The sequence below is a fragment of the Pseudonocardia sp. CA-142604 genome, from assembly GCF_050948475.1.
GTDB lineage: Bacteria > Actinomycetota > Actinomycetes > Mycobacteriales > Pseudonocardiaceae > Pseudonocardia > Pseudonocardia alaniniphila.
The window spans coordinates 7,895,398-8,007,414 of sequence record NZ_CP192045.1 but is presented as its reverse complement, the minus strand read 5'-3'; the positions used below and the strand labels follow the sequence as shown (position 1 = coordinate 8,007,414).

Annotated in this window: 115 protein-coding genes (2 of these 115 cut by a window edge); 69 read left to right on the top strand and 46 right to left on the bottom strand. The window is 71.9% G+C overall.

Annotation, left to right across the window (positions count from 1 at the left end; all coding sequences use genetic code 11):
• Positions 1-854: the 5' portion of a zinc-binding dehydrogenase gene (locus ACQPZQ_RS36220; protein WP_433288497.1), read on the bottom strand. It extends 112 nt beyond the left edge of the window; the window shows 854 of its 966 coding nt (coding positions 1-854); its start codon is at positions 852-854; its stop codon lies off the left edge, out of view.
• 68 nt (positions 855-922) lie between these two features.
• Between ACQPZQ_RS36220 and ACQPZQ_RS36215 the strand changes: the two genes are divergently transcribed.
• Positions 923-1,120 (top strand): hypothetical protein, encoded by a 198-nt coding sequence (locus ACQPZQ_RS36215; RefSeq protein WP_241037774.1) that lies wholly within the window; start codon positions 923-925, stop codon positions 1,118-1,120.
• Here the strand turns inward: ACQPZQ_RS36215 and ACQPZQ_RS36210 are convergent.
• Entirely contained in the window at positions 1,117-2,019 is a 903-nt protein-coding gene (locus tag ACQPZQ_RS36210; RefSeq protein WP_433299523.1) for an NAD-dependent protein deacetylase, read from the bottom strand. The genes ACQPZQ_RS36215 and ACQPZQ_RS36210 overlap by 4 nt on opposite strands.
• A gap of 92 nt (positions 2,020-2,111) precedes the next feature.
• Between ACQPZQ_RS36210 and ACQPZQ_RS36205 the strand changes: the two genes are divergently transcribed.
• Positions 2,112-2,708 (top strand): TIGR03086 family metal-binding protein, encoded by a 597-nt coding sequence (locus ACQPZQ_RS36205; RefSeq protein ID WP_433288495.1) that lies wholly within the window; start codon positions 2,112-2,114, stop codon positions 2,706-2,708.
• 25 nt (positions 2,709-2,733) lie between these two features.
• On the opposite strand, the gene ACQPZQ_RS36200 is transcribed toward ACQPZQ_RS36205, so the two are convergent.
• The 3 genes from ACQPZQ_RS36200 to ACQPZQ_RS36190 form a co-directional block, all read right to left on the bottom strand.
• Complete coding sequence (locus ACQPZQ_RS36200) at positions 2,734-3,501, bottom strand: enoyl-CoA hydratase-related protein (protein WP_433288493.1); 768 nt, start codon at positions 3,499-3,501, stop codon at positions 2,734-2,736.
• Positions 3,498-5,429 carry an ABC transporter ATP-binding protein gene (locus tag ACQPZQ_RS36195; protein WP_433288491.1) on the bottom strand — a complete coding sequence of 644 codons (1,932 nt, stop codon included), beginning with the start codon at positions 5,427-5,429 and terminating at the stop codon, positions 3,498-3,500. Before ACQPZQ_RS36195 ends, ACQPZQ_RS36200 begins: the two co-directional genes overlap by 4 nt.
• A 64-nt stretch (positions 5,430-5,493) precedes the next feature.
• A complete protein-coding gene (locus ACQPZQ_RS36190; protein ID WP_433288489.1) occupies positions 5,494-6,291 on the bottom strand; it encodes a helix-turn-helix domain-containing protein in 798 nt (265 codons plus the stop codon).
• Between the two features lie 125 nt (positions 6,292-6,416).
• Between ACQPZQ_RS36190 and ACQPZQ_RS36185 the strand changes: the two genes are divergently transcribed.
• Positions 6,417-6,794: a PaaI family thioesterase gene (locus ACQPZQ_RS36185; protein ID WP_433299521.1), complete on the top strand. Its 378-nt coding sequence runs from the start codon at positions 6,417-6,419 to the stop codon at positions 6,792-6,794.
• Between the two features lie 50 nt (positions 6,795-6,844).
• Here ACQPZQ_RS36185 and ACQPZQ_RS36180 read toward each other — a convergent pair whose 3' ends face one another.
• The gene (locus ACQPZQ_RS36180; protein ID WP_433288487.1) at positions 6,845-7,960 is read right to left on the bottom strand and encodes an LLM class flavin-dependent oxidoreductase; all 1,116 of its coding nucleotides are present in this window, start codon (positions 7,958-7,960) and stop codon (positions 6,845-6,847) included.
• Between the two features lie 223 nt (positions 7,961-8,183).
• Here ACQPZQ_RS36180 and ACQPZQ_RS36175 point away from each other — a divergent pair, with 223 nt between their 5' ends.
• Both ACQPZQ_RS36175 and ACQPZQ_RS36170 read left to right on the top strand, forming a co-directional pair.
• Positions 8,184-8,990: an N-formylglutamate amidohydrolase gene (locus tag ACQPZQ_RS36175; RefSeq protein ID WP_433288485.1), complete on the top strand. Its 807-nt coding sequence runs from the start codon at positions 8,184-8,186 to the stop codon at positions 8,988-8,990.
• Between the two features lie 162 nt (positions 8,991-9,152).
• On the top strand, positions 9,153-11,078 hold the full coding sequence (locus tag ACQPZQ_RS36170) for an FAD/NAD(P)-binding protein (RefSeq protein ID WP_433288483.1): 1,926 nt from the start codon (positions 9,153-9,155) through the stop codon (positions 11,076-11,078).
• A gap of 52 nt (positions 11,079-11,130) precedes the next feature.
• On the opposite strand, the gene ACQPZQ_RS36165 is transcribed toward ACQPZQ_RS36170, so the two are convergent.
• The 13 genes from ACQPZQ_RS36165 to ACQPZQ_RS36105 form a co-directional block, all read right to left on the bottom strand.
• The gene (locus tag ACQPZQ_RS36165) at positions 11,131-11,376 is read right to left on the bottom strand and encodes a hypothetical protein (RefSeq protein ID WP_433288481.1); all 246 of its coding nucleotides are present in this window, start codon (positions 11,374-11,376) and stop codon (positions 11,131-11,133) included.
• Between the two features lie 137 nt (positions 11,377-11,513).
• Positions 11,514-11,693, bottom strand: coding sequence for a hypothetical protein (locus tag ACQPZQ_RS36160; RefSeq protein WP_433288479.1), 180 nt, complete (start codon positions 11,691-11,693; stop codon positions 11,514-11,516).
• A gap of 150 nt (positions 11,694-11,843) precedes the next feature.
• Positions 11,844-12,725 carry an ABC transporter permease gene (locus tag ACQPZQ_RS36155; protein WP_433288477.1) on the bottom strand — a complete coding sequence of 294 codons (882 nt, stop codon included), beginning with the start codon at positions 12,723-12,725 and terminating at the stop codon, positions 11,844-11,846.
• Positions 12,712-13,503, bottom strand: coding sequence for an ABC transporter ATP-binding protein (locus ACQPZQ_RS36150; protein WP_433288475.1), 792 nt, complete (start codon positions 13,501-13,503; stop codon positions 12,712-12,714). The genes ACQPZQ_RS36155 and ACQPZQ_RS36150 overlap by 14 nt, the downstream gene beginning before the upstream one ends.
• Positions 13,500-14,594 carry an ABC transporter substrate-binding protein gene (locus ACQPZQ_RS36145; protein WP_433288473.1) on the bottom strand — a complete coding sequence of 365 codons (1,095 nt, stop codon included), beginning with the start codon at positions 14,592-14,594 and terminating at the stop codon, positions 13,500-13,502. Before ACQPZQ_RS36145 ends, ACQPZQ_RS36150 begins: the two co-directional genes overlap by 4 nt.
• Positions 14,595-14,703: 109 nt before the next feature.
• Positions 14,704-14,847, bottom strand: coding sequence for a hypothetical protein (locus ACQPZQ_RS36140; protein WP_433288471.1), 144 nt, complete (start codon positions 14,845-14,847; stop codon positions 14,704-14,706).
• A 163-nt stretch (positions 14,848-15,010) separates the two neighbouring features.
• Complete coding sequence (locus ACQPZQ_RS36135) at positions 15,011-15,793, bottom strand: sirohydrochlorin chelatase (protein WP_433299519.1); 783 nt, start codon at positions 15,791-15,793, stop codon at positions 15,011-15,013.
• Positions 15,794-15,839: 46 nt separating this feature from the next.
• Positions 15,840-17,144, bottom strand: a complete 1,305-nt coding sequence (locus ACQPZQ_RS36130; protein ID WP_433288469.1) for a sulfate adenylyltransferase subunit 1 — start codon at positions 17,142-17,144, stop codon at positions 15,840-15,842.
• A gap of 1 nt (position 17,145) precedes the next feature.
• Positions 17,146-18,069, bottom strand: coding sequence for a sulfate adenylyltransferase subunit CysD (cysD, locus tag ACQPZQ_RS36125; RefSeq protein ID WP_433288467.1), 924 nt, complete (start codon positions 18,067-18,069; stop codon positions 17,146-17,148).
• A gap of 37 nt (positions 18,070-18,106) precedes the next feature.
• On the bottom strand, positions 18,107-18,811 hold the full coding sequence (locus ACQPZQ_RS36120; RefSeq protein ID WP_433288465.1) for a phosphoadenylyl-sulfate reductase: 705 nt from the start codon (positions 18,809-18,811) through the stop codon (positions 18,107-18,109).
• A gap of 139 nt (positions 18,812-18,950) precedes the next feature.
• Positions 18,951-19,118 carry an Insertion element protein gene (locus ACQPZQ_RS36115; protein ID WP_433288463.1) on the bottom strand — a complete coding sequence of 56 codons (168 nt, stop codon included), beginning with the start codon at positions 19,116-19,118 and terminating at the stop codon, positions 18,951-18,953.
• Positions 19,119-19,146: 28 nt separating this feature from the next.
• A complete protein-coding gene (locus ACQPZQ_RS36110) occupies positions 19,147-20,817 on the bottom strand; it encodes a nitrite/sulfite reductase (protein ID WP_433288461.1) in 1,671 nt (556 codons plus the stop codon).
• An 88-nt stretch (positions 20,818-20,905) separates the two neighbouring features.
• Positions 20,906-20,989, bottom strand: a complete 84-nt coding sequence (locus ACQPZQ_RS36105) for a putative leader peptide (RefSeq protein WP_379659449.1) — start codon at positions 20,987-20,989, stop codon at positions 20,906-20,908.
• 119 nt (positions 20,990-21,108) lie between these two features.
• Between ACQPZQ_RS36105 and ACQPZQ_RS36100 the strand changes: the two genes are divergently transcribed.
• The gene (locus ACQPZQ_RS36100) at positions 21,109-21,723 is read left to right on the top strand and encodes a hypothetical protein (protein ID WP_433288459.1); all 615 of its coding nucleotides are present in this window, start codon (positions 21,109-21,111) and stop codon (positions 21,721-21,723) included.
• 22 nt (positions 21,724-21,745) lie between these two features.
• Here the strand turns inward: ACQPZQ_RS36100 and ACQPZQ_RS36095 are convergent, their stop codons facing one another.
• Positions 21,746-23,227 (bottom strand): FAD-dependent oxidoreductase, encoded by a 1,482-nt coding sequence (locus tag ACQPZQ_RS36095; protein ID WP_433288457.1) that lies wholly within the window; start codon positions 23,225-23,227, stop codon positions 21,746-21,748.
• 194 nt (positions 23,228-23,421) lie between these two features.
• On the opposite strand from ACQPZQ_RS36095, the gene hemW reads away from it, so the two are divergent.
• The 3 genes from hemW (at position 23,422) to ACQPZQ_RS36080 (ending at position 26,559) form a co-directional block, all read left to right on the top strand.
• Entirely contained in the window at positions 23,422-24,582 is a 1,161-nt protein-coding gene (hemW, locus tag ACQPZQ_RS36090; protein ID WP_433288455.1) for a radical SAM family heme chaperone HemW, read from the top strand.
• A 235-nt stretch (positions 24,583-24,817) separates the two neighbouring features.
• Complete coding sequence (locus ACQPZQ_RS36085; RefSeq protein ID WP_433288453.1) at positions 24,818-25,624, top strand: esterase/lipase family protein; 807 nt, start codon at positions 24,818-24,820, stop codon at positions 25,622-25,624.
• An 80-nt stretch (positions 25,625-25,704) separates the two neighbouring features.
• A complete protein-coding gene (locus tag ACQPZQ_RS36080) occupies positions 25,705-26,559 on the top strand; it encodes a DUF2306 domain-containing protein (RefSeq protein ID WP_433288451.1) in 855 nt (284 codons plus the stop codon).
• An 18-nt stretch (positions 26,560-26,577) separates the two neighbouring features.
• Here the strand turns inward: ACQPZQ_RS36080 and ACQPZQ_RS36075 are convergent, their stop codons facing one another.
• The 6 genes from ACQPZQ_RS36075 to ACQPZQ_RS36050 form a co-directional block, all read right to left on the bottom strand.
• The gene (locus ACQPZQ_RS36075; RefSeq protein ID WP_433288449.1) at positions 26,578-27,360 is read right to left on the bottom strand and encodes a methyltransferase domain-containing protein; all 783 of its coding nucleotides are present in this window, start codon (positions 27,358-27,360) and stop codon (positions 26,578-26,580) included.
• A 19-nt stretch (positions 27,361-27,379) separates the two neighbouring features.
• The gene (locus tag ACQPZQ_RS36070) at positions 27,380-28,210 is read right to left on the bottom strand and encodes an ABC transporter permease subunit (protein WP_433288447.1); all 831 of its coding nucleotides are present in this window, start codon (positions 28,208-28,210) and stop codon (positions 27,380-27,382) included.
• Positions 28,207-29,148, bottom strand: coding sequence for an ABC transporter ATP-binding protein (locus ACQPZQ_RS36065; RefSeq protein WP_433299517.1), 942 nt, complete (start codon positions 29,146-29,148; stop codon positions 28,207-28,209). Before ACQPZQ_RS36065 ends, ACQPZQ_RS36070 begins: the two co-directional genes overlap by 4 nt.
• Positions 29,149-29,159: 11 nt before the next feature.
• On the bottom strand, positions 29,160-30,263 hold the full coding sequence (locus tag ACQPZQ_RS36060; protein WP_433288445.1) for a hypothetical protein: 1,104 nt from the start codon (positions 30,261-30,263) through the stop codon (positions 29,160-29,162).
• Positions 30,264-32,050: 1,787 nt separating this feature from the next.
• Entirely contained in the window at positions 32,051-32,617 is a 567-nt protein-coding gene (locus ACQPZQ_RS36055) for a hypothetical protein (RefSeq protein ID WP_433288443.1), read from the bottom strand.
• Between the two features lie 71 nt (positions 32,618-32,688).
• Positions 32,689-33,258: a hypothetical protein gene (locus ACQPZQ_RS36050; protein WP_433288441.1), complete on the bottom strand. Its 570-nt coding sequence runs from the start codon at positions 33,256-33,258 to the stop codon at positions 32,689-32,691.
• A gap of 318 nt (positions 33,259-33,576) precedes the next feature.
• Here ACQPZQ_RS36050 and ACQPZQ_RS36045 point away from each other — a divergent pair, with 318 nt between their 5' ends.
• The 9 genes from ACQPZQ_RS36045 (at position 33,577) to ACQPZQ_RS36005 (ending at position 43,054) form a co-directional block, all read left to right on the top strand.
• Positions 33,577-34,050, top strand: a complete 474-nt coding sequence (locus ACQPZQ_RS36045) for a MarR family winged helix-turn-helix transcriptional regulator (protein ID WP_433288439.1) — start codon at positions 33,577-33,579, stop codon at positions 34,048-34,050.
• 69 nt (positions 34,051-34,119) lie between these two features.
• A complete protein-coding gene (locus tag ACQPZQ_RS36040; protein ID WP_433288437.1) occupies positions 34,120-35,547 on the top strand; it encodes an MFS transporter in 1,428 nt (475 codons plus the stop codon).
• A gap of 127 nt (positions 35,548-35,674) precedes the next feature.
• Positions 35,675-36,694 carry a heat-inducible transcriptional repressor HrcA gene (hrcA, locus tag ACQPZQ_RS36035; protein ID WP_241037830.1) on the top strand — a complete coding sequence of 340 codons (1,020 nt, stop codon included), beginning with the start codon at positions 35,675-35,677 and terminating at the stop codon, positions 36,692-36,694.
• 66 nt (positions 36,695-36,760) lie between these two features.
• Entirely contained in the window at positions 36,761-37,915 is a 1,155-nt protein-coding gene (dnaJ, locus tag ACQPZQ_RS36030; protein WP_344726896.1) for a molecular chaperone DnaJ, read from the top strand.
• Positions 37,916-38,029: 114 nt separating this feature from the next.
• Positions 38,030-38,491, top strand: a complete 462-nt coding sequence (locus tag ACQPZQ_RS36025; RefSeq protein ID WP_433288435.1) for an alpha/beta fold hydrolase — start codon at positions 38,030-38,032, stop codon at positions 38,489-38,491.
• Between the two features lie 83 nt (positions 38,492-38,574).
• A complete protein-coding gene (locus tag ACQPZQ_RS36020) occupies positions 38,575-39,318 on the top strand; it encodes a 16S rRNA (uracil(1498)-N(3))-methyltransferase (protein WP_433288433.1) in 744 nt (247 codons plus the stop codon).
• Positions 39,319-39,679: 361 nt separating this feature from the next.
• On the top strand, positions 39,680-40,492 hold the full coding sequence (locus ACQPZQ_RS36015) for an alpha/beta hydrolase family protein (protein WP_433288431.1): 813 nt from the start codon (positions 39,680-39,682) through the stop codon (positions 40,490-40,492).
• Between the two features lie 95 nt (positions 40,493-40,587).
• On the top strand, positions 40,588-41,361 hold the full coding sequence (locus ACQPZQ_RS36010; protein WP_433288429.1) for a cyclase family protein: 774 nt from the start codon (positions 40,588-40,590) through the stop codon (positions 41,359-41,361).
• A gap of 64 nt (positions 41,362-41,425) precedes the next feature.
• Entirely contained in the window at positions 41,426-43,054 is a 1,629-nt protein-coding gene (locus tag ACQPZQ_RS36005) for a thiamine pyrophosphate-binding protein (RefSeq protein WP_433288427.1), read from the top strand.
• 11 nt (positions 43,055-43,065) lie between these two features.
• Here the strand turns inward: ACQPZQ_RS36005 and ACQPZQ_RS36000 are convergent, their stop codons facing one another.
• From ACQPZQ_RS36000 to ACQPZQ_RS35985, 4 genes are read right to left on the bottom strand one after another with little or no spacing between them, the layout of a single operon-like run.
• The gene (locus ACQPZQ_RS36000; RefSeq protein WP_433288425.1) at positions 43,066-45,054 is read right to left on the bottom strand and encodes a vWA domain-containing protein; all 1,989 of its coding nucleotides are present in this window, start codon (positions 45,052-45,054) and stop codon (positions 43,066-43,068) included.
• A complete protein-coding gene (locus ACQPZQ_RS35995; RefSeq protein WP_433288423.1) occupies positions 45,038-48,064 on the bottom strand; it encodes an alpha-mannosidase in 3,027 nt (1,008 codons plus the stop codon). Before ACQPZQ_RS35995 ends, ACQPZQ_RS36000 begins: the two co-directional genes overlap by 17 nt.
• 54 nt (positions 48,065-48,118) lie before the next feature.
• Entirely contained in the window at positions 48,119-49,447 is a 1,329-nt protein-coding gene (locus ACQPZQ_RS35990) for a M1 family metallopeptidase (protein ID WP_433288421.1), read from the bottom strand.
• Positions 49,448-49,449: 2 nt separating this feature from the next.
• Positions 49,450-53,337 (bottom strand): Pls/PosA family non-ribosomal peptide synthetase, encoded by a 3,888-nt coding sequence (locus ACQPZQ_RS35985; RefSeq protein WP_433288419.1) that lies wholly within the window; start codon positions 53,335-53,337, stop codon positions 49,450-49,452.
• A gap of 358 nt (positions 53,338-53,695) precedes the next feature.
• Here ACQPZQ_RS35985 and ACQPZQ_RS35980 point away from each other — a divergent pair, with 358 nt between their 5' ends.
• Together ACQPZQ_RS35980 and ACQPZQ_RS35975 are read left to right on the top strand one after the other, a co-directional pair.
• Positions 53,696-54,721: a PhoH family protein gene (locus tag ACQPZQ_RS35980; protein ID WP_433288417.1), complete on the top strand. Its 1,026-nt coding sequence runs from the start codon at positions 53,696-53,698 to the stop codon at positions 54,719-54,721.
• Positions 54,722-54,781: 60 nt separating this feature from the next.
• Positions 54,782-56,389: an alpha/beta hydrolase gene (locus ACQPZQ_RS35975; protein ID WP_433288415.1), complete on the top strand. Its 1,608-nt coding sequence runs from the start codon at positions 54,782-54,784 to the stop codon at positions 56,387-56,389.
• A 65-nt stretch (positions 56,390-56,454) separates the two neighbouring features.
• On the opposite strand, the gene ACQPZQ_RS35970 is transcribed toward ACQPZQ_RS35975, so the two are convergent.
• The gene (locus tag ACQPZQ_RS35970; RefSeq protein WP_433288413.1) at positions 56,455-57,702 is read right to left on the bottom strand and encodes a D-arabinono-1,4-lactone oxidase; all 1,248 of its coding nucleotides are present in this window, start codon (positions 57,700-57,702) and stop codon (positions 56,455-56,457) included.
• A 74-nt stretch (positions 57,703-57,776) separates the two neighbouring features.
• Between ACQPZQ_RS35970 and ybeY the strand changes: the two genes are divergently transcribed.
• Genes ybeY through era form a run of 5 tightly spaced genes read left to right on the top strand, consistent with a single transcriptional unit; the run spans position 57,777 to position 62,320 of the window.
• Positions 57,777-58,313, top strand: coding sequence for an rRNA maturation RNase YbeY (ybeY, locus tag ACQPZQ_RS35965; RefSeq protein WP_241037845.1), 537 nt, complete (start codon positions 57,777-57,779; stop codon positions 58,311-58,313).
• Positions 58,314-58,323: 10 nt separating this feature from the next.
• Positions 58,324-59,715 carry a hemolysin family protein gene (locus ACQPZQ_RS35960; RefSeq protein ID WP_433288410.1) on the top strand — a complete coding sequence of 464 codons (1,392 nt, stop codon included), beginning with the start codon at positions 58,324-58,326 and terminating at the stop codon, positions 59,713-59,715.
• Positions 59,699-60,112: a cytidine deaminase gene (locus ACQPZQ_RS35955; RefSeq protein ID WP_433288408.1), complete on the top strand. Its 414-nt coding sequence runs from the start codon at positions 59,699-59,701 to the stop codon at positions 60,110-60,112. Before ACQPZQ_RS35960 ends, ACQPZQ_RS35955 begins: the two co-directional genes overlap by 17 nt.
• Positions 60,109-61,362, top strand: coding sequence for an L-2-hydroxyglutarate oxidase (gene lhgO / locus ACQPZQ_RS35950; RefSeq protein ID WP_433288406.1), 1,254 nt, complete (start codon positions 60,109-60,111; stop codon positions 61,360-61,362). Before ACQPZQ_RS35955 ends, lhgO begins: the two co-directional genes overlap by 4 nt.
• Before the next feature lie 25 nt (positions 61,363-61,387).
• Entirely contained in the window at positions 61,388-62,320 is a 933-nt protein-coding gene (gene era, locus ACQPZQ_RS35945) for a GTPase Era (RefSeq protein ID WP_433288404.1), read from the top strand.
• A 35-nt stretch (positions 62,321-62,355) separates the two neighbouring features.
• On the opposite strand, the gene ACQPZQ_RS35940 is transcribed toward era, so the two are convergent.
• Positions 62,356-63,048, bottom strand: coding sequence for a TetR/AcrR family transcriptional regulator (locus ACQPZQ_RS35940; protein ID WP_433288402.1), 693 nt, complete (start codon positions 63,046-63,048; stop codon positions 62,356-62,358).
• A 76-nt stretch (positions 63,049-63,124) separates the two neighbouring features.
• On the opposite strand from ACQPZQ_RS35940, the gene ACQPZQ_RS35935 reads away from it, so the two are divergent.
• The 5 genes from ACQPZQ_RS35935 to ACQPZQ_RS35915 are packed head-to-tail and all read left to right on the top strand — an operon-like array spanning position 63,125 to position 66,370.
• Entirely contained in the window at positions 63,125-64,081 is a 957-nt protein-coding gene (locus tag ACQPZQ_RS35935; RefSeq protein ID WP_433288400.1) for an ATP-binding cassette domain-containing protein, read from the top strand.
• Positions 64,078-64,887 (top strand): ABC transporter permease, encoded by an 810-nt coding sequence (locus ACQPZQ_RS35930; protein ID WP_433288398.1) that lies wholly within the window; start codon positions 64,078-64,080, stop codon positions 64,885-64,887. The genes ACQPZQ_RS35935 and ACQPZQ_RS35930 overlap by 4 nt, the downstream gene beginning before the upstream one ends.
• A gap of 18 nt (positions 64,888-64,905) precedes the next feature.
• On the top strand, positions 64,906-65,709 hold the full coding sequence (gene recO, locus ACQPZQ_RS35925; RefSeq protein ID WP_433288396.1) for a DNA repair protein RecO: 804 nt from the start codon (positions 64,906-64,908) through the stop codon (positions 65,707-65,709).
• A gap of 56 nt (positions 65,710-65,765) precedes the next feature.
• Positions 65,766-65,978 (top strand): type II toxin-antitoxin system HicA family toxin, encoded by a 213-nt coding sequence (locus tag ACQPZQ_RS35920; RefSeq protein WP_433288394.1) that lies wholly within the window; start codon positions 65,766-65,768, stop codon positions 65,976-65,978.
• Positions 65,975-66,370: a hypothetical protein gene (locus tag ACQPZQ_RS35915; protein WP_433288392.1), complete on the top strand. Its 396-nt coding sequence runs from the start codon at positions 65,975-65,977 to the stop codon at positions 66,368-66,370. The genes ACQPZQ_RS35920 and ACQPZQ_RS35915 overlap by 4 nt, the downstream gene beginning before the upstream one ends.
• An 80-nt stretch (positions 66,371-66,450) precedes the next feature.
• Here the strand turns inward: ACQPZQ_RS35915 and ACQPZQ_RS35910 are convergent, their stop codons facing one another.
• From ACQPZQ_RS35910 to ACQPZQ_RS35895, 4 genes are all read right to left on the bottom strand, one after another.
• Positions 66,451-66,687, bottom strand: a complete 237-nt coding sequence (locus ACQPZQ_RS35910) for a FitA-like ribbon-helix-helix domain-containing protein (RefSeq protein ID WP_433288390.1) — start codon at positions 66,685-66,687, stop codon at positions 66,451-66,453.
• A 118-nt stretch (positions 66,688-66,805) separates the two neighbouring features.
• Positions 66,806-67,450, bottom strand: a complete 645-nt coding sequence (locus tag ACQPZQ_RS35905) for a response regulator (RefSeq protein WP_433299515.1) — start codon at positions 67,448-67,450, stop codon at positions 66,806-66,808.
• 2 nt (positions 67,451-67,452) lie between these two features.
• Entirely contained in the window at positions 67,453-68,631 is a 1,179-nt protein-coding gene (locus ACQPZQ_RS35900; RefSeq protein WP_433288388.1) for a sensor histidine kinase, read from the bottom strand.
• A gap of 9 nt (positions 68,632-68,640) precedes the next feature.
• Entirely contained in the window at positions 68,641-69,417 is a 777-nt protein-coding gene (locus ACQPZQ_RS35895; RefSeq protein ID WP_433288386.1) for a DedA family protein, read from the bottom strand.
• 97 nt (positions 69,418-69,514) lie between these two features.
• On the opposite strand from ACQPZQ_RS35895, the gene ACQPZQ_RS35890 reads away from it, so the two are divergent.
• Positions 69,515-70,300 carry an isoprenyl transferase gene (locus ACQPZQ_RS35890; RefSeq protein WP_433288384.1) on the top strand — a complete coding sequence of 262 codons (786 nt, stop codon included), beginning with the start codon at positions 69,515-69,517 and terminating at the stop codon, positions 70,298-70,300.
• Positions 70,301-70,320: 20 nt separating this feature from the next.
• Complete coding sequence (locus ACQPZQ_RS35885) at positions 70,321-70,719, top strand: hypothetical protein (protein ID WP_433299513.1); 399 nt, start codon at positions 70,321-70,323, stop codon at positions 70,717-70,719.
• A 52-nt stretch (positions 70,720-70,771) separates the two neighbouring features.
• On the opposite strand, the gene ACQPZQ_RS35880 is transcribed toward ACQPZQ_RS35885, so the two are convergent.
• From ACQPZQ_RS35880 to ACQPZQ_RS35870, 3 genes are all read right to left on the bottom strand, one after another.
• Entirely contained in the window at positions 70,772-71,383 is a 612-nt protein-coding gene (locus tag ACQPZQ_RS35880; protein ID WP_433288382.1) for a hypothetical protein, read from the bottom strand.
• A gap of 74 nt (positions 71,384-71,457) precedes the next feature.
• Positions 71,458-71,880 (bottom strand): Fur family transcriptional regulator, encoded by a 423-nt coding sequence (locus ACQPZQ_RS35875; RefSeq protein WP_433288380.1) that lies wholly within the window; start codon positions 71,878-71,880, stop codon positions 71,458-71,460.
• Complete coding sequence (locus ACQPZQ_RS35870; protein ID WP_344726859.1) at positions 71,877-72,302, bottom strand: ArsR/SmtB family transcription factor; 426 nt, start codon at positions 72,300-72,302, stop codon at positions 71,877-71,879. The genes ACQPZQ_RS35875 and ACQPZQ_RS35870 overlap by 4 nt, the downstream gene beginning before the upstream one ends.
• A gap of 97 nt (positions 72,303-72,399) precedes the next feature.
• Between ACQPZQ_RS35870 and ACQPZQ_RS35865 the strand changes: the two genes are divergently transcribed.
• The 7 genes from ACQPZQ_RS35865 (at position 72,400) to ACQPZQ_RS35835 (ending at position 79,171) form a co-directional block, all read left to right on the top strand.
• Complete coding sequence (locus ACQPZQ_RS35865) at positions 72,400-72,723, top strand: antibiotic biosynthesis monooxygenase family protein (protein ID WP_433288377.1); 324 nt, start codon at positions 72,400-72,402, stop codon at positions 72,721-72,723.
• Between the two features lie 140 nt (positions 72,724-72,863).
• Positions 72,864-73,793 carry a type IV toxin-antitoxin system AbiEi family antitoxin domain-containing protein gene (locus ACQPZQ_RS35860; RefSeq protein WP_433288375.1) on the top strand — a complete coding sequence of 310 codons (930 nt, stop codon included), beginning with the start codon at positions 72,864-72,866 and terminating at the stop codon, positions 73,791-73,793.
• 151 nt (positions 73,794-73,944) lie between these two features.
• Complete coding sequence (locus ACQPZQ_RS35855; RefSeq protein WP_433288373.1) at positions 73,945-75,342, top strand: glycine--tRNA ligase; 1,398 nt, start codon at positions 73,945-73,947, stop codon at positions 75,340-75,342.
• A 386-nt stretch (positions 75,343-75,728) separates the two neighbouring features.
• Positions 75,729-76,652: an ABC transporter ATP-binding protein gene (locus tag ACQPZQ_RS35850; protein ID WP_433288371.1), complete on the top strand. Its 924-nt coding sequence runs from the start codon at positions 75,729-75,731 to the stop codon at positions 76,650-76,652.
• A 2-nt stretch (positions 76,653-76,654) separates the two neighbouring features.
• Positions 76,655-77,380: an ABC transporter permease gene (locus ACQPZQ_RS35845; RefSeq protein ID WP_433288369.1), complete on the top strand. Its 726-nt coding sequence runs from the start codon at positions 76,655-76,657 to the stop codon at positions 77,378-77,380.
• A 34-nt stretch (positions 77,381-77,414) separates the two neighbouring features.
• Complete coding sequence (locus ACQPZQ_RS35840) at positions 77,415-78,569, top strand: sensor histidine kinase (RefSeq protein WP_433288367.1); 1,155 nt, start codon at positions 77,415-77,417, stop codon at positions 78,567-78,569.
• Positions 78,566-79,171 (top strand): response regulator transcription factor, encoded by a 606-nt coding sequence (locus tag ACQPZQ_RS35835; RefSeq protein ID WP_344726873.1) that lies wholly within the window; start codon positions 78,566-78,568, stop codon positions 79,169-79,171. The genes ACQPZQ_RS35840 and ACQPZQ_RS35835 overlap by 4 nt, the downstream gene beginning before the upstream one ends.
• Position 79,172: 1 nt before the next feature.
• Here the strand turns inward: ACQPZQ_RS35835 and ACQPZQ_RS35830 are convergent, their stop codons facing one another.
• Positions 79,173-79,799: a TetR/AcrR family transcriptional regulator gene (locus tag ACQPZQ_RS35830; protein WP_433288364.1), complete on the bottom strand. Its 627-nt coding sequence runs from the start codon at positions 79,797-79,799 to the stop codon at positions 79,173-79,175.
• A gap of 93 nt (positions 79,800-79,892) precedes the next feature.
• On the opposite strand from ACQPZQ_RS35830, the gene ACQPZQ_RS35825 reads away from it, so the two are divergent.
• The 4 genes from ACQPZQ_RS35825 to ACQPZQ_RS35810 are packed head-to-tail and all read left to right on the top strand — an operon-like array spanning position 79,893 to position 83,958.
• Complete coding sequence (locus ACQPZQ_RS35825; RefSeq protein ID WP_433288362.1) at positions 79,893-80,861, top strand: quinone oxidoreductase family protein; 969 nt, start codon at positions 79,893-79,895, stop codon at positions 80,859-80,861.
• Between the two features lie 58 nt (positions 80,862-80,919).
• Positions 80,920-81,969 carry an XdhC family protein gene (locus ACQPZQ_RS35820; protein ID WP_433288360.1) on the top strand — a complete coding sequence of 350 codons (1,050 nt, stop codon included), beginning with the start codon at positions 80,920-80,922 and terminating at the stop codon, positions 81,967-81,969.
• Positions 81,966-82,694 carry a YdcF family protein gene (locus tag ACQPZQ_RS35815; protein ID WP_433288358.1) on the top strand — a complete coding sequence of 243 codons (729 nt, stop codon included), beginning with the start codon at positions 81,966-81,968 and terminating at the stop codon, positions 82,692-82,694. Before ACQPZQ_RS35820 ends, ACQPZQ_RS35815 begins: the two co-directional genes overlap by 4 nt.
• Before the next feature lie 4 nt (positions 82,695-82,698).
• Entirely contained in the window at positions 82,699-83,958 is a 1,260-nt protein-coding gene (locus tag ACQPZQ_RS35810; protein WP_433288356.1) for a deoxyguanosinetriphosphate triphosphohydrolase, read from the top strand.
• Here ACQPZQ_RS35810 and ACQPZQ_RS35805 read toward each other — a convergent pair.
• Positions 83,955-84,350, bottom strand: coding sequence for a PPOX class F420-dependent oxidoreductase (locus ACQPZQ_RS35805; protein ID WP_433288354.1), 396 nt, complete (start codon positions 84,348-84,350; stop codon positions 83,955-83,957). The two genes, ACQPZQ_RS35810 and ACQPZQ_RS35805, sit on opposite strands and share 4 nt — an antisense overlap.
• Before the next feature lie 121 nt (positions 84,351-84,471).
• On the opposite strand from ACQPZQ_RS35805, the gene ACQPZQ_RS35800 reads away from it, so the two are divergent.
• Positions 84,472-85,038 (top strand): carboxymuconolactone decarboxylase family protein, encoded by a 567-nt coding sequence (locus ACQPZQ_RS35800; protein ID WP_433288352.1) that lies wholly within the window; start codon positions 84,472-84,474, stop codon positions 85,036-85,038.
• A 7-nt stretch (positions 85,039-85,045) separates the two neighbouring features.
• Here ACQPZQ_RS35800 and sigJ read toward each other — a convergent pair whose 3' ends face one another.
• On the bottom strand, positions 85,046-85,939 hold the full coding sequence (gene sigJ, locus ACQPZQ_RS35795; RefSeq protein ID WP_433288350.1) for an RNA polymerase sigma factor SigJ: 894 nt from the start codon (positions 85,937-85,939) through the stop codon (positions 85,046-85,048).
• A 40-nt stretch (positions 85,940-85,979) separates the two neighbouring features.
• Here sigJ and ACQPZQ_RS35790 point away from each other — a divergent pair, with 40 nt between their 5' ends.
• The 8 genes from ACQPZQ_RS35790 (at position 85,980) to ACQPZQ_RS35755 (ending at position 94,318) form a co-directional block, all read left to right on the top strand.
• Positions 85,980-86,588, top strand: coding sequence for an ABC transporter ATP-binding protein (locus ACQPZQ_RS35790; RefSeq protein ID WP_433288348.1), 609 nt, complete (start codon positions 85,980-85,982; stop codon positions 86,586-86,588).
• Positions 86,585-87,976: a DUF6297 family protein gene (locus tag ACQPZQ_RS35785; RefSeq protein WP_433288346.1), complete on the top strand. Its 1,392-nt coding sequence runs from the start codon at positions 86,585-86,587 to the stop codon at positions 87,974-87,976. Before ACQPZQ_RS35790 ends, ACQPZQ_RS35785 begins: the two co-directional genes overlap by 4 nt.
• 89 nt (positions 87,977-88,065) lie before the next feature.
• On the top strand, positions 88,066-88,302 hold the full coding sequence (locus ACQPZQ_RS35780; RefSeq protein ID WP_433288344.1) for a hypothetical protein: 237 nt from the start codon (positions 88,066-88,068) through the stop codon (positions 88,300-88,302).
• 73 nt (positions 88,303-88,375) lie between these two features.
• A complete protein-coding gene (dnaG, locus tag ACQPZQ_RS35775) occupies positions 88,376-90,241 on the top strand; it encodes a DNA primase (RefSeq protein WP_433288342.1) in 1,866 nt (621 codons plus the stop codon).
• 16 nt (positions 90,242-90,257) lie between these two features.
• The gene (locus ACQPZQ_RS35770; protein WP_433288340.1) at positions 90,258-90,785 is read left to right on the top strand and encodes a hypothetical protein; all 528 of its coding nucleotides are present in this window, start codon (positions 90,258-90,260) and stop codon (positions 90,783-90,785) included.
• An 18-nt stretch (positions 90,786-90,803) separates the two neighbouring features.
• Positions 90,804-91,571: a trans-aconitate 2-methyltransferase gene (locus ACQPZQ_RS35765; RefSeq protein ID WP_433288338.1), complete on the top strand. Its 768-nt coding sequence runs from the start codon at positions 90,804-90,806 to the stop codon at positions 91,569-91,571.
• 90 nt (positions 91,572-91,661) lie between these two features.
• Positions 91,662-93,269, top strand: coding sequence for an SLC13 family permease (locus ACQPZQ_RS35760; RefSeq protein ID WP_433288336.1), 1,608 nt, complete (start codon positions 91,662-91,664; stop codon positions 93,267-93,269).
• On the top strand, positions 93,266-94,318 hold the full coding sequence (locus ACQPZQ_RS35755; protein WP_433288334.1) for a tartrate dehydrogenase: 1,053 nt from the start codon (positions 93,266-93,268) through the stop codon (positions 94,316-94,318). The genes ACQPZQ_RS35760 and ACQPZQ_RS35755 overlap by 4 nt, the downstream gene beginning before the upstream one ends.
• A gap of 85 nt (positions 94,319-94,403) precedes the next feature.
• Here the strand turns inward: ACQPZQ_RS35755 and ACQPZQ_RS35750 are convergent, their stop codons facing one another.
• The gene (locus tag ACQPZQ_RS35750) at positions 94,404-94,883 is read right to left on the bottom strand and encodes a protein-tyrosine phosphatase family protein (protein ID WP_433288332.1); all 480 of its coding nucleotides are present in this window, start codon (positions 94,881-94,883) and stop codon (positions 94,404-94,406) included.
• A gap of 178 nt (positions 94,884-95,061) precedes the next feature.
• Between ACQPZQ_RS35750 and ACQPZQ_RS35745 the strand changes: the two genes are divergently transcribed.
• Genes ACQPZQ_RS35745 through ACQPZQ_RS35735 form a run of 3 tightly spaced genes read left to right on the top strand, consistent with a single transcriptional unit; the run spans position 95,062 to position 99,678 of the window.
• On the top strand, positions 95,062-95,985 hold the full coding sequence (locus ACQPZQ_RS35745) for a fumarylacetoacetate hydrolase family protein (RefSeq protein ID WP_433288330.1): 924 nt from the start codon (positions 95,062-95,064) through the stop codon (positions 95,983-95,985).
• On the top strand, positions 95,982-97,460 hold the full coding sequence (locus ACQPZQ_RS35740) for an aldehyde dehydrogenase (NADP(+)) (protein ID WP_433288328.1): 1,479 nt from the start codon (positions 95,982-95,984) through the stop codon (positions 97,458-97,460). The genes ACQPZQ_RS35745 and ACQPZQ_RS35740 overlap by 4 nt, the downstream gene beginning before the upstream one ends.
• A gap of 22 nt (positions 97,461-97,482) precedes the next feature.
• Positions 97,483-99,678: an MMPL family transporter gene (locus ACQPZQ_RS35735; protein ID WP_433288326.1), complete on the top strand. Its 2,196-nt coding sequence runs from the start codon at positions 97,483-97,485 to the stop codon at positions 99,676-99,678.
• Positions 99,679-99,696: 18 nt separating this feature from the next.
• Here ACQPZQ_RS35735 and ACQPZQ_RS35730 read toward each other — a convergent pair whose 3' ends face one another.
• Positions 99,697-100,323 (bottom strand): hypothetical protein, encoded by a 627-nt coding sequence (locus ACQPZQ_RS35730; RefSeq protein WP_433288324.1) that lies wholly within the window; start codon positions 100,321-100,323, stop codon positions 99,697-99,699.
• 173 nt (positions 100,324-100,496) lie between these two features.
• Here ACQPZQ_RS35730 and ACQPZQ_RS35725 point away from each other — a divergent pair, with 173 nt between their 5' ends.
• The 3 genes from ACQPZQ_RS35725 to ACQPZQ_RS35715 are packed head-to-tail and all read left to right on the top strand — an operon-like array spanning position 100,497 to position 104,022.
• Positions 100,497-102,155: an FAD-dependent oxidoreductase gene (locus ACQPZQ_RS35725; protein ID WP_433288322.1), complete on the top strand. Its 1,659-nt coding sequence runs from the start codon at positions 100,497-100,499 to the stop codon at positions 102,153-102,155.
• A complete protein-coding gene (locus tag ACQPZQ_RS35720; protein WP_433288320.1) occupies positions 102,152-103,597 on the top strand; it encodes an ATP-binding protein in 1,446 nt (481 codons plus the stop codon). Before ACQPZQ_RS35725 ends, ACQPZQ_RS35720 begins: the two co-directional genes overlap by 4 nt.
• Positions 103,598-103,611: 14 nt before the next feature.
• On the top strand, positions 103,612-104,022 hold the full coding sequence (locus ACQPZQ_RS35715) for an OsmC family protein (RefSeq protein ID WP_433288318.1): 411 nt from the start codon (positions 103,612-103,614) through the stop codon (positions 104,020-104,022).
• Between the two features lie 21 nt (positions 104,023-104,043).
• Here ACQPZQ_RS35715 and ACQPZQ_RS35710 read toward each other — a convergent pair whose 3' ends face one another.
• The gene (locus ACQPZQ_RS35710; RefSeq protein WP_433288316.1) at positions 104,044-104,670 is read right to left on the bottom strand and encodes an FMN-binding negative transcriptional regulator; all 627 of its coding nucleotides are present in this window, start codon (positions 104,668-104,670) and stop codon (positions 104,044-104,046) included.
• A 189-nt stretch (positions 104,671-104,859) separates the two neighbouring features.
• Here ACQPZQ_RS35710 and ACQPZQ_RS35705 point away from each other — a divergent pair, with 189 nt between their 5' ends.
• From ACQPZQ_RS35705 to ACQPZQ_RS35655, 11 genes are all read left to right on the top strand, one after another.
• Positions 104,860-105,381 carry a hypothetical protein gene (locus ACQPZQ_RS35705; protein ID WP_433288314.1) on the top strand — a complete coding sequence of 174 codons (522 nt, stop codon included), beginning with the start codon at positions 104,860-104,862 and terminating at the stop codon, positions 105,379-105,381.
• Positions 105,382-105,936: 555 nt separating this feature from the next.
• On the top strand, positions 105,937-106,566 hold the full coding sequence (locus ACQPZQ_RS35700) for a hypothetical protein (protein ID WP_433288312.1): 630 nt from the start codon (positions 105,937-105,939) through the stop codon (positions 106,564-106,566).
• The gene (locus ACQPZQ_RS35695; protein WP_433288310.1) at positions 106,559-107,713 is read left to right on the top strand and encodes an SRPBCC family protein; all 1,155 of its coding nucleotides are present in this window, start codon (positions 106,559-106,561) and stop codon (positions 107,711-107,713) included. The genes ACQPZQ_RS35700 and ACQPZQ_RS35695 overlap by 8 nt, the downstream gene beginning before the upstream one ends.
• Positions 107,714-107,716: 3 nt before the next feature.
• Positions 107,717-108,148, top strand: a complete 432-nt coding sequence (gvpJ, locus tag ACQPZQ_RS35690; protein ID WP_433288308.1) for a gas vesicle protein GvpJ — start codon at positions 107,717-107,719, stop codon at positions 108,146-108,148.
• Between the two features lie 144 nt (positions 108,149-108,292).
• Complete coding sequence (locus ACQPZQ_RS35685) at positions 108,293-109,072, top strand: GvpL/GvpF family gas vesicle protein (protein WP_433288306.1); 780 nt, start codon at positions 108,293-108,295, stop codon at positions 109,070-109,072.
• Positions 109,073-109,076: 4 nt separating this feature from the next.
• Positions 109,077-109,307, top strand: coding sequence for a gas vesicle protein GvpG (locus ACQPZQ_RS35680; RefSeq protein WP_433288304.1), 231 nt, complete (start codon positions 109,077-109,079; stop codon positions 109,305-109,307).
• 111 nt (positions 109,308-109,418) lie between these two features.
• Complete coding sequence (locus ACQPZQ_RS35675; protein WP_433288302.1) at positions 109,419-109,985, top strand: gas vesicle protein; 567 nt, start codon at positions 109,419-109,421, stop codon at positions 109,983-109,985.
• On the top strand, positions 109,982-110,485 hold the full coding sequence (locus tag ACQPZQ_RS35670; protein WP_433288300.1) for a gas vesicle protein: 504 nt from the start codon (positions 109,982-109,984) through the stop codon (positions 110,483-110,485). The genes ACQPZQ_RS35675 and ACQPZQ_RS35670 overlap by 4 nt, the downstream gene beginning before the upstream one ends.
• A complete protein-coding gene (locus ACQPZQ_RS35665; protein WP_433288298.1) occupies positions 110,478-111,245 on the top strand; it encodes a GvpL/GvpF family gas vesicle protein in 768 nt (255 codons plus the stop codon). Before ACQPZQ_RS35670 ends, ACQPZQ_RS35665 begins: the two co-directional genes overlap by 8 nt.
• The gene (locus tag ACQPZQ_RS35660) at positions 111,203-111,418 is read left to right on the top strand and encodes a gas vesicle protein (protein ID WP_379660468.1); all 216 of its coding nucleotides are present in this window, start codon (positions 111,203-111,205) and stop codon (positions 111,416-111,418) included. Before ACQPZQ_RS35665 ends, ACQPZQ_RS35660 begins: the two co-directional genes overlap by 43 nt.
• A 16-nt stretch (positions 111,419-111,434) precedes the next feature.
• Positions 111,435-111,728 (top strand): gas vesicle protein K, encoded by a 294-nt coding sequence (locus ACQPZQ_RS35655; RefSeq protein WP_433288296.1) that lies wholly within the window; start codon positions 111,435-111,437, stop codon positions 111,726-111,728.
• A gap of 66 nt (positions 111,729-111,794) precedes the next feature.
• Here ACQPZQ_RS35655 and galK read toward each other — a convergent pair whose 3' ends face one another.
• Positions 111,795-112,017 carry the final stretch of a galactokinase gene (gene galK, locus ACQPZQ_RS35650; RefSeq protein ID WP_433288294.1) on the bottom strand. Its footprint extends 908 nt past the window's final position, so 223 of the gene's 1,131 nt are visible here — the last part of the coding sequence; the start codon falls outside the window, past its right edge; it ends in the stop codon at positions 111,795-111,797.

The window sequence follows — 112,017 nt, the reverse complement described above, 5'->3', positions numbered from 1 at the left end:
TTGGAGACGAAAGTGAGCAGGTCGGAGAGCTCTCCCCGGGTGCCCATGGTCGAGCCGATGACGCGCAGCTGGAGGAAGAAAAGCCGCTGGAGATCTGCTCCAGGATTGGGACCGCTCGTCGATCCGCTGACCACGACCACCCCACCGGGCTTGAGTGCCCGCATCGAGTGTGACCACGTGGCGTCACCGACAGTCTCGAACACGGCGTCGACGCGCTCGGGCAGCCGCTCCCCCGACGGGAACGTGGCGTGCGCCCCGAGCTTCTCCGCCACCGCCCGCTTCTCCTCCGTGCGACCGGTGACCCAGACCCGCATCCCGGCCGCGCTGCCGAGCTGTACCAGGGCCGTGGAGACGCCACCGGAGGCTCCCTGCACGAGCATCGTCTGGCCCGGCCGCAGGCCCGACTTCACGAACAGCATCCGGTAGGCGGTGAGCCAGGCCGTGCCCATGACCGCCGCCTGCGGCGCCGTGAGGTTCTCGGGCTTCGGCAGGACATTGCGCTTCGGGACGACCACGGTGTCGGCGAACGTGCCCTGGTGCTTCTCGGTGAGCAGCGAGCGCTTCGGGTCGAGGGTCTCGTCGCCGAACAGCGAGGCGTCCCCGATCACCGAGTGCAGCACGACCTCCGTGCCGTCCTCGAGCGTGCCGGCCCCGTCGCAGCCGAGGATCATCGGGAACTGCTCGGGCTTGATTCCGACGCCGCGCAGCGTCCAGAGGTCGTGCATGTTGAGGCTCGCGGCGGAGACACGGACGGCCACCCAGCCGTCGGGAACCTCGGGCTCGGGGCGCTCGCCCACGGTCAGGGAGTCGAGGGGAGCATCGGCATTGGGCTCTGCGGCGTAGACGGCGAACATGCCACGGAAACTAGTCGCATCGGTGAGCCGCTACCGTGTGGATGCGGAGACAGGGAGAAGGTGAGCTGATGTTGCGCGCAGTGGCCGACTGGTGGGATGCCGTCGAGCTGTGGATCACCCAGCTCCCGTTCCCGATGCAGGTGGTGCTCGCCATCCTCGTGGTGCTGCCGCTCTGCTGGGGCACAGCTGCCGGTGTGGACCGCCTGGTCGACCTCGCAGCCGCCCAGCTGGGGCGCGACCGTACGAACGGCCCGTCGGCCCGCTAGGAACGCACGGGAGTGCCGTTCGTCCGGCCGCCGTCGGTCCAGCTGAGCCGTGCCACCGCGGCGATCGCGGGGAGCACCTCGGAGCAGCCGCCGTCCACCAGCACGTCAGCGAGGTCGTCGCCCCTGGTCCGACCGCGGTTGACGATCACCACGGGCGTTCCGATCTTGCGCGCGTGCCGCACGAAACGCAGCCCGGACATCACCGCGAGCGAGCTGCCCGCGACGAGCAGTGAGCCCGCCGCGTCGACCATCGCGTAGGCCCGCGCCACGCGATCCCGCGGGACGTTCTCGCCGAAGAAGACGACGTCGGGCTTGAGCGCGCCGCCACAGCCCGCGCATTCGGCGAGCCGGAACCCGTCGGTGGCCTCGAGTGCCGCGTCACCGTCGGGGGCGGTCTCGACGCTCTCGCCTGCCGCCTCGACGAAACCCGGGTTGAGCGCGGCGAGGCGGCCCTGGAGCTCGTCGCGCGGGCTGCGCCGGCCACACCCGAGACACACGACGTCGGCGATGCAGCCGTGCAGGTCGATCAGTGTGCGGCTGCCGGCGGCGGTGTGGAGCCCGTCGACGTTCTGCGTGATGAGCCCGTGCAGGGCGCCTGCGCGTTCCAGCTCGGCGAGCGCGTGGTGGCCCGGGTTGGGCTCGGCGCGGGCCATCCGGGCCCAGCCGACGTGGCTACGGGCCCAGTAGCGGCGCTGGGCGTGTTCCCCGGAGACGAACTCCTGGTAGGTCATGGGGCTGCGCCGGGGGGAGCCGGGGCCGCGGTAGTCGGGGATGCCGGAGTCGGTGGAGAGCCCCGCGCCCGTGAGCGCCACCACCGGTCTCTTGGCGAGCACGCCCAGCGCCCGGTCCAGCGCCTCGTCCAGAGCCTTGCCGGGGGTGTCAGGGGCCCCCTCCAGCACGTCCACGTGACCAGGCTAACCGTCGGCTGCAGCGGCCCCGGCTGTCGCGTTCGTGCAATACCGGGGTGCGGGCATCGCGGGAGATTGACGACATGGACAGTGCCGATCACCTCAGCCGGAGCATCGACCTCGCGGTCGCCGCGATCACGGGCGCAAGCCTCGCCCGGTACGACGATCCCTCCCCGTGTTCCGACTACAGCGTCCGCGAGGTGGTCAACCACCTCGCGTTCGGTTTCCTGCTGGCCCACCGCTCGGCCACCAGGCAGGCCTGGGACTCGTCCTGGACGGCCGCGGACCGCACGCCCTACCTCCAGGGACGTCCGGAGAGCGAGTGGGCGCAGGCGTGCGTGGAGGAGGCCGCGGCCGCGGCGCAGGCGTGGGCCGCACCGTCGGCGTGGGAGGGCGAGTCGCAGATGGGCGGCTCCCCGATGCCCGCGGCGATGATCGGTTCGATCATGACGTCGGAGTTCGTGGTGCACGCCTGGGACCTCGCCGTCGCCACCGGGCAGCCGTTCCACGTGCCGTCCGGCCTCGACCAGGTGGTGCTCGACGGCGTCGAGGCGATGGCGCCGATGGGACGCGAAGGCGGCTGGTTCGGCGCCGAGGTCACGGTGGCCGCCGACGCGCCGGTGTTCGAGCGGGCACTCGCAGCGTCGGGTCGCGACCCGCGCTGGACCCCGGCGGGCTGATCGTCGAGCCGCGCCCTGGCGCGCCCTAATGCACCCAGGAGGGCGCGCGCTTCTCCGCGAACGCCCGCATCCCTTCCTGGCCCTCCTCGCCGGCGAAGAAGCGGGCCGAGAGCTCCTGCATCTCGGCGAGCTGGTCGGTCAACGCGGCCGGCCGCTCGTGGCGCAGCATCTCCTTGGTGGCCGCCAGCGCGCCCGGGGCCCCCATCCGCAGGGCCTCGGTGTAGCGGTGCACCTCGGCGTCCAGCGCCGCGGCAGGCACGGCGGTGTTGATCAGGCCGATCTGGGCGGCGCGGGTGGCGTCGAAGGTCTCGCCGGTGAGAAACAGCTCGTGCGCGGCGCGCGGCAGGAGGCGCGGGAGCACGGTGACCGAGATGACCGCCGGGACGACGCCGATGCGCACCTCGCTGAACGCGAACGTGGCGTTCTGGGCGGCCACGGCGATGTCGCACGCCGCCACGAGCCCGACGCCTCCGGCCCGGGCCGGACCGGTCACCCGCGCGAGCACCGGGGTGGGCGACGCCCAGATCCGTTCCAGGATCGCGGGGAACTCGTTGATGCCCTGGTTCTGCGCTCCCGCCCCGCGGGACTCCTTGAGGTCCATCCCCGAGCAGAACACCCGGCCGGTGTGGGTGAGCACGATCACCCGCACCCCGCCGTCCGCGATGGCCGTGTCGAGGTGCGCCAGTAGCTCCCGGCGCACCTGTGCGGAGAGCGCGTTGCGGTTGGCGGGGGAGTCCAGCGTGATTGTCGCGACGCCCGCGGCGACGTCGAGGTGCACCAGCTCGTCGGTCATGCTGGGACGGTATCCGGCTCGCCCGCGGACTCGGCGTACGCGCGGGCCTGCAACGTGAACAGCTCGTGGTAGGTGCCGCCGTGCGCCATCAGCTCGTCATGGCGACCGTGCTCGATCAGCCTGCCCTGTTCCAGCACCAGGATCTGGTCGGCGTGGCGGACGTTGGCCAGCCGGTGCGTGACGAGCACGGTGATGCGCTGCGCACCCGCCCCGGAGCGTCCGTGCAGCGTGCCGAAGACGGCATGTTCGGCGCGGGCGTCGAGGGCTGCGGTCGGCTCGTCGGCCACCACCAGCGGGGCGTCGCGGTACAGGCCACGGGCCACCGACAACCGCTGCCACTGTCCACCTGAGAGGTCCCGCCCGGTCTGGAACTGCCGCGAGAGCACGGTGGTCCAGCCTTCCGGGAGGTCGGCCACGACGGTGTCGGTGCCCGAGAGCCGGGCGGCCGTGGTGAGCTGCTCCGAGTCGGGGTCCGCCTGTTCCAGCCGCCCGATCCGGACGTTGTTCTCTGCGGTCATCGGCCAGCGCACGGGTTCCTGCAGCACGACCGCCACCCGGTCGTGCAGCGCGCGGGTGGCCACGGCCGCCGTCTCGATCCCGTTCCAGGTGACGCTGCCCGCGGTGGGGAGATAGAGGCCGGTCATCAGCTTCGCGAGGGTCGACTTGCCGGAGCCGTTCTCTCCCACCAGCGCGATCACCTCGCCGCGGCGCACCGTGACGTCGATGTCGGACAGTGCGTCCTCGTCCTGGCCGGGATAACGGAACGACGCCCCGGTCAGCGTGATCACCTCGGGGTCGCCGCGCAGTTCGCTGACCGGCTGATCCCGGCGTCGGCTTGCCGCGTCGGCGACCGCGACGCGGAACAGGTCGACGAAGTACGTGGCTTCGTAGAGGTGGTTGGCCTGGTAGATCATGTTGGAGACCGACTGCGAGGCGGTGCGCATGGCCAACGCGGCCGCGCCGGCCAAGGCCAGCTCGAGGATCCCGAAGTAGATCAGCAGCGCGAGCACGAGGTACGCCACGGCGGTGCCGACACCCGAGAGCGAGCGCCCTACGAGCTGAACGAGGGTCCGGTCGCGGGCGAGGCGGACGGCATCGCGGGTGATCTCGTCGGAGATGCGCCGGTGCTCGCGCAGCAGCACCTCCTGCGTGGTGAACGCCCGTACCTCGGCCGCCTCGTCCCGTCCGGTGATCAGGCCGCTCGTCACCCCGAGGCGCCTGCGCCGTGAGCTCATGCGCACGAAGGACTCGAACATCAGCCGTGCCGAGCGGATCGAGGCCCAGCCCTGCGGCAGCGCGGCGAGCAGCACGACCGGTGCCAGCAGCGGGTGCAGCAGCCCGGCCGTGATCACGGCCGCGCCCACCGACACGAGAGAGGCGAGCAGATCGCCTGTGTCACCCACGACGTGCCGCATGCGGTCCGGGCCGTGGGTGGTGGCCCGTTCGACGAGCTCGGCGAAGTCCGGATCGTCGAAGGCCGCGAGCTCCACCTCGATCACCGCGGCGTGCAGCATGTCCTGCGCCCGCTGCTCGACGCGGGGCACGAGCGCTCCGGAGGACGCCGCGACAGCAGCGTCCAGCAGGCCACGGATCGCGGCCGCCGCCACCACCACGGCGAGCGCAGGTAGCGCTGACACCACGCGCTCCGGGGTGGGCCCCTGCTCCAGCAGCCTCGTGAAGACGTTCGCCGTGGCCAGCAGCCCGAACGCCGTGACCACGCCTGCGAGCAACTGGAGAACCCCGGTGGTGACGGTGAGCGGGGGCGACGTCCGCCATGCCCAGCGTGCCGCCAGCAGAGCTGTACGCGGTGCGGTGCGCGCCACGGCGAGCCACCCGGCGTTCGCCGCCGACTCGAAGCCTCGTGCCCATGGCGGCGTGCCGATGTCGTCGACCCCGATCAGCGGAGCAGGCTCCGGCGTTTTCCCCACGCGATCCCCCCATCACGCTCGGTGCCCTCATGCTTCCGGACCGGAGTCGTGACGGGGAGCGAATTCAGGCGAAGCGGTCCCGCAGGTACGCGGCGGTGGCGTCGTCCGCGGGGAAGAAGCTCTCGATGGCCACCTCTTCCAACGTCACGTCGAGCGGCGCGCCGAGCACGGCGACCGTGCTGAAGAGCGTGAGCTCCTGATCGGGGTGGCGCAGCCGCAGCGGCAGCACGATCCGGTCGCGCGGCTGTGCCGTCGGGTCGAGCCCGGCGTCCCGGCAGTACCCGACGAGCTCACCGAGCAGCGCACGCAGCCCCGTGGAGGCCGCCCGCTCCGCCTGCCGGCGCACCCGCGACACGAGGTGCGCGGCGTACTCCTCCAGGTCGGCGACGTGCGGCGCGAGCCCGCGCGGATGCAGACTCACCCGCGCGACGTTCACGGGCGGGATCATGAGCTCGGGGTCGACGAGGTCGGTAAGCAGCGCGATCGCCCGGTTGGCCGCGATGAGGTTCCACATGCCGTCGACGAGGACGGCCGGATAGGGCTCCTGACCGTCGAGGATCCGGCGCAGCGAGCGCTGCACCTCACCCAGTTCCGCATCGTCGAGGCCGTGCTGGGAGTAGGCCGGGGCGTACCCGGCCGCGATCATCAGCTCGTTCCGTCCGCGCAGTGGCACGTCCAGCTCCTCCGAGAGGTGCAGCACCATGTCCCGGCTCGGCTTCGACCGTCCGGTCTCCAGGAAGCTCAGGTGCCGGGCGGACACGTCGGCCTGGATACCGAGGTCGAGTTGGGTCAGCCGGCGGCGCTGACGCCAGTCGCGCAGCAGCGCGCCGAACGCGGTGCCGGTGGTTGTCGCGGCGGTCATGGCAGGCACGCTAGCGGCGCCGGTGGGGCTGATCGATAACGTCCGGGGTAATGGACCGGCGGCCATGACCGCGACAGTCTCACCGAGTGACCGGATCACTCGAAACTGGCGAACCCACCGCGCTGATGCACCGCCTGATGCCCTTCACCGCCCTGCTCGGCGCCACCGCGCTGCGCGCCGAACCGCAGGAGGTGGCTCTGCGGCTGGACTGGGACGAGTCCCGGTGCACAACCGCCGGGCTGCTCCACGGTGGAGCGCTGATGGCCCTCGCCGATGCCGCGGGGGGCTGGTGTGCCTTCCTCAACCTGCCCGACGGCGCGACGGGCACCGCCACCGTCACGTCGGCGACGAACTTCCTGCGCCCCGTCACGTCAGGGCATGTCGAGGCCGTGGCCCGCGTGCTGCACCGAGGCCGCACCACGATCATCGTCGACACGGAGGTGCGCGACGCGGCCGGGAAACTCGCGGCGCGGGTGACACAGACTCAGGCGGTGCTGCGCTGAGCCCCTGCGTGATCGGCGGGGCCCAGCGCATCGCCTGTACGTGAGACGGGTCAGGCGGGCACGGCGGTGCGCGCCTCCTTGGCGTCGCGCCTGGCCACCTCGGCACGCACGAGCGGGATCACCTCGCGGCCGAACTCCACGGCGTCGGCGAGCAGGTCGTAGCCGCGGGCGGACAGGATCCGGACGCCGAGGTCGTAGTAGTCCAGCAGCGCCGCGGCCACCGTCTCCGGCGTGCCCACGAGCGCTGTGGAGTTACCGGCCCCGCCGGTGGCCTTCGCCGTGACGGTCCAGAGTGCGCGGTCGAAGCGCTCGCCCTGCGCGGCCACCTCCAGCAGCCGTTGCGAGCCCGCGTTCTCCGGGTCCGACAGCTTGTGGCGGCGGGTCAGCTGTGCCGTGCCGCCCTTCGTCCGGTCCTGGATGCGGGCAACGGTGGCGTAGGCCTTCTCCCAGGCCTCCTCCTCGGTGCGGCCGAGGATCGGGCGGAACGCCACCTGGAACGTCGGGACCGGGCGACCCGCCGCACGGGCGAGCTCGCTGATCGTCGCGATCTGCTGGGCCGTGCCGGCGAGCGGCTCGCCCCACAGCGCGTAGATGTCGGCCTCCTCGGCCCCGACCTTGTAGGCCGCGGGGGAGGAACCGCCGAAGGAGATGCGCGGGCGGGGCTTCTGGGCGGGCTCGACGTCCAGCACGAAGTCGCTGAAGTCGTAGTGCTCGCCGTGGAAGTCGAACGGCTCGCGTGACGTCCAGGCCTTCTTGAAGATCTGGATGGCCTCGCGGGTGCGGTCGTAGCGCTGGTCCTTGGGCAGGGTGTCGCCCTCGCGCTGCTGCTCGTGGTCGTTGCCGCCGGTGATCACGTGCAGTGTGAGCCGCCCGTCGCTGATCTGGTCGAGCGTGGCGACGGTTTTCGCGGCGAAGGTGGGGTAGGAGACATTCGGCCGGTGGGCGAGCAGGAGTTGCAGCCGCTCGGTGTGGGTGGCGATGAGCGCGGCGGCCTGAGCGGGGTCCGGGCTGCCGGAGCTGTACGCCGTGAGCACCCGGTCCCAGCCGCTCTCCTCGTGGGCGCGGGCGAGGGCGAGCGTGTAGTCCTTGTCGAACGCGGGGCCGGTGCGCGGTGTCGTCTCCGTGCCGTTGTTGGTGGCGCCGATGCCGAGGAACTCGACGGGCATGGTGGTCCTTCCGGGTGAATGGGATGCGGGCTGGGGGCTCAGTGGCCCGGACAGGCCGCCGACCACACCCGGCCGAGGTCGATGTGTGCTCGCGTCACCAGGGGAACCCGGATGGTCACGTCCTCCACTGCAGCACCGCGGAGTGGGTCCGTCAACAAGACTTCGAACCGGTCACACGGGATGAAGCACTGCCGGCGTGCCGGCCGACGGGCAGGATGGTCGGGTGCCGGATCCCCGCCCCCCGGACGCCCGTGTGGGCGACGCCCGGAGCCCCGTGTTGCTGCACGTCCCGCATGCCGGCACAGAGATCCCTTCGTGGACGCGGCCGCACCTCGTGCTCGACGACGACGAGCTCGCGTCCGAGCTGGCCGCACTGACCGACCACCACACCGACCTGATCGCGACCGTCGCAGCGGAGCGGGCACGGGTGCGGCCCTGGGTGCTCGTGAACCGGGTGTCGCGGTTCGTGGTCGACCCGGAGCGGTTCCCGGACGAGCGGGAGGAGATGGCCGGGGCCGGCATGGCCGCCGTCTACACGCGCGGCACCCGCGGCCAGCCCGTCCGTGCGGACGATGCGGCGCATCGGGACCTGCTGCTCGCCGCCTACTACACGCCGTGGGCCGCCGCGGTGCGGGCCGCGGTGGACGACCGGATCGAGGCCACCGGACGCGCCGTGCTCGTGGACGTCCACTCCTACTCCACGGCACCGCTGCCCTACGAGCTGCACGCCGACGGCCCGCGTCCGGCGGTGTGCCTGGGCACCGACCCCGTGCACACGCCGTCGTGGCTCGTCGCGGCGGCGGAGACGGCGTTCGCCGCGATCGGGTCGGTCGCGGTGAACTCCCCGTTCGCCGGCACCTACGTCCCCCTCGCGCATTACGGCACCGACCCGCGGGTGCTCTCGATCATGATCGAGATCCGCCGGGACGGGTACATGGACGAGCCGGGGGGCGCTCCCACTCCGGGCGCAGCTCGGGTGGCCGCCGCACTCGCGGACCTCGTCGACGCGGCCATGAAGTCCGGGACGTGACGCGAGACCGGTTCACTGGCCGTGCTGGATGCACCGATCTACAGTCGAGGTATGGGGTTCCAGCTGTCGCGTCGGTGGCACGTGGACCTGTGCCGCACCAGCGCAGCTCTCTGAGAGGCAGGCCCGGACCGTCTTCCGTCCGCCTGCCGAGAGGAACCCTTTGTGACGTCCGCGATCGCGATCGTCGGCGCGGGACCGCGGGGCGTCGGCCTGCTCGAACGCCTCGGCGCGAGCATCCCCGAGCTGCTCCCTGCCACCTGCTGCGGGGCAGATGTCGACGTGCACCTGATCGATCCGTACCCGGCGGGTGCCGGGCGGATCTGGCGCCACGAGCAGTCCCCGTTGCTGGCCATGAACTCGATGGCGGCCGACGTCACCATGTTCACCGACGACACCGTCGTCTGCGACGGGCCGATCCGGCCGGGCCCCTCGTTCTGGGACTGGGCGCAGGACCTGCGCGCGAGCGGTGACCCGGACGTGCTCGGCCCCGAACTGGCAGCCGAGCTGCGCGCCGTCACGGCCTCGACCTTCCCGAGCAGGCGGCTGCAGAGCGCGTACCTGAGCTGGGTGCTGGATGAGGTGATCGCCGGGTTGCCCCCGGGTGTGCGGGTGCACATCCACCGCACCCGGGCGGTCGAGCTGACCGAGGAGGGCGAGACGCAGGCCGTGCACCTGGAGGACGGCTCGGCCCTGCATGTCGACGCGGTCGTGCTCGCCTCAGGGCACCTCGACGCAACGCCCACCGACGAGGAGCTCGCGCTGGTGGCCCGGGCCACCGGGCTCGGACTGCGCTACCTGCCGCCCGAGCAGACCACCGACTCCGACCTGTCGGTGATCGAGCCGGGGGAGACGGTGATCGTCCGCGGCATGGGGCTCGCGTTCGTCGACCTCATGGTGCTGATCTTCGAGGGCCGCGGTGGCCGGTTCGAGCCGACGGGCCCCGGCGAGGACACCCTGCGCTACATCCCGTCGGGCGCCGAACCACGGCTGGTCGCGGGCTCGCCACGCGGAGCGCCCTACCACTCCAAGACCCACTACGAGCTGCGCGCCGGACGTCCACCGCTGCCGCGATTCCTCGGACCGGCCGAGATCGACCCGCTGATCGCCGAGGGCGGTCCTGTCGAACTGCTGCCGCAGGTGTGGCCGCTGATGGCCAAGGAGATCGGCTGGGGCTGGTACCACGAGCTGTTCCTCGGCCACCCCGACCGCGTCCGGCTTTCCTGGGACGAGTTCGCCGCCCGGTACGCCGAGCTGGAGTGGGGCACTCCGGAGATGGACGAGCTGCTCGCCGCCGCCGTGCCCGGCCCCGTCGACAGGATCGACTTCGCCGCTCTCGACCGCCCGCTCGACGGGCTGCACGCCCCCGACCTCGCCACCCTCCAGCCGCTCGTGCAGGAGCGGATAGCCGAGGACCTGCGCCAGCACGTCGACCCGGCGCACACCCCGCACCTGGGCGCCTTCGTCGCGATGCTCTCCGTGTACGGGCAGGTCGGGCGCATGGTCGGCGCAGGCGCGCTCTCCGGGCGCTCGCAGGCGTTCGACCTGAGCTGGTGGCAGGGCTTCTTCAACTCCGTCGCGAGCGGGCCCCCCGGATTCCGCGTGCGTGAGCTGCTGGCCCTCGCCCGGGCGGGGTTCGTCCAGTTCCTCGGCGCCGGGATGTGGGTGGACATCGCCGACGGCGTCTTCCACGCGGGCAGCGCGACGCTTCAGGACGCGCCGCCGGTCACGTCCACCGTGCTCGTCGATGCCCGGCTGCCCCACGCCAGCGCCGCACGCACCGTCGACCCGCTGGTGGCCGGCCTGATGCGCAGCGGTGCCGCCAGCGAACTCGAGCTCGTCGACGCCGACGGCACCGTCCTGCGCAACACCGGTCAGCTCCGCGTGCGTCCGTCCGACGGTGCGTTGATCGATGCGTCGGGTGCGGTGCACCCGCACCGCTTCGCGGTCGGCCCGCACACCGCCGTGAAGCTGGCAGGTGCGTTCACACGACCGGGGATGAACTCGCAGAGCCTGCGCTACAACGACGCCGTGGCACGCGCGGTGCTGCGCAGCCTCCCGAACAGCGCGGCAGAGGCCTCCGCGGCATAGGACCGACGGCCGTCACGGCGGGGCCACGGCCACGCGGGCCCCGCCGGTCCGATCAGGTGGCGCCCAGTGCCGGGTGACGGTGCAGGGCGCTGCGGGCCATCGCGAGCTCGTGTGCCACCTCAGCGGCGATGAGCTCGGCGTGCAGAGCGGCCTTCTGCCTGTCGCACGATTCCTGCAGCGCGAGTGCCCGGTGCCTGCGGACCAGGTCTTCGAGCGAGTCGAGCAGGCGGTCGGCGACGCTCGGACGGACGGACTCGCCTGCGGGTGGGGACGCGGACCCGGACGCGGAAGGGGACATCGTTGCCTCCTGGAGATGGAAGTCGGACGGGACGGATCGACGGCCCGTCCGACAGAGCGCGCTCGCGTGGTGGGCCAGATCCCGATCCCATCGCCTCGTGAGCGACGACGACCGGGTTGAGGGGGGCACCGGTACCCCTACGCGGCGGTTTTCGCGATTGTGGCGATCAGCTGGTCCTCCTCGCCGACGATCGCTCCAGCGGCGCTCACCGCCGCTCTGCTATCGATATTGCCATCGATCGACGCTTCGCCGACGGCCTCGCCGAAGCGCACGTCGGGCGGCGGATATTGGTCGTTGCGCGGTTCGGTCATATCCACGGTTGTCCGTCCTGTCGCCGGAATCGCAGCTCGGCGCACCACGCGCCGCCGGAGGGGCCGATCAGGACGGACAACACGTGCTGGGGATGCGGCAGAAGTCGATGTGCCTGCGCCGGGCGAACGCCGGCGCTCCGATCGACCGCCGCGCCATCACGTCGCCGAGGCGAGCCCTCGGGCCCGCAGGACGCGGCGCTCCAGCGGCCGGAACGCCAGGAGCTCGATACCGATGCCGACGAGCAGGATCAGGAAGATCGCCGCGATCACCCCGGGCATGCTGTTGAAGTCGCTGCCCTCCTTGAGGTAGGCGCCCAGCCCGATGCCCAGCTGCGGTGACGTGGCGATGATCTCGGCCGCCATCAGCGAGCGCCAGGAGAACGCCCAGCCCTGCTTGCAGCCGGAGATGTAGCCCGGCAGCGCCGCGGGCAGAAGGATCAGCCGCGCCGAGTCGATCCGCCCGGCGCCCATCACCTGACCCACGCGCGGCAGGATCGGCGGGATCTGGTCGATGCCGGAGACGAGGCCGTTGGCGATCGAGGGGACGGCGCCGAGCAGCACCACGAAGTAGATGGTGGTGTCGGTCAGCCCGAACCAGAGGACGGCTGCGGGCACCCAGGCGACCGACGGCAGGCTCTGCATGCCGGCCAGCAGCGGACCGATCGCCGCCCGCACCACGGGGACCTTCGCGACGAGGAGCCCGAGCGGCGTGGCGATCACCACGGAGGCGAGGAACCCGAGCACCGCGCGGTGCAGCGAGACCCACACGATGCTCCAGATGCTGCCGTCGACGACCGTGCCGGCGAACTCGTGCCAAACCGCGAGCGGGGCGGGCAGCTGATACTCCGGGTAGATCGCCGACGCCCAGACGGCCTGCCACACGGCGAAGAACAGGGCGATCGCGACCAGCGGCGGCAGCCCCGTCGCCAGCACCCGCCGGAGCACCGGCTTGCGCGCCTCGGTGGGGGTGTCGAGCGCGTCGAGCCCTGCCCCGACCGCGGCGGTGTCGGGGCGGGAGACGACCTCAGGCACGGCCATGCGTCGAGATCACCTCCCGGAGCCTGGCCGTGATCTCCTCGGTGAGCTCCTCGCGGTCGGCGCCGTCGGCGTCGAGATCCCACTCGCGCACGACGGTGCCCGGCCGGGACGACAGCAGCACCACCCGCTGCCCGAGCCGGACGGCCTCACGGACGTCGTGGGTCACGAACAGCACGGCTGTGCCGGTGGCCTGCCAGATCCGCTGCAGCTCACCCTGCAGGAAGTCGCGGGTGATGGCGTCGAGCGCGGCGAACGGCTCGTCCATCAGCAGCAGCCCGCCCTCGGGGGCGCCCGTGCCGTTCGAGGTGGCGGCGAGTGCGCGGGCCAGCGCGACACGCTGGCGCATGCCGCCCGACAGCTCGTGGGGGCGCTTGCGCGCCTGACCGCCCAGACGGACGAGGTCCAGCAGTTCGGCCGCCCGGGTGCGCCGTGCAGAGCGCCCGACCCCGGCGAGCCGCAACGGAAGCTCCACGTTGCGGCCTGCATCGAGCCACGGCAGGAGGGCAGGCTCCTGGAACATGACCGCCGGCCGGCCGCTGTCGACCGTCACGGTGCCGGACGTGGGCTGGTCCAGCCCGGCGACCAGGTTGAGCAGAGTGCTCTTGCCGCAGCCGGACGCCCCGAGCAGCACCACGAACTCACCCGGCCGCACCCGCAGGTCGACGTCGGTGAGCGCGGTGACCGTCTCCCTTCCGCGGCCGAAGACCTTCCCGACGCCCGTCAGGTCGACGGCCGCCCCGTGCTGGACGCCGACGGCACGATCGAGGATGGCGGTCATGAGTTGCCTCCGGGCTTGTCGAGTCCGGCCGCGTCCACAGCGGGCTTGCCGGCGGCCTGCAGTTCGGCGTTCAGCGGCGCGACATCGATGAAGCCGGCCAGATCAGTGGGCTGCTCGGTGATCCCCGCCGTCACGCTGTCCTGTGCGAGCTGCGGGAACGTCGAGGCCAGCGGGTCGGGATCGAGCGTGATGTTCTCGAAGGCGCGGTCGATCACCGGCCCGGCGAGCGCGCTGCCTGCGAGCTTCTCCAGGCCCTGGTTGACGATCGTCTTGGCCTGTGCGGGATCCCGCTGCTCGAGGTCGATCGCCTTCAGGTGGGCCCGCAGGAGCGCACGCACGGTCTCCGGGTACTTCTGCAGGAAATCCGCACGGACGAGCAGCACCGTGGTGGGGAAGCGCCCGTTCGGCCAGAGGGTGCTCTCGTCGACCAGCACCGTCGCGCCGGCGTCAAGCACGAGCCGCGAGCTCCACGGCTCGGGGAGCCAGCCGCCGTCCACGCTGCCCTGGCGGAACGCGTCGAGGGTGCGGGGGTTGTCCAGGTTGGCGATCTTCACGTCGCCCGGACCATCGCCCGCGGTGAGCCCGTTCTTCTTCAGCCACACCTTCAGGGCGATGTCCTGGGTGTTGCCGAGCTGCGGGGTGGCGATCGTGCGGCCCTTGAGCTGCTCGGGACTGGTGATCTCGGGCCTCACGACGAGCTGGGCGCCGCCCTCGGTGGCGCCTGCGATGATGCGCACCTGGCCGTCGGACTTCGCGAAGGCGTTGATCGCCGGGCCGGAGCCGATGTAGGTGGCGTCGAGCGAGCCGCCGAGCAGCGCGTTGACCGCGTCGCCGCCGGCGTTGAAGGTCTGCGGCGTGAGCGTGGTGCTGCCCAGCTCAGCGGTGAACAGGCCCTGTTCCACGCCGATGATCGCCGGAGCGTGAGTGACGTTGGGGAAGTAGCCGAGTCGTACCTCCTGCGCCTTCCCGCCGTCGACGGGTGCCGCCGCGGTGCCGGAGTCAGGGCGGTCGGCCCTCGAGCAACCGGTGGCGGCGAGCAGGGCCATGACGATCACGGCCGATAGCAGGGCGGAGGCGCGGAGCCGGGGCATCGGATGGAGTCCTGTTCTGCATGGGGGTGCCCGGCCAGTGCGCGGGCGGGGACACGCGTGCTGACGGCGCGCGGGATCGCGGCGGCTGATCAGCGGGGGGCGTGGAGGTTCAGCGACAGAACTCGTCGAAGGCGTGGCCGCGGCGCGACGGCCAGAACCTCTCGAGATCGGTGAAGAGCAGGTTCGACATGGCCGCCAGTCGGGCACGCCGGGACGCGGCGCGGCCCTGCGGGCACTCCTGCGTCGACCTCACCCCACCATCGTGCGTCGCCGCCCGGCGGAGGACAACAAGGTGTCCGAGCAGCGGGAAGAGCCCAAAATGTCCGGACACGTGAATCACTGGATGAGCGCGTTCCGGAGCCGTGGTGCTGTCATGCGCCCGCGTCGGCAGCAGTACGGCTCCAAGGTGCGGGGGGTTAGCCTGCGGCACGGGAGGCGGCGGGGGTTTGTGCTGACGCGTATCTCTTGGTCACCAGGGTTGCCACTGCTGGGTGCGCCGCTAGTGGGCCCGCCAGCAGCACGTCCGGGCCTGCGGCGTGGGCGGCTCGGGCGATCGCGTCCGGGAGCAGGCCCGGGGCGAGGATCCACTGCGCCACCGCCACCCGCTCCGCTCCCTGCTTGCGGAGGGCGGCGATCGCCTGCGGCACCGTCGGTTCCGTTGCGGTCGCGAACGCCGCCGTGGCGCCTGCCCAGCCGAACTTCCGGTGCCAGCCGTCGGCGACCTGCGCCACCGCGGCGTTGGCCGGTGCGTGCGAGGAGCCGATCGCGGCGAGCACGACACCCAGCCCAGGGTCGTCGAGCGGTCCTGCGACGGCGGTGAGGCGATCCAGCGCGGCGGTCTCCAGCAGTGGGCTGCCGCCGAGGACGCCGGCCGTCGTGATGTGGAGCTGCGGGTGCCGTCGGGCGGCGCGAGCGACCTCGCCGGGGACGTCGACCCTGGCGTGGAAGGCATGACCGAGCAGCAGCGGGACGACCACCGCGGCCCGGTGGCCCTCGGCGGCGACCCCGGCGAGCACGTCCGGCAACCGGGGCGCGGACAGGTCGAGGAAGCTCACGCGCACGTCGAGATCCGGGCGCTGCCGGCGCACCTCGTCGGCGAGCGCTGCCACCGTGGCAGCCGACCGCGGGTCGCGGCTGCCGTGCGCGACCGCGACCAGCACGGGAGCCTGCCCCCCGGCGTCGGCCGGTTCGGGCCGCAGGGCGGCGCGGGACCGGCGGACGAGGACGGGCTGGAGCGGCACGACCTTACCCCGCTAGCGACAGCGGATGGCCGACCAGGCCCGCCGCGAGCGTGTTGCCGGTGGGCGGGTCGATGAGCAGGAAGCTGCCGGTGGCGCGGATGTCCGCGTACTCGTCGACGGGGAGCTGGTCGGCCGTGCGCAGCGCGACTCGCGCGATGTCGTTGATGCCAAGCTGCTCGGGCGCGTCCACGTAGGACACGGTCTCGGTGTCCAACCGCTCGCCGAGCGCGCCGACGATCACCTGGGTGGTGCGCGCACCGTGCTTGAGCAGCAGCCGGGCCCCCGGCCGCAGCGGCTTGTCGGCCAGCCAGCACAGCGTGGCGTCCAGCTCGTTGATCAGCCGCGGCGGAGCGGTGGCCGAGGCGAGCAGGTCGCCGCGGGAGATGTCGATGTCGTCCTCCAGCAGCACCGTGACGCTGCGCCCGGCACCGGCGGCGTCGAGCGGCCCGTCCGCCGTGTCGACGCGAGCGACCCTGGTGCGGGCACCGCCGGGCAGCACCACGACCTCGTCACCCGGCCGCACCGTGCCGGCCGCCACCTGACCCGCGTAGCCGCGGTAGTCGTGCAGGTCCTCGGTTCTGGGCCGGATCACGTACTGCACCGGCATGCGGAACGGCGCCGCCACCTCCGGCCCCGCCACCGGAACCGACTCCAGGTGCCCGAGCAGCGTCGGCCCGTCGTACCAGGGGGTGCGCGCCGAGCGTTCGACGACGTTGTCGCCGACGAGCGCCGACACCGGGATCGTCACGACGGCGTCGTCGGCGAAGCCGAGCGAACGGGCGAGCCCGGCGAAGTCCTTGGCGATCGCGGCGAGCACGGCCTCGTCGTAGTCGACGATGTCGATCTTGTTGATGGCCAGAACGAGCCGCGGCACCCGCAGAAGGGCGAGCACGGCGGCGTGCCGACGGGTCTGCTCGACCACGCCGTGGCGGGCGTCGACGAGCAGCACCGCGAGCTCCGCGGTGGACGCGCCGGTCACCGTGTTGCGGGTGTACTGCACGTGGCCCGGCGTGTCGGCGAGCACGAACTCGCGGGTCGGCGTGCCGAAGTAGCGGTAGGCCACGTCGATCGTGATGCCCTGCTCGCGCTCCGCGCGCAGCCCGTCCACCAGCAGCGACAGGTCGGGGGCGGAGAGCCCCTTGTCGACCGACGCGCGCTGAACGGCCTCGATCTGGTCGGCCAGCACCGACTTGGTGTCGTAGAGCAGGCGCCCGACGAGTGTCGACTTCCCGTCGTCGACGCTGCCGGCGGTGGCGAAGCGGAGCAGATCCCGAGCTCTGCCGTGTGATTCGCTCGTGACCTCGCTCATGTCAGAAGTACCCCTCGCGCTTGCGGTCTTCCATCGCCGCCTCGGACAGACGGTCGTCGGCACGGGTGGCCCCGCGCTCGGTGAGCCGAGATGCGGTGACCTCTGCGATCACCTCGTCGAGCGTGGTGGCGGTGGACTCGACGGCACCGGTGCACGAGCCGTCGCCGACGGTGCGGTAGCGCACCGACCTGAGCTCCAGGGCCTCGGCCCCGCGCGGTCCGCCCCACGGGCCCTCGGCGAGCCACATCCCGTCACGCCGGAAGACCTCGCGCTGGTGGGCGAAGTAGATCGAGGGCAGCTCGATCCCCTCGCGCTGGATGTAGCGCCAGACGTCCAGCTCGGTCCAGTTCGAGATCGGGAACACCCGCACGTGCTCACCCGGCGCGTGCCGGCCGTTGTAGAGGTTCCACAGCTCCGGACGCTGGCTGCGGGGATCCCACCGGCCGAACGCGTCGCGCAGCGAGAGGATCCGCTCCTTGGCCCGCGCCCGCTCCTCGTCGCGCCGCCCGCCGCCGAACACCGCGTCGAACCGGTGGTCGGTGATGCTGTCGAGCAACGGAGTGGTCTGCAGCGGGTTGCGGGTGCCGTCCGCGCGCTCGACCAGGCGACCGTCGTCGATCCACTCCTGGACGTGCGCCACCTCCAGGCGGAGCCCGAGCCGTGCGACCAGCCGGTCGCGGAAGTCGATGACCTCCGGGTAGTTGTGCCCGGTGTCGACGTGCAGCAGCGGGAACGGCACCGGTGCCGGCGCGAACGCCTTGGCGGCGAGATGCACCAGCAGCGTGGAGTCCTTGCCGCCGGAGAAGAGGATCACCGGACGGTCGAACTCGCCCGCCACCTCGCGGAAGATGTGGATCGACTCGCTCTCCAGGGCGTCCAGCGCATCGAGCGCAGAAGGGGCCGTGAGGGGCAGGGTCGCGGTCACTTGTGGGCCTCCACGGTCGAGAGTGCGTGGATGCGGGTCATGAGACGTGCAGCCCGCACTCGATCTTGCCCGTGCCCGCCCACCGGCCCGAACGCTTGTCGGCGCCGGGTGCCGGCTTCGCCGTGCAGGGCGCGCACCCGATCGACGGGTAGCCCTCCGCGACGAGCGGGTTCACGAGGATCCCGTGCTCGGCGATGTAGTCGTCCATCTCCTCATCGCTCCACGCGGCGATCGGGTTGACCTTCACCAGCCCGAACTTCTCGTCGTACGTGACGAGCGGCGTGTTCGCCCTGGTCGGAGCCTCGACGCGGCGCACCCCCGTGACCCACGCGTCGTAGCCCGCGAGGGTGCGCGAAAGCGGAGCGACCTTGCGCAGCGCGCAGCACTGGTTCGGGTCGCGCGCGAAGAGGTCCTTGCCGAGCAGCGAATCCTGCTCCGCGACGGTGTGCTCCGGCGTGGCGTTCACGATCCGCACGTCGTAGGTGAGCTCGACGGCGTCGCGGGTGCCGATGGTCTCGGCGAAGTGGTAGCCGGTCTCGAGGAACAGCACGTCCACACCGGGGCGCGCGCGGGCGGCCAGGTCGACGAGCACCGCGTCCTGCATGTTCGACGCGACGATCAGCCGCTCGCCGAACGTCTCAGCGGCCCAGGCCAGCACCTGCTCGGCGGTCGCGTCCGGTCCGAGCTCGACCGCTCCCCGCTCCGCAAGCCCACGAAGATCGGTCTCCGTCGCCACACTCATCGCTCGTCCTCGCTGCGCTCGGCCGACCGCTTCGCGGGGGCGCTGTGTTGATGGTTCGCTCCGCCGGCTCCGGCGCTGTGTTGATGGTTCGCTACGCAAGCTCCGGCGCTGTGTTGATGGTTCGCTACGCAAGCTCCGCTCACCGCGACACCTCCGGCACTCCGATTCCGACGAACTTCAGTGAGAACGTCCGCAGACAGGACGCGCAGTACCAGGCGCCGTGGGGCACCCGCTCGGTCTGCTCTGCGGGTCGTAGGTCCTCCTCGCCGCAGTACGGGCAGTAGAAGGGGACCGCGCGCTCGCTCATGTCGCCCCCAGCTCGGTTATACCGGCGATCATTTGAGGTCGTCCTCGGCGGCGCGTGTGACCCACTGCGCAAACCGCTCGCCGTCTTCGCGTTGGGCCACGAAACGCCTGACGATCCGCTCGACGTACTCGCCAAGCTCCGCGCTGGTGACCTTGAGGCCGCGCAGCTTGCGGCCGAAACCGGCGTCGAGACCGAGGCCACCGCCGAGGTGCACCTGGAAGCCTTCGACCTGGTTGCCGCTCGCGTCGGTCACGAGCTGGCCCTTGAGGCCGATGTCGGCCACCTGCGTGCGGGCGCAGGCGTTCGGGCAGCCGTTGAGGTGGATCGAGATCGGGACGTCCGGGCTGACGTCGGCCAGGCGCAGCTCCAGGTCCTCGACGAGCCGGATCGCCCGCTCCTTGGTCTCGACGATGGCGAGCTTGCAGAACTCGATCCCGGTGCAGGCCATGGTCGCGCGCCGCCACGGCGACGGCTCGGCCTGCAGACCCAGGGTGGCGAGCTCCGCCACGAGAGAGGCGACGTTCTCGTCGGGCACGTCGAGCACGACGATCTTCTGCTGCGGGGTGAGCCGCACTCGCTGCGAGCCTGCCGTCTCCGCGGCCTTGGCCAGCGCCACCAGAGTGGAGCCCGAGACGCGCCCCGATGCGGGAGCCACGCCGATGTAGTTGCGGCCGTCGCCCTGCTTGTGCACGCCGACGTGGTCGATCGGGCTCTCGGGGATGGCCGGCGCAGGACCGTCCACCATCTTCTTCCCGAGGTACTCCTCCTCCAGCACGCGGCGGAACTCCGCCACACCCCAGTCGGCGACGAGGAACTTGATCCGGGCGCGGGTGCGCAACCTGCGGTAGCCGTAGTCGCGGAACACCGAGACGATGCCGGCCCAGACGTCGGGAACCTCGTCGAGCGGCACCCACGCCCCGAGCCGCTGGGCGATCTTCGGGTTCGTCGAGAGCCCACCCCCGACCCAGACGTCGAAGCCCGGGCCGTGCTCCGGGTGCTCGACGCCGATGAAGGAGACGTCGTTGACCTCGTGTGCCACGTCCTGTTGCCAGGAGATCGCGGTCTTGAACTTGCGCGGCAGGTTGGAGAACTCGGGGCTGCCGATGTAGCGCTCGATGATCGTGTCGATCGCCGGACGCGGGTCGATCCGTTCGTCCGCGGAGATCCCGGCCACCGGCGAGCCGAGGATGACGCGGGGGGTGTCGCCGCACGCCTCGGTGGTGAGCAGCCCGAGGCCCTCCAGCTTGTTCCAGATCGCGGGCATGTCCTCGATCTGGATCCAGTGGTACTGGATGTTCTGCCGGTCGGTGACGTCCGCGGTGTTGCGCGCGTGGTCCTGCGAGATCTCGCCGACCGCCCGGAGCTGCTCGGTGGTGAGCGCCCCGCCGTCGATGCGCACGCGGAGCATGAAGTAGCGGTCGTCGAGCTCCTCGGGCTCCAGCACCGCGGTGCGGCCGCCGTCGATCCCGGGCCGGCGCTGGGTGTAGAGGCCCCACCAGCGCATACGGCCACGCAGGTCGGCGGGGTCGATCGAGTCGAACCCGCCCTTGGCGTAGATGTTCTCGATGCGGGCGCGGACGTTCAGCCCGTCATCGTCCTTCTTCGTGCGCTCGTTGGGGTTGAGCGGCTCTCGGTAGCCCAGCTTCCACTGGCCTTCGCCGCGCTTGCGCTTGCCGGGAACGGACGTGGTGGGGGGCAAGACGAGCCTCCGGATTGCGGCACGAGGCGGCCGCGGGCGTGCGCGACTGGCCTCTGCGCCGGCTGTGTGTGGTGGTCGGGGCGCGAGATCAGCGCTGTCGACAGAGCGCGCTGCTCACCCGGTGCAGGTCCACGTGGCGCCGGGCCACGAGTCGCAGGGTCAGCGCGGTCACAACGGACAGCGTGCCACTTGTCCGGTCCGCGATCCATCGACGTCCGCATGCTGGGAGCGGGCTCACACGCTTTGCCGAACGGCCCCACCGCGTCGCGCACCCTGCGTACCGTCCCGCGCGTGGAGAGCGGAGTGATCGACCTGCGCAGGCTCAACGGACGGTGGCTGCTGCTCGGGGCGCCGATCCTGTGGGCGCTGAGCGCGGTTGTCGTCGTCGCCGCGGTCCGTGGCGACGTGGACGGAGGGCCGGTGGCCCGGGTGGTCGTCGGGGTGCTGGGAGGGTGCTTCGGGCTGCTCGCCCTTGTCGTGTCCCTGGTCTTGTTCGACCTGCGACGGCCGCGCCGGCTGCTGATCGATCACGAGGGAATCCGCCTCGACACCGGCCGGCGCACACCGGCGTTCCGCCTGGCGTGGACGGAGATCGGAGCGGTCTCCCTGCGCCTCTCCGACAAACGACGGAGAATCCACGCCCGGATCTACTACCGGTGGTTCGATCTACCGCCGACGGCGACGCCGATCGTTGCGGCGCTCGAGCTCTACCCGGCCGACCAGGAGGCCGTACGCCGGCATCCCGAGCTGCGCGGGGCATGGCAGTTGGGTCACGAGCGGTGCTGGCTGTTCGTGATCATGGGCGGCGCGGGCACTCCACCACCGGTCGGCGCGCTCGTGCAGCGGTGGCATCCGGAACTCTGGCGAGGGGAACACTCGGCGTCGCTGCTGGCGGATCCTCGATGAGATCCGCACGTGCGTCTCGCCGTCAGGTCGCCTCGTCCGGAACGGGGTCGCGGCCACGGAGTTCGTTCACCCGCTCGGTCAGCCACCCCAGGCCCTGCCGGCCCGCCGCCTGAGCCCGGCACACCGCCTCCCGTCCGTGCGCCACCGCGGCCCGGGTGATGACGGGCGGCGAGAGCAGCGCATCGGGGTGCACGAGCATGAAACCGGCGGCGGTCGCCGTCGCCTCCACCGTGGTGTCGAGTGGCGCGGCCGTCAGGACGAACCGGGTGAGCAGCCGAGCGATCCGCTCCTGCACGGTGTGGTGCAGCGGGATACCGACACGGAGCTCGTCCATGATCGTCGACATGCGCCAGGCCGCGTCCACCACCAGGCGCTGGCGCTCGAAGAATCCGTACGCGGGAGCGTCGAGGTCCGGTTGGGTGGCCAGGAACGACTCCAGGCACACGGCATGCAGTGCCGCGGACGAGATGCCCTGGCCGTAGGTGGGGTTGAACGACGCCACCGCGTCGCCCACCGCCACGAGCCGCGCCGGGAGCCGGTAGGCGGAGGCGAACTCCCGGCGGCGGCTGTCGCCCATGTGATAGAGCCGGATGGGCCCCAGCGGCTCCCCGGCTGCCGCACGGGTGAAGCGCTCCGGAAGATCGTCACGGATCTGCGCGCGGAAGTCGTCGATCGTGGTGGCGGGCCGGTCCTCGCCGTAGCCGGAGAGCATCACGATGAACCGCTCGCCCTCGATCGGCCCGTAGACAGCGACGTTCGTCCGGCCGGGGAGGTCGCGCAGCAGGGTGATCGGCGGCTCGGGCGGTTGTTCGCTCGGTGCGAAGTACCCCGTGGCGTACGTCAGGGCGATCGGCAGCCGGACGAGCTCCGGGCGCTCCCAGCCGGCCTGCTCCAGCCACTCGCCCAGCCGGCTCGAACGCCCGGTCGCGTCGACGACCAGGTCCGCCCGCTCCACGCGCTCATCGCCGCCGACCTCGACACGGACGCCGGTGACGGTCTCGCCCACGAATTCCAGCCCGGTGGCCCGCCCGGTGAGGACGGTGACCGCGGGAAGCGCGATCACCCGACGGCGGATCATCGCCTCCAGGAACGGGCGGCTGGCCGACATGATCCCCGGGTGGACGCTCCGGAGCCGCCGGTTGCGCCCGGTCAACGCCGGACGCAGATCCGCCGGAGGCGCCACGAAGGCGCCTTCCGCCACGCACGCGGCGGAGAACCCGGGGAACCACCGGTCGAGCTGCATGCGCCCCACCGCCAGCAGCGCATGCACCTGCTGTCCGTGCGGCACGCCACGGCGGGCGTCGGCACTCTCGTCGAGCTCGTCGCGCTCGACGATCACCACCTCGACGGCCGCCCCGGAGAGTGCTCGCGCCGCGAGCAGCCCGGCGACGGAGCCGCCCATCACCACGACCCGCTTCAGCAGGGGCCGCGCGGGGGCGGGAGTCGTCGACCCGACGAGGTCGGCGAACATGCGGGCCGGACTGAGCGGCCGGGAGATCGGCATTCCTGCGGTCCTGTCCCGGGAGCGGCGCCCCGGCAACCGGAGCTTGATCGGGACGTTAGGCCACGATCACCGGAGGCGTCGCGACCCGCTCGGGTGATGTGATCGAGGACTCCGGGGCGAACGGAGCGAGCGGTGGCGAAGGGGACGGACCGGTGAACCCTGTGCCGTCCGACCGACTGGCAGACTGGGATGCCGTGCCCGCCCGTTCGCCCTTCGGGGTCTATGTCCACGTGCCGTTCTGCGCGGCGCGCTGTGGGTACTGCGACTTCAACACCTACACACCGGTCGAGCTGGCCGGCTCGGGAGCGTCGCCGGACGGCTGGCTCGACGCGGTCCGCCGCGAGCTCGATCTCGCGGTGCGCACCGTGGGGCCGCGGGCCGTCGACACCGTGTTCGTCGGCGGCGGCACCCCGTCGCTCCTGGGTGCCGACCGGCTCGGCGAGGTACTCGACGCCATCCGGGGAACGTTCGGGCTCGCCCCGGGCGCCGAGGTGACCACCGAGTCCAACCCCGAGTCGACGTCACCGGAGTTCTTCGCAGGCCTCGTCGAGGCCGGGTTCACGCGGGTGTCGCTGGGGATGCAGTCCGCCGCGCCGCACGTGCTGCGCGTGCTGGAGCGGCGGCACACGCCGGGCCGGGCGGTAGCCGCCGCGCGAGAGGCCCGGGCTGCGGGGATCGTGCACGTCAACCTCGACCTCATCTACGCCACACCCGGCGAGACCGACGACGACTTGCGTGCCTCGCTCGACGCGGTGCTCGATGCGGGAGTGGACCACGTGTCTGCCTACGCCCTGATCGTCGAGGACGGCACGGCGCTGGCTCGCCGCGTGGCTCGGGGAGAGTTGCCCGCCCCCGACGACGACGTGGCCGCGGCCCGCTACGAGCTGATCGACGATCGTCTCGATGCAGCCGGTTTGCGCTGGTACGAGGTTTCGAACTGGGCCGCGTCCGAGCCGGCGGCCTGCCGGCACAACCTCGGGTACTGGCTCGACGGGGACTGGTGGGGGCTCGGTCCGGGCGCGCATTCGCACCTGTCCGGCGTCCGGTGGTGGAACGTGAAGCACCCGGCCCGGTACGCGTCGCTGCTGGCCGAGGGAGAGTCGCCGGAGGCCGGGCGCGAGGTGCTGACCGAGTCGGAACGCCACACCGAGCGCGTGATGCTGCGGCTACGCCTGGCGGCGGGCCTGCCTCTGGACCTCCTCGACGACGACGGCCGCGCCGCCGCCGTCCGTGCGGCAGAGGACGGGCTGCTCGACCCTGCGGCACTCCCCACCGGCCGCGCGGTGCTGACCCGCCGCGGCCGCCTCCTCGCCGACGGGGTGATCAACTCCCTCCTGGCAGGAGCTCCTGTGTGACAACACCCGCGAGGCGCCCCTTCCCAGCGCGCGAGTCGCCCGGTTCGCGTGGGCGAGTCGCCCCTGATCGAGGGCATGCGGCTGTGAGCCCGGACGTGTCCGGGCGATCCGGCCCCTCCCGTGCGATGGGCAACTCGCGGGGCCGGCGCGAGTCGCCTGGTTTCTGCGGGGGAGTTACCCCTGGTCGTGGACGTGTGGTTGTGGGGACCGGGGTGCGCGGGTGGGTGGATCACCTGTGAGTCCGCGGCGGCGGTTGTTGGTTGCGCTGGTCGGGGTGCTCGTCGTCGCGCTCGTCGTGGTGGTCGGGATTCGCTTCGTCGGGGGTGGGGGCGGGGCCGCCGGGCCCGCTGCGCTGCCGCTGCCACCCCAGGACCGGCCCGGCCCTGTGCTGCTCGTTCCCGGCTACGGCGGTTCTCGCGACAGCTTGCTCACCCTCGCCCGGCGTATCGAGGCGACCGGCCGTACCGCCGAGGTGCTGACGTTGCCGGGCAACGGCACGGGGGACCTGTCCGCGCAGGTCGACCTGCTCGACGGGGCCGTGCGGAACGCGCTGGCGGCGGGGGCGCCGTCGGTGGACGTGATCGGATACTCGGCGGGCGGGGTGGTCGCCGGGCTGTGGGTCGCGCGCGACGGCGGCGCCACCAAGGCCCGCCGGGTGATCACGCTGGGCTCGCCCCTCGCCGGCACGACGGTGGCGGCGGCCGCGGTGGCGAGCGCGCCGGACGCCTGCCCGGCCGCGTGCCGGGAGCTGGCCCCGGGCAGCGCCGACCTCGTCGAGTTGGCCAATGCGAAGGTCGGGACGGCGCTGCCGTGGCTCTCGATCTGGACCACCGACGACCAGGTCGTCACCCCGCCGGACTCGGCGCGGCTCGACGGCGCGGTGAACGTGCCGGTGCAGTCGATCTGCCCAGGTGCCGCGGTGAGCCATGGCGGACTGCCGACGGACGCCGCCGTCACAGGTCTCGTGCTGGAGGCGATCTCGCCGTCCGCCCTCCCGACGGGCGGGGACTGCGCAGCCCTGCGGGCCGCAGGAGCGGGCTGACGGTCGCGCCAGGAGCCGATCGCAGGCGACATGGACACCTGACGCGGAACGAACCCGGCGCAGAACAGCGACATGTGGCCATGTCGCGCCCGGGCCGGGTTGTCGGTGACCGCGGTGGGGTGTTCCCCACCACCGGACGGTGGCGCACCGGCATGTCGGCGAGCCCGTGGGAGCGGAGGGTGAACGCACTGCTCCCGAGCTCGGAGGTTCCCCCGGTGTCCGCCACATCCACTGTCCGCAGATTCCGGACGCTCGCCGTCCCGCTGGCCGTGCTGACCGTCGTGTTCCTCGTGATCTCGCTACCGCCCTACCTCGGGCTCGATCCCGCGAAGGCCCGCCTGCCCGTCCCCGAGGACGTCCCGTGGTTCTACCCCGCGCTCGTGGCGCACATCGGGTTCGGCTCGATCGCGCTGTTGACGGCGGCGCTGCAGGTGTGGCCGTGGCTGCGACGGACCCATCCCGCCGTCCACCGCTGGAGCGGCCGGATCTACCTCGGGCTCGGCGTCATCCCGGGCGGGGTTGCTGTGCTGGCGGTCGCACCGTTCGGGCAGACGGGCGGGCCGACCGGCCAGGTCGCGAACACGATGCTGGCGCTGCTCTGGCTGGCCACGGCGGTGGCGGGCTACCGGGCCGCCCGGGCCCGGCGGTTCGGTGAGCATCGCGAGTGGATGGTGCGCAACGTGGCCCTGACGTTCTCCATCGTCGCGAACCGGCCGTGGAGCATGCTGTGCATCGCCGTGTTCGCCCCCGAGGTGATGGGCACCGGTCCGGTCGATCCGGCCGTACTCGCTCAGGCCGCCGGCGTGTCGATGTGGCTGAGCTGGGTGGTGAACCTGCTGGTCGCCGAGTACTGGCTACACCGCACCCGCACGCGGCGCGGCGTTCGGGGCGGTCCCACGGCCAAGCATCGGCAGCCGGTGCCTGCCACGTCCTGATCGAGTCCCGATGTGGAATCAGGTGACGGTCGCGAGGAAGACGTACCGGTTGAGACTGAACAGGTAGTCGCCCTCGTCGGCACGGGCGCGCAGGTCGTCGAGCCAGGCCTGCGCGTCCTCCGCTGTGAGGCCGCGGCGGCCCACCACGAACTCCGCGATCAGCTCCATGATGTTGGCGCTGAATGCCTCGCTGTGCAGCCGCGGATTGAACAGCACCACGACCCGCTCCTCGGGCACGGTGAAGCCGGCACGCCGCAGCAACCCTGCCAGCGTGCTCGGCAGGTGCGGATGGACGAGGTGCTCCTCCCACGCCGCGATGACCCGCTCGTGCAGCTCACGGTCCGCCACGTGCCACACCGCCGAGTCCCAGTCGGTATCCAGGATCAGCGCGCGGCCGCCGGGTCGCAGCACCCGGCGCAGCTCCGCGAGCGCCTGCGGCACATCGGGCACGTACTCGTAGACCTGCGTGGAGACGGCCGCGTCGAACGAGGCGTCCGGGTAGGGCAGGGCCGCCGCGTCGCCGTCGTCGATGTGGATCCAGGCCCTGCTCGCGCAGCGGGACCGGGCGATCGTGTTCATCGCCTCGCTGACATCGAGCCCACACACGGTGCCCGTCGGCCCGACGGCGTCGGCCAGCGACACGGCCAGGTATCCGGGCCCGGAGCCGATATCGAGCACCCGCTCGCCGGGCTGCGGCGCGAGCAACGCCAGTACCTGCGCCCGCTGGGCCACGACGTCGGGAGTGGCGTAGGTCCGCTCGACGTGGCGAGCGGCCTGCTCGTCGAACTCCAGCGCGGCCATGGCGCTGAGGTTATGCCCGTCAGCTCGTGACGTCCTTGGTCGCGAAGTTTGCCCATGCTGCTCCGAACGCGACCAGCACGTACGACAGCTGGACCTCCGCCCCCTGACGGACGGCAGTCCACAGGATCGGCACGCGGTAGAGGTCGATCCACGCCAGCCAGTGCGTGGTCGGGAGGTAGAAGCGGATGGCGGCGGCCGCGTCCAGCGGCAGCAGCGACGCGCTGACGACGACCACCGCGAGCACCCCGAGCGCGGCGGCGAGAGGGGAGTCGGTGACGGTGGAGAAGAAGAGCCCTATCGCCCCCAGCGCGAGCATGCACAGCGCGAGGTAGCCGACGACGATCGCGGTTCGGGTGGCCAGCCCCATGGGGGTGATCACCGGACCGGACAGCGACGTGATGCCAACGGCTCCGCCCGCTGCGGCGCCTGCGCCGAAACCGAACGCCGCGACCCCCACGACGTAGCTGGTGAGCGTCACCAGCGCGACGGCGATCAGCACGAACGCCGCCACCGACACGAGCTTGGCCGTCAGCAGCCGCAGCCGTCCGACCGGGCGGACCACCAGGTAGCGCAGCATTCCGGTGCTCGCCTCGCCCGCGATCGCGTCCCCGGCCACGACGGCCACCGTGATCGGCAGGAACACCGGGAGCACCAGGGCCAGCGCGGCCGCCGGGAAGAGCTGCCCGTTGTCGAGCACGGCCGAGAGGAACGCGGGGCCCTGCCCGGGCGCCGGAGCCAGCCGAGTGGTGGCGAGCAGTACCGCGACCAACGCGGGCAGCGCGCACAGCAACACCCAGCACAGCCACACCCGCCGGCGGCGCAGCATCAGCCGCAGCTCGACGCCGATCACGGGGCCTCCTCGGCGTTCGGAGGCGTGATCGACGTCCTGTCCACCCGGTCCGAGCCGGCTCCGGTGACCGCCAGCACCACCTGTTCCAAGGAGCGGCGTAGCGGGGTCAGCTCCGTCACGGCGATTCCGGCGGCGACCAGCCGGGCGTTGAGCGCGGCGGGGTCTTCCTCCCGCACGACCACGGCGTCTCCGCTGCGTTCCACGACCTGCCCGTCCAGCAAACCGACCACCGCGGCCGGGTGCGGCGACCGCAGCAGCACCTGGCCGGTCGGCGTGCGCAGCGTCTCGAGGTCGTCGGTCAGCACGAGTCGCCCGGCGTCCATCACACCGACACGGGTGCACAGCGCCTCCACCTCGGTGAGCAGATGGCTCGACAGCACCACCGTCGTCCCGCGCTCGTTGAGCGCGATCAGCAGGTCCCGGACCTCCCCGATGCCACGGGGGTCGAGGCCGTTGGTCGGCTCGTCCAGCAGCAAGAGCTCCGGCCCGCGTAGCAGCGCCGCCGCGATGGCGAGGCGTTGCCGCATGCCAAGGGAGTAGGCCCGGACGGGACGGCGGTCGATGCCGCCGAGCCCCACGCGCTGCAGGACGTCCTCGATTCTGGCGCGACGGTCGCGCCACCTGCCCCCGGATCCCGCGGCGTCGAGCAGGCGCAGGTTGGCCCGTCCGGACAGGTGCGGCCAGGCGGCCGGGCCCTCGACGAGCGCGCCCACACGGGGAAGCACACTGGCCGAGTGGCGGGGCATCGCGCGCCCCAGCAGCTCCACCGACCCGGACGTCGGGTGCACCAGGCCGAGCAGCATCCGCACGAGCGTGGTCTTGCCCGAGCCGTTGGGTCCGAGCAGCCCGAAGCGGCTGCCGGCGGGGACGTGCAGGTCCACGGCGTTCACGGCGGTGACGTGGCCGAAGCGTTTGGTGAGGCCGGCGGTGCTGATCACGAGTCCGGTCGTCACGCCCTCCTCCGCTCCGCGATCTCCCGCACGGCCTGGTCCAGCAACTCCGGCACGACCGGCCCGATGAGGAGGGCTCCGCTGCGCCCGGCCGCCATGGCGGCGACCGACACCAGCGGCGTGGCCAGCCGGACCGCCTGCCCGGACGGGACAGAGACCACTGTGGCCCCTGCCGCCGTCGCGTCGCCGACCACGCGCGCGGCGAATTCCTGCGTCGCGGGCACCAGCGCGAACCTGGCCAGACCCGATCCGTAGATCCCTGAGCCGGGCAGCTGGGCGTCCGGCGTGCCCGACCGCGGTGCCCGGGCGAGGCCCGCGAGCCGCCGCGGCGCCGGTGGCGCGTCGAGCTGGCGGAAGGCTCCGCTGACATCGGCCGCCGACGTCGCCACCGATGCCGCTCCGGGCGGGACGGTCGGCATGAGCTCCGACGGGTCCGGCCCGCGGTCCACGACGTCGATCAGCTCGCTGGTCAGCAGCGGCGGACCGCCACGCGGCGCCACCTCGACACGCAGCGGCAACGCGGTGGCGGGATCGGCCCAGACGTCGACGGTGCCGATCGTGGTCGCCGGATCGGACGGGGTCAGCCGCAGACCGGCGGCCGTCCGTCCCGCAACTCGCCGGGGTGGCAGTGACGTGACCGGGCCCGCGTCAGGACCCAGCAACCGCCGCGCGATGGTGGGCGGGAGCAGGTCGGCGGCGCGGGGCAGCCGCAGCGGGGCCTGACCGACCACCCGAGTGACCTGGTCACCCCCGAAGTCCCAGAGGTACTGGGTCCCGTCGAGGTGGTAGGTGTCGCGCTCGCCGGCAGGGGTCAGCTCGGCGACACGCCAGCGGTCCGCGCCCGCGACGAAGGCGCGGATCCGGGTGGTGGAGGTGAACAGCGCGATCGCCGATCCGAGCTGCGGAATCTGCGGCAGGCCCAACCGTCCGATGCTCTCCGCGTAGCCGACGTGGGGTGGAACGGCGCCGAGGATCCGACGGCGCAGATCTGCGGGCTCGACCTCGACCGCACCGGCGGGCCACGGCACCGCGCCCGCTGCGACGAGGCCAGCGGCCCCGGCCGCGACGAGGAGCCACCGCCGGCTGAAGCGTTGGCCAGCCACGGCACCCACACTGCCACCGGCCCGGGTGGTCAGCACCTTCGCCGGTTCGGAGAAGCCCCTTTCGGTGGGGTTCCTCGGCCCGAATCGCTGATGATGAGGGGCAGTGGGTGGGCCCGTCGCGGGGATCTGGGAGGGCCCAGCTGCGGGAGGCGGCTCGGATCGCCGCATGGCCATCGGCGGCGACGTCCGGGGGGCCCTGGCGGCAATCCATGATCGCCGTCTCGGGCCCTGGGGCCGCTTTTCGCGCGGTTCCGTGGTCCCAATCGATGATCATGAGGTCGCGGGGCTTGGGGTGGGGCCGCGGGGCCGCGGGGGATCTGGGCGGCCCAGCGGTGCGAGGGGCGGGCCGGGGTCCCGCTTGATCGCTGCACGGCTGTCGGCGGCCACGTCCCGGGGGAGCCGTGGTTGCCCATGATCACCGTTTCGGGGTCGGTAACCGCTCAGGGCACGGCCGCGCGTCCCCGTTCGTTGATCATGGTTGCTGGTCGCCCGACGGCTGGTCCGCGTGCGGTTCGTGATCATCGCTTTGGGCCCGCCAACCGCTCAGGACACGGCTGCGGGTCCACATTCGTTGATCATGACGACTCGCCGCCCGTCGGCTGATCCGCGCGCAGTTCATGATCATCGTTTCGGGACCCGCGGCCGGGGTTGGCACGGTTCTGTGGTCCCAATCGATGATCATGGGCTCGCGGGGCTTGAGGTGGGGCGGCGGGGGATCTGGGCGGCCGGTGGTGCGAGGGGCGGGCCGGGGTCCCGCTTGATCGCTGCACGGCTGTCGGCGGCCACGTCCCGGGGCAGCCGTGGCTGCCTCATGATCACCGTTTCGGGCCTCGCTGCCGCTCTAGGCGCGGTTGTGCGTCCCGAACCGATGATCACAAGGGCAGCGGGTGGGCTGCTGCCAAGGGGATCTGGGCGGGCCAGCCGCGGGAGGCGGCTCGGACTGTCCTGATCGCTGCGCTGCCGCCGGCGTCCACGTCCTGGGGGAGCTGCGGCTGTTCCATGATCACTGTTTCGGGCCTGGTAACCGCTCAGGGCGCGGCTGCGCGTCCCCGTTCGTTGATCACGGTTGCTGGTTACCTGATGGCTGGTCCGCGCGCGGTCCATGATCATCGTTTCGGGACCCGTGGCCGCGGTGGGCGCGGTTCCGTGGTCCCAATCGATGATCATGACGTCGCAGGCGCTTGGGGTGGGGGCCGCGGGGGATCTGGGCGGGCCCAGCGGTGTGAGGGGCGGGTCGGGGTGCCGCCTGATCGCTGCATGACTGTCGGCGGCCATGTCCCCGGGGGAGCCGTGGTTGCCCCATGATCACCGCTTCGGGCCTGGCAACCGCTCAGGACACGGTTGCGCGCCCCCGTTCGTTGATCATGGTTGTTGGTCGCCCGATGGCTGACTCGCGGCTGTTCCATGATCACTGTTTTGGGCCTGGCAACCGCTCAGGACACGGTTGCGCGTCCCCGTTCGTTGATCATGGTCGGTGTCCACCTGTCGGCTGATTCGCGCGCGCTTCATGATCATCGTTTCGGGACCCGCAGCTGCGATTGACACGGTTGCGCGTCCACAAACGTTGATCAAGGGCGCAAACGGCCGCCTGAGAGGGAGTGGGACCTGCTCTGCGCCGGCTCAAGGCCGTCGGCGGCGAGGTCGACGGCCGAACTGCTCGCCCCGGGGAAGCGCTCAACACGAAGCCGGCCGGTCCTGCCGGCCCGGCGACCGGCCGATGCCGAGGCGGACGCGCAGGTGGTCGTTCGTACCCCCGCAGAGGCAGATGGAGCGCAGGGATCTCGGCGTCAGCCGCGGAGGTAGGCCTCGCCGCGCGGGGAGAGCCGGTAGCCGACCTGGAGGCTCTCGGTCAGGCCGAGCTCCTTGAGTTTGCGCACGTCACGCTTGAACGGGAGCGTCTCCCGGCCCAGCTGTGCGGCGAGGTCGGGGGCGCGGATGCCGGGGTTGCCGGCGATCAGGTCGAGCACCGTGGAGGTCCATGGGCCGATGCGCGACGCGCGGTCCAGACGGTCCAGCCGCTTGGTCAGCTCCGCGCGTTCCTCGGCGTTCAGACTCGCCCGGGACCGCAGCTCGACGCGCGGATCCGGACCGGCGACCCGCAGCCGGATGCGGAAGAGCTGCCCATCGCCCGGTTGTGCGGCGAGTAGCGCCGGGAGGTCGGCGAAACCGGCGGCGTGGGCGTCCTGCTCGGTGAGGGAGGTGGGTTCCACCGGTTCGACCGTGGTGAACTCCAGCACGCCGACGGGGGTGCGCTGTGTGCCGCCCGGGCGCACCCGGGGCCGGTCCCAGCGCCGGAACACCGCGGTGACGGTGCCCGCCGCGATTGCGTCCAGGGTGATGCGCCGGATCAGCACAGGGCGAATCCTCCCAGCAGCCCGTGCGCGGTGACCAGCGCGAACACCCGTCACCGCGCACGGGGCGGAGGTCAGAACTCCTCGCCGCCGAAGTCCTCAGCGCCGGCGAACTCCTCGCCGCCGGCGAAATCCTCCTCGCCGCCGGCCATGTCGTCCTCGTCGTCGTCGAAGAAGGCGTCGGCAATGGCGGTGCCGATGAACGCGCCTGCGACGCTGGCCAGGAGCGTGCCGGCGATCATGCTGCCCATGCCAGGCCCCTGACGGCCGCCGCCGAGCGTGCGCTCCATCGTGCCGGGGTTGTGCATCTCGGCACGGGTCGCCATCCGTGCCATCTCCCGCGGGTCGGTGGAGCGCGCCCGCTCCGCCTCGGGCACGTTGGTGCTCATCTCGGCGAGCACCCGTGAGCGCTGCTCTGGAGTGAGCTTGGCGAACGCCTCGGCGTGTGCCTGCTCGATGGTCTCGGGGGGTGCGGTCTTCAGCATGTACCTGTACCGCTCGACGGCGACCTCGTCAGGGTCGCGATCGTGGTCGTGGCCGTACTGCGGCCGGTGATGATCGTGCGCCCGGTGATGATCGTGCGTGGGGTGCGCGGTGTGCGCCGGCTGAGCGAAGCGTTCCCTCAGCTTGTCGAAGAGGCCCATCAGCGCGCGGCTCCCTGGCGTCGTTCTTCGCGAAGTTCGCGAAACGGATGATCCACGCCAACCCAACGATCACACCCGGCCGGGAGTTCCGCGGAACCTGCGCGGGTAGCCGACCGGTAACGGCGAGGTGGCGCGCCGGTGCCGCCACGCCCTGCACTCGTGTCCTGCTAATCCTTTTTCCACTAGTTTAACCATTCATTCCAATATGGTCGTTATGCGATGTTTCGGGTGATCGAAATTGCCTCTTCCGTGAACGCCATCACGCCAGTAGTCTCACGGCGGACATCATTTCGGGCACCGGACAGTGCGGACACCAAAGTGATCAACGACGATACTGAAACTTTCGACGAGGTCGGCTCTGATGCCGGCATCGGAGAAGTGCTTCTCGCCCTCGGAGGGCGACTCACCAGGTTGCAGACCGAGATTCTCGCCGGGCTCGACCAGTCCCTCACTATTCGGCAGTACCGAATTCTGTCCCGGGTCGGGAGCGGGCACACCTCGCTCACCGCCTTGTGCAAACTTGCGCACCGCAACCCGTCCACGATGTCCGAGAGCGTGGACAAGATGGTCACCCGCGGATTCCTCATTCGCGGCACGTCCGACACCAGCCGTCGCACGATGCGGCTCGCGCTCACCCCGCTGGGCGTGGAAGCCCGGGATGCGGCGCGGCGGGCTCTCGAGAAGTTCGCCGCCGAGCTCACCGCCGGGCTGCCCGCGGAGATGTGCTCCCCACTCCTTCCGGCGCTGCGCCGGATCTACTTCGACACCCAGGGTCACCTGGACAACCGCTGATCGCGCGGCCCACCCGAACGGCCTCCGCGACACACATTCAGCTTCGCGCCACAAGGAGGTGGTATCTCCATGTCCCACCACGCCGCGACCGCCCCCGGTTCCAGCTCGCTGCTCACCCGGCTGGACGAATCCGGATTTACCAATCGGCATCTGACGCTCTACCTGACGGTCCTGACCGGGCATTTCCTGTGCGGTTTCGTCATCAACGTAACCGGGGTCACCCTCCCCGGAATCATCGGCACGTTCCATCTCGCCAGTGAGCAGGCCGGCTTCTACTCGTCGGTCCTGTTCGCGGGAATGCTCGTGGGCGCGGCGCTCGCGGGTTCGGTCTCCGACAGGTTCGGACGCCGGGTTCCACTGGCCGCCAGTATCGCGATCTACGCCGTGTTCTGCCTCGCAGCGGTGTTCGCCTGGAGCTTTCCGTCGCTGCTGGTGTTCCGCGGGCTGCAGGGTGTCGGCCTCGGCGCGGAGATCGCGGTGGTGCTGCCCTACATCGCCGAGTTCGCGCCCTCCCGCCACCGCGGCCCGATGGTCACCATGGCCACCTCCGCCTGGCTCATCGGCACGCCGGTGGCCGCCGCGATCGGTGCGCTGGTGGTGCCCGCGTTCTCCTGGCGCGCCATGTTCGTGATCGGGACGCTGCCGGTCATCGTCAGCCTGTTCATGCTGGCCCGGCTCCCGGAGTCGGTGCGCTACCTGCTGCGCAGCGGACGGCCACAGGATGCGCTCCGGATCGTCGACCGGCTCTGCCCGGACTCGCGCGGCGCCACGGGTGACATCACCGCAACGCACAGTGGACCGCAGGAATCCGCCGGGTCGCTGCGCACCCTGGTCGGGCGCTCCTACCTCCGCTACACCATCGCGCTGTGGATCATGGAGGTGTGCGGTGGGGCGTTCCTCTACGGCCTCTCCGGCTGGCTGCCCTCCGTGCTGGAGGGCCAGGGCGTCGGCCTGCTCAAGAGCTTCGGCTACACCGCGATCATCACCGCTGTGGGTGTGGTGGGCAGCATCCTGGCAGGCCAGCTGATCAACCGGATCGGCCGCCGGGTCGTGCTCGGCGTGTCGTTCCTGGTCAGCGGGCTGCTCTGCTTCGTGTGGGGCACCGCGTCGGCAGCCGTCGCGGTGGTGGTGCTCGGCTCGCTCGCCACCTTCTTCGGCAGCGGGCTGGGTGGAGCCACGCTCTTCGCCTACGCCAGCGAGCTGTACCCGACGTCGAGCCGGGCCACCGGCATCGGCTGGGCCGCCGCGATGCAGAAGGTGGGCGGCCTCGTGATGCCGGTGCTGGTCGGTTTCGTGCTGGCCATGCAGACCTCGCGTTACGCGTTCTTCCTGCTCTTCGGCGTCATCTCGATCGTCGCCGGCATCATCGCCTTCGCCGCCACCTTCGAGACGAAGGGCAAGACGGTGGAGGAGGTGGCGCGGGAGGTCGCCGCTGGTCGGGGTGCCCCGGTCGTCGCCCCGGCGGCACTGGCGGATGCGGGGCCGGCAGGCTCCTGACGCCCCCGGGCAGGCTCTCCACCCCGCCGGAACGTGCGGTCGGCCACCGGCGGGGCGATGATGAGCGCTCAACTCGTGGAGAACACCTAGACTGGTGAGAACACCACGAACCGGGGAGGAACGCCGCGTGAACGCCGACGAGCGTCGCTTCGCGGTCCTGCGGGCGATCGTGGCGGACTATGTCGCCACGCATGAGCCTGTGGGCTCGAAGATGATCGTCGAGCGCCACAATCTGGGCGTCTCCAGCGCCACCGTACGCAACGACATGGCCGTCCTCGAGGAGGACGGACTGATCGCCCAGCCGCACACCAGCGCAGGGCGGGTACCCACCGACAAGGGCTACCGCCTGTTCGTCGATCGGCTGGCGCAGGTCAAACCCCTGTCGCTGGCCGAGCGGCGTGCGCTGCAGGCGTTCCTCGACGGCGCGATCGACCTCGACGACGTGCTGCGGCGCAGCGTGCGGCTGCTGGCGCAGCTCACTCGCCAGGTCGCCGTGGTGCAGTACCCCACGCTCACCCGCTCCACCGTGCGCCACTGCGAGATCGTGGCGCTCACCCCGGCGCGGCTGATGCTGGTGGTGATCACCGACAGCGGCCGGGTGGACCAGCGGGTGGTGGATCTCGGCGAGGTGCTCTCCGACGACCAGGTCGCGCAGCTGCGCAGCCTGATCAACGGGGCGCTTGCCGGCCGCAGGCTGGCGGCCGCGTCCGTCGCGGTGGCCGACCTGCCCGAGTCCGTCCCGCCCGAACTGCGTGACGTGATCGTCACTCTCTCCACCGTGCTCATCGAGACCCTCGTCGAGCACCCCGAGGAGCGGCTGCTGCTGGGCGGCACCGCCAACCTCACTCGCAACGCGGGCGACTTCCCGGGTTCGCTGCGGCAGGTCCTCGAAGCCCTCGAGGAACAGGTGGTGGTCCTCAAGCTGCTCGCCTCCGCGCAGGATCCCGGCACCGTCACGGTGCGCATCGGCGAGGAGAACGAGGCCGAGGAGATGCGCGACACATCCGTGCTGTCGATCGGATACGGCCCCGGCACCGTTCTGGGTGGCATGGGTGTTGTCGGCCCCACCCGGATGGACTATCCGGGCTCGATCGCGGCGGTCCGTGCGGTGGCGCGGTACGTGGGTGAGATCCTGGCAGGGCGCTGACAGGGCATTATCGATCCGGCACGAGTTGTGAACGGTTGAGCGAGAAGGACCATGGGGAACGCCAGGGTGGCACGGGACTACTACGGGATCCTGGGCGTCGACAGCGACGCCGGGCCCGACGAGATCAAGCGGGCGTACCGCAGGCTCGCGCGCGAGCTGCATCCCGACGTCAACCCCGACGCGGCGGCACAGGAGCGGTTCCGCGAGGTGAGTGCGGCCTACGAGGTGCTGTCCGACCCGGAGAAGCGCCGCATCGTCGACCTGGGCGGCGACCCCCTGGGTAACGGCGCAGGCGCCCGCGGTGGCGGCGGCGACCCGTTCAGCGCCTTCGGCTTCGGCGACATCATGGACGCGTTCTTCGGCGGCCAGGGCGGTGGCCGTGGACGTGGCCCGCGCAGCCGTGTGCAGCCGGGGGCCGACGCTCTGATCCGGATGCACCTCACGCTCGAGGAATGCGCCACCGGTGTCACGCGTGACCTCACCGTCGACACCGCCGTGCTCTGTTCGGTGTGCACGGGCTCGGGCTGCGCGCCCGGCAGCGCGCCCACGATGTGCGACATCTGCAACGGCCGCGGCGAGGTGCAGAGCGTTCAGCGCTCGTTCCTCGGCCAGGTCGTCACGTCCCGGCCGTGCCCCAACTGCCGCGGGTTCGGCGAGGTCATCCCCGAGCCGTGCCGGCAGTGCGGCGGCGACGGGCGGGTGCGCTCGCGGCGTTCGGTCGGCGTGCGGATCCCGGCCGGTGTGGCCGACGGCATGCGGGTGCGGCTGGCCGGACAGGGCGAGGTCGGGCCCGGTGGCGGTCCGGCGGGCGACCTGTACGTGGAGGTCGAGGAGGAGCCGCACGAGCTCTTCACGCGCGACGGCGCCGACCTGCACTGCACCGTGGAGCTGCCGATGACCGCGGCCGCCCTCGGCACCACACTGCCGCTGCCCACCCTCGACGGGATGGAGGAGCTGCACGTCGAGCCGGGCACGCAGGCGGGCACGGTGCGCACGCTGCGGGGCAAGGGGATGCCGCGGCTGCGCTCCAGCGGACGGGTGGACGGCCACGGCGACCTGATGGTGCACGTCGACGTCGCGGTGCCGACCAGCCTCACCAAGGAGCAGACCGAGCTGCTGCGCCAGCTCGCCGCGCTGCGCGGGGAGGAACAGCCCGACCTGGCCGCGGGCAACCGCAACGGCCACGGCATCTTCTCCCGGCTGCGCGACTCGTTCCGCTGACCTGCCTGACCGGTGAATGCCCGGTTCCACTGAGGTGGACACACTCGTCGACGCCGGTGGTCTGCCCACCTGGTACGCCGTGCGCGGTTCGGGCGAGCCCCTCGTGTACCTGCAGTGGGGCTCGGCGACTCGCGCGAGCTCGGGCCGGCCGTGCAGGCCTACGCCGCGCACTTCCGGGTCTTCGCGCCCGACCGCCGCGGGTACGGGCGCACCCCGGACGTGCCGGGGCCGTTCACGTACGAGGTGACGGCCGCTGACACGGTCGCGTTCCTGGAGCCCGTGGTCGGCGGGTCGGCGCATCTCGTGGGCTACAGCGACGGGGCCACGCCGGCCCTGCACGTCGCGCTGCGCCGCCCCGACCTCGTCCGGTCACTGGTCCTGATGAGCGGCCAGTTCCACCACACCGGACTGCTGCCCGGGATGTTCGGGAGTTCGGAGGCGGCCGCGGCCGACTGGCGGGCTTGGTGCCGAACGCGGAGCTCGCCGTCGTGCCAGGCACATCGCACGTCCATGTCGCGGAGAAGCCCGAGCTCGTCACGAGGCTCGTGCTGGGCTTCCTCACGGAAGATCCGGTGACCACGATCGCGCCGGTCCGCCGGGCCGCGCATTCCTGAACCCGCTGCCGCCCGCCCCGGTCCCGGGCGCGGGAGGATCGTCTCGTGAGTACCGCACCACTGTTCCTCGTCGACGCGCTGCCGTCCGGCGACCGCGCTGTCCTCGACGGGCCCGAGGGGCGTCACGCGGCCACGGTCAAGCGGCTGCGTCCGGGCGAGGCCGTGCAGCTCGCCGACGGCCACGGCGGGCTCGCCCATGCCGTCGTCGACGCGGCAGGCCGCGACACCGTCGACCTGACCATCACCTCGCGGGTCGTGCTGGACCCCCCTGCGCCTCGCGTGCTGCTCGCCCAGGCCCTCGTCAAGGGTGACCGCGGCGAGCTGGCCGTCGAGATGGCCACCGAGGCCGGGATCGACGGGATCCTGCCGTGGCGAGCGGCGCGGTGCATCGTGCGCTGGGACGACGGGCCGCGCGGGGAGAAGGCGCTGGGCCGTTGGCGCAGCACGGTCCGCGAGGCGGCCAAGCAGTCCCGGCGCCCGTGGTTGCCGCACGTCGAGGAGCCCGTGACGACCGGGGATCTGGCGCGGCGGGTGGGTGCCGCGGCCGGTGCGCTGGTGCTGCACGAGGGCGCGGGCGACCGGCTCGCGGACATCGCCGACGAGATTCCACGCACCGGCGACCTCCTGCTCATGGTCGGCCCGGAGGGTGGGATCACCGACGAGGAGCTCGAGACGCTCGTGGCTGCGGGTGCCCGGTCCGTGCGGCTGGGTCAGGAGGTGTTGCGGGCCTCGACCGCGGCCGCCGTCGCGCTCGGTGCGCTCGGTGTGCTGACCGATCGTTGGAGCTGATCAGTCGGGCGCCGGTCCCCGGATGGGCGGCACACCCGTTCGTCAGGTCAGTACCGATCCGCCGTTTGCCCGGCGGACTACCGGCGCTCTCATCAGCTTTGACGACCCCGGGTGCCCCCGTCCGGGTCCAGATACGTCGGACCTGCGGGTTCATCCGGGTGAGGACGGCTTTCGCGGTTCGTTCCTCGCGGTACCTTCTGTCGGAATCCGGTCGTGCAGGCGGCCGGCCCGCACCGTGAGCGTGCTCGCCCACGGGGCCGCCGGTGGAGTCCCCCTCAGCCGGCGGAGTCACGTCGCGGTGGGTGTCCCCCCACGTCCACCGCGACGTGACGAATGGGTTTTCCGTGTCATGATCCCGTCCGTGAGTCGCCCAGAGGCCCCACTCCGGTTCGAATACGGCATCCACCCTGCCCAGTTCGGCGAGCTGACCCTTCCGTCAGGCGATGTCCGAGCGGTGGCCGTCGTGGTGCACGGTGGTTTCTGGCGGCAGACCTACGGGCTCGAGCTGGGTCGCCCGCTGGCCGCCGACCTCGCGGACGCCGGGCTCGCCGCATGGAACATCGAGTACCGGCGGGTGCCGGTGCCGACCGACAGCACCGGCTCCGCCGACGACAACAGCGGCGGCTGGCCCCGTACGTTCGATGACGTCGCGGCGGCAGTGGATGCGCTGGCCGGTCCGGTGCAGGACGCGGTCGGTGGCCGGTTGCCGCTGGACCGTGTCGTCGCCGTCGGGCACTCCGCCGGCGGGCACCTCGCCACATGGCTCGCCGCCCGTCCGGGACTTCCCGCGGGTGCGGCCGGCGCGGCTCCTCTCGTCGCATTGCGCGGCGTCGTCAGCCAGGCCGGTGTGCTGGACCTCGTCGACGCCGCCGAACGCCGGGTGGGCAGCGGTGCGGTGCAGGCGCTGCTCGGCGGTGACCCGTCCGACGTCCCGGACCGGTACGCGCTCGCCTCGCCCATCGCCCGTCTCCCGATCGGCGTGCCGGTGGTGTGCGTGCACGGCACCGCGGACGTGAACGTGCCGATCCGGCAGAGCGAGCGGTTCGTGGCTGCGGCCGGAGCCGAGGCCGAGCTCGTCACGTTGCCGGGGGTGGACCACATGGCGCTGATCGACCCGTCGAGCGCCGCGTGGCGCGCCTGCCGCGACGCCCTGGAGAGCCTCCTCAAGGACTAGTACTTCGCGCACTGGGCGGATATGCAGTCATGCGCAAGGATCATTGGGGATCGCGATTACGCCCACGACCACATGCCGATCTCGGAGGAACCGCCATGCCGGTGCTGCAGAACCTGCTCGACGCGCTACGCACGCGCACCGTCGAGGTCATCGACCTCACCGCGCCGTTGCACAGCGGAACCCCGGTTCTCCAGCTGCCTCCGCAGTTCGCCAACGCCTCGCCGTTCGGGGTCACCGAGATAAGCCGTTACGACGACCGTGGCCCCGCTTGGTACTGGAACGACATCCAGACCTCGGAGCACACGGGCACGCATTTCGATGCGCCGGTGCACTGGGTGACCGCGAAGGACGGCGAGGACATCGCGCAGGTGCCGGCCGCTCGCCTGGTAGCGCCCGCCGCCGTGCTGGACTTCTCGGCGGAGTGCGAGAAGAACCCGGACTTCCTGCTCGAGATCGACCACGTCCGTGCGTGGGAGTCCGAGCACGGGCCGCTCCCGGAGGGCGGCTGGCTGCTCTACCGGACGGGTTGGGACGCCCGCAGCGATGATGCCGACGCGTTCCTGAACGCCGACGAGACGGGGTCGCACACGCCCGGTATCTCCGTCGAGTGCGCGAAATGGCTCGCCGAGGAGGCTCCGGTGATGGGGCTCGGCGTGGAGACCGTGGGCACCGACGCGGGTGCGGCGCACTCGTTCGACCCGCCGTTCCCGTGCCACTCCTACATGCTGGGCGCGGGCAAGTACGGGCTGACCCAGCTGCAGAACCTTGCGCAGCTGCCCCCCACCGGCGCGGTGGTGATCGCGGGTCCGCTGCCGATCGTCGGCGGGTCGGGGAGCCCGGCCCGGGTGCTGGCGCTGGTGGAGCCGTGATGGCGGACGGCGAGGGCGCCCGGCTGAACCGGCCGTATGGGCCCTGCGATCGGGAGGTGACCACATGATCGTCGCCGAGCTGGTGGGCCGTGCGCTCACCGAACTGGGAGTCGGGCACGCCTTCGGGGTGGTCGGGAGCGGGAACTTCCACGTCACCAACGCGCTGCGCGCAGGCGGCCTCCCGTTCGTGGCGGCGCGGCACGAGGGCGGCGCGGCGACGATGGCCGACGCCTATGCCCGCACGAGCGGGCGCGTCGGCGTGCTCTCCGTGCACCAGGGCTGCGGGCTCACCAACGCGATGACCGGGATCGCCGAAGCCGCGAAGAGCCGTACGCCGATGCTGGTGCTGGCCGCCGACACCGGCGGCGCCGCTGTGCGGTCGAACTTCCGGATCGACCAGGACTCGCTCGTCGAAGCGGTCGGTGCGGTCGCCGAGCGCGTCCACTCGCCGGAGTCGGCAGCCGACGACGTCGTCCGGGCCTTCCGGACGGCCGTCGAGCAGCGGCGCACGGTGGTGCTCAACCTGCCGCTCGACGTGCAGGCTGCCGCAGCTCCGCAGCCGATGCAGGTGCCCGCGCTGCCCGCACTGGCGCCGGTGCGGCCGTCCGCTGCGTCGGTGGCGGAGCTCGTCACGCTGCTGACGGCGGCGCAGCGCCCGGTGTTCGTGGCCGGTCGGGGCGCGCGCGAGGCGCGGGAGCAGCTTCGCGCGCTGGCCGAGGCGTGCGGCGCACTGCTGGCCACGTCGGCCGTGGCGAACGGGCTGTTCCACGACGACCCCTGGTCGCTGGGGATCTCCGGCGGGTTCGCCTCGCCGCTGGCCGCGGAGCTGATCACGCAGGCCGATCTGGTGGTGGGCTGGGGCTGCACGCTGAACATGTGGACCATGCGCCACGGCGCGCTGATCGGGCCGGGCGCCCGGGTCGTGCAGGTGGACCTCGACGCCGACGCGATCGGCGCGAACCGGCCGGTGGACCTTGGCGTGCTGGGTGACGTGGGCGCGACGGCAGCCGACGTGCTGGCGGTCTACCAGGAGCACCGCACGGGCTACCGCACCGGCGAGATCCGGGCGTCGATCGCCGAGCGCGGTCGCTGGAACACCGTCGCCTACGACGACCTCACCGGCCCCGACGGCATCGACCCCCGCACCCTGTCGATCGCGCTCGACGATCTGCTGCCCGACGATCGGACGGTGGCCGTCGACTCCGGGAACTTCATGGGCTACCCGAGCGCCTACCTGCGCGTTCCCGACGAGCACGGGTTCTGCTTCACGCAGGCGTTCCAGTCGATCGGGCTCGGCCTCGCCACGGCGGTCGGGGCAGCGCTCGCCCGCCCGGACCGGCTCGCCGTCGCCGCGCTGGGCGACGGCGGAGCGCTGATGGCCGCCGCGGAGCTGGAGACCGTGGCGCGGCTCGGGCTCCCGATGGTCGTCGTGATCTACGACGACCGCGGCTACGGCGCCGAGGTGCACCATTTCACCGGCGCCGACCACACCACCGTCACGTTCCCCGACACCGACATCGCCGCGATCGGGCGGGGGTTCGGCTTCGACGCCGTGACGGTGCGTACTCCGGACGATCTGAAGCCGGTGGCGGAGTGGGTGGACGGTCCGCGCACCGCCCCGATGCTGGTCGACGCGAAGATCGCCTCGGACGGTGGCTCGTGGTGGCTCGCGGAGGCGTTCCGCGGCCACTAGCGGCTTTCCCGCTACCGGGCGCGGCGGCGGCTGCGCAGCACGATGCCGGTGCCCAGGGCCACCACGAGCGCAGCACCGCCCGCGATCGTGGCCCAACCGGCAGGCGAGATCACCGTGGTGCTCGTGGCCTCGCCCCGGGTGGAGCCCGGGGCGGCGGCCACCGGCCCGGCGGCGGGCCTGCCGGGCTCGCCGAACAACCCGATCCGTTGCGCCTCGGGCGAGGAGAACGCGTACGCCGGGCCGGGCTCGGGGTCGCCGGTGACGGTGAGGTCGAGCTGGATCGGCACCGGGGCGGCGGTGCCGTTGTCGGTGTGGGGCGCGCCCACCTGAACGGAGATCGAGTACCAGCCGGCCACGCTCTGCGTGCGGGTCGCCACCACGTCGGCGTTCCGGTTGCCGTAGCGCACCGGCACGGTGGTGAGCGCGGGTTTGTTGCTCGGCAGCTGCCGGGCGTCGCCGTTGTACGACGAGAACTCCTCGCCGATCTCTTCGCGCGTCGGCGTGTACACCCGTGTGGAGACGGGAGAGAGGTTCTCGGTCCCTCGGCCCGGCGTCTCGCCGAGCCGCACGCGGTAGGTGAGTCCCTGCCCCCAGTCCAGCCGCACCCGGTAGAACACGAACTCACCGCGCTGCAGAACGTCTGCGTAGCTGCCGGAGCCGTCCAGCGTGCCGGCGACGTTGAAGGAGCCACCGCCCACCACGGGCCGGGGTGCACCCGTCGGCTCGACGAACGCGCCCAGAGGCAGTACCGCAACGGGCCCCGGGTCGGTCACCGCGGGCTCGACGCCGACGAGCAGCTCGACAGGGAGCCGCTCCGGCACGCCCGCCGACACCCGGTCCCACTCCAGCGCGAACCAGTAGCGGCCACCGCCCTTGCACGCGTCGCCGGTCGGGCTGCTGCCGGTGGCGTCCTTGGTGGCGCCGTCCCATGTGGTGGCGACGGTTAGCGCGGCTCCGTCCGATGACCTGCTCGTCTGCTCGGACACGAACTCGTGGCAGTCCTCGCCGCCGTCGCCGTAGGTGCGCAGCTGGAGGGTGTTGAAGTCGCTGACCACATCGATCCCGCGCAGGCGCGGGAAGGAGACCGTCGCGCTGAAGTAGGCCGTGGCGCCTGCGGGCACGTCGACCGCGTAGTAGCGCTGCTCGTGCTGACCGATCGTGTCGAGGTGCTGTCCCGGGCCGGCCGGCGGCGCCGCGTCGAAAGTCGGAGTGCCCGTGATGGGCGTGCCCGCAGGCTGGTAGTTGCGCAGCGCCGTGGCGGTGACGCGGGGGAGCACGCGTTGCAGTGCGCCGGCGTCGGGCGCGTCGGTGTAGGTGCCGCCGGTGGCCTGGGCGACGCAGGCGAGCTGGGCGCGGGCGACGGCGTCGACGCCGAAGCCGACGGCGTGGACGACGAGGTCGACGCCCTGCCCGGAGAGCGTGCGCACCACATCGCAGGGCTCGGGTGGGGCACAGGTGTCCTCGCCGTCGGAGACGAGCACGACCGAGCGGGGGCCCTCGGGCGGCAGCTGCTCGGCGGCCACCTGGAGGGAGCGCCCGATCGGGGTGTAGCCGCGGGGAACGACACCGTCGACGGCCGTGGCGAGTGCGGCCTTGTCGATCGCGCCCGGCGGGCGCAGCACCGTGACGTCCTGGCAACCCTGAACGCGTTCGGCGTCGGAGTTGCCGGTGCCGGTGCCGTAGACGGCGAGGCCGACAGGAGCGCCGTCGGGTGCGGCGGCGACCAGCGCGTGCACCGCTTTCTTGGCCGCGTCCATCTTGGTGCCGCCCGCAGGGTCCGCGCCCGTCATCGAGCCGGACGCGTCGAGCACCAGCATCGTCGGCGCGAGCTCGGCAGGCTCCTGCGCGCCCTGGGCGCCGGCGACGGGCCCGGCCAGCGTGAGGAGCACCCCCACGCCGAGCGCCACGAGGCCGATCCGGACCAGGTTCGACTCCGCGATGATCACGGGGCGTAGCTTTGCATGGCCGGGTTCGGCCGATTTGTCAGCCTCCTGCGCCACGCGCGAAGCGCAGCGTGACGATGCGGAACGGGCGCAGGGCCAGCCGGGTGCCGTCGGCGGACAGGGCCACCGGCTGATCCAGCGGGGTCTCCAGCAGGTCGGTCTCGACTACACCGGAGTGCGCGAAGTCCGCCCTGATCGAGGCCGTGGCTCGGCCGCCGTGCGCCTCGTAGAGCCGCACGACCACGTCGCCGCTTCCGTCCTCGGCGAGCTTCACGGCCTCGACGACAACGGCGGGATGATCGACCGTCACCAGCGGGTCGATCCCGGCCCGGCCACGTACCGTCCGCAGCGGCAGGTTGCGCCGATAACCCTCGGCCACGGCGTCGGCGATCGTGGCGCCCACGCGTAAGGAGACCGCGAGCCGGTGCTCCCCCTGGTCGGCGGTGGGGTCGGGGAAGAGCGGCGCGCGCAGCAGAGAGAGCCGCACGGTTGTGGTGGTGCCCCCGTCGGAGCGGGTGCTGCGGTTCACGTCGTGGCCGTATGTCGAGTCATTGGCCACCGCCACGCCGTAGTCCGGCTCGCCGACGTGCACCCACCGGTGGGCCACCGTCTCGAACCGCGCCGCATCCCACGAGGTGTTCGTGTGGATCGGACGGTGCAGGTGCCCGAACTGGATCTCCGAGGTCGCGCGGTCGGCGTGCACGTCGAGCGGGAACGCGAGCTTCAGCAGCTTCTGCCGCTCGTGCCAGTCGACGTCGATGACGACGTCGATCGCCGGCGAGCCGGCGGTCAGGCTCACGACCTGCGTGATCGTGGACGCCCCCGGCTTGCGGACGATCCGCACGGACACCCGCTCCGGTCCGCGCTCGAGCACCGTCAGCTCGTCGACGTCGACGAGATCGCGGCCGTGGCGCCGGTAGGTCTCGTCGATGTCCCAGGCGTCCCACTTCGCGGGGGTGTCGCGGTGCAGCTGGAGAAGGCTCGCGGTGGTGCCCGGTGCCACGACCTCGCGGTCGGCGGCGAGGTCGCGGACCGAGGTGAACAGCCCGCGCTCGTCGATGACGACCCGGACCGCGTCGTTGGCGAGCACGAGGCCCTCACCGCTCTCCTCGATCGTCGCCCGCCCGCCGGGACGCGACGGCGTCGCGCCGCCCAGGGCAGGCACACCGTCGCGGACGTACGGGCCGGCGTTCGCGGTGATCTCCTCGTCGCCCTGTCCCACGAGTGCCGCGAGCGATCGCGCGATGACCTCCTCGAGCTCCGCGCTGACGCGGGCATGGTTCCGCTCTGCCTCCTGGTGCACCCACGCGATCGACGTGCCCGGCAGGATGTCGTGGAACTGCTGCAGCAGCACGGTGTGCCAGCACCGCTCCAGCACGTCCGCGGGATACGCCGCGCCGGTGCGCACGGCGGCCGTGGCGGCCCACAGCTCGGCCTCGCGCAGCAGGTGCTCGTTGCGCCGGTTGCCCCGCTTGGTCCGTGCCTGCGATGTGTAGGTGCCGCGGTGGAACTCCAGGTAGAGCTCGCCCGACCACACCGGCGGCAGGGGGTACTCGGCCTCGGCCGTGGCGAAGAACTCCGCGGGCGAGGTCATCCGCACGGCCGGTGAGCCCTCCAGCGATCGGGTGCGCGCCGCGGCGGCGAGCATCTCCCGGGTCGGCCCGCCACCGCCGTCGCCCCAGCCGAAGGGCACCAGCGACGTGTTGGCCCTGCCCTTCTCGGCGTACTGACGCTGCGCCCGTGCCAGCTCCTGCGCCGAGAGCTGCGAGTTGTACGTGTCGACCGGCGGGAAGTGGGTGAAGATCCGGGTGCCGTCGATGCCCTCCCAGCGGAACGTGTGGTGCGGCATCACGTTCGTCTCGTTCCAGGAGATCTTCTGGGTGAGGAACCAGCGCGCCCCCGCCGCCGCGATGATCTGCGGCAGCGCGGCCGAGTAGCCGAACGAGTCCGGCAGCCACACCTCCTGCGGGTCCACGCCCAGCTCCTCGCGGAAGAAGCGCTTGCCCGCCACGAACTGGCGCGCCAGCGCCTCGCCGCCGGGCATGTTGGTGTCCGACTCCACCCACATCCCACCGACCGGCACGAACCGGCCCTCCGCCACGCGCGCCTTCACCCGCTCGAACAGTTCGGGGTGGTGCTCCTTGAGCCAGGCGTACTGCTGGGCGGAGGACGCGGCGAACACGAACTCGTCGTCGGTGTCCATCAGGGACAGGACGTTGGCGAATGTTCGGGCGATCTTGCGGACCGTCTCGCGCACCGGCCACAGCCACGCCGAGTCGATGTGCGCGTGGCCGACGGCGTGCACCCGGTGGGCGCTGGGGTAGGCAGGGCTCGCCAGCACACCGGCCAGCTCGGCCCGGCCCAGCTCAGCCGTGCCGGAGACGTCGTCCGGGTCGACGGCGTCGACGGCCCGTTCGAGCGCGCGCAGCACCTCGGCACGCCTCGGCAGGTCGGCGGGCAGCTCACCGACCAGCCCCGAGAGCGTCCAGACGTCCTGGGTCAGCTCCCAGACGGGGAGGTCGACCAGCGCGACGTCCACGCCGCCGAGGCGGTAGATCGGGTCCGAGCCCGCGGTGAGGAGGTCACCGAGCGGGCTCGGGGAGTACGTCCAGCCGCTCCCGACGTCGGGGTTCGAGGCGCCCTCGACGTAGAGGTCGACGGCGGATCCAGCGCCGTCGGGGAGAGGCACGTGCATGTTCATCGGCTCGACCGCGGCCACCACCACGCCGCCGGGCGTGTAGGCGAGCCCTTCGGCCTGGAAACCGGGGACGGCCGAGGAGAAGCCTAGGTCGACGACGAGCTCGGGCCGCGTGGCGGGATCGGTCCAGGCCGCCGGGACGGACCCGGTGACGTGGAACCAGACCGTGCCCCACGGCCTTCCCCACGCCGTGCCTGGGGTGATCGGTGTGTACTCCTGCCGTACGGCTTCAGCGAACGGAACGGGCTCACCAGGCGCCGTCCAGGCCGTCAGCTGGGCCGGGACGCGGTCCCGGTAGACAGCGGGGAGGAGTCGCTCGCGGAAGAACCGCGCGATCCGCGGGAGGACGAGAGCCGAGTCATCGTGCACGGTCCCATCCTGACTCCCGTCGGCAGCTGCGCAGAAGCCTCGGACGGCGTGGGCTCAGCGCGGCAGATCGGGAAGCGCCTCGCCGTACAGCCACTCGGAGAAGAACGCGGACAGATCGGCGCCTGCGTGCACGCCGGCGAGCGCGGTGAACTGTTCGGTGGTCACCGAGCCGTGCCGGTGCTGCGTGGTCCAGGTGCGCAGCAGGGCGAAGAAGCGCTGGTCGCCGATCCGCAGGCGCAGCGCGTGCAGGGCCAGCGCGCCGCGCTTGTACACGCGCTGGTCGAACAGCCGCTCGACGCCGGGGTCGGCGAGCACCAGGTCGGCGGGCAGGCCCGCCACCACCGCGTGCCACTCACGGGCGTGCGCCTGAGCCGCAGGCCCGCCCGACGCCTCCGACCACAGCCACTCCGCGTACGTCGCGAAACCCTCGTTGAGCCAGATGTGGCGCCAGTCGGCGATCGTCAGGCTGTTGCCGAACCACTGGTGAGCGAGTTCGTGCACCACCAGCCGCTCGTGGGTCCGCCTCCCGTCGATGTGGTTGGCGCCGAAGATCGACATGCCCTGGGCCTCGATCGGGTCGTCCAGGTCGTCGTCGGTCACCACCACCACGTAGTAGCCGAACGGGTACGGCCCGAAGAACGCCTCGCAGGTCGTCATGATCTGCCCGTGGCGCCCCAGGTCGCGGGCGGCGTTCTTGCGCAGGCGTGCCGGCACCCCGGCCGTCTGGGGGACACCGCCGCGGGCCAGCTCCAGCTGGTCGTAGCGGCCGATCTGCACGCTGACCAGGTAGGTCGCCGTCGGCTCCGGCCGTTCGAAGATCCACGTACGGCTGCCGGCGGAGCGCCGCCGACCGGTCGGTACGCCGGTCGCCAGCACCGTGTAGGGCGCTTCGGTGGTCACAGCGATCCGGTACGCGGCCTTGTCCGCGGGGTGGTCGTTGCACGGGAACCAGGAAGGCGCGCCGATGGGCTGGGCGGCGACGAGCGCCCCGTCGGTCAGCTCGTCCCAGCCGATGTCGCCCCACGGGCTGTCGATGGGCCGCGGGTTGCCGCCGTAGCGCACCTCGACGACGAACGAGGCGCCGGACGCCACCGGCCGGGCCGGTGTGACGTGGAGCTTCCCGCCGTGGTGGCTGAACCGTGCAGGCCTCCCGTCGACGCTGACGCGGGGGACCGTGAACGCACCGAGGTCGAGGCTGAACCGGCCGAGCGGCTGCCCGGCCACGGCCGTGAGCGTGGCGCGCCCGGAGAGCCGGTTGGAGCGGACCTTGTAGGCGAGGTCGAGGTCGTAGTGCTCGACCCGGTAGCCCCCGTTGCCGTGCTCGGGGAAATAGGGGTCGGCCGAGCGGCGGGCACCGGCCGGTGGCCCGGCCTTGGGGTCCATCCCTACCGTCCTCCGCGCGCGGGCCACGACGTGATCGGGTTGCCCAGCCAGCGGGTGTCGGCGGGCACCGCGTCGCCGCGGGTGATCAGCGATCCCGGGCCCACTGTGGTGCGCGCGCCGATCCCGGCGCCCGGCAGGACGATCCCGTGCGGCCCGAGCGTCGCGCCCTCGTCGAGCCGCACCCCGTCCATGCTCATGATCCGGTCGTGGAAGAGATGGGTCTGCACGACGCAGCCGCGGTTGACGGTGGCCCCGTCCCCGAGCCGGACGAGGTCGGACTCGGGCAGCCAGTAGGTCTCCAGCCACACACCGCGGCCGACCTTCGCGCCCATGCTGCGCAGCCAGGCGGTGAGCACCGGGGTGCCGCTCGCCGGGCCGACGAGCCAGGGCACCGCGAGCACCTCGACGAAGGTGTCGGCCAGCTCGTTGCGCCACACGAAGGAGCTCCACAGCGGGTGCTCCACCGCGCGGAACCGGCCGATCAGCAGCCACTTCACGGCGGTCGCCGTGGCGGCGGCGACGAGCCCGGCGGCGAGCAGGAACGGGCCGGCCAGCACAGCGGCGAGCAGCAGCCCGCCGGCGACGTCCACGGCCAGCAACGCGGCGAGCACGCCCGTGGCAAGAGCCACGGAGCACATCACCGGGACGGCCCGGCAGAGTTCGACGAGCCCGCGCGCCACCTTCAGCCTGCGCGGAGGATGGAACGTCCGGCTCGTGTCACCCTGCTCGACCGCCCGGCGCAGCGGCATCGGCGGCAGCCCGAGCCATGACGAGCCCTTCTTCGCCTTCCGCGGTGTCGAGGAGAGCACCCCGATCAGGCCACGGTTGGGCACCGAGCGGCCCGGGCCGGTCATGCCGGAGTTCCCGAGGAACGCGTGCTTGCCGATCCGTGCGGGCCCGACGTGCATCCAGCCGCCGTCCAGTTCGTACGTCGCCACCATCGTGTCGTCGGCGAGGAACGCCCCGTCGGCGACGGTCGTCATCCGGGGCAGCGCCAGCACGGTGGACGCCTCCACGTCCTTGCCGACACGAGCCCCGAGCAGCCGCAGCCAGACCGGCGTGAACAGGCTCGCGTACAGGGGGAACAGCGCGATGCGGGCCATCGCCATCAGGCGTTCGGTGGTCCAGACCTGCCAGCCCGCCCGGCTGTGGACGGGGTGGCGACCCGCCACCATCCCCGCGCCGAGCAAGCGCACACCGACGAGCACCAGTACGGCGTACCCGACGGCGTAGGCGAGCGCAGCCGGCGGGACGGCCAGCAGCGCGGCGCGCGCCACGGCGGCGGGCGTGGAGGCTCCGGACACCGCGAAGCCGACGATCACGAGCGTGGGCAGCGCGGCGAGCGCCGGGAACAGCCCGAGCACGGCCGACGTGACGCCGTAGGCCACCACCCAGAACCGGGAGCGGGGCGGCCGGTCCGCGGGCCGGCTCAGGTCGCTCCTGCCGGTGCGGTGGGCAGGCGAGCCCGACCAGCGCTGACCCGCGGGCACCGCGCCCTGCACCGTCGACCCCGGGGTGACCTCGGCGCCCCGGCCGACGCGAGCGCCGGGGAACAGGGTGCTGCGCGCGCCGACCCGTGCCCCAGCACCGATCCGGATCTTGCCGACGTGCACGACGTCGCCGTCGACCCAATGGCCGGACAGGTCGACCTCGGGCTCCACCGCGGCGCCCCGGCCGAGCTTGAGCATCCCCGTCACCGGGGGTGCGGAGTGCAGGTCGACGTCCTTGCCGATCTTCACCCCGAGCAAGCGTGCGTATTGCGTCGTCCACGACGCCGCGGTGACGCCGGTGGCCCCGGAGAGCTCGGCGAGCCGGGTGGCGGCCCACAGCCGGACATGCACCGAGCCGCCACGGGGATAGCTGCCCGAGTGCACCCCGCGTAGCAGGAGCCGGGCCCCGCCTGCGGCGATCCCGATCCGGCCCGGCGGGCTGAACAGCACCAGCCACCCCAGCACGAGCCACCACCACGGCACCGCGGGCGCCCACGGCAGCACCCCGGAGAGCGCGGCCAGCGTCAACAGCGCGGCCGCTGTCGTGGTGAAGCGGAGCCCGACGAGCGCCAGCATGGGCACCAGGAGCAGCGCCTGCACCATCCCGGTGGGCCGCGGAGTGGGCCTGACCTCGCGACGGGCGGTGGGCGCGGTGCTCTGCGCGTCGAGCCAGCCTGCGAGCTCGTGAAGCGTCGGGCGCAGGTAGAGGTCGTTGACCGACACCTGCGGATGCCGGACGCGGATCAGTGCAACCAGCTGGGCTGCGGTCAGGCTGCCACCGCCGTGGGTGAAGAAGTCGGCGCTCGGATCGGTGACGGGGGCACCGAGGATCTCGGCCCAGCCCTGCGCGAGCCAACCCTCCGTCGAGGTCAGAACGCCCGCCGCGACCAGGTCCTCGCCGGACCCCGATGGCAGCGGCCAGGGCAGTGCCTCGCGGTCGATCTTCCCGGACGTGCGGGTGGGCAGCTCGTCCACCACCGCGAGCAGCGGGACGAGCGAGGCGGGCAGGCGGTCGCGAAGCCGGTGCGCGGCGCTGTCGGTGTCGAACTCACCGGTCTCCGGGGCGACGTAGCCGACCAGGACCTGGTTGCCCGCCCGCGTCCGGCGCACCGCGGCCGCGGCAGCGCGCACACCGGGGAGCGCCTGCAGCGCGGCATCCACCTCGCCGAGCTCGATCCGCCTGCCGCCCAGCTTGACCTGCTCGTCGGCCCGGCCGATGAACAGCAGGCCGGCCTCCTCCGCGCGGACGACGTCGCCGCTGCGATAGGCGCGGGGCCAGTCGAGCGACGGCAGCGGAGCGAACTTCTGGGCGTCCTTCGCCCCGTCGAGGTAGCGGGCGAGCCCGACGCCGCCGATCACCAGCTCACCCGTCCCGCCCATCGGGACCGGCTCACCCTCGGCGTCGACGACCGCGAGCTGCCAGCCCTCGAGCGGGAGCCCGATGCGCACCGGGCCGTCGGCGGTGAGCGGCGAGGCGCAGGCGACCACGGTCGCCTCGGTCGGACCGTAGGTGTTCCACACCTCGCGGCCCTCCACAGCGACCCGCTCGGCGAGCTCGGGCGGGCACGCCTCACCGCCGAAGATCATCAGCCGGACGTCCTCGAGCGCGTCGGTGGGCCACAGCGCGGCGAGCGTCGGCACGGTGGAGACGACCGTGATCCGCTGCGCCGCGAGCCAGGGGCCGAGGTCGACGCCGGTGCGCACCAGCGACCGTGGGGCCGGCACCAGGCATGCACCGTGCCGCCAGGCCAGCCACATCTCCTCGCACGACGCGTCGAAGGCCACGGACAGGCCCGCGAGCACCCGGTCGCCCGGTCCGATCGGCTCGTCGGTGAGGAACATCCGCGCCTCCGCGTCGACGAACGCGGCAGCGCCGCCGTGCCGGACCGCCACACCCTTCGGGGTGCCCGTGGAACCGGACGTGAAGATGACCCAGGCGTCGTCCTCGGGGCGGGGGCGTCCGGGCGTGCCGACCGGGTCGTGGCGCATCGCGAGCGCGCAGCCGTCGCCGAGAACGGCGCAGACCGCCGCCTCGCCGAACACCAGTTCCGCGCGCTCGTCGGGATCCTCGGCGTCGACCGGGACGTACGCAGCCCCCGCCGCGAGCACAGCGAGGATTGCGACGTAGAGCTCGACCGTGCCGGAGGCGATCCGCACCCCGACCCGGTCACCGCGGCCGATGCCGGCGGTGGCCAGCCTGCGGCGGACGACCTCGACGTCGGCGGCGAGCCGTCGGTAGCTGAGGGCCACCCCACCGGCGTCGAGGGCTGTGGCGTTCGGGTGCAGCGCAGCGGTCGCCGCGAGGATGTCCAGCAACGTGCGCTGCGGCGCTGCGACATCCGTGGTGAAAACCGCAGGCCGCGCGGCCGAGCCGACCTGAACAGCGGCAGTGGTGGTCACGCGCAGCCTCCTGAGGCCGGTCGGGCGCTGGACGCGTGCACGCGGTGGATGGCCCGGCGGCCCATTTCTCACACCTTCCCGGTGCTCTGCACCGCGGCCTCACATCCGGGGGCCGACGGGTCTGTTGGCCTACCCAGGCACGGCAAACCGGCCACCCAAGGTAAACACCGGATGACGTGCGGGGCTCCGGGAGGTGCCGGACCTCACTCGGCCGAACGCGGAGGCATCGGCTACGGAAAGGTCGGGCGTTCTGTCGGGGTGTGGCGGTAACATCTGAGGGTCCTCAGGCAGCAGAGTCCCAGCAGATGGAAAGCAGGCGGCACAGCCCTTGTCACATCCGGATCCCGTCCAGTCCCGCATGGCCGTTCCGGACACCGCTCTGCTCGCGCTGCTGGGTTCGCGCGACGAGAGCCTGCGCGTCGCCGAGGAGTTGCTCGACGCCGACGTCCATGTCCGAGGTAATGAGCTCACCCTCACCGGATCCCCGGCCGACGTGGCCTTCGCGGAGCGGGTGTTCACCGAGCTGATCATGCTCGCCGAGCGCGGGCAGCAGGTCTCCACCGACGCCGTGCGGCGCACCGTTGAGATGCTCGCCGACGGCGAGGCCGACGAGCGCGCCCGCATCGGGGAGTCGCCCGCCGAGGTGCTGAGCCTCGACATCCTGTCCCGGCGCGGCAAGACGATCCGGCCCAAGACGCTCAACCAGAAGCGCTACGTCGACGCCATCGACGCCCACACCATCGTCTTCGGCATCGGCCCGGCCGGCACGGGCAAGACCTACCTCGCCATGGCCAAGGCCGTGCAGGCGTTGCAGGCCAAGATGGTCAACCGGATCATCCTCACCCGCCCGGCCGTGGAGGCGGGGGAGCGGCTCGGCTACCTGCCCGGCACGCTCTACGAGAAGATCGATCCGTACCTGCGCCCGCTCTACGACGCGCTGCACGACATGATCGACCCCGAGTCGATCCCGAAGCTGATCGCTGCCGGCACCATCGAGGTGGCGCCGCTCGCGTACATGCGCGGCCGCACGCTCAACGACGCCTTCATCATTCTGGACGAGGCCCAGAACACCACGCCCGAACAGATGAAGATGTTCCTGACGCGGCTCGGGTTCGGCTCCAAGATCGTGGTCACCGGTGACGTCACGCAGGTCGACCTGCCCGGCGGCACCCGATCGGGGCTCAACGTCGTGCGCGACATCCTCGGCGAGGTCGACGACGTCCACTTCTCGCTGCTGACCAGCACCGACGTGGTGCGCCATCGACTGGTGGCCGACATCGTCGACGCCTACGCGCGGTGGGACGCCGGCAACGAGCGGCCGAACCTGCGGGCGGCGGCGCCGCGCACGGGCCCGCCGCAGGACAGGCGATCGCGTCGGCGCTGACACCGCCGTGCCGATCCCGGTGGTTGCCCGAGGGACGTAACACCGACAGGATTCCCGTTCGTGAGGTTGTCCCGTCGCGCGGTCGTCGCGAGCACGTTCACGCTCCTGGTAGGACTGTCCATAGCCGTCCCGCCCGTGGCTGCGGCGGCGCCTGCACCGGCGCCCGCCCAGCCGGGGCTCGATCGTTTCCTGTCCCAGGAGCTGTCCTGGGGTCCCTGCACCGACTTCGCGCGCACGGATGCCGACCGGCAGACCTTCGCCGACCCCAAGTTCGACTGCACCTACCTCGAGGTGCCGCTCGACTATGCGAACCCGGAGGGCAAGACCGCCAAGATCGCCATGCTCCGGCAGAAGGCGCTCGACCCGGCGGCCCGGATCGGCTCGCTGTTCACCGACCCGGGCGGCCCCGGTGGCTCGGGTGTGAGCTTCCTGCCGTCGATCGCCGGCCTGATCGGCAACGGCGAGGTGGCCCAGAAGTTCGACCTGATCGGGTTCGACCCGCGCGGCGTCGGAGTCTCCGAGCCCACGATCGACTGCTCCAACACGGCTGAGATCGATGCCGATCGCGCGGACCTCGATCTGGACACCTCGCCGGAGGGCGTCGCGCAGACCGAGCAGGAGTACAAGGACTTCGCGCAGCGGTGCGCCGACCGTGTGGGCCTCGACGTCCTCGCCAACGTAGGCACCCGCGACGTGGCCCGCGACCTCCAGATCGCCCACCAGGTGGTGGGTGACGAGAAGCTGAACTACGTCGGCTACTCCTACGGCACGCACATCGGCTCCGAGTTCGCCGAGCAGTTCCCGCAGTCGGTGCGCGCGATGGTGCTCGACGGCGCGGTCGATCCGTCGCTGAACCCTGTGGAGTCGCGGCTCACGCAGGCCCGTGGCTTCCAGCGGGCCTTCGACAACTTCGCCAAGTCCTGCGTCGGGCAGGCCGGATGCCCGCTGGGCACGGACGTACCCGGCGCGTCGAAGAAGCTGCAGGATCTCCTGCGGCCGCTGATCAACACGCCGATCCCGGCCGAGGGCGGGCGCACACTGAGCTACAACGACGCCATGACCGGCGTGCTCACCGCGCTGTACTCCCAGTCGCTGTGGGGCTTCCTGCAGGAAGGGCTCGTGCAGGTCACGCAGGGCAACGGCGGCAACCTGCTGCGGCTGGCCGATGCCTACTACGAGCGGGCACCTGACGGCAGCTACAGCAACCTGCTGGAAGCCTTCCCGGTGATCAACTGCGTCGACTCCGACCGGCTCACCGACCGCAGCGTCGCGCTCGAGATCAGCAAGGAGTCGCTGGAGATCGCGCCGTTCTACGACGCGGGGGTCGGGCCGTCCGACGCGCTGGAGCAGTGCTCGTTCTGGCCGGTGCCGCCCACCAGCCAGCCCGGGCCCGTCGAGGCGCCGGGCCTGCCCACCGTGCTGGTCGTCTCCTCGACCGGCGACCCCGCCACCCCGTACGAGGACGGCGTGTCGCTGGCCAGGCAGATGAAGGCCCGGCTGCTGACCGTGGAGAACGACGGGCACACGGTGGCGCTCCAGGGGGCCAACGCCTGCGCGGATGCGGCTGCGACGCGCTACCTCGTGGATCTCACGCTCCCGGCGCAGGACACCACCTGCGCGCGGCAGGCCGCGTCCGGCGGTCAGCCGGCTCCTCAGGCAGGAGGCTGAGCCGCAGGCTCCACGGACGAGTGGCTCTCCTGGCCCGGCGCGGAATCCGCGCCGGGCCAGGTGCGTCAGGCAGGCAGGTAGCGGTCCACCATCGCGTTGCGGAACTTGCCTGCGGGGTCGTGCCGGCGCAGGAGCCGCTCCACGTCGGGCAGGCGTGGCCAGAGCGCCCGCACGGCGTCCGGCTCGATGCCGAACACCTTGCCCCAGTGCGGCCGCGCACCGAAGGGCTCCAGCACCGCCTCCACGGCGGCCACCACCGGGAGCACGGCGGCTGTGTCGGCGACCCAGGTGAAGTGCACCGCGGCGCTGTCACGCTCGTGGGCGAGGGAGAGCCACAGGTCGTCTGCGGCGATGGTGCGGATCTCGCACACCTGCAGGACGGGCGCGATCGTGTCGCGTATCCGGTCGAGGGCCCGCAAGGCGTCGACGAGCGAGCCCCGCGGAAGCAGGTACTCCGACTGCAACTCCTCGCCGCTGCTCGGGGTGAACTCCAGCCGGAAGTGCGGCAGCCGCTCGTTCCACGGGCCCACCACGCCCAGCTGTGGCGTGCAGTGCCGCGGGTCGACCCCACGCACCATGTGCCGCGGGCCGTCGGCGCGGGTGCTGCCGAGCCAGCGCAACGGGGGCTCGGGGTCGGTGTCGCGCTGCTTGATCCACACCTGCTCGAAGCCCTCGCCCTCCCAGTAGGTGAAGAGGCTGACGCTGTAGGCGGCCGCCAGCGCCTCCTCGACGTCGTCGAACCTGCGCAGGCCCTCGTAGACCCATTGCCGCAGGTCGAAGGCCGGGCGCAGGTCGAGCGTGAGTGTGGTGACGATGCCCAGCGCGCCGAGTGCGACCACTGAGCCCGCGAACTCGGCGTCACCCCGGCGCACCGTGCGCAGCTCGCCGTCGGCCCCCACCAGCTCGATGGCCGACACGGCCGTCGCGAGGGCGCCGTTCCCGTTCCCGGAACCGTGGGTGCCGGTCGAGCAGGCACCCGCGATGGAGATGTGGGGCAGCGAGCCGAGGTTGGGGAGGGCGAAGCCTGCCGCGGTCAGCATCCCGGTCACCTCGCCGTAGCGCGCCCCGGCCGCGACCGTGACGGTGGCGGCGTCCGGATCGATGTGCGCGATCTTCGGCAGGTCGGCGAGCGACACCAGGTCACCCGTCGTGTCGGCGATCGGGCTGAACGAGTGTCCGGTGCCCAGGGCCCGGATCCTGTCGCTCCCCGCCACCAGCTCTTGCAGCGCAGGAACGGAGTCCGGCCGGTGGAATCTGCCGGCCCCGAAGACGATGTTGCCCGCCCAGTTCGTGACGGATGCGCTGGTGCCCATGCAGCCGAACCTACCCACGGCCACGGGCTAGGCTGGGCCCCTGTTCATCACCGGCCGGATCAGGGGTTAATCGGGTGTCGATCGAGGTATGCAACGAGTCCGGCGTCACCGTGGACGAGTCGCTCATCGCCTCGGTGGCGAGGCACGCCCTCGACGCGATGCATGTCAACCCCGCAGCCGAGCTGAGCATCCTGGCCGTCACCACGGAAGTCATGAGCGAGTTACACGAGCGCTGGATGGACGAGCCGGGCCCCACCGACGTGATGTCGTTCCCGATGGACGAGCTCACCGAGGAGTCCCGACGGCCCGACGCCCCGGACATGGGGCCCGCGCTGCTCGGCGACATCGTGCTCTGCCCGGAGTTCGCCAAGGCGCAGGCCCGTCAGGCCGGCCACACGCTCTCCGACGAGCTGCATCTGCTCACCGTGCACGGCGTGCTTCACCTGCTCGGCTACGACCACGGCGAGCCCGACGAGGAACGCGAGATGTTCGCCCTGCAGAACAAGCTCCTCACCGACTGGCGCGCCGCCATCGCGGAGACCGCCGCTCGCGAGGCCCAGCGTCGCAGCGACGACGCAGTGCTCGGCACCGTCGGGCTCGAAGACAGCTGACGGCCTCATCATGAGCACCCCGCTGATCGTCATCGCGGTCCTGCTCGTCCCGCTCGCGGGCTTGTTCGCGGCTGCCGACGCCGCGCTCAACTCGGTCTCCCGAGCCCGGGTCGACGCGCTCGTCCGTGCGGGCCGGCCCGGGTCGCGTGCGCTCGCCGCGGTCGTGGCCGACCGCCCGCGCCACGTCAACCTGCTGCTGCTGTTGCGACTCGCAGCCGAGGCCGCCGCCACCGTCCTGCTCACCGTGGCGCTGGTGGAGACCATGCAGCCCGTGTGGATGGCGGCGCTCATCGCCGGCGCGATCATGGTCGTGGTGAGCTACGTGCTGATCGGGGTCGGTCCGCGCACGCTCGGTCGTCAGCACCCGTATCGCGTCGGCATGATCGTCGCGGCGCCGATCCGCGCGCTCGCCACGCTGCTCGGCCCCCTCACGAAGCTGCTGATCCTCATCGGTAACGCCATCACCCCCGGTCAGGGGTTCCGGCAGGGCCCGTTCTCCTCCGAGGTGGAGCTGCGCGAGCTCGTCGACATGGCGAGCACCAGTGGCGTGGTCGACGAGGACGAGCGCCAGATGATCCACTCGGTGTTCGAGCTGGGCGACACGCTCGTGCGCGAGGTGATGGTGCCGCGCCCGGACGTGGTGTGGACCGAGCGCGACACGCCGGTCGAGAAGGTGCTCCGGCTGGCACTCAAGAGCGGCTACTCGCGGATCCCGGTGCTCGGCGAGAGCATCGACGACATCGTGGGCGTGGCCTATCTGAAGGACCTCGTCCAGGCCGTGCAGGGCGCGAGTGCCACGCGCGACGAGCCCACCCAGGAGGTCGAGCCGCTCGAGTCGGTGATGCGCGACGCGGTCTTCGTGCCCGACAGCAAACGCATCGACGAGCTGCTCAAGGAGATGCAGCGCACGCGCAACCACATGGCGATCGTCGTCGACGAGTACGGCGGCACCGCGGGCGTGGTCACGATCGAGGACATCCTGGAGGAGATCGTCGGCGAGATCACCGACGAGTACGACTCCGAGGAGGTGCCCGACGTCCAGGAGCTCGACGGTCGTAGGCTTCGGGTCTCGGCGCGCCTGCCGGTGGAGGATCTCGTGGAGCTGTTCCCCGGGGCCAACGGCGTCGACAGCCTGCTCAGCGACGTGCTGGAAGCCGCCGACGTCGACACGGTGGGTGGCCTGCTAGCCCAGCAGCTCGGCCGGGTGCCGCTTCCGGGCGCAGAAGCCGAGATACCCGGGCTGCGGCTGCTCGCCGAAGGCGGAAAGGACGCCCGCGGCCGGATCCGAATCAACACCGTGCTCGTTGAGCCGGTGGAGGCGGGCGGGGACGACGAGGAACGGGACGATGCGGGCGCAGAACGCGCCGGCCGTCGGGAGGAGAGCGATGTCCGACCAGCGTGATTCGGGGGAGGCACTCGACCCTGAGGACGCCAAGATCGTGACGCTTGCCCGCTCGGCGCGTGCCCGCACGGGAGCTGCTGAGGGTGCTGCCGTGCGCGACACCGACGGCCGCACCTATTCCGCCACCTCGGTGGCGCTCCCGTCGCTGTCGCTCACCGCGCTGCAGGCCGCGGTCGCCGCCGCCGTGTCGAGCGGCGCCCCCGGGCTGGAGGCCGCCGCGGTCGTCACCGCGTCCGACTCGATCGACGGGGCTTCACTCGCGGCCGTCCACGATCTCGCTCCCGCCGCCCATCTCCTGCGCGCCGACCCCACCGGCGCCGTCCGGCACATCCACCGCCCGCAGGCCCCCACCACACAGATCCCGGCCTCGCAGACTTCCACGGAGACTTCCGCATGACCTTCCCCGCCACACCGAGGTTCGACGTCGTCGTGGTCGGCGGCGGCATCGTCGGCCTCGCCACCGCCCACGCCGTGGCCCGCACGGGTCGCTCGGTCGCGGTGCTCGAGCGCGAGCCGCGCCTCGCCACCCACCAGACCGGCAACAACTCCAACGTCATCCACTCCGGGCTCTACTACGCCCCCGGCGGCCTGAAGGCGCGCCTCGCCGTGGCCGGCTGCGCGGAGACCGTGGCGTTCTGCCGCGAGCACGACCTGCCGCACCAGGTCACCGGCAAGCTCGTCGTCGCCACCGAGCCCGAGGAGCTGCCGCGGATGGCGGAGCTCGCCCGGCGCGGCGCCGCCAACGGGGTGGAGGCGCACGAGCTCGACCAGACGGAGATGCGCCGGCACGAGCCGCACGTCCGCGGGATCGCCGCTCTCTACGTGCCGTCCACCGGCATCTGCGACTACCGCGCCGTCGCGGAGAAGCTCGGCGAGCTCGTCGCGAAGGAGGGCGGCGAGATCCAGCTCGGCCGCTCGGTGCTGCGGCTGGTGCGCCGTCGTGAAGACGTCGTCGTGCGTACCGACGGCACCGACCTGCTGGCCAAGCAGGTGGTGGTCTGTGCCGGGCTGCGCGGCGACGAGCTGGCGAAGGCCTCCGGCGCCGACCCGGGTGTTCGGATCATCCCCTTCCGCGGGGAGTATGCGGGCTTCAGCGCCCGGGCCGCAGAGCTGGTCAAGGGCCTCATCTACCCGGTGCCCGACCCGGCGTTCCCGTTCCTGGGCGTGCACGCCACGCGCGGGATCGACGGGCACGTCCACGCCGGCCCGAACGCCGTGCTGGCGCTGGCTCGCGAGGGGTACTCGTGGGGCACGATCAAGCCGAAGGAGCTGGCCCAGTCGCTGGCCTACCCCGGCATGATGCGGCTGGCCCGCAAGCACTGGCGCTACGGGCTCGGTGAGGTGCACCGCTCGCTGTCGAAGAAGGCCATGGTTCAGCAGATCCAGCGGATGCTGCCGGACGTGCAGGCCGAGGACCTCACGCCCTCGGGCGCGGGCGTGCGTGCCCAGGCCGTCAAGCCGGACGGCTCGCTCGTCGACGACTTCCTGCTCGTCGCGCAGGGCGGCGCCGACGGTGAGCGCGGCGCAGGTTCGGTCCTCTACGTGCTCAACGCGCCTTCGCCTGCCGCCACCGCGGCGATGCCGATCGGCCGGGAGATCCTCGAGCGCCTCACGGGTGAGCGGATCGCCCCGCTCAACGCGGCATGACGGCGCTATCCGCGCGGGGCGCACGGTGACCGACGGGTTCGCGCCGGTTCCCGATGGCTTCCGATCGGGGTTCGCCTGCTTCGTCGGACGTCCCAACGCCGGCAAGTCGACGCTGACGAACGCCCTGATCGGCTCGAAGATCGCCATCACGTCCAGCAGGCCGCAGACCACGCGCCACGCGATCCGCGGCATCCTGCACCGGCCCGACGCGCAGCTCGTGGTGGTCGACACCCCGGGCCTGCACAAGCCGCGCACGCTGCTGGGCAGCCGGCTCAACGACGTCGTCCGCGAGACGTGGGCCGAGGTCGACGTGATCGGTTTCTGCGTGCCGGCCGATGCGCCGGTGGGCCGGGGCGACGAGTTCATCGTGAACGAGCTGCGGTCGGTCGCCGGTCGCACGCCCGTGCTCGGCATCGTCACCAAGACCGACATCGCGCGGCCGGAGCAGATCGCCGAGCGGCTCACGCAGCTCTCCGGGCTCATGGACTTCGCCGAAGTGCTGCCGTGCTCGGCGGTCGACGGGTTCCAGGTCGATCTGCTCTCGGATCTCCTCGTCGCCCGGCTGCCGGAGGGGCCACCTCTCTACCCGGACGGCGAGCTCACCGACGAGCCGGAGGAGACGCTGGTCGCGGAGCTGATCCGGGAGGCCGCGCTGGAGGGCGTGCGCGACGAGATGCCGCACTCGATCGCCGTGGTGATCGAGGAGATGGTGCCGCGCGAGGGCAGGCACCAGAAGGCCGCGCCCATGCTGAACATCCACGCCAACATCTACGTGGAGCGCCAGAGCCAGAAGGGCATCATGATCGGCAAGGGTGGGGAGCGGCTCCGCCAGGTGGGCACCGACTCCCGCCGCCAGATCGAGGCGCTGCTCGGCACGAAGGTGTTCCTCGACCTCCACGTCAAGATCGCGAAGGACTGGCAGCGCGATCCGCGTCAGCTGCGCAAGCTCGGGTTCTGACCGTCCGCCCGAGCAGCCTGCCCGCCGCACTCACCTCATGTCCGGTCGCCGCCCGTGTCGAGCAGGCCGGTCAGCACCCGGGGCAGTACGCCGTCGAGCATGTCGGTGTCGCGGGGCGGCGCGGGTGACGGGTCGGCGAACGCCGCGGCGAGGTGGGGGTGCCGCCCGGCGGTCACCACCGAGGCGAGGAACTCCGCCTGCGCCTCGTGCCACTCCGTCGTGCGTCCGCCCAGCTCCTTCTCGGTGCGTACGAGTAGCGCAACGAAGCCGTTGAGCAGGGCGAAGGCCTCCATCTTGGCCCTGGTCGGGGCGTCGAGATCCTGCATCGTGGTGAGCGCGTATTCCAGGACGTCCACGGTGTTGGGGCCGAGGGCGACGCGCCCCGGAGAGATGTCGAGCATCCACGGGTGGCGCCGGTAGACGTCCCGGAGCCCGTGGGCCAGCGCGATGAGGTCGGCGCGCCAGTCGCCCGACGGCGGCCGGGAGAGATCGATCTCCCCCGCGGCCGCGTCGGCCATGAGCTCCAGCAGCTCATCGCGCGTCTCGACGTAGCGGTAGAGCGATGCGGCGCCTGCGCCGATGGCGGCAGCGACCTTCCTCATGGACACGGCGTCGAGACCGCCCTCGTCGGCGAGCTCCACCGCGGCCGCGGCGATCCGGGCCCTGCTGTGCTCGGGCGCGGGGCCCCGGCCTGACCGTTCCTGGCGCAGCCAGATGCTCCGGGCCATGGCGCCTCCTTTGCGAACAATGTACCCAGTCGGCTACCCTTCTACTGCGAACACTGATTGCAGTATGGGAGGACCGATGACAGTTGCAGTGGTAGCAGAAGGCCTCGTACGGGCGTACGGCCCGGTACGGGCGCTCGACGGGCTCGATCTCGAGGTCGCTCGCGGCAGCGTGTGCGCCGTGCTCGGGCCCAACGGAGCAGGCAAGACCACGGCCATCCGCGTGCTGGCCACCCTCACCGTGCCCGACGCCGGACGGGCCGCGGTGCTCGGTTACGACGTCGTGCGGGACGCCGCGGCGGTGCGCGCCTCGATCGGCCTCGCCGGGCAGCACGCCGCCGTGGACGACGACCTCACCGGCCGGGAGAACCTGGAGATCCTCGGCCGGATGCAGCACCTCGGCCGCCGCGGCGCCCGGAAACGGGCCGATGAGCTGCTGAACCGCTTCGACCTCGCCGACGCCGCCGACCGGCTGGTCAAGACCTGGTCGGGGGGAATGGCCAGACGGCTGGACCTGATCGCGAGCGTGGTCGTCGCGCCGCCCGTGCTGTTCCTGGACGAGCCGACGACCGGACTCGACCCGCGCAGCCGCACCGAGATCTGGACGACGGTCCGCGAACTGGTGGCCGCCGGCACCACGGTGCTGCTCACCACCCAGTACCTCGAGGAGGCCGACCGGCTGGCCGACGACATCGTGATCGTCGACGGCGGACGCGCGGTCGCCACCGGCAGCCCGGACTTCCTCAAGGACTCGATCGGCGTCCGCGTCGACGTGCTGGTCGAGGTTCCTGCCGAGCTGCCCGCCGCCGCGGCCGCGATCGCTGCGTACACCCGTGGTGAGCCGGAGATCGACGAGGCGTCCCTGCGGATCAGCGCACCGGTCGCCGCCGCGGCCGTCACCGTGCCCAGCGTCGTGCGCATGCTCGACGCGGCAGGCGTGGCAGTGCTCGACGTCGGCATCCGCCGTCCGACGCTCGACGAGGTGTTCCTGCACCTCCTCGGCCGCCGGTCCCGGCAGGAGGAGGCAGCGGCATGAGCACCATCCCCATGACGCCCACCCGCTCCCGTCCGGCCGCGGACGGCGCCGCGGCCGCTGCGCGTGTGCTCTTGAAACTGCGCCACGACCCGGCCGGGATCGTCATCACTCTCTCCGCACCGGTCGTGCTCGTGCTCGTGTTCGGCTACATCTTCGGCAGCGCCATCGCCGTGCCCGGCTCGGGCGACTACCGCGAGTTCCTCGTGCCCGGGCTGTTCGCCACCACCGCGTTCAACATCATCCCGTCGATGATCACGATGGCGCGGGACAGCGGGCGCGGTGTCGTCGACCGGTTCCGATCGATGCCGATCTCGCGGGTCGCGGTGCCGTTCGGGCAGGCGGCGGCGACCGTGGTCTACGGGGTGCTCTGCCTGCTGCTGATGGCCGTCTGCGGCCTGCTGGTCGGCTGGCGGATCCAGACGGGGATCGCACCGGCGCTCGCTGCGCTGGGGCTGCTGGTGGCATTCCAGTTCGCGGCCACCTGGATCGGCATGTTCCTGGGGTTGCTGATCGGGAAGGAGGAGACGGCCGGGCAGCTGTCGGTGCTCGTCCTCCCCGTGGTGATGCTGTCGAACGTCTTCGTCCCGACGGCGGGGATGCCGGCCTGGCTGCGGACGATCGCCGACTGGAACCCCGTCAGCGCACTGGCGGCGGCCGTCCGCGAGCTCTGCGGCAACCCCACGGCACCGACGAACGGGGCCTGGCCCCTGGAGCATCCCGTAGCCGCCTCGCTGGGCTGGACGGCGCTTCTCCTGCTGGTGTTCGTGCCGCTCTGCACGGCCCGGTACGCGCGGCCGCACGCCTGACCGCCGTAGGCTTGCGCGGTGAGCCTCTACCGCGACACCGGCCTGGTGCTGCGGGTGCAGAAGCTCGGCGAGGCCGACCGCATCGTCACGCTGCTCACCCGCCGCCGCGGCAAGGTGCGCGCCGTGGCCAAGGGGGTTCGGCGCACGAGGTCGCGGTGGGGTGCGCGGCTCGAGCCGTTCAACCACGTCGACGTGCAGTGCTACACCGGCCGCTCGCTCGACATCATCACGCAGGCCGAGACCGTCGACGCGTTCGGCGTGGGCATCGTCGGCGACTACTCCCGCTACACGGCGGGCTGCGCCATCCTCGAGACGGCCGACCGTCTCGTCGCGGAGGAGGGCGAGCCCGCGATGCGGGTGTACCTGCTGCTGGTGGGGGCGATCCGCGCCTTGTCCGGCCGGGAGCGCGACCCATCGCTCGTGCTGGACGCGTTCCTGCTGCGCGCGATGACGCACGCCGGCTGGGCCCCCGCGATCAACGACTGTGCGCGCTGCGCCGAGCCCGGCCCGCACCCGGCGTTCAACATCGCCGCCGGTGGGGCCGTGTGCCCGCGCTGCCGTCCACCCGGCTCGGTCATGCCGTCGCGCGAGACGTTCGCGCTTCTCGATGCCCTGTTGCACGGCGACTGGGACGCCGCCGACGCTGCCGCACCGGCCACCCGCCGCGACACCAGCGGGCTCGTAGCCGCCCACCTGCAGTGGCACATGGAGCGGCAGCTGAGGTCGTTGCCGCTGGTGGAGCGACGTTCGTTCACGCCTCCGGCGGAGTCGCGAACCCGCAGCGCCGACTCGGAGCCGGTGGCGGCCGACGGTCGAGCATGATGAGGTTCTCTATCCCCCCTTTAGACTTGTGATCTAGGGGGGCTAGATTTAGCCTTGTGGTGTTCAAGGAAATGAAGCGCCGCGACGTCGAGGCAGTGCTCCTGCAGCAGGGCTGCGCGGTCAAGTCCGACCGTGGAGACCACACCAAGTGGATCTGCCCGTGCGGCAGGCACATCGCGCTCGTGCCACGGCACAAGCACGTCTCTCCGGGAGTCGTGCAGAGCATCGGCAAGCAGCTCGCCTGCCTGCCGGAAGGGTGGTTGCAGTGAGCACCTACACCGTCCAGGCGAAGCGATGGGCGCGCGGTTGGGAGCTCCACATCGTCGACGCCGACGGCACTGAGGTCGGCGCTACCCAGTCACACACCATCGCCGGTGCCGACCGCATGGTGCGTGACTACCTCGCACTGCTCTACGACGCCGATCCCGCCGGCTTCGAGTTCGAGATCCACCCTGACCTCGGCGCCGGTGTGGCCGCGGAAGTCGAACAGGCGCGCAGTGCGACACGGGAGGCCGAGCAGGCGCAGAAGGACGCGGCGAGGCGCTGGAGCGCGCTTGCCCGCCACCTCAAGGATGGCGTCGGCCTTACCGGCGGAGACGTCGCGGCCGTGCTCGGCGTGTCCCCACAGCGGGTGTCGCAGCTGATGAAGCCGGCCGGCTGACAGCGGACGAACCGCCCCTCTCCCCATCGTGCCGAGAGGGCTTGTTGCTGGTGAGGCCGGCGAGAGGGCCTCGGGGTGGCTCACTCGCCACGGACCTCGCGCAGGACCTCGACAATGTCATCCGACGATGCCGAGCCGCGGTAGGTCCGTGCACGTTCCCGAACCTGAGCCCACCAGTCGTCCGGACGGGGTGTGGTGGCCAGCTCGGCGAGCGCCGCGAGCAGGTATTCCTGCAGCGACTGCCCGCTGCGCTCCGCTCGCGCGGCCAGCCCGCGCCGGACGTGCTCGGGGACGTTGCGGACGGTGATCGCGGTCACGCATGCAATCTAGCCGTACGCGATCAGGCTGCCGGGAGCTCATCGAGGCGCACGGCGTTGTCGGCGTCGCGTACTCCCGGTGCACACCACGCTGCACACGGTGAGGGGGCGTCCGGCATCAGGAGCCCAGGTAGCGCAGGATCGCCAGCACCCGCCTGCTGTACCCCGCCGCCTCGGCGATCCCGAGCTTCCCGAAGATCGACGCCACGTGCTTCTCCACGGCGCTCACTGACATGCGCAGCCGCTCCGCCGTGCCGGCGTTCGTCAGCCCTTCGGCCATGGCGTCGAGGACGTCACGTTCGCGGGGGGTGAGGCGGGTGAGGGGGTCGGCACGGGTGCCACGGGCGAGCAGTTGGCGCACGACCTCCGGGTCGAACGCCGCCCCGCCCGCGCCGACGCGTTCGAGTGCGTCGAGGAACTCGCCGACCTGGGCCACCCGGTCCTTGAGCAGGTAGCCGACCTTCGCCCCCTCGTCGCCGATGAGCTGCGCGGCGTGCCGCCTCTCCACGTACTGGGAGAGCACCAGCACCCCGACGTCCGGCCAGCGGCGGCGGATCTCCAGCGCCGCGACGATCCCCTCGTCGCTGTGCGTCGGCGGCATCCGGACGTCGGCGACCACGACGTCGGGACGGTCCTTCTCGACGGCGCCGAGCAGCGCACGGGCGTCCCCGACCGCGGCCACGACCTTGTGTCCTTCGTCGGCGAGCAGCCGGACGAGCCCTTCACGCAGGAGGGCCGAATCCTCGGCGATGGTGACGCGCAGGCTCATGCGGTCCTTTCAGGGAGCACCGCGTGCGCGGGCTCGACGACGGGCAGGTGCGCCGCGATCAGCGTGCCGGCGCCGGGTGGACTCTCCACCGTCAGCTCGCCATCGACGGCGGCTACCCGGCGCGCCAGGCCGGCCAGGCCGGTGCCCGCAGGGTCGGCGCCGCCGCACCCGTCGTCGCGAATGCTGACGTGCAGAGCGGAGGCCATGGCCCCCACCTCGATCGTCACGGCCGTGGCTCCGGAGTGCTTCGCCGCGTTGGTGACGGCCTCGCAGGCCACGAACCACGCGGCGGCCCGTACGGCGGCGGGAGGCTCGGTCGCGAGCGTGCAGGTGATCCGCACCGGGAGCGGCGCCCGTTCGGCCACGGACTCGAGGGCGGCGGCAAGGCCCTCGGTGTCCAGCGCCGCCGGGTAGACCCGCCACGAGACGTCCCGCAGTTCGACGAGGGCCCGCTGCGCCTCCTCGTGCGCCTGCGCGACGAGCTCGGCGGCGCGGTCGGGGTGGCGGCGCGCCCTGCCGAGCAGCATGCCGAGGGCGACGAGCCGCTGCTGCACGCCGTCGTGGAGGTCGCGTTCGATGCGCCTGCGCTCGTCGTCGACGGCGGCGACGACGGCATCGCGCGTGCTCGCCAGTTCGGCGACGCGCTGGGTGAGCTGTTCCTCCCGCGACGGTGCGAGCAGCCGGGCGAGCAGCGCCCGCTCCCACCGGACGGCGACCGCCGCCCCGGCAATGCCGAGGTAGAGCAGCACCACCCCGGAAGCGGCGTAGTACAGGACGATCTCGCCGGTGACCACGGCGGCAGGTGGCCCGTCCAGGACCCACGGTGTGCCGCTGATCCAGGACCACAGGAGCGTGATCGCGAACCCCGTGCCCCCGACGAGCAGGGCGATCACGATCCCGCCCAGGAAGGCCACGGGCAACCGGGCGCCCAGGTAGCGCAGAGCCCGTGGGGCCGACGGTGCGGCGGCAGCCGCGCCTACCCCGCCGAGCCACGTCGTCACGCGGGAGCGCTCGACGCCGGCCAGCAAGTTCGCCGCTGCGGCCACGGACGGCCGGGCGGCGGGGACGAGCAGGGCGATCGCGGCCGGCAGCAGGAGAAGTACGTGAGCGGCGGCCGTCAGGGCACCGAGGGCGAGCCCGCCACCCGCGCGAGCGGCCCGCACGATCGTCGTCACTACCGGAGGCTAGCGTCGGGGGCCGCGGTACACGGGCGGCTGACCGGAGCCGGGCCGGACCACGGGGATCCGCTCGGTGGGGTCACCCGCCCCGCTGATCACGGGGATCCGTTCCGTCGGGCTGTCGGTGAGACCGAGTTCGGCCCCCTCCGGGTCGCCCTGCTCCGCGCGACGGCGCATCACGCGCTTCACGACGAACACGGCCACGGCGAGCACGATCGCCACGAGCACCACCTTCGAGGCGATGCCCGCGTACTGCTCGACGATGTGCCAGTTCTCCCCGAGGGTGTAGCCGGCCATCACGAACGCGGTGTTCCAGATCAGGCTGCCGGCCGTCGTGAGGCCGGCGAACAGGAGCGGGTTCATCCGCTCGACGCCCGCCGGCACCGAGATCAGGCTGCGCACCAGCGGCACCATCCGGCCGAGGAACACGGCCTTGTTGCCGTGCCGGGCGAACCACTCCTCCGCCTTGTCGACGTCACGCAGGTTCACGAGCGGCATGCGATCGACGACCGCGCGCAGCCGGTCACGGCCGAGCGCGGCGCCGATCCCGTACAGCGCCAGCGCTCCGACGAGCGAGCCGAGTGTGGTCCACACGATCGCGGCGACGACGCTCATCTCGCCACGGGCGGCGGCGAAGCCTGCGAGCGGGAGGAAGACCTCGCTGGGGAGCGGGGGGAAGACGTTCTCTAGGGCGATGGCGAGTCCGACGCCGGGAGCGCCGAGGGCGTCCATCAGGGCGACGACCCAGCCCACCACGCCATCGAGCTCAGGAGGGGAGACCATGCCGATGATGGTAGGAAAGTCCGTTCCGCCCGGAACTGGGGCGCTCGCCGGACGCACCCTGCGGTCGCCCTCACCCCCCTCCGTAGGGTGGCCAGCCATGGCACGTTTCCAGCCCCCGCCACCGCATCCGTCGGGCGCACGGCCCCCCGCCATCCCTCGTGAGCTGGTTCCGAACCACGTCGCACTCGTCATGGACGGCAACGGCCGCTGGGCCAACGCACGGGGGCTGCCCCGCATCGAGGGGCACCGGCGCGGCGAAGCCTCGCTCATGGACGTCGCCCGTGGAGCGATCGACATCGGCGTCCGCTGGCTCTCCGCCTACGCCTTCTCCACGGAGAACTGGAAGCGCAGCCCCGACGAGGTGCGGTTCCTCATGGGCTTCAACCGCGATGTCATCCGCCGCCGCGTCGACGAGATGGACGCGATGGGCGTCCGGGTCCGGTGGGCGGGACGGCGGCCCCGGCTGTGGCGTTCGGTGATCAAGGAGCTGGAGATCGCCGAGGAGAAGACGAGGCACAACGACGTCCTGACGCTCACCATGTGCGTCAACTACGGCGGGCGCGCCGAGATCGCCGACGCCGTGCGGAAGATCGCGCAGCTCGCCGCCGACGGCCGGATCCGCCCGGACAAGATCGACGAGCGCACGATCGCGCGCCACCTCGACGAGCCCGACATGCCGGACGTCGACCTGTTCGTTCGCTCGTCGGGCGAGCAGCGCACGTCGAACTTCCTGCTCTGGCAGTCGGCCTACGCGGAGATGGTCTTCCTCGACACCCTCTTCCCCGACTTCGACCGCCGCCATCTCTGGGAGGCGATCGAGATCTACGCACGCCGCGACCGCCGCTTCGGCGGGGCGCTCGACAAGCCGGGAGCGGCGTCGTGAGCGGCCGTTCGATCCCCGAGATGCTCGGCATCGCGCGGCAGGCGCTGGAGCGCTTCCACGACGTCACCACCGACGACGACGGCGCACTCACCTTCGCCCACGGCGGAGTCGTCTGCGCTCTGCAGGGGCTGGAACTGGAGGAGGGCCTGCCGGTCCTCAACCTCACGTGCGTGGTGGCCTGGGACCTGCCGGTGGAGTCGGACGTGCCCACTCGCGTGGCGCTCGGCGCAGGCGAGGGACTCTTCGGCACCCCGCGGGTGATCCGCGGCCAGAACGGCTGGGATGTGACCTTGCGCTATGCCTTCCCGGCGAGCGGACTCGACGAGAAGGCGATGGGAACGCTGCTGATGCTGGTGGTGAGCAGCGCATCGAGCATGCGAGCGGAGCTCACGAGCGAACAGAGCACTGTGGAGCCGTAGTGTTGCCTGTCCTGGTGTCTCCGGAGCGCTACGGCTCCACAGTGCTACGGGCTTATGTGGAGAGGTGGACCAGCGGGAGGCTGTTGAGCTTCTGTGGCGATAGCTTTCCGGCTGTTGCCAGTACTCGCGTCTGGGTCTCCTGCATCTTGCTGTCCACGAGCGCGCTCAGGGCGTAGGCCACGCGGCCGAGCAGGCGCACCGTCGTGTCGTCGACGAGGGGGCGCGGCGCCGAGACCACCGCGACGCCGGTGGGCCGGCCGTCGTCGCCCTGCGCCGCGCCGATCGTGAACGACTCGCGCGGGTTGACGTGGCGTGAGGCGTAGTGGTCGCGGAGCTTCTTGATCATGCCGTGGAACTCGCGGACGTCGCCGTCGAGTTCGAGGCGGCCGAGATCGGCGTCGGTGAGGACACCCGCCCGGCCGGAGAAGCAGCGGACGTAGCCGATCAGGGCGCCCGTCCACAGTGCCTCGACGAGGGCAGGGTCCGGTTGCGGGGGCGCCAGCGCGCTGACCAGGTGCTCGCAGCAACGCAGCACGTACTGGAGATCCTCGAACACCGCCGCGAGGCCCGCCAGCTCCGCCGCCTCGGACCCGTCCAGCCTCCGCACGGTGCTCGGTGCGGTGGCCGTGGCCGCCCCGTTGTTCCCCGCCACGTCGTCCGCCATGAGCGCCTCCTCGCGTTCCGCTGCGGACGCTAGCGGCCGCGGGGCGCGGCGGATGTGTCGTTCTGAGACGGACGTCAGCGGGTGGCGCCGCAGTCCTTGCAGAGGCCGAAGATCTCCGCCGTGTGGCTGAGCTCGACGAACCCGTGGGTCTCGGCCACCCGCTGCGCCCAGCTCTCCACGTCGGGACCCTCGATCTCCACCGTGTGGCCGCAGCGGCGGCACACCAGGTGGTGGTGGTGATCAGCGGTGTCGCATCGGCGATACACGGCCTCGCCCGTGCCGGTGCGCAGGACGTCGACCTCGCCACCGTCGGCGAGCGTCTGGAGCGTGCGGTAGACGGTGGTGAGTCCGATGCCCTCGCCGAGCCTGCGGAGCTCCTCGTGGATCTCCTGGGCCGAGCGGAAGTCGTCGAGCCGGTCGAGCAGCGCGGACACAGCGGCCCGCTGTCGCGTCGCCCGTAGCGCCCGTGTCGTGGGCGCCTGCCCCGTCGTACTCATCGGACCCCCTCCTCCACGTGAGCCACCGCGTCCACGACGATGTGGGCGAGGTGGTCGTCGACCAGCGAGTAGACCACCTCGCGGCCCTGCCGATCGCCCTGGACCACTCCTGCCGACTTGAGTACCCGCAGGTGCTGGCTGATCAGCGGCTGTGTGACCCCGAGCGCGTCCACGAGATCGTGCACACACCGGTTGGACTCCAACAGCTGGAGCACGATCGCGATCCGCACCGGGGCGGCGAGCGCCCGCAGCAGGTCACCGGCCTCCGCGAGCGTTCGGGGGGTGCGGACGGGCGCGGGGGCCGCGGTGCGGTGTGCGGTGGTATGAGTGGTGGTGTTCGCTGCCGTCTGGTCGTCGACCTGGGCGTACGCGGCCTCCCCCGTGGACGCGTTTGCCCGCCCGGCACCAGCGACGATCGACATTGGTCCCCATCCCCGGAAGCGGCGGCCACGCCCCCCGGTGGTCCAGCTCTCCGGCGGCCGCACCCCCATCGTAGGCGTGTGGTGGCATGCTCCGTTCGTGCTGCTCGTCTGCCGGTTCGTCGCCGATTCTCCCGCACCCGCGTTCATCGCGCGTGCCCGCCGGGCGTTGGAGCTGCTCACATCGGCGGACGGCTGCCTCGGTGGGGAGCTGGGCCGTTCGGTCGACGAGCGTCACCACTGGGTGCTCGCGGTCCGATTCGTCTCAGTGGACGCCTACCGCCGCGCACTCTCGCCGTTCGAGGTGCGGGAGCACGTGATTCCCCTGCTCGCGGAGGCCCTGACGGACACCCCGTCGACCTTCGAGACCCTCCTGACGGCACAGAAGGGAAAGAGCCAGGAGCACGAAAGCCTCCTCTCGTAAGCCTTGGTCCTAGTCCTCGCAGACGCAGCGGGCTCGTCGCAGACGCCCGGCGGCCTGCGAGGAGCACGGCGTGTCTGCGATGACGACCGGAGTTGGTCGTTCGCCTCCGCGCGGGCTGTGGTTTCGCTCATTCTCTGCTCGTGGATGCGCTCGTGCCCGGGTTGAACCTCCGATCCCGGCTGCTGGCCGACGGCGTCACCGACCGAGAGCTGCGACGACTGCGGCGGACGGGCGCGCTGGCCACCGTCCGGCCCGGGGCGTACGTCTACGGCGACGTCGCCACCGACGCGGTCGCCCGGCATCGGCCTGCGGTGCACGCAACGGCGTCGCAGCTCGGGGCGGGGGCCGTTGTCAGCCACGTATCCGCCGCGGTCCTCCACGGGCTGCCGTTGTGGTTTCCTCGCTCACAACCGACTCCTCTTGGCCGGGTGCATGCCACCCGTGACCGGCGCTCGGGCGCACGCCGAAACTCGCTGGTCCACCTCCATGCGGCCGCCCTCGAACCCGACGAGGTCGTGATGGTCGATGGCCTCCTCGTCACGTCGGTGGCCCGCACGGTCACCGACCTCGCCCGGTTCCTGCCGTTCGAATCCGCGCTGATCGTGGCCGACGGGGCCTTGCACCGCGGTCTTGTGACGCCTGCTGCGCTGCTCGAGGGCATCGAGCGGGGCGCGCACCGGCGGGGGAACACGGCGGCGCGCAGGGTCGTGGCGTTCGCCGACGGCCGGGCCGAGAGCGTGGGGGAGACCCGCAGCCGGCTGGCCATCCACCGCGCCGGACTGCCTCCGCCCACGCTGCAGCACGAGGTACGGAGCGCGGGCGGCCGACGGCTGGGGCGCACGGACTTCTACTGGGAGGAGTTCACGACCGTCGGCGAGTTCGACGGGCGGGTCAAGTACGGCCGGTTGCTGCGGCCGGGCCAGGAGCCCGGCGACGCGGTGTTCGACGAGAAGGTGCGCGAGGACGCGATGCGGGCCGAAGGTCTGGGGATGGCCCGCTGGACGTGGCCCGAGCTGCAGGCGTTCGGGCCGGTGTCGGACCGCATCCGCCGCGCGTTCGTCCACGGGTGAGCGTCCTCGCAGAGGCTCTGCCTTCCGCGCAGCAGCCGAGGCCTCTGCGAAGAGGATCAGCCCTCTGCGAAGACGGCGCGGAAACCCGCTCGGGCTCGGTCGCTACCCTGGAGGTTCGTTCCTCCGTCGCCCCGCCCAGGAGTACAGCCCCGTGGCCAGCAAGCCGAGCTCCGCCAAGATCGACACCATCGTCGCGCTCGCGAAACGGCGCGGATTCGTCTTCGCGTCGGGTGAGATCTACGGCGGTACGCGGTCGGCCTGGGACTACGGGCCCCTGGGCGTCGAGCTCAAGGAGAACATCAAGCGGCAGTGGTGGAAGAGCATGGTCACCGGCCGCGACGACGTCGTGGGCCTCGACAGCTCCGTGATCCTCCCGCGCGAGGTCTGGGTCGCCTCCGGCCACGTCGGCGTCTTCACCGATCCGCTGGTGGAGTGCCTGAGCTGCCACCGCCGGTTTCGCGCCGACCAGCTGGCCGAGGAGTACGCCGAGCGCACGGGCAAGGAGGTCTCCGAGGACGACCTGTCCGACGTGCCCTGCCCCAACTGCGGCACGCGCGGCCAGTACACCGAGCCGCGCGACTTCAACATGATGCTCAAGACCTACCTCGGCCCGGTGGAGTCCGAGGAAGGCCTGCACTACCTGCGTCCCGAGACGGCGCAGGGCATCTTCGTCAACTTCCTCAACGTGCAGACGACGTCGCGGAAGAAGCCGCCGTTCGGCATCGGCCAGATGGGCAAGAGCTTCCGCAACGAGATCACGCCCGGCAACTTCATCTTCCGCACCCGCGAGTTCGAGCAGATGGAGATGGAGTACTTCGTCGAGCCGGGAACCGACGAGAAGCTGCACCAGTACTGGATCGACGAGCGCACCAACTGGTACGTCGACCTCGGCATCTCGCCCGAGAACCTGCGCCAGTACGAGCACCCCAAGGAGAAGCTCTCCCACTACTCGAAGCGCACCGTCGACATCGAGTACCGGTTCGGCTTCACCGGCTCGGAGTGGGGCGAGCTCGAGGGCATCGCCAACCGCACCGACTTCGACCTCACCACGCACTCCAACCACTCCGGCGTCGACCTGTCGTTCTACGACCAGGCGTCGGGCACGCGGTACCGGCCGTACGTGATCGAGCCGGCAGCCGGTGTGGGGCGTTCGATGATGGCGTTCCTCGTCGAGGCCTACACCGAGGACGAGGCGCCCAACGCCAAGGGTGGCGTCGACAAGCGGGTGGTGCTGCGGCTGGACCGGCGGCTCGCGCCCGTCAAGGCCGCGGTGCTGCCGCTCTCGCGCAACGCCGAGCTGTCGCCCAAGGCCCGCGACCTGGCCGCGGTGCTGCGCAAGCACTGGAACGTCGAGTTCGACGACGCCGGGGCGATCGGTCGCCGCTACCGCCGCCAGGACGAGATCGGCACACCGTTCTGCATCACGGTCGACTTCGACACCCTCACCGACCAGGCCGTCACCATCCGCGAGCGCGACTCGATGGCGCAGGAGCGGGTGGCCCTGGACCAGGTGGAGAGCTACCTGGCCGCCCGCCTGCTGGGCTGCTGACCCGACCCTCTGCACGAACGGCGCGCCCGTCCCGATCTCTCGGACGGGCGCGCCGCTCGTTGCGGTGGACCGGGTGCCGGGGCGTGAAGGTGTGGGCGCCCGCGCCGCGGCTGGTGGACGAGTGGTCCCGATTTACTGGACGAGGGTGCCGCTCGTTGCCCGGTTCGGGGTTGTGGCCTGGCGCGGATCAGGGGTGTGCGGGAGCCGGCGCGCTGCTTCTCGGACGAGTGGCGCGCTTGTTCGGTCTACGGGATGACGGGCCGCTCGTTGCTCGCGTCGGCTCGGCCACCGATCAGGGGCCCGGGCGGTGGGCCTGACATTCGTCACGGGGAGGTCGTGACGGGCGATCCGGGGGCGGCACCGGGTGCGGCGGCAGTGTCGTCCGCATGACGAGATCCACTTCTCCTCCCGCCGTCGCCGCCGGTGCGGCTGTGTCGGTCCGCGGCCTGCATCGCAGCTACGGCGGGGTGCGCGCTGTCGACGGCGTCGACCTCGCGATCGCCCCCGGCGAGGTGGTCGCCCTGCTCGGGCCCAACGGCGCCGGCAAGTCGACGACCATCGACATCCTGCTCGGGCTCTCCCGCCCGGACTCCGGCGATGTCCGGCTGTTCGGGCGGACACCGCGGCAGGCCGTGGTGGACGGGCTGGTCGGGGCGATGCTGCAGTCGGGGGGCATTCCGGACGACATCACGGCGGCGGAGGTCGTCCGACTGACGGGCGCGTTGTTCCCGAAGCCGCTGACCGTTCCGGAGGCGTTGCTCCGGGCAGGTGTCGCCGACGTGGCCGGCAGGCGCTACGGGCGGCTGTCGGGCGGGCAGAAGCAGCGTGTGCGGTTCGCCACCGCGCTCGTCAGCGACCCGGACCTGCTCGTACTGGACGAGCCGACCGTCGCGATGGACGTACAGGCCAGGCGCGAGTTCTGGGCGGCGATGCGGGGCTACACGCGCACCGGCCGCACGGTGCTGTTCGCCACGCACTACCTGGCGGAGGCCGAGGAGTACGCGGACCGGGTCGTGCTGCTGCGGGCAGGCCGGGTGGTGGCTGACGGGAGCGTCGCGCAGGTGCGCGCGCTCGCCTCGGGCCGGGTCGTGGCGGCGACCGCGCCGGGTGCGGACCCGTCCGCGCTGCGACGGCTCCCCGGGGTGACGCAGGTGCACGTCGACGGGCCGCGTGTGCGGCTCGAGTGTTCCGACTCCGACGCCGCGTTGCGGGCACTGGTCGTCGGATATCCGCAGGCCCACGACATCGAGGTCTCGGCACACGGTCTCGAGGACGCCTTCGTCGCGCTGACCGCATCGGAGGGTGAGTGATCATGGGCGCGCTGCTGCTCGCCGAGGTGCGCCGGATCTACCGGTCGCCGAGGTTCCTGATCTTCACGGTGGGCTTTCCCGTCGTCTACTTCGTCGTCTTCACCGGGATCTTCGCGACCGGGCCGGATGCCGCGGCCGCCACGGTGTTGCTGATGGTCAACATGGCTGCGTTCGGGGCGATCTCCGCATCGGTCAGCACCGGCGGCCGGGTGGCGGTGGAGCGCAGCATCGGCTGGAACCGCCAGTTGCGGCTGACCCCGCTCCCCGCGTGGGGGTACGTCGCCATCAAGGCGGCCGTCGCGATGCTGGTGGCGCTCCCCGCCCTCGTGCTCGTGTTCGCGGTGGGCGGCGTGGTGAAGGGCGTGGACCTCGATGCGGTGACCTGGGCGAGGGTCTTCCTCGCCGCGTGGATCGGGATGCTGCCGTTCGCAGCGATCGGGCTGCTGCTCGGTCTCGTCGCGTCGCCCGACTCGGCGCAGGGCATGTCGACCGTGACGATGCTGGTGTTCAGCCTGCTGGGCGGGGTGCTGATCCCGGCGGAGGTGCTGCCGCCGGTGATGGTCTCGGTGGCCCACCTGCTGCCCAGCTACTGGCTCGCGACCATCGCACGCGGGCAGGCGACCGGTGACGGCGTGCCGATCGCGGGCGTGGCCGTCCTGCTGGTGTGGCTGCTCGTCGTGGGAGCCGGGGTTGCGGTGCTGTATCGGCGCGATGCGCTCCGCGTCTGATCTGCGGGGCTTGGGCGGAGTTACGGTGATCGGCATGCCACCGTCACCCGGGGACGCGGGCGAGGTCCGCGATCCCACCCGGCTGCATCCGCGGCGGTGGTATGTGATGTCGGGCGGGTGGTCGCTGCTCCTCACTCCGTGGATCTACATCGGTGCCACGTCCAGCCAGCCGATCGTCGTCCGCGTGCTCCTGGTGCTCGCGGTGCTGGCCTACATCGCGTGCTTCGTCTTCGGTCTGTACGAGGCGATGCAGCGCAAGCAGCGGCTGTTCTCGGCGGCGCTCCTCGTGGTGATGTGCGTGCTGTGGCTGGTGACGGCGGCAGGCTTCGGCGCGCAGGACGGGGCGGTCTACACGGTCAGCTACCTGCTCGTCATGGTCATCGCGCTGGTTCCCGCCCCGTGGACCACTGTGGCGGCCGTCGTCGCCTTCTGCGGGGCGGTGGGGTTCGACTGGCTCGTCGGGGACGGCCTGACGGGACCGGACGTCTTCGGGATGGCAGCGATCAGCATCGCGATGCGTGGGCAGTTCTGGCTGGTCAAGGCCAACTCGCAGCTGCGAGAAGCCCGTGAGGAGCTGGCCAGGCTGGCGGTCGCCGCCGAGCGCGAGCGGATGGCGCGCGATCTGCACGACGTGCTCGGGCACAGCCTCACGACCATCACGGTCAAGGCCGGACTCGCCCGGCGGCTGCTCGAGCGCGGCGATATGGGGCGCGCGGCTGAGGAGGTGACCGACGTCGAGCAGCTCGGCAGGCAGGCGCTGGGCGAGGTGCGCTCGACCGTCGCGGCGAACCGCGTGGCCTCACTGGGACGCGAGCTCGCGGGAGCCCGGGAGGCTCTGCGTGCGGCGGGCATCGAGGCCGACCTGCCGGCCGCAGTGGACAACGTGCCTCCGGACCGGCAGCAGGCGTTCGCGCACGTGGTGCGGGAAGGTGTCACCAACACGATCCGGCACAGCGGGGCGGGGAACTGCACGGTGCGCCTCACCCCGACCTCGGTGGAGGTCGTCGACGACGGTGTCGGCAGCCCGGACGGAACGCCGGCAGGTCACGGGCTCAGCGGCCTCACCGAGCGGCTCGCGGCGATCGGGGGCTGGGTCGACGCCGGTCCGACGCCCAGCGGCGGCTACCGCCTGCGTGCCGAGGTCCTGCCGCGCACCGGCCCCGTCCGGCGGCCGGAGCCTGCCGGATGATCACCGTGCTGCTCGCCGACGACCAGGCGTTGATCCGGGGCGCGTTGGCGGCGATGCTCGGCCTGGAGCCCGACATCGAGGTGGTGGCCCAGGTCGGGTCGGGTGCCGAGGTGGTGCCCGCCGCGCTGCGGACCCTGCCGGACGTCGCGCTGCTCGACGTCCAGATGCCTGGTGGGGACGGCCTCGATGCCGCCGGTGCGTTGCGCGCCGCGCTTCCGACGTGCCGCGTCGTCGTGCTCACGACGTTCGGCAGGCCCGGCTACCTGGCCCGTGCCATGCGCGCCGGTGCGGCGGGGTTCGTGGTGAAGGACGCTCCGCCCGAGCAGCTCGTCGACGCCGTGCGCCGGGTGCACGCGGGCCTGCGGGTGGTGGATCCGGTGCTCGCGGCGGAGTCGCTGTCCACCGGGACGAGCCCCCTGACCGACCGTGAGCGGGACGTGCTGCTCGCCGCGGCCGACGGTGCCACGGTGGCGGACGTGGCGGCGCGGCTGCACCTGTCGGAGGGCACTGTGCGCAACCATCTCTCCGCGGCGATCGGCAAGACATCGGCCCGCACCCGTGCCGAGGCCGTGCGCCTGGCGGACGAACGCGGCTGGTTGTAGGTCAGCCTGTCAGCTCGCCGCGGATCCCGGCGAGGACGAGGGAGAGCCCGTAGTCGAAGTGCGCGGTCGGATGCGGGGCCGCGAGGTCGTCACGGGCGGCGAGCAGGTGCGGATGTTCGGTCGGATCGAGTGCGGCGTCCAGTCGGTTGCGGGCGTCCTTCCCGCCGTCGGGCAGCGCGACTGCGAGCTGCTCCTCGGTGACGTGGGCGACGACGTAGTACGTCAGCGTGTCGGTGGCCCAAGTGGCCGCGCGATGGTCGAGGCCCGCGGTCACCAGGAGCCCCACCATCGTCTCGCCGTAGGTGAGAGCGTGCGGCAGCGGGAAGAAGCTCCCGGAGAACAGCCGGGCGCCGTCTCGCCGTGAGAGCAGCGCCCGGCGGAGCCGGTGTGCCAGCTGGGTTGCGCGCTCGTGCCACGGCCGATCGGGAGGCATGTCGTCGGTGAGTCCTGCGAGCAGCGCGTCGGCCATCGCCTCCAGCAGGGCCTGTTTGCTGCGGAAATGCCAGTAGGTGGCGCCGTTGCGCACGTCGAGCGCCTCGGCCAGCCTGCGCATGGTCAGCTGCTCGAGCCCGACCTCGTCCAGGACGTCGAGGGCAATGGTCACCACGTGCTCGCGCGTGAGTCGCACTCGGCCCTCCGAAATCGTGTTGCCGCGCGGGGGAGTATGCCGCACGCTTCAACAGCGTTGAAGTTCAACGGCGTTGAAGAAGGGGAGTTGCCAGTGCGGTTGATCCGGTTCCACACCTACGGCGGGCCCGAGGTGCTGACCCTCGACCGGGCCCCGGTGCCGGCACCGGGGGAGGGAGAGCTGCTGGTCAAGGTTTCGGCGATCGGGGTCACGCTCCCCGTCGTGCGGCTCACCCGCGGCGTGCCGGACGGCACCGGCGTCCCGCTGCCGCACGTGCCCGGTGGGGACGTGGTCGGGACGGTGGCGTCGGTCGGTGCGGGGGTGACCGGCTACGCCGTGGGCGATCGTGTGGCGGCCCTGGCGTTCACAGGCGCCTACGCGGAGTACGTCGTGGTGCCTGCGGCGTTCGCGGCCCCGGTTCCGGACGGGATCACGGACGAGTCCGCCGTGCACCTGGTGCGTGGTGGGCAGGTGGCGCTCGGCGTGCTGCGCGCATCAGGGCTCCAGGACGGGGAGAGCGTGCTGGTCACCGCGGCGGCGGGTGGTGTCGGGCACCTGGCGGTGCAGCTGGCCGCCGTCGCCGGAGCGGGCCGCGTGGTCGCGGCGATCGGGCCGACCGCAGCTTCCACGAAGGCCGCCGCTCTGCGCTCGCTCGGGGTCGACGAGGTGGTCACCTACGAGGAGCTGTCCGCAGGCCGCGCCGGGCAGGTCGACGTCGTCCTCGACGGCGTCGGGGGTGACGTCCAGAGGGCATGCCTCGCGAGCCTCGCCCCGCTGGGCAGGCTGGTCGCCTTCAGCGGCGCGGGCGTCACGGTCGACGTGAACGAGCTGCGCATGCACGCCAGGACGATCATCGGTTTCGCGATGGCCCACCACGCCGGCGGCCGCCGCGAAACCTACGCCCGTCACCGTCGCGAGCTGTGGGACCTCTCCCTCGAAGGACGCCTCCGCCCGCTCGTCCACGACGTGCTCCCACTGGAGCGGGCCTGTGAGGCCCACCGGATCGTCGAGGGTCGTGGGAACGTAGGCCGTGTGCTGCTCCGGCCCGGCGCCCGGTGCTGAACAGGACCCACCCGCACGTGCAACCTGGACCGGCCGATCGATCGCTACTCTGGCGATCGTGAGCGACGTGACTACCGCATCGGGGACGGGAACCACGCCACGGGGATCTTCGCCACTACGGGACCTTGGTGCCGCATTGCGCGAATGGGCCACCACAGGTGTGGGGGTCGTCCGCGTGCTGGACCGCCACGGCTTCGGCACGGTCGAGAGCGGCCAGCTCGTGGCGGGCACCGCCGCGGGCTCCGTGGCCGGCGCTCTGTACCGCGGCGCTCTCGACGATGCGGTCGGCCCGCTCGCCGCCGCTGCCGTGGGCGGGCCGCACACCCAGGAGGCCCATGTCTCCGAGGCCGTCGCGCTCGACGTCGGCCTCGCCTGCGCCGGTGGCGCCACACTGCTCGGCCATCCGCTGCCCGCGGAGCCCGCGTTCGCGCTCGGGGAGGCGCTGGAGCGCGAGGTGCCCGCGGCGCTGGTCTCCACCACCGGCGGTGGCGGTGCGCTGGTGCTCAGCGGTCCGGAGCTCGGCGACGTCCACGGCGGCCTCGGCTCTCCCGAGCTCGACGCCGCTGCGGTGGACGCCGCCCGGCAGTTGATGCGGCGCGGGGCCACGGTCACCGAGCGCGTCCAGGTCGAGGGCGACGAGCTGCTGCTGGACCTGTGGGTGCCGGTGCCCTCCGTGCTGGTGGCCGGGGCAGGAGCGATCGGTGAAGCCCTGGTCGCGCAGGCCAGGCTCCTCGGCTGGGGCGCCCGCACCGAAACCGAGCTCTCCGTCGTGCAGGCCGCGGTGGGCGCCTTCACCGACGCCGACGTCCTCGTGCTGCTCGACCACGCCCCGTCGTTCGACGCCGTGCTCATCGACGGGCTGCGCCGCGGGCGCGGGTTCATCGGCGCGCTCGGCTCCCGCCGCACCCAGACGGTCCGCAGGCAGCGGCTGCTGAAGGCCGGTCTCACCGAGTCCGATCTGGCAGCACTACGCGGTCCCGTCGGTCTCGACCTGGGTGCCCGCACCCCCGCCGAGACCGCAGTGTCCATCGTCGCCCAGGTGATCGCCGCCCGCTCCGGACGCGCCGGCACGGCCCTCGCCGCCACGGACGGTCGGATCGGCGGATGACGGCGCCGCCGGGCCCCCGGTTCGGCCGGCAGGTCCCCTCGGAGGCGCCGACCGAGCCCTTGCGTGGCACGCGGGCTCCGACGGCTGTGCTCGAACGCCCCCGGCGTGGTCGCTGGTTGTTCCGGCTGCTGGTCGGCGGCCTGCTGGTCGCTGTGGCGGTGGTCGGTGGCACCGCGTTCCGGGTGTGGCAGGTGGCGCGCGTCGACGACCGCCGCCCGGTCGACGCCGTGGTCGTGCTCGGCGCCGCGCAGTACGACGGTGACCCCAGCTCCATCTTCGCCGCCCGGCTGCGCCATGCCGAGGAGCTGTACGAGGACGGGCTGGCCCCGCGCATCGTCACCACCGGCGGCGGGCGTCCCGGCGACGTCTACACCGAGGCCGAGGCCGGCCGGCGCTACCTGATCGACCGTGGCGTGCCTCCACAGGCCGTCATCGCGGTGGGGGAGGGCTCGGACACGCTGCTCAGCCTGCAGGCCGTGGCGGCCAGGGCGAAGCAGGACGGCTGGCAGAGCGCGGAGATCGTCAGCGACCCGTGGCACTCCTTGCGCGCCCGCACGATGGCCCGTGACAGCGGGCTGCTCGCGTGGACGTCGCCCACCCGCACCGGGCCCGTGGTGCAGACCCGTGAGACGCAGTTCCGGTACATCGTCCGCGAGACCGGGGCGTTGCTGTACTACCGGCTCACTCACGCCTCGGTGGACACCCAGACCAGCGGGCTCGGCTGACAGCGTGACCGACCTCGGAAGGGGCGGCTACGGCGAGCACGACACGGCCCGCCTGAACCCCGAGCCGCCCAAAGGCAGCGGGCGGCCCGAACGGCGCAGCCCGTTCTCCCGCGACCGGGCCCGGGTGCTGCATTCGGCCGCCCTGCGCAGGCTGGCCGGAAAGACGCAGGTCGTCGGCCCGGGGGAGGGCGCGGAGATCACCGGCGTGCCGCGCACCCGGCTCACGCACTCCCTGGAGGTCGCGCAGATCGGGCGCGGGATCGCCGAGGAGTTGGGCTGCGACCCCGACATCGTCGATACGGCGGGGCTGGCACACGACATCGGTCACCCGCCGTTCGGCCACAACGGCGAGCGGGCGCTCGACGAGTTCGGCGTGGCGTGCGGTGGGTTCGAGGGCAACGCGCAGACGTTGCGGATCCTGATGCGGCTGGAGCCGAAGATCGGCGACAGCGGGCTGAACCTGACCAGGGCATCGCTCGACGCGTCGTGCAAGTACCCGTGGGTGCACCGGCCGGGCGACCGCAAGTACGGCGCGTACGTCGTCGACGCGGAGCTGTTCGCCTGGGTCAGGGAGGGTGCGCCCGGTGACCGGAGGTGCATCGAGGCCCAGATCATGGACTGGGCCGACGACGTCGCGTACTCCGTGCACGACGTGGAGGACGGCATCGTGAGCGGTCGCATCGACCTCGCCGCCCTCGCGTCCCCTGTGGAGCGAGCGGCCGTGGTGGAGCTCGCCGCCACCCATTTCGGCGCCTCGGCGGATGCGCTCGCGGAGGCCGCAGACGCGTTGATCGCCCTCCCGGTGGTCGCGGCCGTGCGGGGTTTCTCGGCGGCGACGGCCGCGGCGCCCGCGCAGGTGGCGCTCAAGCGGCTCACGAGTGAGCTGGTCGGCCGGTTCGCGCTGGCCGCAGGCGATGCCACCCGTGCGGCGTACGGAGAAGAGGCGCTTCGCCGGTACTCCGCCGACCTGGTGGTTCCACCGGGTGCCGGGGCGGAGGTCGCGCTGCTCAAGGCCGTCGCGCTGCGGTACGTGATGAGCGACCCCGGCAGGCGCGCGATGCAGGCACGGCAACGGGAACTGCTCGCCGAGCTCGCCTCGGCACTGTTGGCCAAGGCACCGGACGCGCTGGATCCGCTCTTCGCCGAGCACTGGGCGGAGGCGCCGGACGACGCCGCCCGGCTGCGGGTCGTGCTCGATCAGGTCGCCGTGCTCACCGATCAGCAGGCCGTCGCCCGGCACGCCGCGCTCGCCAGGCGCGGTTAGTTGCAGTACGCGGTCTCGGGGCGGACGAACAGCACCACGCGGACCGCGGCGTCGCTGGGCGGTTCGTCGAACTTCCTGGAGTAGCGCTCGGCGAGCTCAGCGTAGAACGCCGCTTCCGGATCCGGCTCGATCCGTTCCACCCGTCCCCGGAGCTCGACGAAGCGGGGCGGCCGGTCGGGGTCGTCGATGGCCACGGAGACGCGCGGGTCGGCCTGCACGTTGCGGTACTTCTGGCGTTCCGACGTGTGCGTGAACCGCAGGTGCGTCCCGTGCCACGCGAACCACATCGGGTTCACCTGCGGCGACCCGTCCGGACGGACCGTGCCCAGGTGCGCGATCAGTGGCCGAGCCAGCAGATCGATGTGGGTCTCGGGCACGACGGGGCCGGTCATGGCACCGACGCTAGGACGTCGGGCACGAGGGTTCCCGCGTGTCGTGACGCCCGTCTCGTCACGGATCACCCCGCCGTCTCGTCCCCTTCGTGATCGGACGTCGTATTTCGAGGAGGGCGACATGAGCGCACGTGTTCCGGCGGTGCCCGCCGAAGAGGCGGGAGTGGTGGGCCGGCTGATGTATCGGCTGATGCGGAAGAAGTTCGGGGACGTCCCGGAGCCGTTCGCGGTGCTCCGCCACCACAAGCGGCTGTTCTGGGCCTCGACCATCTCGGAGGCCGCGTACGACCGCGCGTCCACGGTGCTGCCCGCGCGGTTGCGGGAGCTCGCGGTGTTCCGCGTGGCGACCGTCGTCGGGTGCTCGTGGTGCGTCGACTTCGGCACGATGCTGCAGCGTCTCGGCGGCCTGGACGTCGAACGGCTCCGGCACATCGACGAGTACGCGACGCACCCGCTCTTCGAGCCCGTCGAGCGGCGCGTGCTCGCCTACGCCGACGCGATGACGGCCCTCCCGCCTGCTGTGACCGACTCCCAGGTCGCCGAGCTGGAGGCGGAGCTGGGGCGGGCGGGCCTGATCGAGCTCACCCACTCCATCGCGCTGGAGAACATGCGGGCCCGCGCCTACCACGCTCTCGGCATCGTCGACCAGGGCTTCGACACGGCGTGCCAGGTACGCCTGTCGGGCTGACCGCGCGTCAGGTGGGGAGGCGCTCCAGTTTCTCCGGGTTGAGCACCGAGTAGAGCCCCGAGATCCGGCCGTCGCGGACGGAGACGGCGGTGACTCCCGGGCCCGTCTCGCCGTAGGAAGGGGTCAGGAACCCGGTCTCGCCGTTGACCTCGACCGGGACCCACCCCTTCGTGAAGGCGGGACCGTAGCGCTCCAGCAGGCCGAGGATCAGGCGCATCACCTTCTCCGCACCGACGATGGTGCGGCGCGCCGCCTTCGTCCGCCCGTCGGAGTCGTTGACCCACACGGCCTCGGGGTGCAGCACCGCGAGCAGCGCCGGGCCGTCGGCGCGGGAGATCGCCTCAGCGAAACGCGTGAGCAGCGCGCCCACCTCGGCCGTCTGCGCCTGCGCCTGCGACGGCGGGTCGGCCTCGGCGACGATTCGCCGCGCCCGGGTGGCGTGCTGACGCGCGGCGGCCTCGCTGCAGCCGAGCACGTCGGCGATCTGGGCGAACGGCAGCGCGAGCGCGTCGTGCAGCACGAACGCCACGCGCTGCGGCGGCGTGAGTTGCTCCAGCACGACCATGGCTGCCATGCGTACGCCCTCGTCGCGCACCACGGTCGCGAGTGGGTCGTCGGTGTCGCCGGTGGTGACGAGCGGTTCGGGCAGCCACGGCCCGACGTACCGCTCGCGGCGCGCCGCGGCCGAGCGCAGCCGGTCGAGGCACAGCCGTCCGACCACGGTGGTGAGCCAGGCCCGCTCGTCGCGAAGCCCGGCGCGCGTTGCGTCGTCCAGCCCGGCGAGGCGCAGCCAGGCCTCCTGCACGGCGTCCTCGGCGTCTGCGAGGCTGCCTGTGATGCGGTAGCCGATCCGGATCAGGTGTGCCCGGTGTGCTTCGAACACTTCGACGTCCGCGTCCACGGCAGTTGAACCTACGCGGCCGACTTGGAGGTGCAAGCACGTGCTGATCGTCGACGGCCTCGTCCGGCGGTTCGGTCCCGCTGTGGTGCTGGCGGGTGTCGGTTTCTCGCTCGAGCCCGGCCGGGCGGCGGCCGTGGTCGGACCCAACGGTGCGGGCAAGACCACCCTCCTGCGCTGCGTCGTCGGCGCCGACCGGCCCGACGCGGGCGAGGTGCGTCTCGACGGCCGCTCGCTGCGCGAGGACGACCCCCGGGTCCGCGCCACCGTCGCGAGCGTGCTCGACGACGTCGAGTTCTTCCCTGACCTCTCGGTCGCCGAGCACCTCGACCTGCTCGCCAGGGCGCACGGCGCCGAGCCCGACACCGCGCCGGTGCTCGCCGAGCTGGGCCTCACCGCGCTGGCCGACCGGACCCCTGTGGGCCTCTCCAGCGGCGAGCGCAGGCGCCTGGCTCTGGCCTCCTGCCTCGTGCGCCCGCGCCGCCTGCTCGTGCTCGACGAGCCGGAGCAGCGGCTCGACGCGGCGGGCCGGCAGTGGCTGGTGGAGCGGCTCGAGCAGGAGAAGGCCGCAGGCCGCGCCGTGCTGTTCGCCTCGCACGACACGGCCGTTGTCGACGCGGTGGCCGACCAGACGGTCGAGCTGGGTACGTGACCGCCGCCCCGACGGTGCAGGTGCCGAGAGCCCGTGACCTGCGCATCCACCTCGCCCGCGCCCGGCGGGCCCAGCGCGCCGCGGCCGGGAAGGGGCAGGACCGCGACTGGTACACCCCGCTGCTCGCCGTGGCCGTGCTCACCGGGTTGTTGGTGCAGGGAGTGCGCCGGGTGATGGGCGCCGAGGCGAGCCCGCTGCCGCACGCACCGCACATCGGGCTGCTGCTCGGCGCCGTCGGGTTGGTGCTCGCGGGTGTGGTGCTCCGCGCGGCGCTGGCGCTGGGCCCGATGCTCGCCGGCCCGGCGGTACGGCACTGGCTGCTCGCCGGCACCGTCGACCGCGCCGCCATGCTCCGGCCCCGCTACCTCGCCCTGGCTGCTGCTGCGGCGCTGGCGGGGGCGGGCGGCGGGGCATTAGCGGCCCTGGTCGCCGCGGTGGCCCCGCCCTGGTGGGAGGCGGTGTGGTGGGCAGCCACCGGAGCGGGTGCCGCGGCCGCGCTCGCAGCTGCGGCCGTGATGTGGCAGGCGGGCGACACTCGGATCGGCCGGTCCGTGGGCACCGCGCTCGTGGTGGCCGGCGCGGCGAGCGTCGCGGCAGCACTGCTGGTTCCCCGCGCGTCCGCCGTCCCGGCCCTGCCTGCCCCCGCGGCCACCACCGTCGCGTGGGTGCTCGCCCTGCTCCTGTTCGGATGCGGGTGGCGGCGCCTCGGCGTCCTGGACCGGGCCGCTCTGGGAGCCGGGAGCGGGCTCGCCGCCGCCGTCCAGGCTGCGGGGACGTTCATGGAGCCCTCGCTTTTGCTCGGCCTGCTGGAGGAGCGGCGCTGGCGCTCCGCCCACCACGGGCGTTCACGTCCCGGGCGCGGTCTCGGGTACGGCGCGCTGGTGCACTCCGACCTGCGCCGCGTGCTGCGCACCCCCGGCGCGCTGCCGCTCGCGGTGGGCCTGCTGCTCGTGACCTACGCGGCTGCCGACGTGCTGCCCGCCGTGGCCGTGCCGCCCGTCGCCGTCGTCGCCGCGTACGCGGTGGCGAGCCGGGTGGCGTCGGGCGTGCGGGCCGTCACCCGCTCCGCGGCCCTGCGGCGTGCGCTCGGTGGCACCGACCGTGCGCTGATCATGGCGCACCTTGTCGCGCCCCTCGTGGTCGTGGCCGTGTGGACGGCGGCCCTGCTCCCCGCGCTGCTCCCGCTGAACCCGATCGCTGTGCTGCTGATCCCGCTCGGAGCGGTCGCCGTGGTGGAACGCTCGGCCACCCGGCCCGCGCCCGACTACGGCGCGGCCGTGTTCGAGACTGGAATGGGAGCCGTCCAGGTGGATCTCGTGCGTCAGTTGGTGCGCGGACCAGCGTTGCTGGCGGGTCTCGCTGCGGTACAGCTCCTGCTGCCCCGGTGATCGGATCGGCCGAAGGTCCGAGCAGGTTCTCGGGTAATCCGTAACTCCGACCGAGGCGCCTCTCAGGTTTCGCGGCGCAAGGTGGACATATGGACCCATTCATCGTTCTCACGGTGGTCGGGGCCGCGGCGGGACTCGCCGTACTGCTGGTCATGGCACTGACGCCGCTGTTCATCGACCTGTATCGGCCCCGCTCCGACCGCCCACTCGAACCGGCCGCGAAGCCCGCCGGTGACCCGTCCGTCGTGATCCCCACCCAGCGCGGGGCACTCGGTCTCGTGCCGCCCGCCTCGCGCGTGACGAGATTGCACGCAGCATCTCAGTAGTCGCGCCGCCCGCGCGGGGGACGCTGATCGCGGCGCCCGCAGGTCCGACCGAAGCCGGGCCTACACTCGGCCCGTGGCGGGGCGGATCCGGGACAACGACATCGCTGAGGTCCGCGACCGGACCCGGATCGACGAGGTCATCGGCGAGTACGTCGCATTGCGGCGGGCCGGAGCCGGTGCGCTGAAGGGCCTCTGCCCGTTCCACGACGAGAAGAGCCCGTCGTTCAACGTGCGGCCGAGCCACGGCACCTTCCACTGCTTCGGCTGCGGCGAGGGCGGCGACGCCGTCGCGTTCATCATGAAGATCGAGCACGTCGGGTTCGTCGAGGCCGTCGAGCGCCTCGCCGATCGGGTCGGCTTCCGGCTCACCTACGAGGGCGGCGGCAGCTCGGTGCAGCGTGACCGCGGCACCCGCAGCCGGTTGCTGGAGGCCAACAAGCGCGCCGCCGAGTTCTACGCCACGCAGCTGCGCACGCCCGAGGCCGCGCCCGCCGTCCAGTTCCTCACCAGCCGCGGGTTCGACGCGGCATCGGCCCAGATGTTCGGCTGCGGGTACGCCCCGGCCGGCTGGGACACGCTCACCCGCCACCTGCTCGCGGCGGGCTTCACACTGGACGAGTTGATGAAGGCCGGTCTGTCGAAGGAGGGCCGCCGGGGCCCGATCGACAGGTTCCACCGCCGGTTGCTCTGGCCGATCAAGGACCTCGGTGGCGACGTCGTCGGGTTCGGGGCGCGCCGCCTCTTCGACGACGACGGCATCGAGGCCAAGTACCTCAACACCACCGAGACGCCGGTCTACCGCAAGACCCATGTGCTGTTCGGGCTCGACCTCGCCAAGCGCGAGATCGCCAAGCGCCGCCAGGTGGTGGTCGTCGAGGGGTACACCGACGTGATGGCGATGCATCTGGCAGGCGTGCCCACCGCGGTCGCGTCCTGTGGCACGGCCTTCGGCGCCGAGCACATCTCGGTGATCCGCCGGTTGATCGGCGACGACTCGTTCGATCTCGGCGAGGTGATCTACACCTTCGACGGCGACGCCGCCGGGCAGGCGGCCGCGCTCAAGGCCTTCGAGGGCGAGCAGAGCTTCGCCGCGCAGACGTTCGTGGCGATCGCGCCCGACGGCCAGGATCCCTGCGAGCTGCGTCAGAGCAACGGCGACACCGCGGTGCGCGACCTGGTGGCCCGCCGCGAGCCGCTCTTCGAGTTCGCGATCCGCAGCATGCTGCGTGAGCACAACCTCGACACGGCCGAGGGCCGGGTCGCCGCGCTGCAGCGGTGCGTGCCGCTCGTGTCGCGGATCAAGCGGGAGGACCTGCGCGACGAGTACGCCCGCAGGCTCGCGGGCTGGACCAGCTGGGACGACATCGCGATGGTCGTGCGGCGGGTGCGGGAGTCCGCGGGTGCGCCGGTCGAGCCGGTGCGCGGCCGCAACGGCACCCGGCGGGAGGTGCCCGCGCCGCCCCAGAAGGACGATCCGCGGCTGCACCTGCAGCGGGAGGCGCTCAAGGCAGCCCTTCAGGTGCCGGTGATCGCCGGGCCCGCCTACGACGAGCTGCCGGAACAGGTGTTCACCCACCCGGCGTTCGCCGCGGTGCACCGGGCGGTGCAGGCCGCGGGCGGGGTGTGCGGTGGCCGCGAGGGTCACGTCTGGGTCGACGCCGTGCAGGCCGAGTGCTCCACTGAGACACGCCAGCTCGTCACCGAGCTCGCCGTAGAGCCTCTGGAGCTGCCGCGGAAGAACACCGAGGAAGCGCGTTACGTCTCGAGCGTGATCGCCGGGGTGCGGCTCGTACTGGTGGAGGCCCAGGTCGCCGAGCTGAAGGCACGCTTGCAGCGCACCAACCCGATGGAGGAGGCCGACGCCTACCACCAGCTCTTCGGCGACCTCGTGCCGCTGGAGCAGTACAGGATTGCACTGCGGGAGAAAGCGCTCCGGTGATCAGGGAGGGAGTGCGATGAACCTGCTGAAGGCGGTGCGCCGCCTACTAGGGCACGACGACCTGCCCGAGGGCTTCAACGGTCGTCTGGACGCCGACGAGCAGGTGCTCGCCACGGCGGCGCTGGGCGGTGGGGGCCACCTGGTCGTCACGTCGCGCGGGCTGTGGCTGCCCACCCCCGACGGCGTGCGGCGGCTGGGCTGGCACCTGGTCAGCAAGGCGTCGTGGAAGAACGGTGCCCTCGAGTTCGTCGAGGCACAGGAGCGCGACGTCATCGACGGGGCGGTGCTGATCGCCGATCTTCCGCCGCAGCGGCTGCGGCTCACCGAGCCCGGCCGGGTGCCGGAGGTGGTGCACGCTCGCGTCACGGGCTCGATCAAGAGCAGGCACCACCGCGACCTGCCGGGCGGCGGCGCGTGGTTCGTGCAGCGCAAGGTGCCCGGCCGCGACGGCATCGTGATGCAGGTGCGCGCCGACCCGGGCACCGACGAGGCCGCGCTGCGACAGGTGGTGGGCGACGTCGCCCGCACGCTCAAGCTGAGCTGAATTTCTAGGAGGTCCGGGATGACCAGCAGCACCACGTGGGATCCGGCGCTGTATCTCCGTTTCGACGACCACCGCTCCCGCCCGTTCCACGACCTGTTGGCCCGCGTGGGCGCGAACGCTCCACGCCGCGTGGTCGACCTCGGCTGCGGCCCCGGCCACCTCACCGCCCTGTTGAGCGCGCGCTGGCCGGATGCCGAGGTCGTCGCGCTCGACTCGTCGGCCGAGATGGTGGCCGCCGCCCGCGAACGCGGCGTCGTGGCCGAGCAGGCCGACGTCGCCGACTGGATGCCGTCGCCGGACACCGACGTCGTGATCACCAACGCGGTGCTGCAGTGGGTGCCGACGCACCGGCAGCTGTTGCCACGGTGGGTCGACGCCCTGCCGAGCGGGGCGTGGTTCGCGATGCAGGTGCCCGGCAACCTCGGCGCCCCCACCCACGCGCTGATCCGCGAGCTCGCAGGCGAGACGCCCTGGCGGGGCCGGATCGACCTGCGGGGGGAGATCGCGGTGGCCGAACCGGACGAGTACGCCGAGCTGCTGGCCGGCGCGAACGCCGAGGTCGACGTCTGGGAGACCACGTACCTGCACCGCCTCACCGGCGCGGACCCGGTTCTGGAGTGGATCAGCGGCACGGCGTTGCGGCCTGTGCGTGACGCGCTCGGCGACGACTACGCCACGTTCCGTTCGGTGCTGGCTCCGCGGCTGCGCGACGCGTACCCCGCTCGGCCCGACGGCACCACGTGGTTGCCGTTCCGGCGCATCTTCGCGGTGGCCCGCAAGCGCTGACCGCTCCTGGCGTGCGGAAACCAGGGGTGGCACGAACGGGTGATCGGTGTCACTCTCGGCGATGTTGATCCCGTCATAGTGGAGGGGACCATGACCGCCGAGAGCCAGCGCACCCGTACCGACGTCGACAAGGCCCTGCTCGGTCACGCCACCTATCGCAGCCTCGGGGAGCAACGGCTCTCCCCGGCCGAGGAACGGTTCGAGAAGGGCCGCCGCACGGTGGGGCTGTTCCTCGCGCCGATCGTGACGATCGTGTTCCTGGCGCTGCCGTTGAATCTCCAGCCCCAGCAGCAGGTGCTGGCCGGGATCCTGCTCGGCGTGATCGTGCTGTGGGTGAGCGAGGCGGTGCCGATCCCGGTCGGGGGCCTGATCGGCGTCGCGCTGATCGTGATGCTGCAGGTGGCGCCCGCCGACGACGTGCTGGCGAACTTCGGGTCGAGCACCGTGTTCACCTTCATCGGGGCGTTCATCCTCGCCCAGGCGATGCTCAAGCACGGCGTGGCGCGCCGCTTCGCCTTCCGGATCCTGTCGCTGCCGCGGGTCGGGCGCTCCAGCGTCGGGGTGATCATCGCGTTCGGTGCGGTCACGTGCCTCCTCTCGGCGTTCGTGTCGAACACCGCCACGGTGGCGATGCTCCTGCCCACGGCACTGGGCATCCTGAGCGTGATCGCGAAGCTGCTGCAGGACCGCGGGCTCGTGGCCGATGACTTCGACCCGCTGCGGCTGCGCGTCGGGGCCGCGCTGATGCTGATGCTGGCGTACGGCGCGAGCGTGGGCGGCCTGCTGACGCCGGTCGGCAGCCCGCCCAACCTGATCGGCCGCGGACTGATCGAGGAGGCCACCGGGGAGCGGATCAGCTTCGCGCAGTGGGTGGCGCTGGCGTTCCCGATCTGCCTGCTGATGTTCGTGGTGCTGGCCGTCGTGCTGCTGTTGCTCAACAAGCCGGAGATCCGCCGCATCGATGGTGTCGCGGAGTACGTGGCCGAGCAACGCTCGCAGCTGGGACCGCTCTCGCGCGCCGAGAAGAACACCTTGATCGCGTTCGGCGTCACCGTGACGCTCTGGATCCTGCCCGGCTTCGTCGCGCTCGTCGCGGGCAACGACTCGGTCGCCTACGACGTGGTGAGCGAGCGGCTCGACGAGGGCATCGTCGCCGTGTTCGGCGCGTCGCTGCTCTACCTGCTCCCGACGGACTGGCCCAACCGCGAGTTCACGCTCCGCTGGAGGGACGCCCAGCAGATCGACTGGGGCACGATCCTGCTGTTCGGCACCGGCATCATCTTCGGGGCGCTGCTCGCTGACACCGGCCTGGCCCGGACGCTGGGCGAGGCCGTCTCGACGGGGCTCGGGCTCTCGAGCGTGGTCACGATCACGATCTTCGCGGTGCTGCTGGCGATCCTCGTCTCGGAGACCACCAGCAACACCGCGTCGGCGGCCGTCGTAGTGCCGATCGTCATCCCGATCGCGGTGGCCGCGGGGGTCAACCCCTTCGTGCCCGCACTGGCCGCCACGTTCGCGGCGTCGTTCGGTTTCATGCTGCCGGTGTCGACGCCGCAGAACGCCATCGTCTACGGGTCCGGCGCTGTGCCCATCACCACGATGATTCGGTCCGGCGCCGCATTCGACCTCGTCGGAGCGATACTCATCATTGTGTTCCTTCCGCTGATGGTCGCCGCCCTCGGGCTCGGCGTCGCATGACCCCCCAGACAATCGCCGTGATCCCTGGCGACGGCATCGGTCACGAGGTGATCGATGCGGCCAGGGCTGTGCTGGACGCCGTGTGCGCCCGCCACGACATCGAGCTCGGTTACACCGAGTTCGACTGGTCGTGCCGTCGCTTCGAGCGCGAGGGCGCGATGATGCCGCCGGACGGGATCGACACGCTCCGTGCGTTCGACGCGATCCTGCTCGGCGCCGTGGGCTGGCCGGGCGTGCCGGACCACGTGTCGCTGTGGGGACTGCTGATCCCGATCCGTCGCGCGTTCCGCCAGTACGTCAACCTGCGCCCCATCCGGGTGTTCGACGGCGTGCAGAGCCCGCTGCGCGGGGCCGAGAACGTCGATTTCGTCGTCGTCCGCGAGAACGTCGAGGGCGAGTACAGCGAGGTCGGCGGCCGCGTGAACCGGGGCTTCCCGGACGAGATGGCCGTGCAGGAGTCGATCTTCACGCGGGTCGGGGTGAGCCGGATCGCCGACTTCGCCTTCGAGCTGGCGGCGTCCCGGCGCGGGTACCTGACCTCCGCGACGAAGTCGAACGGGATCGTGCACACCCTCCCGTTCTGGGACGAGGTCGTGGCCGAGCGCGCCACCCGGCACCCGGACGTGCGGTGGGACAGCGAGCACATCGACGCCCTCGCAGCGAAGTTCGTGCTGCAGCCCGAGCGGTTCGACGTGGTGGTCGGCTCGAACCTGTTCGGCGACATCCTCTCCGACCTCGCCGCGGCCGTCGCGGGCTCGATCGGGATCGCGCCGTCGGCCAACCTGGACCCCACGAGGGAGTTCCCCTCCATGTTCGAACCGGTGCACGGTTCGGCACCGGACATCGCCGGCACGGGTGTGGCCAACCCGGTGGGGGCGGTGTGGTCGGCGGCGCTGATGCTGGGGCACCTCGGCCACCCGGACGCGGCTGCCGACGTCCTGGCTGCGATGGAGGCCACGCTCGCGAAGCCGGAGACGCGCACGGCGGACCTCGGGGGCAGCGCCTCGACCTCCGAGGTGACCGAGGCCCTGGTGGCGCACCTGCGCTGAGCAGAAGGCGAGCTGATCGCCGGACGATCGGCACTTCCGGCCGACAGGTCCGGACGAACACACCGCTCGCCCGGCGACTGCCGGCTCAGCCCGCCGGCTTTGCCGGGCGTTGCGTCGCGAACCACGTGATCCAACGGCGTTGGCCGGGTGTCTCGATCGCGTGGGGCCGGTAGTGCTCCCGGGTCCAGCGCACGGCGTCATCGGCCGGGTGGCCCGCGAGCACGGCCATGCAGGCGATCACCGTGCCCGTCCGGCCGTTGCCGCCGCCGCACGCCACCTCGACCAGCTCCCCGGTGCGGGCGAGCGAGTAGGCGTGCTCGATCAGCGCGGCGGCCGCCTCGTCATCGCGCGGGACGCGGAAGTCGGGCCAGTCGATCCAGTCGGAGGGCCAGTCGGGGCGCCACGCCGGTGCGCGGTCGAAGAACCGGCGCTTCGCCTCGGGCGGCCGGCCGAGGTAGAGCCCGTACGTGGGGGACGGCCCGGGCGGGACGGGTTTGCTGCGGCCACGCCCTCGTACCGGGGTTCCGTCGGGCAGTGCGATCGCGCCGTCGAGCTGGTCCGTCATCTCGCCATCCTGCCGTCGTGTGATCGACGGCTCAGCGCGGGGTGGCAGGCGCCTTGATCGTCACGAGAGCTGCGTACCGGTCCTTGTGAGGTGCGAACCCGGATCTCGTGGCGATCACCCCGATCCGTTGTTCGGGCAATACGATCCAGTCGGGGCGCCGGAGCTCCAGGAACCGGGGGTGCGCACGCGCATGGAGATCGTCCGCTACATCGAGCCGGGAGCGCAGAGCCCCCGCGTCGGTCTGCGCCGGGACGGCAAGGTGCTGCCGTTGCCCTGGGCCAGTGTCGCGGAGCTGCTGCGCGAGTCGCGGGACGAGCTGCGCGAACGGCTGACCGCGGCAGGAGACGCCGAGGTGGACGCGGACGCCGTCACCTTCCTGCCGCCCGTGGACGGCCGCACCGAGGTGTGGGCGGCGGGCGTCACCTACGAGCGCTCGCGCACCGGCCGCGTCGAGGAGAGCAGCGAGGCCTCCGTCTACGAGAAGGTGTACGACGCGGAGCGTCCGGAGATCTTCCTCAAGTCGGTGGCCTGGCGGGTCGTCACCGACGGCGAGCCGGTGGCGCTGCGCTCGGACTCCACCGTCGACGTCCCGGAGCCCGAGCTCGCGGTCGTCGCCAACCGGTTCGGCGAGATCGTCGGCTACACGGTGTGCAACGACATGAGCTCACGCTCCATCGAGGGCGAGAACCCCCTGTACGTCCCGCAGGCGAAGATCTTCAGCGGGTGCTGCGCGCTGGCCACCGGCATCCGGCCGGCCTGGGAGGTGCCCGACGCGGGCGACCTGGCCATCTCCGTGCGGGTGCGCCGCGGCGAGGAGGTCGTCTTCAGCGGCGACACGAGCACCGCCCGCCTGCACCGCACGCTCGACGAGCTGGTCGCGGCGCTCTTCGCGCCCACCGACTTCCCCGACGGGGCGATCCTCGCCACCGGCACGGGGATCGTCCCGGAACTGAGCTTCTCGCTCGCCGAGGGCGACCGGGTGGAGATCGAGATCGCCGAGGTGGGCACCCTGACCAACCCGGTCGTCCGCGGCCGCGAACCGATGTCGTGGCTCGTGGACGCTCTCGACCGACCGGACGCCAGAAGGAAGGCGCAGCTGTGAACGACACCACCCACGACGAGCTCGCCGCGGTTCTCGCCGCAGCCGCGAGTGCCGCCGCCCCGTTGGCCGCGCTGCGTCCGGCGGAACGTGCAGCGCTGCTGCGGGCCGCTGCCGACGCACTCGATGCCGCTGCCGACGAGCTGGTGCCGATCGCCATCGCCGAGTCGGCGTTGCCGGAGCCTCGGCTGACCGGCGAGGTGGCTCGCTCCAGCGGGCAGCTGCGGCTCTTCGCCGAGGCGCTCGAGGAGGGTTCCTACCTCGAGGTCATCATCGACACCGCCGACACTGACGCGGCGCCGGTTCCCCGGCCCGACCTGCGGCGCATGCTCGTGCCGCTCGGCCCGGTGCTGGTGTTCGCGGCGAGCAACTTCCCCTTCGCGTTCAGCGTGCCCGGCGGCGACACGGCCTCGGCGCTGGCGGCGGGCGCGCCCGTCGTGCTCAAGGCCCATCCCGGCCACCCCGAGCTGTCGCGGCGCACCGGCGAGGTGCTCGTCGACGCGCTGCGCGCCGCAGGCGCCCCCGAGGGAACGTTCGCGGTGGTGCACGGCATGGACGCCGGCACCACGGCCCTGGTCGACCCGCGGATCAAGGCCGCGGCCTTCACCGGTTCGGTCCGCGGTGGCCGCGCGCTGCTCGACATTGCGTCCACGCGTCCGGAACCGATCCCGTTCTACGGGGAGCTGGGCAGCCTCAACCCGGTGTTCGTCACGCAGGCCGCGGTGGCCGCGCGCGGAGAGGCGATCGTCGACGGCTTCATCGGCTCATTCACCCTCGGCACCGGCCAGTTCTGCACGAAGCCCGGCCTGATGTTCCTCCCCGAGGGACACGGGCTGGAGCAGCGGCTCGTCGAGGGTGCTCGCGGTGTGGGCGCGGCCGGGATGCTCAACGACCGCATCCGCGCCGGGCACGCCGAGGAACGCGAGAGGCTGGCCGGGCTCAGCCAGCTGCGCACACTCGTCCGCGGGGACGACGCCGAGGCCAGGGTCTCTCCCACGCTGCTGGCCACCACCGCGAAGGAGCTTCTCGCCGACCCGGACCCGGTGCTGCAGGAGTGCTTCGGGCCCACCTCGATCGTCGTCGAGTACAGCGGTCCCGAGGAGCTGCGCGCGGCGGCCGAGGCGTTCGGCGGCAACCTGACCGCCACCATCCACGCCGAGGACACCGACGCCGGGGCGTTGTCGCCGCTGATCGACGTACTGCGTGACCGTGCCGGCCGGCTCGTCTACAACGGCTGGCCCACCGGGGTGGCCGTGGCCTGGGCGATGCACCACGGCGGCCCGTACCCGTCCACCACGGCGTCGATCCACACCTCCGTCGGCGTCACCGCGGTGCGCCGGTTCCTGCGGCCGGTCTGCTACCAGAACACGCCGCAGGCCCTGCTGCCCGAGGCGCTGCGGGACGACAACCCCCTCGGCCTGCCGAGGCGAGTGAACGGGGTCGTGACCCAGGAGGGTTCGGGTATTCCTCACCCCTGATCCACCGGCCTGCTCCAACGACGTGAGCAGGCCACCCCGGCCACGCTGCTACCGCTGGCGACGACAGGCGGTGGGGATGGCGGGCGGGCAGGCGGTGTCGGTACGGATCGCGATGTGGAGCGCGCACCATCCCGCGCGAGCTGTGCTGGGGTGGGTCGCGTTCATCGTGCTGTGCGTGGCTGCGGGGGCCGCGACAGGCACGAACAAGGGTGTGGTCAGTGATTTCTGGATGGGTGAGGCCGGCCGGGCCGAGGCCGCGGCAGCCGCGGCCGGGGTCACCCCACGGTCCGTCGAGCACGTCCTGATCACCGCACCCGGCAGGTCGCTCGACGCTGCCGCTGCGGCGGTCCGGGATGTGCAGGGCGCCCTCCGGCAATCGCCCGGCGTCGCCGAGGTGGGGGAACCGGTCCGGTCGGCCGACGGCGGCACGCTCCGGATCCCCGTGACGCTCGCCGGCGACACCGAGACCGCCAAGAAGACCGTGCGCGGGGTCCTGGAGCGCACGGCGGCTGTGCAGGCCGCGCACCCCGAGGTGACGATCGCGCAGACCGGCAGCGCATCCGTCTCGGTGGGCGTCAACGACCAGCAGGGTCAGGACCTGGCCCGTACCGAGATGATCAGCCTGCCGATCACGTTCGTCGTGCTGCTCGTGACGTTCGGTGCGGTGCTCGCGGCCGCGCTCCCGGTGGTGCTCGCGCTGTCGGCCTTCGCCGGATCCGTGGGTCTCTACGGGGTGGCGTCCTGGGTCTTCCCGGACGCCGGCGGGGCAGCGATCAGTGTGGTGTTCCTGCTCGGGATGGCGGTCGGCGTCGACTACGCGCTGTTCTACCTCAAGCGCGTGCGGGAGGAACGCGCCCGCTCCGGCGACACGCTCACGCACGCCGCGGCCGTCGAGATCGCGGCGGCCACAGCCGGACGGTCGATCATGACCTCGGGTGTGGCCGTCATCGTGTCACTGGCCGGGCTGTACGTCGTCGATGACGTGATCTTCTCCTCGGTCGCCACCGGCGCCGTGCTCGTCGTCGCGGTGGCCGTGGCTGGTTCGCTGACCGCGCTACCGGCCCTGCTCGTCGGGCTCGGCGGCCGAGTCGGCCATCGCTCCATCGGCCGGCGCCGGGCCGCCTCGGACGGCCGGTGGAGCGCTCTGCTGCAGCCCGCGCTACGGCGGCCCGTGACGACCCTGCTGGTCGGTGCGGTGCTGACCGCGGCGTTGGCGTTGCCCGCTGCGTCGATGCGCCTGGGCAACGAGGGCAAGGAGACGTTCCCGGCCGGCATTCCGGCCGTGGCCACCTACAGCCGGCTGACCCAGGCGTTCCCGGACGAGGGTGCGCAGCACCTCGTGGTGGTACGTGCCGATCCCGGGCGGACGGCCGACGCGGCCGCCGGGATCGATGAGCTGGTGCGCCGCATCGGAGGTGGTCCGGCCCGGACGGTCTCGGCGGACGGAACCACGACCGTCCTCCAGGTGCCGGTCGGGTATCCGGAGAACTCGCTCGCGGCCCGCGCGTCGCTCGACCGGCTGCGCGCCGAACTGCTTCCCGCGGCGCTCGGCGGGACGGGCGCCGAGTACGCGGTCTCCGGCGAGGTGGCGCGCGGCGTGGACTACTCCGCGCACCAGGCCGGGCGCATCCCCTGGGTGATCGGGTTCGTCTGCGTGGCCACGCTGGTGGTGATGCTCGTGGCGTTCGGGTCGGTCGTACTTGCCCTGATCGGGGTCGTGATCAACCTGGCCGCCGTGGTGGGGGCGTGGGGCGGCCTGACGCTGGTCTTCCAGAACGACTGGGCGGAGGGGCTGCTCGGCTTCACCTCGACCGGGTTCATCGGCTCCCGGATGCCCCTGATGATTCTCGCGATCCTGGTGGGCCTCTCCACGGACTACCAGATCTTCGTGGTGAGCCGGATCCGGGAAGCTGTGCGCCGGGGAGTCCCGACGAGACAAGCCGTGCTGGACGGGATGGCGGCGTCGGCGAGCGTGGTGACCAGTGCTGCGGTGATCATGGTGTCGGTGTTCGTGAGCTTCATCTTCATCGACAGGATCGAGATGAAGCAGGTGGGTGTCGGACTCACCATCGCGGTGCTGTTCGACGCGGTGGTGCTGAGGATCCTCATCCTCCCGGCCGTGATGACGATGCTCGGCGAGCGGTGCTGGTGGCCGCGGGGCGGCTTGCCCACCCAGGACCTGTCCCGTCCGCCGCGAGCGCGGGCCGCCCGTACGTGACCACCGCGCGGCCCGTGGCTACGAACGCTCGTTGTGCCAGCGCCAGCTCGTGCGGCGGGGCCGGCCGGGGAGGGCCGTGCGTCCGGTGGCCCACAGCAGGGTCTCCCAGGCACCGGCGTCGTCGATCTCGACGTCGGGCATGAGCCGGGCGAGCACCCGGGCGCACACGTCGTCGTCGGGCCGCCACGCCACGCCCAGCCCGCGGGCGATGTCATGGGTGTGCACGGCGGTCTCCAGCACCCCCATCGCCGCGGACGCCTCGGCGTCGGCGAGCCCGAACGTGTGGCACGCCCGCACGTCGGGGGGCGTCACGGCGACCACCGCCGCGAGCAGCGCGCCGCAAGAGGTCAGCACCTCGAACAGGCCGTCCGGCCCTGCGTCGGTCTCGGCCTGCATCGTCGTGGCGTCGGCTCCCGGGCGCCGGGCCGCTCTCACGAAGGGGATGTAACGGTGCGTGACGCCACCGGCGAGCTGAGCGGCGTAGGCGAACAGGTCGTCGGCAACGTGCTCGGCGGTCTCCCAGCAGGTCCACTCCAGCCCGCCTGCCGGCACGGACCAGTCGCTGTCACGCCCGCTACGCAGCGCTGAAACGGCAGCGGCCACCACCTCGCGCACGTCATCCGCAGCGACCCCCAGTTCGCCCACGTGGAGATCCTAGTGCCGCCACCCGGAGCAGCATCCGGGCAAAGGGCCTCGCGGCGGGGCGTTCACGGGGATAGGTTCGAAGAGGCGTGTTCGCCGCCGGCGGACGCCGGCAGCACCACGCACCGTCGCGTGGGCATTATCGACGGAACGGCAATTTCGGCAGGAGCCCCCGAATGACCAAACCCGTCCTCATGACCGTGGACGACGACCCCGGCGTGAGCCGCTCCGTTGCGCGTGATCTGCGGCGCCGCTACGGCCAGGACTACCGCGTGGTGCGCGCCGAGTCCGGGTCGGAGGCGCTGGAGGCCCTGCGGGAGCTGACGCTGCGCGGCGAACCGGTGGCCGCGATCCTCGCCGACTATCGGATGCCCGAGATGAACGGCATCGAGTTCCTCGAACAGGCGATGGACGTCGCGCCGCACGCACGGCGAGCACTGCTCACCGCCTACGCCGACACCGACGCCGCCATCCAGGCGATCAACCTGGTCGACGTCGACCACTACCTGCTCAAGCCGTGGGACCCACCGGAGGAGAAGCTCTACCCGGTGATCGACGCGCTCGTGGAGACGTGGCGCGCCGTGGGCGTGCGGCCCGTGGAGGAGGTTCGCGTCGTCGGGCACCGGTGGTCGGCCGAGTGCTTCGCGGCCCGCGACTTCCTGGCCCGCAACTCGGTGCCCTACCTCTACTACTCGATCGACGATCCGGAGGGCGCCCGCCTGCTCGAGGCCGCCGGCGCCTCGCCCGAGGACGTGCCGCTGGTGATCACCACCGACGGCACGGCGCTGCGTTCCCCGTCCGACGCCGAGATCGCCTCGGCGTGCGGTCTCACCACCGACCCGGTGTCGGACTTCTACGACCTCATCGTGATCGGCGGTGGCCCGGCCGGGCTCGGCTCGGCCGTCTACGGCGCGTCGGAGGGTCTGCGCACGGTGCTGGTGGAGCGCCAGGCCACCGGTGGTCAGGCCGGGCAGAGCTCGCGGATCGAGAACTACCTCGGATTCCCCGACGGCGTCTCCGGCGCCCAGCTCACCGACCGGGCCCGTCGGCAGGCCGCGAAGTTCGGAGCCGAGGTGCTCACGGCCCGCGACGTCGTCGCGCTGGAAGTGCGCGGCTCGGCCCGCGTCGTGCGGTTCGGTGACGGCAGCGAGATCGCGGCGCACGCCGTGGTGCTGGCCACCGGCGTCTCCTACCGGAGCCTGAACGCACCGGGGGTCAAGGAGCTCACCGGCCGAGGCGTGTTCTACGGCTCCGCGGCCACCGAAGCGCCCGGCTGCCGTGGCGAGGACGTCTATATCGTCGGCGGTGCCAACTCCGCCGGTCAGGCTGCGGTGTTCTTCTCCAAGCACGCCGCCACCGTCACGCTGCTGGTACGCGGACCGAACCTGGAGGCGTCAATGTCGACGTACCTGATCAAACAACTGGAGGCGATCGACAACGTCTCGGTCCGCACCCGGTCGGAGGTCGTGGAGGCGAATGGTGACGGTCACCTGCAGTCCCTGACCATCTGCGACCGGGAGACCGGAGACATCGACTCGGTGAAGGCGGCGTCGATGTTCGTCTTCATCGGTGCAGCGCCGCGCACGGAGTGGCTGGACGGCGTGGTGGAGCGCGACAAGCGCGGATTCGTCCGCACCGGCCCCGACCTCGTCGTCGACGGGCAACGGCCGCCAGGCTGGCCGCTGGACCGCGATCCGTACCACCTGGAGTCGAGCGTGCCGGGCGTGTTCGTGGCGGGCGACGTCCGGGCCGACTCGGTGAAGCGTGTCGCGTCCGCGGTCGGCGAGGGAGCCATGGCCGTCACGCTCGTCCACCGTTTCCTGGCGGACCAGTGAGCACCCTGGAGGGGCGGGCGGGGGCCCACCTGACGTCGGAGGAACTGCGCAGCCTCTTCCTGTTCACCGACCTCGACGACGAGCAGCTCGCGTGGGTCGCCGAGAACGCCGATGTCATCACCGTGCCCGCGGGCGAGGACGTCGTCGTCGAGGGCGACCCGGCGGACTGCTTCCACGTGCTGCTGTCGGGCACCATCGCGATGAGCCGGGTGATCCAGGGCGAGAAGGTGGAGACCGGGCGCACCGACCAGCGCGGTGTCTACTTCGGAGCCGTCCAGTTCTACCTCCAGGACGAGACGGCCCGCGACTACGCGATGACGGTGCGCGCGCTCACCGACTGCACCGCGCTCGCCCTGCCGGCCTCGGAGTTCGCCACCGTGTTCGCCCGGTGGTTCCCGATGGCGGTGCACCTGCTCGAGGGCATGCTCCTCGGCCTCCGCCGCGGCAACGCCCTGGTGGCGGAGCGGGAGCGGTTGCTCGCACTGGGCAAGCTGTCGGCCGGCCTCACCCACGAGCTCAACAACCCGGCGGCCGCCGCCAGCCGGGCCGCCGACACGCTGCGCGACAAGGTCGCCGGGATGCGCGCGAAGCTCGCGATGATCGCCGACGGCAAGATCGCGGGCGATCAGCTGAAGAAGCTGGTGATGGCCCAGGACGAGTTCGTCAAGAAGGTCCGCAACGCACCTTCGCTCTCCGCGATCGAGGCCTCCGACCGCGAGGACGAGCTGGGCGACTGGCTCGACGACCACGGCATCGACGGCAGCTGGGACCTGGCACCGGTCTTCGTCGCGGGTGGCCTGGGCGTCGAGGACATGGACGCCGTGTACACGGCCACCAACGAGACCACACTCGAGGGCGCGATCCGCTGGCTCGCCTACACCGTGGAGACCGAGAGCCTGCTGCGCGAGATCCTCGACGCCACCACGCGGATCTCCAACCTCGTGCTCGCGGCGAAGCAGTACTCGCAGATGGACCGGGCTCCGCACCGCTTCATCGACGTGCACGAGGGCCTCGACGCCACCCTGGTGATGTTCGGGCGCAAGCTGGGGGAGGCGAAGGGGATCGAGATCGTCAAGGACTACGACCGCTCGCTGCCGCTGATCCCGGCCTATCCCGCCGAGCTCAACCAGGTCTGGACCAACATCATCGACAACGCGATCGATGCCATGGACGGGTCCGGCACGCTGACGGTGCGCACCTCGAAGGTGGAGGAGTGCGTGCTCGTCGAGATCGGTGACACGGGCCCGGGTATCCCGCCCGAGGTCCGGAAGCGGATCTTCGAGCCGTTCTTCACCACGAAGCCCGTGGGCCGGGGCACCGGGCTCGGCCTGGACGTCAGCTACCGGGTGATCGTCACGCGCCACCACGGTGACCTCGCGGTCGAGTCGCAGCCGGGAGACACGCGTTTCCGGGTGCGCCTTCCGATCACCGAGCAGCCCTGAGTGCCGCGATGACCATGCAGATACCCCTCGCATCGGCGGACGCGCGGCTGGCGGCAACGGAACGGCGGGCCGTCGAGGTACGGCTCGGCCCGCACGAGGTGGTGTCCGACCACGCCGACGACGGTCCCGGCGAAGGCCCCACCCCGTTGGAACTGCTCGCGGCGTCGCTCGCCGCGTGCAGCGCCATGACCGTGCGCACCCATCTGGAGCGCGACGGCGATCCGGGCGACATCACGGTGATCGTCACGCTGGACGCGGGGCCGCCCACTCTGTTCTACCGGCGGGTGCAGCTCGGGTTCCGGCTCGAATCCGACGAGGCCCACCGCCTCGCCGACGCGATGGAGCGTACGGAGGTGACGATGATGCTGAAGCCGGGGTTCAGCATCCGCACCCAGATCGAGCACGCCGGAGAACCGCTGGTCTGACCCCTGCCTGCCCCGCCGCCTTCAGGCGGGGCGGCGGGCATTCTGCACCGCGGCGGCGGTGTCGGCGTCGCCGCGGGCCCGGAGCCCGGCCACCACGCCGTCGACATCGGCGGGCGGGCGGTTCTGGCTCATCTTCACCTTCGCCTCCACGCGGTTGATCACCACCTCGACGCCGACGATCGCGCGCAGCTGCCCGGCCACGAACGCCGCAGGCGCGTCGTCGACCGACCACGGCGGCTGCTCGGCGGACTCCTGCAGCGCCGTCAGCCCGCGGACGTGCGCGTCGAGCCATCCGGGGTCGTCGTGCGTCCGCAGCTCCCCGTAGACGTGGGCGGTGAGGTAGTTCCACGTCGGTACGACGCGGCCGTGCTCGGCCTTGGACGCGTACCAGCTCGGCGTGATGTAGGCGTCCGGACCGTGCACGATCACCAATGCCTCGCCGATCGGCCGCTGCCGCCACTGGTCGTTGTTGCGGGCCACGTGACCGCGCAGGACACCGTGCTCGCCCTCGTCGGGATCGAAGACGAGAGGCAGGAACGTGGCCAGCATGCCCTGCTCCGTCACCGTGATCAGGTCGGCCGCCTGCCCCCGGGACAGCAGTTCCCGCACAGTGGTGTCGTCAGCGGCGAAGTGGGTGGGAATGTACACGTCAGCCAGTGTCCACTTCGGTGATCACTGCCGGTGCAGGAGCCCTCTTCAGTGCGGAAACGTCGCGAGTTAATCGAGTGGGAAACCGCCAGGAAATAGTCGGATCAGCGGTAGCGCGAGGGCCGAGGTTGATACGCGGTCCGCCACGGTCTGCACCGCGAGTCGCATCCGGGCCGGGTAGAAGCATCGGTGGACGGGTATGCGGCGGAAGCGGTCGCAGCATGCGTCACGCAGTTCTGCGTGTGCGGGGAAGTGGCCGAGGAGGGGGCGGGGCTGATGGTCGAGACGTTGAGGCGGGCCGCGCCGGCGGCTTCCGCCGGTATCACTGCCAACCCCACCGAGGAAGCGCTGGAGGAACTGAAGGTCAGCCTCCGCCGGCTGCTCGCCACGTTGCTCGACCGGGCGCTCGGAATCGCGCTGGACAAGGTGGAGACCTTGGCCACGAGTTTCGACGAGATCGCGGCCCGGGGCGGGGTCCCGGTCAGTGCACTGTTCGGCGGCCTCCGGGCCAAACTTCAGGGCCGCAGCCCGATCTGGGGTGCGATTCGGGGTGCGTTCGCAGCGCTGAGCCCCGGGGTCAAGGCCTTGGTCATCATCGTGCTGGTGCTCGCGTTGCTGCTGCTCCCGGTCACCGTCGTGCTGCTTCTGCTCGCGCTGATCGTCTTCGCCATCTGGGCGGCCGTGCGAGCCGGCAGCCAGGGACAGAACTGACGGCGAAACGCGGTGGCCCCAGCATGGCTCCGGACGGCCCCATCGTGACCTTCGGCCGCCGGCGCAGTGGCGACTGCGTCCGGCGGGCGCACCGATGCTCCGTCCGGCAAGAGTGCCGAGCGTCCGGTGGCACTCAGGCCGACGCCCGGTTCGGGCCGCGCTCTGCGACGCCAGGGCTGTGGCGTGATCCGGTCGATCCAGGCGGCACGCAGGTGGGCGAGCGTCGTCAGCGGAGCTCGCACCGGCGACCGCGGGCAGCGTGGTTGCTCGGTCCGTCCATTGTCGACATGACGGTAATGCGGTCGACGACAACGGGTTGCGCCAGCAGGGTGCCATCCCTCGGCGGTGTCGCCTACGCCGAACGGCTTAATTTCCGGGTGATTCTTCCGAATAGGCCAGACGGGCGTGTGTGCGATCTTCCCTCGGGGTAGTCGCTGTGGCGGTGGTCGGGGGCGCGAATTGCGCAGAAATGGTCTCGGCGAGTTGGTGTGGCTCCGCGCCATTCGCACAGGCGTCGAGCACCCGACAACCGCGACCACGGACAGAGGAGATCCAGTGAAGTGTGGAGCCCGAGTAGCCCTCGGTGTTGCGGGCGGCTACTTCCTCGGACGGACCAAGAAGATGAAACTCGCCCTCATGCTCGGCGGAATGGCCGCTGGGCGGCGGGCAGGGGGTCCTGGGGAACTGCTGCGAACCGGTACGAAGCTTTTGAACAGCTCCCCTGAGCTGGCACGGCTCACCGACGAGGTACGGGGCCGGCTGCTGGAAGCGGGCAAGGGTGCCGCGTTGGCAGTGGCCGCCCGGCAGGTGGAGTCGCTCACCGACCGGGTCGGCAAGCGTGTGGAGTCCCTCGGCGACGTCGGCGTCCCGAGTCGCAAGCGACGCGCGGAGCCCGAGGACGAGCACGACGACGAGGAAGCCGAGCGCGCCGACGTCGATGACGAGGCCTCGCAGGCAGAGGACGAGGACGAGGAAGAGGCACTACCGCCACGCCGGGCGCGGCCGCGGGCCCGCACGGGCAAGGCGGCACCCGCCCGCGGCGGCAAGACCGCCGCCGGCGCGACGGCAACCCTCAAGCGGACCGCTGGTTCCGCGTCGGGCGCCACCCGTGCCGCCGGCAAGGCCGCAGCCGGCCGCAAGAGCAGCCGGACACCTCGTACCCCGCGGAGCGATGGCGATGGCTGATGCGAAGGACAAGACCAACCTCACGGAAGCCCTGCCGACCGACGCGCTGAGAGACGCCGGCCAGCGCCTGCTGGGCCTGCTCGTCCAGCGCGCGGCCGAGGCGGCGACCGACCGCGTCTCCGGCTTGTCCGAGCGCCTGACCGGCGTGGCCGACAACGGCGGGCAGGGTCTGCGGACCGCGCTCACCGGCCGGGAGCGCGACGATGACGACGATGACGACGGCGAAAAGCGCCCCGGGCTGTTGAAGCGAGGGTTCGGCGCCCTCAAGGACAAGATGAAAAACGCCTTCGGCGGCGGCGGTGGAAATTCGGGCGGCAAGAAGAAGCTGAAGGTCACCGTCATCAGCGAGAGTCAGGACATCAGTCTGCCCTTGCGCACGTGCTACGACCTGTGGACCCAGTTCGCCGACTTCCCGACCTTCATGAAGAAGGTCGAGAGCGTGGAGCAGGCGTCCGACGAGAAGCTGAACTGGAAGGCGCAGGTCTTCCTGTCCCACCGCACGTGGGAGGCGACGATCGTCGAGCAGGTGCCCGACTCCCACATCGTGTGGCGCTCGAAGGGTGCGAAGGGCCATGTCGACGGCGGGGTCAGCTTCACCAGCATCGGTCCCAACCTGACCCACGTGGCGCTGATCCTGGAGTACTACCCGCAGGGCCTGTTCGAGCGCACCGGCAACATCTGGCGCGCTCAGGGCCGCCGGGCCCGGCTGGAGTTCCAGCATTTCCGCCGGCACGCCATGAGCCACGTCCTGATCCACCAGGAAGACGTCGAGGGCTGGCGCGGCGAGATCCGGGACAGCGAGGTCGTCAAGACCCACGAGGAGGCCCTCGAAGAGGAGGAGAGCGCCGAGCAGCCCGAGGAAGGCGCCGAGGAGGACACCGGCGAGGAGGCCGCCGAGGAGCAGCTGCCCGAAGGCGAGGAAGAAGAAGAGGAAGAAGGCACTGAGGAGGCGGCCGAGGAGGAGCCCTACGACGAGGACGAAGAGCCGTACGAGGAGGAGGACGAATACGAAGACGAGGGCGACGAGGGCGAAGAGGGCGACGAGGACCTCGAAGACGAATACGAGGACGAGGACGAGGACTCGGGCGACCGGGTCGACGAGACAAGGGAGCCGGTCACGGCTTCCCGATCGCGACGGGGGCGGTAACCCATGACAGTGGCAGCACAGAGGGGCGGCGGCGGCGGTGGTGTCGTCGAACGGGGCGGTGGCGCCGGCGGAAGCGGACTCGCGGACGTCGTCGCACTGATTCTCGACAAGGGCCTGGTCATCGACGTGTTCGTGCGCGTCTCCCTGGTCGGGATCGAGATCCTGACCATCGACGCCCGGGTCGTCGTGGCGAGCGTGGACACATTCCTGCGATTCGCGGAGGCGACGAACCGCGCCGACCTGTACAGCAAGGGCGCCAAGCCGAAGGACCTGGGAGAGCTCGCGCAGAGCATCACCGAGGGCGGTGCCAAGGGAAAGACGTCCGGTGCGCTCGACGGGGCCGTCGACAAGATCGGGGAGCTGATGAGCGGAGGGCGTGAGGATCGAGAGGAGGCGCCACGCCGGCGCCCTCGGCAGCGGGAGCGTGACGCATGAGCGAGCTTGCGAGCGAGTCAGTGTTACAGCGCCGTCGCGAAGCGTCGGCCGAGTGCAGCGAGGGCGAGCGATGAGCGAGCTTGCGAGCGAATCAGTGTTACAGCGCCGTCGCGAAGCGTCGGCCGAGCGCAGCGAGGACCAGCGATGAGCGATCTGGTGAGCGACGAGCCGGTCGAGGGCGCGGAGGAGCAGGTCGTCCCCGTGTACGTCTACGGGCTGATCCGAGTCGGTACACAGATCCCCGACGACCTTCCGGGACTCGGCCCGTCCGGTCGGGTGTCGGTGGTCGAGCACGGTGACATCGCCGCGATCGTGAGCGACATCCCGCTCGACCGTCCACTCGGCACCCGCAACGACCTGCTCGCGCACGAGGCAGTGGTCGACACCGTGGCGGCCAACGATGCCGTCGTCCCGATGCGGTTCCCAGCGGTCACCGCGGAGGATGCCGTCGTCGAGGAGCTTCTCGCGCCGAACGAAGAGCATTTCCTGACGGTCCTCGACGAGTTCGAAGGCCGGGTGCAGTACACCCTCAAGGGCCGATACGTCGAGGACTCGGTGCTGGGCGAGGTGCTGCAGGGCAACTCCGAGATCCGGGCCCTGCAGGACAAGATCAGCGAGCTGCCCGAGGACGCTTCCTACTACGACCGGGTCCGGCTGGGTGAGCTGGTGGTCAAGGTGCTCGAGCAGCAGCGCGAGCAGGACGGCGCGCAAATTCTGGACCGTCTCGAACAGTTCGCCGTGTCGATCGTGGAAAACCAGCCGGGGGCGCCCGAGGACGTGGTCAACGCGGCCTTCCTGGTGCAGCGCGATCGCGTGCCCGAGTTCGACGACGCGCTGGAGAACGTGGGCCAGGAGCTCGATGGCCGGATCAAACTGCGGCTGCTCGGGCCGCAGGCGCCGTACGACTTCGTGCCGGCTGAGTGATCTTGTGGGACTTGTAACTGGTCTGCTCGGCCTGCCGCTGATACCTCTCAAGGGGGTCCTGTGGCTGGCCGAGCAGATCCAGGAGCATGCGGAGGAGCAGTACTACGACCCGGTCCGCATCCGCGCGGAGATGGAGCGGGTCGACGAAGCCCGTCGCACCGGTGAACTGTCCGAGGAGGAGTGCGACGAGCTCGAGAACGACCTGCTGCAGCGGCTGATGCACCGCCCGCAGTAGGGCACAGATCAGCTGGATCCGTCCCCGATCCGCTGTCCGGGTGCCGCACAGCCGGATGGATGTCACGATGTCCGACCGACACGTCATGGCCCCGCGAGGGATGGAGCCGAAGTGACCGACGATGAGCAGGCTGCGCCGCGCCGGATGCGCCGAGCGCGCAGCGGGCGGCAGGAGCAACGCTTGTCGTCCGCTGCCCGGGAGAAGGTGCGTCGCCGTCATGCACCCGAAGAAGAGGACGACGAGCTGGAGGACGACGAGACAGATGACGAGCTAGAAGACGAGCCCGAGGATGAGCTAGCGGACGAGCCCGAGGACGAGCAGGAGCGCCGCCCGCGGCCGCGTCGAGAGCCCGCTCCTCGACGACGGGCACGACCCGCCGCCGAGCGCAACGGGCACGAGGAACGGGACGAGAAGCCCATCCCGGCTTCGGTGGCGGCCCGGCTGGCAACCAAGAACGTCGTGGAGTTCACCGGGCGAGACCTGGAGAACGTGGTCGCGATCGAGCGCAGGGACGGTGACTGGTACGTCGACGTCGAGGTCGTGGAGAGCCACCGGATCCCGGACACCACCGACATCCTCGCGATCTACCAGGTGCGTCTCGACGGCAGCGGTGACTTGCTCTCGTACAACCGCACCCGCCGGTACTCGCGTGGTCAACTGGACAAGGAGAGCCGATGACTTCGGGTGGACTACCCCTGCCCAGCAGCCGTGCGCGTCCCCCCGAACCCCGGCAGGACTCGACCAACCTGGCCGACATCCTCGAACGGGTCCTCGACAAGGGGATCGTGATCGCCGGCGACATCCGGGTGAACCTGCTCGACATCGAGCTGTTGACGATCAAGATCCGGCTCCTCGTGGCGTCTGTCGACAAGGCGAGGGAGATCGGCATCGACTGGTGGGAGCACGACCCCACGTTGAGCTCCGGCGCAGGCCGAAATGATCTCGCCGAGGAGAACCGGCTGCTCAAAGCACGTATCGAAGAGCTGGAGGCAAGCAACGCGGCCGAGCTCGACGCCGGCTCGCGCACCTCGGAGCGAACGCTCGAGGCGGCTCTGGACGACGACGAAGAGGAAGAGGAAGAGGAAGAGGAAGAGCCTGCCGAACCGCGGCCACGTGCGAGAAGGTCCGCGCGCAGACCGGAACGGACGACCGAGCGACGGAGCCGTCGCGATGGCTGACTCCGTCGTGTACCTCTACGCCGTCACCGACGCCCCGGCGGAAGAACCGGCCGACGAGCACGTGCTCGCCGGGGTGGACGGAGTGCCGGTGCGCCGGATCGTCTCCGGCGACCTCGCGGCCGTGGTCAGCTCCGTCGACCCCACGCGGTTCAGCGAGGAGGCGCTCAGGCGCAGCCTGGAGGACCTGCAGTGGTTGGAGCGGATCGCGCGTGCCCACAACGCCGTGGTCACCGCGGTGGCCCGGTCGGGTCCGGTCGCGCCCGTCCGGCTGGCCACCGTCTACCTCGACGACGAGAACGTCCGCAGGCTCCTGGACGAGCGTGCCTCGGAGTTCACCGCCGCGCTCGACCGCATCCGGGGGCGTGCCGAGTGGGGGGTCAAAGGCTTCGCCGTCCGTGCGGAGGCGGACACGTCGCCGCAGGCGACCGAGGAGTCCAAGCCCGGCACGGCCTACCTGATGCGCCGGCGCGCCGAGCGCGACCGCGCGGCCAGGGGACTGCAGGACGCCGCGGAAGCTGCCGAGGCGGTGCACCGGGCGGTGTCGGCCGTCGCCGTGGCGAGCCGCCGCTACCAGCCGCAGGACCCGCGCCTGTCCGGCCGTCGGGAAGAGATGGTTCTGAACGTCGCCTACCTCGTGGACGAAGCCGGTGCCGAGGTGCTGCGTGGGCTGGTCGAGCGGCAGCAGGGGGAGAGCCTGCGGCTGGAGCTCACCGGGCCGTGGGCGCCGTACTCCTTCGCCACCCTGGAGGAGGGGCCGTGAGCGTGGTGCCTGACCGTGATGTGGCGCTGGTCGACCTGCTCGACCGGCTCCTCACCGGCGGTGTCGTGATCACCGGGGACATCACCATCTCCCTGGCCGACGTCGACCTGGTGCATGTCTCGCTCCGCGCCCTGATCAGCTCCGTCGAGACCCTGATGGAACGCGAACCCTGACATGGAGGTGAACGGTGTGGCGGAGCTCCCGGCGCGCCTGCCGCTCGACCCTGACGCCGTGGGCCGTGACCTCGGCAGGCTCGTCCTCACGATCGTGGAGCTGGTGCGCCAGCTGATGGAGCGCCAGGCGATCCGCCGGGTCGAGATGGGCGATCTCCCGGACGAGACGGTCGAGCGGCTCGGGCTCGGGTTGATGCGCCTCGAGGAGGCGATGACCGAACTGCGGGAGCACTTCGGGCTGCGGGCCGAGGATCTCAACATCGACCTGGGCCCGCTGGGCCCACTGCTCCCTCGCCAGGACCGCGACTAGGCGAATGATCGTTACGAGATCCGGCGATCGGCCCTCGCGAGGGCCCGAACCCAGATCTCGCGGCGATCATCTCACCCGTTCCGCCCCCGCCGACGGCTGAGCCTCGCGGATCTCCGGCTCCCGGTAGCGAGCCTCCGCGAACGCCGCCCGGACCTCCGACGCCACGGCGTCCTCCTGCTCGACGGGAACCAGCGCGATCGCCGAGCCGCCGAACCCGCCGCCGGTCATCCGCGCGCCGAGCGCCCCCGCTCGCCGCGCGGCGGAGCAGGCCAGGTCGAGCTCGTCGCAG

What these genes read in the sequence shown, in the direction of transcription:
- ACQPZQ_RS36215 (WP_241037774.1), top strand. Translation starts at nt 923, where the DNA reads ATGTTGCGCGCAGTGGCCGACTGGTGGGATGCCGTCGAGCTGTGGATC.
- ACQPZQ_RS36205 (WP_433288495.1), top strand. Translation starts at nt 2,112, where the DNA reads ATGGACAGTGCCGATCACCTCAGCCGGAGCATCGACCTCGCGGTCGCC.
- ACQPZQ_RS36200 (WP_433288493.1), bottom strand. Translation starts at nt 3,501, where the DNA reads ATGACCGACGAGCTGGTGCACCTCGACGTCGCCGCGGGCGTCGCGACA.
- ACQPZQ_RS36190 (WP_433288489.1), bottom strand. Translation starts at nt 6,291, where the DNA reads ATGACCGCCGCGACAACCACCGGCACCGCGTTCGGCGCGCTGCTGCGC.
- ACQPZQ_RS36185 (WP_433299521.1), top strand. Translation starts at nt 6,417, where the DNA reads ATGCACCGCCTGATGCCCTTCACCGCCCTGCTCGGCGCCACCGCGCTG.
- ACQPZQ_RS36180 (WP_433288487.1), bottom strand. Translation starts at nt 7,960, where the DNA reads ATGCCCGTCGAGTTCCTCGGCATCGGCGCCACCAACAACGGCACGGAG.
- ACQPZQ_RS36165 (WP_433288481.1), bottom strand. Translation starts at nt 11,376, where the DNA reads ATGTCCCCTTCCGCGTCCGGGTCCGCGTCCCCACCCGCAGGCGAGTCC.
- ACQPZQ_RS36155 (WP_433288477.1), bottom strand. Translation starts at nt 12,725, where the DNA reads ATGGCCGTGCCTGAGGTCGTCTCCCGCCCCGACACCGCCGCGGTCGGG.
- ACQPZQ_RS36150 (WP_433288475.1), bottom strand. Translation starts at nt 13,503, where the DNA reads ATGACCGCCATCCTCGATCGTGCCGTCGGCGTCCAGCACGGGGCGGCC.
- ACQPZQ_RS36145 (WP_433288473.1), bottom strand. Translation starts at nt 14,594, where the DNA reads ATGCCCCGGCTCCGCGCCTCCGCCCTGCTATCGGCCGTGATCGTCATG.
- ACQPZQ_RS36130 (WP_433288469.1), bottom strand. Translation starts at nt 17,144, where the DNA reads ATGAGCGAGGTCACGAGCGAATCACACGGCAGAGCTCGGGATCTGCTC.
- ACQPZQ_RS36120 (WP_433288465.1), bottom strand. Translation starts at nt 18,811, where the DNA reads ATGAGTGTGGCGACGGAGACCGATCTTCGTGGGCTTGCGGAGCGGGGA.
- ACQPZQ_RS36115 (WP_433288463.1), bottom strand. Translation starts at nt 19,118, where the DNA reads ATGAGCGAGCGCGCGGTCCCCTTCTACTGCCCGTACTGCGGCGAGGAG.
- ACQPZQ_RS36095 (WP_433288457.1), bottom strand. Translation starts at nt 23,227, where the DNA reads ATGCCGATCTCCCGGCCGCTCAGTCCGGCCCGCATGTTCGCCGACCTC.
- ACQPZQ_RS36080 (WP_433288451.1), top strand. Translation starts at nt 25,705, where the DNA reads ATGTCGCGCCCGGGCCGGGTTGTCGGTGACCGCGGTGGGGTGTTCCCC.
- ACQPZQ_RS36075 (WP_433288449.1), bottom strand. Translation starts at nt 27,360, where the DNA reads ATGGCCGCGCTGGAGTTCGACGAGCAGGCCGCTCGCCACGTCGAGCGG.
- ACQPZQ_RS36050 (WP_433288441.1), bottom strand. Translation starts at nt 33,258, where the DNA reads ATGGGCCTCTTCGACAAGCTGAGGGAACGCTTCGCTCAGCCGGCGCAC.
- ACQPZQ_RS36040 (WP_433288437.1), top strand. Translation starts at nt 34,120, where the DNA reads ATGTCCCACCACGCCGCGACCGCCCCCGGTTCCAGCTCGCTGCTCACC.
- ACQPZQ_RS36010 (WP_433288429.1), top strand. Translation starts at nt 40,588, where the DNA reads ATGCCGGTGCTGCAGAACCTGCTCGACGCGCTACGCACGCGCACCGTC.
- ACQPZQ_RS36005 (WP_433288427.1), top strand. Translation starts at nt 41,426, where the DNA reads ATGATCGTCGCCGAGCTGGTGGGCCGTGCGCTCACCGAACTGGGAGTC.
- ACQPZQ_RS35990 (WP_433288421.1), bottom strand. Translation starts at nt 49,447, where the DNA reads ATGGACCCCAAGGCCGGGCCACCGGCCGGTGCCCGCCGCTCGGCCGAC.
- ACQPZQ_RS35980 (WP_433288417.1), top strand. Translation starts at nt 53,696, where the DNA reads ATGGCCGTTCCGGACACCGCTCTGCTCGCGCTGCTGGGTTCGCGCGAC.
- ACQPZQ_RS35970 (WP_433288413.1), bottom strand. Translation starts at nt 57,702, where the DNA reads ATGGGCACCAGCGCATCCGTCACGAACTGGGCGGGCAACATCGTCTTC.
- ACQPZQ_RS35960 (WP_433288410.1), top strand. Translation starts at nt 58,324, where the DNA reads ATGAGCACCCCGCTGATCGTCATCGCGGTCCTGCTCGTCCCGCTCGCG.
- ACQPZQ_RS35955 (WP_433288408.1), top strand. Translation starts at nt 59,699, where the DNA reads ATGTCCGACCAGCGTGATTCGGGGGAGGCACTCGACCCTGAGGACGCC.
- lhgO (WP_433288406.1), top strand. Translation starts at nt 60,109, where the DNA reads ATGACCTTCCCCGCCACACCGAGGTTCGACGTCGTCGTGGTCGGCGGC.
- ACQPZQ_RS35940 (WP_433288402.1), bottom strand. Translation starts at nt 63,048, where the DNA reads ATGGCCCGGAGCATCTGGCTGCGCCAGGAACGGTCAGGCCGGGGCCCC.
- ACQPZQ_RS35935 (WP_433288400.1), top strand. Translation starts at nt 63,125, where the DNA reads ATGACAGTTGCAGTGGTAGCAGAAGGCCTCGTACGGGCGTACGGCCCG.
- ACQPZQ_RS35930 (WP_433288398.1), top strand. Translation starts at nt 64,078, where the DNA reads ATGAGCACCATCCCCATGACGCCCACCCGCTCCCGTCCGGCCGCGGAC.
- ACQPZQ_RS35895 (WP_433288386.1), bottom strand. Translation starts at nt 69,417, where the DNA reads ATGGTCTCCCCTCCTGAGCTCGATGGCGTGGTGGGCTGGGTCGTCGCC.
- ACQPZQ_RS35890 (WP_433288384.1), top strand. Translation starts at nt 69,515, where the DNA reads ATGGCACGTTTCCAGCCCCCGCCACCGCATCCGTCGGGCGCACGGCCC.
- ACQPZQ_RS35885 (WP_433299513.1), top strand. Translation starts at nt 70,321, where the DNA reads ATGCTCGGCATCGCGCGGCAGGCGCTGGAGCGCTTCCACGACGTCACC.
- ACQPZQ_RS35880 (WP_433288382.1), bottom strand. Translation starts at nt 71,383, where the DNA reads ATGGCGGACGACGTGGCGGGGAACAACGGGGCGGCCACGGCCACCGCA.
- ACQPZQ_RS35875 (WP_433288380.1), bottom strand. Translation starts at nt 71,880, where the DNA reads ATGAGTACGACGGGGCAGGCGCCCACGACACGGGCGCTACGGGCGACG.
- ACQPZQ_RS35870 (WP_344726859.1), bottom strand. Translation starts at nt 72,302, where the DNA reads ATGTCGATCGTCGCTGGTGCCGGGCGGGCAAACGCGTCCACGGGGGAG.
- ACQPZQ_RS35850 (WP_433288371.1), top strand. Translation starts at nt 75,729, where the DNA reads ATGACGAGATCCACTTCTCCTCCCGCCGTCGCCGCCGGTGCGGCTGTG.
- ACQPZQ_RS35845 (WP_433288369.1), top strand. Translation starts at nt 76,655, where the DNA reads ATGGGCGCGCTGCTGCTCGCCGAGGTGCGCCGGATCTACCGGTCGCCG.
- ACQPZQ_RS35840 (WP_433288367.1), top strand. Translation starts at nt 77,415, where the DNA reads ATGCCACCGTCACCCGGGGACGCGGGCGAGGTCCGCGATCCCACCCGG.
- ACQPZQ_RS35835 (WP_344726873.1), top strand. Translation starts at nt 78,566, where the DNA reads ATGATCACCGTGCTGCTCGCCGACGACCAGGCGTTGATCCGGGGCGCG.
- ACQPZQ_RS35815 (WP_433288358.1), top strand. Translation starts at nt 81,966, where the DNA reads ATGACGGCGCCGCCGGGCCCCCGGTTCGGCCGGCAGGTCCCCTCGGAG.
- ACQPZQ_RS35805 (WP_433288354.1), bottom strand. Translation starts at nt 84,350, where the DNA reads ATGACCGGCCCCGTCGTGCCCGAGACCCACATCGATCTGCTGGCTCGG.
- ACQPZQ_RS35800 (WP_433288352.1), top strand. Translation starts at nt 84,472, where the DNA reads ATGAGCGCACGTGTTCCGGCGGTGCCCGCCGAAGAGGCGGGAGTGGTG.
- ACQPZQ_RS35780 (WP_433288344.1), top strand. Translation starts at nt 88,066, where the DNA reads ATGGACCCATTCATCGTTCTCACGGTGGTCGGGGCCGCGGCGGGACTC.
- ACQPZQ_RS35770 (WP_433288340.1), top strand. Translation starts at nt 90,258, where the DNA reads ATGAACCTGCTGAAGGCGGTGCGCCGCCTACTAGGGCACGACGACCTG.
- ACQPZQ_RS35765 (WP_433288338.1), top strand. Translation starts at nt 90,804, where the DNA reads ATGACCAGCAGCACCACGTGGGATCCGGCGCTGTATCTCCGTTTCGAC.
- ACQPZQ_RS35760 (WP_433288336.1), top strand. Translation starts at nt 91,662, where the DNA reads ATGACCGCCGAGAGCCAGCGCACCCGTACCGACGTCGACAAGGCCCTG.
- ACQPZQ_RS35755 (WP_433288334.1), top strand. Translation starts at nt 93,266, where the DNA reads ATGACCCCCCAGACAATCGCCGTGATCCCTGGCGACGGCATCGGTCAC.
- ACQPZQ_RS35750 (WP_433288332.1), bottom strand. Translation starts at nt 94,883, where the DNA reads ATGACGGACCAGCTCGACGGCGCGATCGCACTGCCCGACGGAACCCCG.
- ACQPZQ_RS35725 (WP_433288322.1), top strand. Translation starts at nt 100,497, where the DNA reads ATGACCAAACCCGTCCTCATGACCGTGGACGACGACCCCGGCGTGAGC.
- ACQPZQ_RS35715 (WP_433288318.1), top strand. Translation starts at nt 103,612, where the DNA reads ATGCAGATACCCCTCGCATCGGCGGACGCGCGGCTGGCGGCAACGGAA.
- ACQPZQ_RS35695 (WP_433288310.1), top strand. Translation starts at nt 106,559, where the DNA reads ATGGCTGATGCGAAGGACAAGACCAACCTCACGGAAGCCCTGCCGACC.
- gvpJ (WP_433288308.1), top strand. Translation starts at nt 107,717, where the DNA reads ATGACAGTGGCAGCACAGAGGGGCGGCGGCGGCGGTGGTGTCGTCGAA.
- ACQPZQ_RS35685 (WP_433288306.1), top strand. Translation starts at nt 108,293, where the DNA reads ATGAGCGATCTGGTGAGCGACGAGCCGGTCGAGGGCGCGGAGGAGCAG.
- ACQPZQ_RS35670 (WP_433288300.1), top strand. Translation starts at nt 109,982, where the DNA reads ATGACTTCGGGTGGACTACCCCTGCCCAGCAGCCGTGCGCGTCCCCCC.
- ACQPZQ_RS35665 (WP_433288298.1), top strand. Translation starts at nt 110,478, where the DNA reads ATGGCTGACTCCGTCGTGTACCTCTACGCCGTCACCGACGCCCCGGCG.